The sequence below is a fragment of the Chromobacterium haemolyticum DSM 19808 genome, assembly GCF_000711885.1.
GTDB lineage: Bacteria > Pseudomonadota > Gammaproteobacteria > Burkholderiales > Chromobacteriaceae > Chromobacterium > Chromobacterium haemolyticum.
This window is the reverse complement of record NZ_JONK01000005.1, coordinates 57,672-172,588: the sequence shown is the minus strand read 5'-3', so window position 1 is coordinate 172,588 and position 114,917 is coordinate 57,672. Positions and strand designations below refer to the sequence as shown.

Below are 114,917 nucleotides of genomic sequence, written 5' to 3'. Positions count from 1 at the left end.
GCTATGCACGGCCAGCGAAAACGACAGGCCCAGCAAGACGCGGTCGCCGTTGGACAGGCCCCGCCAGCGCGCCTCCCAGCCCAGCCGCGCCGTCATCGCCGCGCTCCAGGCGCGGCAACGGCCTGAGCCGGCGTCGCGTGGACGCAGGAACAGGCCGTGGCAAATCGCTTAGCGGCGCATGTCTTCATGCGCTCACTTGGCGTTGAGCAGCTTCTCGATATCGTCGGCATCTATCGCGCCCGGCACCAGCTGGCCGTTGGCGAAGATCAGGCCCGGCGTGCCGGTGATGCCGAGCTTCTCGCCCAGTTGCTGAATCTTTTCCAGCGGAGTGTCGCAATTGTCCGGACCAGTCAGTGGCTTGCCATCGCGCATGAAGCCGGACCAGGCCGCCACTTTGTCGGGCGAGCACCAGATCTGCTTGGACTTGCGCATCGCGTCCGGGTGCAGTTGGGTCAAGGGGTAGAGGAAGGTGTAGATGGTGACGTTGTCCAGATTCTTCAGGCCTTCGCGCTCCAGCTTCTTGCAGAACGGGCAGTCCGGGTCGGAGAACACCGCCAGCTTGCGCTCGCCCTTGCCGCGCACTTCCTTCAACGCGTATTCGAACGGCAGAGCCTTGAAGTCCACTTTGTTCAGCTCGGCCATTTTCTTCTCGGTCAGGCTTTCCTTCTTCACCGCATCGATCAGATCGCCGACGAAGAGATAGCTGGCGTCCGCATTGGTGTACACCACCTGCTTATTGTCCACCACCACCTCGTAGATGCCCTTCACCGGCGTGGCGGTCACCGCCTTGACCGGTTTGCCGGGGAAGCGGCCTTCAAACGCCTTCTTCACATCGCCGGCATTGCCGCTGCCGGCGGCTTGCGAGCAAGCGGCCAGCGCCATCATCAGGGAGGCGCCCAGCGCCAGGGACTTCAGGTTCTTCTTCATCAATCTTTATCCTCAAGGGAAGGTTCAGTAGCCAATTGCCTGGCGAGCGAATTGCCGCTTCAAAGGCTTCAGGGAATTGGTCAGGTTCAAGCCGGTATTGCGCAGCCAGGACAAACCGGGCGCCTTGGCCTGGAACAGCTGAAACAGGCCATCGCAGCCTAGCTGCATGGTTTTTACCGCTTCGCGCCGCTGGCGCTCGTAACGACGCAGCAGCATCCAGTCTCCGGCGTCGCGCTCGCCGACCAGCAAGGCGGCCAATTGCGCCGCGTCCTGGAAGCCCAGATTCACCCCCTGGCCGGCCAGGGGGTGCACCGTGTGGGCGGCGTCGCCCACCAGCACCACCCGCTCCGCCGCCACTCGCTCCGGCTGGATCAAGCGCAACGGGAACGCCGCCGCGGGGGTGATGACGGCCAATTCGCCCAGCGCCCGTCCTCCGGCGGCGGCCACTGTCTCCGCCAGTTGCTCCGGAGGCAGCTCCAGCAAACGCGCGGGATCAGAGCTTGACCACACCATGGAAATTCGGTTCCCGGCCATGGGCAGCCAGGCCAGGATGTCGCCGCCGGTGAACCACTGCCGCGCCACGCCGCCGTGCGGGCGTTCGCAGTCGAAATTGGCCACCACCCCGCTCTGGCCGTAAGGCTTGACGCTGGCGGCCAGGCCGGCCTGCTCTCGCACCCAGGAGTTGGCGCCGTCGGCGCCGACCAGCAGCGCGGCGCTCAGCCGGCGGCCGTCGTCCAGCGTCAATGCCGCGCTAAGCGCGGCGGCGCTCAGCGCCTGCGGCTTAAGCCCCGGCAGACAATCAACGCCGGACGCCGCCAGACGCCGCCACAGCGCGGCCAGCAGCCAGCGGTTTTCGGCAATCCAGGCCAGCGCCGGCTCGCCGGCGTCGCTGGCGGCAAACTGGATGCGGCCGCCGGCGTCGCCCCGCACGTCCATCGCTTCAATCGCCCCCAGGCGCTCGGCGCCGGGCCAGGCGTCCAGGCTCTCCAGGAAGCGGCGGTTAGCCGGGCTTACCGCGTAGATGCGCGCGTCCCAGCCCTGCTCCAGCCCATCGAGCCGAGGCGGCCGCCCTTCGAGCAAGGCCACTCGCTTGCCGGCGCGGTCCAAGGCCAGCGCCAGGCTGGCGCCCACCAGGCCGCCGCCCACGACGATCACATCGTACTGCCATGCTTTCACGCTCGCTCTCCCATCACACGCCGAACACGAGATGGCTGGCGAACTTGCGCCGCAGCGGCGGCAGCGCGTCCAGCGCGCTGAGGCCGACGCTGCGCATGGCGCTGACCACCGGATGATGGCCATCGAATAATTTAATCAAACCATGGGTGAAACCCACCACCGCGTGGCTGTCCACCCGTCGCGACGCGGCGTAGGCCGCCAGCGCGGCGGCGTCGCCGGGGTCGGCCGCGCCCGCCAGCGCCTCGCTGAGGCCGGCGGCGTCGCGCAGGCCCAGATTCAAGCCCTGCGCCGCCACCGGGTGCATGGTTTGCGCGGCGTTGCCTATCATCGCCACCCGGCCGCTAACCACGCGGTTGAGCTGCTTCAGCGTCAGCGGGAACGCCGCGCGCGGCCCCACGCTCAGAATGCGGCCCTGGCGCTCGCCGAAGGCGTGCTGCAAAGCAGCGGCCACCTCGGCGTCGTCCGCCGCCTGCAAGCGGTCGGCGTCCTCAGCGCTGCGGGTCCACACCAACATATAAGCGTCGCCGTGAGGCAACAGGGCCAACGGCCCGTCATGGGCGAAGCGCTCATAGGCCACGCCCTTGGGCGGCAATTCAGTGCGCACCTCGGCCAGCACCGCGCACTGGCGGTAATCGTGGCTCAGGCGCTTGACGCCGGGCAGGCTTTCCGCCAGCGCGCCGCCTTCGGCCATCACCGCCAGCCGGCAGGTCAACACGCTCTCGCCGGCGTCGGACGTCACCGTCACCACCGCGTAATGACTGAGGCTCTTGACCGTCCGTACCCGGTGGCGCCACAGCACGCGCACGCCGGCGCGCTCCAGCGCGCCGCCCAGCGCCGCCACCAGCGCCGGATAGTCCACCACCGCGCCCAAGTGCGGCAGGCCCACATCCTCGCCTTGCAACAGGGTGCGGCCGCAAGCGCCTTGCTGCGACACGTGCACGCTGTCGATCAAGGACGCCGGCAAATCCTCCGGCCAGGCGCCGGCTTCGCGCAGCAGCTCGCGGCTGTGCCAGGACAGCGCCAGCGCGCGCGCGTCGCGCACCGCCTCGTCGCGGCCTCGGGCCTCCACCAGCGTCACCTCGCGGCCGGCGCGCGCCAGCCGCAGCGCGGCCAGCGCCCCCACCGGACCGCCGCCTATGATCACCACGTCCGCATGTTCATTTGTCTGTTGCTGCATGTCTGCTTCCTTCCTGTTTCCTCGGGATCCAGGCTCCGGATACTCAATTCTCGTTCATCAGCGCTTCGATCTGATCAATTTGCTTGGGCACACCGCCGGTATAGACCTCGCAGCCCTGCTCGGTAATCAGCACATCGTCCTCTATGCGCACGCCGATATTGTGCAAGGCCGCCGGCACGCCGTCCGCCGGGCGGATGTACAAGCCCGGCTCCACCGTCACGCACATGCCGGGCTGGTAAGCGCGCCACAGGCCGTTGCGCTTGCGCGCGCCCACATCGTGCACGTCCAGGCCGATCAAATGCCCGATGCCGTGCATGTAGAACTGACGGTAAGCGCCGGATTCGATCACCCCGTCCACGCTGCCTTGCAGCAGCCCCAGGTCCAGCATGCCCTGAGCCAGCACCGCCAGCGCGGCGTCGCCGGACGCGTTCCAGGGCACATTGGGGCCCAGCGCGGCGATGGCCGCCGTCTGCGCCGCCAGCACCACTTCGTAGACGTCGCGCTGCGGGCCGCTGAAGCGGCCGTTGATCGGGAAGCTGCGGGTGATGTCGCCGGCGTAGCCTTCCAGCTCGCAGCCGGCGTCGATCAACAGCATCTCGCCATCGCGCAGCAGGCCGTTGTTGGCGCAGTAATGCAGAGTGCAGGCATTGGCGCCGCCGGCGACGATGCTCTCGTAGGAGGGCTGGCGCGCGCCGCGGCTGACGAAGGCGTGCAGGATTTCGGCCTCGATCTGGTATTCATGCAGGCCGGGCCGGGTGGCGCGCATCGCCTGCACATGGCCGGCGGCGGAAATCTCGCCGGCGCGGCGCAGCAGCGCAATCTCGCTGTCGTCCTTGATCAAGCGCATCTCGTCCAGCAGCGCGTGCACGTCGCCATAGCAGCTGGGCGCGGGCGCGCCGTGGTAGGCGCGCTGGCGCAGGCTGTCCAGCCAGCCGTTGACGCGCGCGTCGAACTTGGCGTCGCGGCCCAGGCTCCAGCACAGCCGGCCGCAGCCGGACAGCAGCTCCAGCATCCGCGCGTCCAGCTCTGCGACGGGATAAGCCTCGTCGAAGCCGAAAGCCTCGGCCGCAGCCTGCGGCCCGTGGCGGAAGCCTTCCCAGATTTCCATGTCCGGATTCTTGTCGCGGCAGAACAGGATGGACTTGCCGCTGCGGCCGTCCAGGACCAGCACCGCTTCCGGTTCGGGGAAGCCGGTCAGGTACAGGAAATGGCTGTCTGGGCGATAGGGATAGAAATTATCGGCGTTGCGCACCGCTTCCGGCGCGGTGGGCAGCACCGCGACGGCGTCGCCCAGGGCGGACAGCAGGCGGGCGCGGCGGGCGGCATGAGGCGTGGGCATGGCGGAATCCAGGCAAGAGACCGGCGCGGTCGTAAATGCGGCAGTTTACACCGCCGCCCGCGCCAACCCAAGCCCCGCCGCCGCGCTTCAAGTGGCGGTGGACAGCATCCACTCATGCGCCGGGTCGTTGTGGAAGCGCCATTCGCGGCGCGGCCCGGCCATCACGTTGAGGTAGTAGGATTCGTAGCCGTGGGGCACGCACACCGGGTGGTAGCCGCGCGGCACCAGCACCACATCGCCGTCCTCCACCGCGTGGGACTGATCCAGATCCCGCTCGTCGGTGTAGACGCGCTGGAACACAAAGCCCTGCGCCGGGCTTACCCGGTGGTAATAGGTTTCCTCCAGTTGGCTCTCCGCCGGCAGCGCGTCGCGGTCGTGCTTGTGCGGCGGATAGCTGGATGAATGGCCGGACGGGGTGCGCACTTCCACCACCAGCAGGCTGTCCGCCTCGGCCTGCTGCGGCAGGATGTCGGTGACGTAGCGAGTGTTGGCGCCCTGCCCGCGCACGCTCTGCGCCATGTCCTGGGGCGGGATCAGCCGCGGCGGACGGCTGAGCGGGCGGCCCGGCGCCGAGCACAACGCTACTTCGGCCGCCCCGCGGGCGACGACGCGCAGCGGGCAGCCGGCGGGGATGTAGGCCGCCCACGGCGCTTGCCCGTCGAATACGTCGGCGCGCCCCCCCACGCCTGGCCAGCGCTGGTCGCCGGCGACGAGGTCGACCACGCCGGCCAGCACCACCACGCAGCACTCCCGCTCCGCTTGCAGCCAGTCCTCGGACTCGCCGTCGGACAGGCGCAAGGCGCGGAAACCGACATGTCGCCAGCCGGCGGAGGCCGGCGTCACATCGGCGGCGACACGGCCGGCCGCCGCTCTAACCCGCAAATCAGGCTGATTCATGCGCAGCTCCTTTCCGGCGCGCCGGCGCGGATGGCGGCCACCAGGCCGGCCAGGGTGCGAAAGCCCAGCTCGGCGTAGCGGTAGCTGGGCGCCACCACCGGGTCCTGTTCCGCCTCCACCACCAGCCAGCCGCGATAGCCGTGCTCGGCCAGCGCGCGCAGCAGGGCTTCGAAATCGATGACGCCGTCGCCGGGCACGGTGAACACGCCGTTGAGCACCGCTTCCAGAAAGCTCCAACCGCGGTTGCGCGCCAACCGCGCCACCTGCGGACGGATGTCCTTGCAATGAACGTGGACCACGCGGCCGATATGACGGCGCAGCACCGCCAACGGTTCGCCCCCGGCGAAGGCGATGTGGCCGCTGTCGAACAGCAGGCCCACTTCCGGGCCGGTGACCGCCATCAGCGCGTCCACATCGTCCGGGGTTTCGACGTAAGCGCCCATATGGTGGTGGTAAGCCAGCGTCAGGCCGTGGCTTTGCAGATGGCGACCGAAGGCGTTCAACCGCTCGCCGTAATCCCGCCATTGCCGCTCCGAGCCAAAGCGCGGCCGCTGGTTCAAGGGCCTCGGCTGGCCCTGTATCGCCTGCGCCACCTCGCCGTAGACCATCACCCGGCAGCCGCTGGCGGCCAGCAAACGCACATGCGGCTCCGCCGCGGCGATTTCCGCGTCCACGCCGCGCTCGGCCAGCCGGCCGGAATGCCAGCCGGACACGCATTGCAGGCCGTGCGGCGCCAGCGCCGCCGCCAGCGCCTCCGGCTGACGCGGGAATTTATTGCCCAGTTCAAAACCTCGGTAGCCTATGGCCGCGCCTTCGGCCAGCGCCTGCTCCAGCGAAATCTCGCCGCCCAGCGACGGCAGGTCGTCATTGCTCCAGGAGATCGGATTGATGCCGATTTTCACATCGAATGCATGCATTGCCTTGTTCCCCGCTATTCGTATTGACGCCGGCGCAGCCGGTCTTCATAAGCCTGGCGCGCGGCGCGGACCTCGGCCCGTTCCGACACCTCCGGCACCGCCACCTCCCACCAGCAGCCGCCGGCCTCGGTGGTGCGCGCCGGATCGGTGTCGATCACGATCAGATAGCTGCGCTCGGCGGCGCGGGCACGGACCAGCGCCGCCTCCAGGCCGGCGATGTCGGCCACACGCTCGGCCTCGGCTCCCAAAGCACGCGCGTGAGCGGCAAAGTCCACCCTCGGCGCGCCGTGGCGGCCCTGGCGGCAGTCCTCCAGCAGATTGTTGAACGGCGCGCCCCCGCAGGCTTGCTGCAAGCGGTTGATGCAGCCGTAGCCTCGGTTGTCCAGCACCACCACGATCAGCTTCCGGTCCAGCATGACCGAGGTCGCCAATTCGCTGTTCATCATCAGATAACTGCCGTCCCCCACCATCACGATGACTTCGCGCTCCGGCCGCGCCATCTTCACGCCCAAACCGCCGGCGATTTCATAGCCCATGCAGGAATAGCCGTATTCCAGGTGGTAGCCGCCCGGCGTCGCCGCGCGCCACAGCTTGTGCAGTTCTGCCGGCAGGGTGCCGGCGGCGCAGACCACGATATCGTCGCGCTCGGAGCCGGGGTGGCGCTGCACGGCGCCGATCACCTCGCCATCGTAAGGCAGGCCGTGAGGCTGTCGCTGGCCGGTGACGCGCGCCGTCTCCGCGCGCCAGTCCTCGGCCAGCGCGCGCGCCTCGGCGCTCCAGCCGGCGTCTGCGCGCCAGCCGTCCAGCCGCGCCGACAGCGCCTCCAGGCACAAGGCGGCGTCGCCGGTCAAAGCCAAGGCGTCGGCCTTGATCCCGTCCAGCACGTTGACGTTGACGCTGAGCAGCCGCGCCTGACGAAACAACTGCCCGGAGCCGGTGCTGAAATCCTGCAAGCGGGTGCCCAGGGCCAGCACCAGATCTGCCTGTTCCGCCAGCCGGTTGGCGGCCGGCGAGCCGGTGACGCCGATCGCGCCCAGTTGCAGCGGGTGGTCCCAGGGCAAGGCGCTCTTGCCGGCCTGGGTTTCGGCCACCGGCGCGCCGTGGCGCTCGGCGAAGGCGCGCAAGGCCGCCGCGCCGCCGACGCTGTAGAGCACGCCGCCGCCGGCCACGATCAGCGGCCGCCGCGCGGCGGCCAGCGCCCGCGCAGCCCGCTCCAGCGCATCCGTTTCCGGCGGCGGCGCGGCGATGCGCCACCGCCTCGGCCGGAACCAGTCCGTCGGATAGTCCCAAGCCATGGTCTGCACGTCCTGCGGCAGCGCCAGCGTGGCCGGCCCGCACTGCGCCGGGTCGGTCAGCACCGCCAGCGCGCGCGGCAATGCCGTGAGCAGCTGCGCCGGGTGGACGATGCGGTCGAAATAGCGCGACACCGGCCGCAGGCAGTCGTTGACCGACAAGGTGCCATCCTGCGGCGCTTCCAATTGCTGCAGCACCGGGTCCGGCGCGCGCGACACGAACACATCGCCGGGCAAGAGCAGCAGCGGCAGCCGGTTGACGTGGGCCAGCGCCGCGGCGGTGACCAAGTTGGTGGCGCCGGGGCCGATGGAGCTGGTCACCGCCATCATCCGGCGGCGGAAATGGGCTTTGGCGTAGGCGATGGCCGCATGAGCCATGCCTTGCTCATTGTGGGCACGCCAGGTGGGCAGGCTGTCGCCGGCCTGCTGCAGCGCCTCGCCCAGGCCGGCGACGTTGCCGTGGCCGAAGATGGCCCACACCCCGGCGAACAGCGGCAGCTCCTCGCCGTCCAGCTCCACCCGCTGCGCGGCCAGGTAGCGCACCAGCGCCTGGGCCATGGTTAAGCGAATCGTGCTCATCGCGCGCCCTCCTCGCTGAGCGCGCGGCCGGCCGTGCCGCGTTCCTCGCGCCAGACCGCCACCAGCTCAGTGAATCGGGCTCCGGCCTCGGCCACCAGGCCGGCGTCGTCGATCTCGCCCGCAAGCCAGCGCTCGGCCGGCCGCTGAAACAGGCTGCGCCCCACCATGAAGCCGCGGCAACTGCGGCTGGCGCGCGCGGCGGCAAAGCCCCGGCGCAGCGCGTCCAAGGGCGCGTTCAAGCCCAGCAGCACCACGCCTCGGCAATAGGGGTCGCGCTCGGCGATCAGCGCGTCCAGCGCCGGCCACTGCGCGGCGGCGGGCGGCTCCAGCTTCCACCAGTCCGGATAGATGCCCAGGTTGTACAAGCGCTTGAGCGCGCGGTAGACGGTGTCGTCCGCGCGCGGCAAATCCTTGGGCGGAATGATTTCCAGCAACAGTTCGTGTCCGCTGGCCTGGGCGGCGTCGTAGAGCGCGCGGATCTGCGCTTCCTGTTCCAGCCGGTTGTCCAGCGCATCGTCCGGGTGGTACTGGACCAGGCATTTGATCACGTGCTCGCGCGGCCAGGCGGCCAGCGCGCCGGCCATCGCTCGGCCTTGCTCGAACACCAGCGGATTGGACCCTGGCAGCTCCACCGGCCGGCCCACCCACCAACCGCGGCCGGTGGCGGCGTACAGCGCGTCGGCGCCGTAGCGCTCGTCTATCAGCACCCCCACCCGCCCGCGCAGGCCCAAGCGCTGCTCCACGCCGGCCACCGCTTGCACCAGCAGCTGTTTCAAACGCGGCAGCCGCGCCTCGTCCGCGCCCGCCGCGCGCACCAGCTCAAAGAACTGACTGCGATGGTCGAAGGCGAACACGCACAACTCGTCCCAACGCGGCCGCGCCGCGCTGACCCGGTGCAGCCGGCTCAGGGCCGCGTCCTCGCCCGGCCGCCGCGTCGGCGCGGCGAGAAAGCGCTCCAGCTCGGCCGGGGTCGGCATCGCCGGCGCGCAACCGTGGCGCGACACCACCAGCGCGCCGCAGGCATTGGCTCGGCGGCAGCATTCTGCGTAGTCGCCGCCGCGCAGCCAGACGGACAGGAAACCGGCCAGGAAGGCGTCGCCGGCGCCCAATACATTCATCACGTCCACTTCCGCGCCGGCCACGCTGAAGGCGTCCTCGATGCGCGCCGGCACTTCGCCGGGAATCACCGCGCAACCCAAGGGCCCCAGCTTGACCACCAGCACCGCCTGGCTCAGCGCGCGCACTCGGGCCAAGGCCGGCATCAGCTCGGCCTCGCCGCCGGCGATCAGGAACTCCTCCACAGTGCCGACGATGAGGTCGAACTCGGAGAGCAGGCTCTGCAAATGGGCGCTGACCTCGGCGCTGGCGATGTAGCGGGTTTCGCCGTCGCCGCGGCCGGCCAGGCCCCACAGCACCGGCCGGTAGTCGATGTCCAGCACCGTGCGCGCGTCGTGGCGGCGCGCGTATTGCAGTGCGCGGCGGCTGGCCGCCTCCACTCCGGGCCGTGACAAATGGGTGCCGGTGATCAGCAAAGCCCGGCTGCCTGCGATAAAGCCCTCGTCGATGTCATCGGCGCTGAGCGCCATGTCGGCGCAGTTTTCGCGGTAAAACAGCAAGGGAAAAGCGTCGCGATCCTTGATGCCCAGCAGGGTCAGGCCGGTCAGCCGCTCCGGGTCCACCCTCACCTGGCTGACATCGCAGCCTTCGGCGCGCAGGGTGTTGAGCAGGAAGCGGCCCATCTGTTCGTCGCCGACGCGGGACAGCATCGCCGACTTCAAGCCCAGCCGGGCCGCGCCGAAGGCGATGTTGGCGGAGGAGCCGCCCAGGTATTTGGCGAAGCTGGCCGCGTCTTCCAGCGGCGCGCCCAACTGCTGCGCGTACAGATCCACCGCCAGCCGGCCCAGGCAGACCAGGTCGCGGTCGCGGCCGCTGGCGAAACGGGTGGTGTTTTGCATGCTAGATCTACCTTTCAGATATGGACGCCGTCCAGCTCGGCCATCAGTTTCTGCATTTCCGCTCCGCCGGCCATCATGTCCAGCACTTCCTCCTTGCTGACCGAGTCCTTGGCGTAAGTGCCCAGCGAGCGGCCGCGGTTGAGCAGGGTGAAGCGGTCGCCTATCGGATAAGCGTGGTTGACGTTGTGGGTGATGAAAATCACCGAGATGCCCTTCTCGCGCGCCTTGGAAATCAGCTTGAGCACATTGACGCTCTGCTTGACGCCCAGCGCGGCGGTGGGCTCGTCCAGGATCAGCACCCTCGCGCCGAAGTGAATGGCGCGGGCGATGGCCAGGCATTGCTTTTCGCCGCCGGACAAAGTGCCTATCGCCTGGTGGGGATCGCGGATGTGGATGCCCATTTCCGCCAGCTTGTCGCGCGCCACTTCGCCGGCCAGTTCCAGGTCCAGCACCGGCAGCAAGCCCAGCCACTTCTTCAATGGCTCCCGCCCCAGGAAGAAATTGCGCGCCACCGACATCAGCGGCACCAGGGCCAGATCCTGGTAGACGGTGGCAATACCCAAATCCAGCGCCTGGCGCGGCGATTCGAAGTGCACCGGCTGTCCGTCCACCCGGTATTCGCCGCCGCTGGGCCGGTGCACGCCGGCCAGGGTCTTGATCAGCGTGGACTTGCCGGCGCCGTTGTCGCCCAGCAGGCAATGCACCTCGCCGCGGCGCAGTTGCAGATCCACCTTCTGCAAGGCGATCACCGAGCCGAAGGTCTTGCTGACCTGATCCAGCTCCAGGATGTAGTCGTCACGCGATTTCATATTCGACTCCTTGCGGCCGCTGGCCAGGGTTGTTCGGGGCTGCGGCCGCGGCAAGGCGCGCCGACGCGGACAGTGCATCGAGTACGGCAAGGAAGCGCAACGCGGCCGCAGGGATTTTGCCGGTTGTGACCCAGAGCCGGTTCACGAGCTCGCGAGCTAGAGCGAGACAAGGCGAAAACGGCTGAGAAAGCGGAATGTACGGTTGGTACATGAGCATTTCGAAGCGGTTTCCAACGCCGTATCGATGACGCGCAGCGGATCGAGGGCCGGCTCTCATTTGGCCTCCGTCACACGGCGTCTGACATAGTGATTGAACAACACCGCCATCAGCAGCATCAGGCCGAGGAAGACGCGGAACCAGTCGGAGTTGATATTGGTGTAGGTAATGCCGATCTGCACCACGCCGAAGATCAGCGCGCCGACGCAGGCGCCCACCACCGAGCCGTAGCCGCCGGTGAGCAGACAGCCGCCTATCACCGCGGCGATGATGGCCTCGAACTCCTTTTGCAGGCCGCGGTCGGCGGCGGCGGAGCCCACGTCGCACACTTGCAGCACCGCGAACAAGCAGGCGCAAAAGGCGGTGAACATGAACAGGCCTATCTTCACCTGCTTGACCGGCACCCCCACGTTCTTGGCCGCGTTGGCGTCGCCGCCGGCGGCGAAGATCCAGTTGCCGATCCGGGTGCGCGCCAGCACAAAGGCCGCAATCCCCGCCAGCCCCAGCCACCACAGCAGCACCTTGGGCACGCCGGCCGCCGCCGCGCCGCCGTCCGGCAGGGAGGCGATGGCGCCGATGCCGGCCAGCCAGTGGAACAGGCCGGCGCCGACATGGCCGACGAACAGCCATTGCGCCAGCGGGTCCGCCGCCGCCAGGTCGCCGACGCCGCTGACGATGGTGCGGTTGGCGAACAGGATGGACAGCGCCAGCGTCAGGCCGCGCAGGATGAAGAGAAACGCCAGGGTGACGATGAAGGACGGCAACCGGGTCTTGAGCACCAGATAGCCGTTGAGCCAACCCACCGCCAGCGAGCCGGCGAAGGCGAACAGGATGGCCAGCCAGAACGGCCAGCCGAAGTACAGCGGCGGAATCGCCACCATCATGCCGGCGAAGCCTATCATCGAGCCCAGGCTCAGATCGAACTCGCCGGCTATCATCAGCAGGCAGGCGCCGATGGCGATGATGCCGAGATAGGCCGCCACCTGCGACCAGTTGACGATGCCGTCCACCGCGAACATGCCGGAACCGCCTGCGCCCACGCCGAACACCACGAACACCAGCACCGCGCCGGCGACGGCGGCGAATTCCGGCCGGCCCATCAGCCGATCGAACAGCGACAGCCGCCGCACTCTTTCATCGTCGCCGGGCGGCGCCATACGGATGCCCGCGGCCTTGCCCGGGCTGGCCTTGCTCATGCTCATTGCTATGCTCCTCACCTCGGAACCGTCGCGGCGCCGGGCGTCAGATCCATCGGAAAACGGCGGCTAGCGGTACTGCCCGGCGTACTTCTCCACCTTGGCGATATTGTCCTTGGTGACGAAACCGGGGCCGGAGTTGATGTGGCGGCCCTTGTAGAGGGGCGCCAGCCCGTACTCCTTCAGCCTGGCCTGGAACTTGGGGCTGGCCTTGAGCGCGGCTTCCACCTTGGCCGGGTCCGTGGTCTTGTCGCGTTTCATGATGGCCAAGGCCGCTACCGGGATATAGCCCTGCAGATAGGGCTGCTGGTCGATGGCGAACTTGATGGTGCCGTCCTTGATCGCCTTGGAGATGTCCTCGGACAGATCGAAGGTGGCGAAGTAAAGCTTGCCGGCCAGGCCCATCTTCTTCACCGCCTTGATCGAGGGGCTGGCCGAGGTTGGCCCCAAAGTCAGCATCGCTTGTGTGCCGGGGTTGTTGCGCAGATAGGCGCTGACCTTGCTCTCGATGCCGGTGGGGTCGTCGCCGGCGTCCAGCGTGGATTTGCGCACATCGGCGCCGATGGCGTCGGCGAAGCCCTTGCAGCGCTCGAAAGAGGCCGGGTTGGTGGCGTAATGGTTGACGCAGAGAAAGGTCTTGATGCCCGCGGCCTTGGCCTGCTTGCCGGAATCGAAGCCGGCGTCGTATTCCGGCTGGCCGACGTGCAGGGCCGCGCCCAGGCTTTCGCTTTGCTTTACGGTGCCGGAATTGATGGTAATCAGCGGGATTTTCTTGGCCACCACCTGGCCCAGCGGCCGCTTCAGCACGTCGTAATCGGCAATGCTGGCGATCACGCCGTCGTAACGCCGCGCCGCCGCCTGCTCGATCAGCCGCGCCATGTCGGCCAGGTCGCCGTTGGGCGGATTGCGGTAATCCACCTGCACGTTGAAATCCTCGCCGGCCTGCTTGATGGCGTTCTTGATGGTGTTCCACCAGGCGTCGGAATCCGGCGCGTGGCTGATCAGTACCAGGCGGGCGTCGGCCGCCTGCGCGGCTTGAGCCAGCGCGCAAAGCGCCAGCGCCGCCGCGGGCAGAGCCCGCTTCCACTTGCAAGTCCAGGATCGCTGCTGCATCTCTCTCCTCCTTATTCTCCGCCGGCCCATCGTGGAGCCCGCTATGGTGTCGGCCGCGGACGCAGTCGGCGCCGGGCGTGAAATCACCTTAAGAGCTTTCGCTCTACTCTGCAAATAATTTTCCAAAATTGTTTTTCAATAGAAAATTATTTTCGAAAACAAGGACAAAACGTATACTGGCCAAAACCTTAGGAAAGCCCGCTCATGGCCAATACCGCCCCCGCGGAGGAATTGATGCAGCGCATCGCAGCCGAATACGACACGCTGAGCAAGCAGTTGAAAGTAATTGCCGCTTACGTGGAGCAGCATCGGGGCACGCTGATGCTGCAACGCATTACCGACATCGCTCAGGCTTGCGAGGTGCAGCCCTCCGCCATCGTCCGCTTCGCCCAGCGCTTCGGCTTCGCCGGCTTTTCCGACATGCAGGCGCTGTTTCGTGACGCATTTACGCCAAAGGGCGCGCCGCAACCCAATTACCGGCAGCGCATCCAGAGCCTGATCGCCAACCGCGACGAGCAGCGCTCAGCCGGCGGCATGACCCGCGACTTCATCGCCGCCTGCCAACAAGGGCTGCAAGAGCTGGACGCCTCGCTGGACGAGGCGCAGCTGGAAGCAGCGGTGGAGCTGCTATTGAACGCCGACAACATCTACGTGGCCGGGGTGCGGCGCATGTTTCCCATCGCCTCCTACATCGCCTACGCCTTACAGCACACCGCCAAAAAAGTGCATTTGCTATCCGGCCTGGGCGGCATGTTTCCGCAGCAGATCCGCAGCATTGGAGAAAAAGACGTGCTGATCGCCATCAGCTTCCAGCCCTACGGCAAGGAAAGCCGCTATTGCGCGCGGGTGGCGGCACAGCACAAGGCCAAGCAGTTGGTGATCACCGACAGCCAGCTCAGCCCACTGGCGCGCGGGGCCGACGCGGTATTGACGGTCCGGGAAGGCTCCGCCTTCGCCTTCCGTTCGCTGACCAGCACCATCTGTCTGTGCCAGGCGCTGTTCATCGCGCTGGCCTGCCGGCTGGAGCTGAACATAGAAGAAACCAAGGAGACTGGAGGATACGATGATTGACACAGCGCTGTTCGGGGCCGGCCGCATCGGCAAGATCCACGCCGCCAACCTCGCCCGCCTGCCGGGCATGCGGCTCAAATACGTGGTGGACAGCCATGCGCCGGCGGCGCGGGAACTGGCCGCCGTCCACGGCGCCGAGGCCTGCTCCGCGGAACAGGCGCTGGACGATCCGGCAGTCCGCGCCGTGGTCATCGCCTCCAGCACCGACACCCACGCCGAGCTGATCCTGGCCGCCGCCGCGCGCGGCAAAGCCATCTTCTGCGAAAAACCGGTGGACCTGGAACTGGAACGCGCGCGCCAGTGCGCGCGGGCGGTGGCGACGGCCGGCGTGCCCTGCCTGATCGGCTTCCAGCGCCGCTACGACCCCACGTTCGCGGCGCTCAAGGCCCGGCTGGCAGCCGGCGAAATCGGCGCGCCGGAAATGCTCATCGTCACCAGCCGAGACCCCGGCGCGCCGCCGCTGGACTATATCCGCCGCTCAGGCGGCATCTTCAAGGACATGCTGATCCACGACTTCGACATCTGCCGCTGGATCCTGGACGACGAAGTCGTCAGCGTGCACGCCAGCGCCAGCGCGCTGAGCGACCCGGCCATCGCCGCCGCCGGCGACGCCGACAGCACGGCGGTGACGCTGCGCACCCGCCAGGGCCGGCTGTGCCAGATCAACACCAGCCGCCGCGCCGCCTACGGCTACGACCAGCGCTTTGAAGTGCTGGGCAGCCGCGGCATGCTGCAAGCCGGCAACCACAGCCCCACCGAGGTCACCGCCTACGGCGAGCGCGCCGTGGCCTCAGACCTGCCCGAGCCCTTCTTTCTGGAACGCTACCGCCAAGCCTACGCCGCCGAGATGGCTCACTTCCTGGAGGTGATGCGCGACGGCGCCGCGCCGCGCACCACGGTGGAAGACGGCGTGCGCGCGCTGGAGCTGGCTGACGCCGCCACCCGCTCCTGGCGGCTGGGCCGGGTTGTCGAACTGGATCAGGTCTAACTCAACCGGGGGGCTTGTCATGTCTACATTGAACCTCGGCGTCGCCGGCCTGGGCCGGCTGGGCCGCCGCCACGCGCTCAATCTGCGCGATCGCATCGCCGGCGCGCGCGTGATCGGCGTCTGCTCGCCGCTGCGAGAGGAACTGGACTGGGCACGGCGGGAGCTGCCCGACGCCGCCGGCCACGCCGCGCTGGAGGGCCTGCTGGCCGAACCGGGGCTGGACGCGGTGCTGCTGGCCACGCCCACCGCCCTCCACGCCGAGCAGATCATCGCCTGCCTGGACGCCGGCAAACATGTGTTCTGCGAAAAACCGCTGGCGCTGAACCTGGACGATTGCCTGCGGGTGGAGCGCGCCGCCGCCCGCCACCCGGAACTCAAGGCCATGGTGGGTTTCGTCCGCCGTTTCGACCCCAGTTACCAGGACGCCGCCGCCAAACTGGCGCAAGGCCTGGTGGGCCAGCCCTATCTGGTGCGCTCGCAGACTTGCGACCTCAACGACGACAGCGGCTTCTTCGTGCAGTTCGCGCCCAGCAGCGGCGGCATTTTCATGGATTGCAGCATCCACGACATCGACCTGGCGCGCTGGCTGCTGGGCGCGCCGCGCCCGCTGCGGGTGTGGGCCAGCGGCGTCAACGCGGTGCACGGCGCGTTGGCGCAATACGGCGATGTGGACAACGGCGTGGCGATGTGCGAGTTCGAGGGCGGCAAGCTGGCTTGCTTCTACGCCTCGCGCACTCAGGCGCACGGCCACGAGACGCTGACCGAGATCTTCGCCACCCAGGGCCGGCTGAGCGTGGGCGCCAACCCGCGCGCCAACCGCGTGGAGATCAGCGACCGCCACGGCGTGCGCAACGAGTGCGTAACGGACTTTTATCAGCGTTTCGCTGAAGCCTTCGCGCTGGAGTTGCAGCATTTCGTCGATGCCGCGCGCCTGGACCAGCCGCTGGCCCTGAGCCTGGCCGACGCCCGCGAAGCCACCCGCATCGGCCTGGCCATTACCGAGGCCTTGAGGACCCGGCAGGCGGTGGAGTTGTAAGAACCTGCTCAAGGTCTGCTGCGCTTCAGCGATACGGCGTTAAAAACCGCTTGCCTCGCGGTCGCCGCAAGGGCGTGAACATCTTCAAAACTACCGCGCCGGAGGGGCTTGTCGCCGGCGCGGCGATACCCTATCGTCCTACTCCTTTTCATCAAAACAAAACCATGGCGATGCCGATGGACTGACCGGATTTCATCACGCCGACATCCGAGCATCCCATCATGGCGTCGCGCCAACGTCCGTTGCGAACTTATATATAAAGGAGAATCCATGTCATTCGCTTGCAAACCCCTGCTCGCCGCCGTCGCGCTGGCCATCGGCCTGGCCGCGTCCGCCCAGGCCGCCGACAAAATCGTCATCGCCCACCGCGGAGCCAGCGGCTACCTGCCGGAACACACGCTGCCGTCCAAGGCGCTGGCCTACGCCCAAGGGGCGGATTATCTGGAGCAAGACCTGGTAATGACCAAGGACGACAGGCTGATCGTGCTGCACGATCATTACCTGGACCGCGTCACCGACGTGGCCGAACGCTTTCCCGAGCGCGCGCGCAAGGACGGCCGCTATTACGCGATCGACTTCACCCTGGCCGAGATCAAATCGCTGCGCTTCACCGAAGGCTTCGACATCGACAAGGGCGTCAAGCGACAGACCTACCCCGGCCGCTTCCCGATGGGCAAGTCCGATTTCCGCATCCACACTTTTGAAGAGGAAATCGAATTCATCCAGGGCCTGAACCACTCCACCGGCCGCGACATCGGCCTGTACCCGGAGATCAAGGCGCCGTGGTTCCACCGCCAGGAAGGCAAGGACATCACGGTGAAGGCGCTGGAAGTGCTGAAGCGCTACGGCTACACCGGCAAGAACGACAAGGTCTATCTGCAGTGCTTCGACTTCAACGAACTCAAGCGCATCAAGACCGAGTTGATGCCCAAGGCCGGCATGGACCTCAAACTGGTGCAACTGATCGCCTATACCGACTGGCAGGAAACCTTCGAGCAGAACGCCGCCGGCCAGTGGGTGAACTACAGCTATGACTGGATGTTCCGTCCGGAAGGCATGAAGGAAATCGCCAAGTACGCCGACGGCATCGGCCCGCAATACCCGATGCTGATAGACAAGGTCTCGACGCCGGGCAAGATCAAGCTCACCGGCATGAGCCGCGCCGCGCACGCCAACGGCCTGGCGATCCACCCCTACACCCTGCGCAAGGACGCGCTGCCGGCCTACGCCAAGAATATGGACCAGTTGCTGGACGCGGTGTACAACCGCGCCCAGGTGGACGGCGCCTTCAGCGACTTCCCGGACCTGGCGGTCAATTTCCTGCGCCGTCAAAAACAGCATCGTTAAGCGGCGGCTCCGGAAGCCGGCGGCCGCCGGCTTTCAAAACCAGAATCCGCCGATCGCACACACCGAAATAAGCCTCAAGTTTCCGCCGACCGCGCCGAAAATATGGCCATACTGAGGGACTGGCATCCCTCCGCATCGTTGCGCCCATTGGCGCGACAAACAACAAGCCTGCATGGCTTCCGTGCCTACACGCCCTTTATCGCTTAGGAGCGCAACATGTCCATTAATCCCTTGAACGGCCAGAGCGGGGCCGACCTGCCGCTGAAACAAAGCGGCCAAAGCGCCGCCACAGCGCCAACAGGCAGCAGCTCCGCTACCGCGCGCAATCAATTGAACGCGCAACTGGTGGCCAATCTGGACGTTTCCACCAACACCGACGGCAAATCGCTGTCCCTGCTCTACCGCACCGCGATCGACAGCATCAATCAGATCCTCTCCGATCAACTGAACGCCGCCGGCGGCAGCAGCGGGGCCGACAACACGCAAAGCGCCCAGGGCGCTCAGCAAACGCCCAACATCCTGCAGCAGAAGTTGAGCGAGGACAATTCGCCGGAAGGCACGTCCCAGCGCATCTTGTCCGGCGCGCTCAGCTTCTTCAGCACCTACGCCAAGCAGCATCCGGAACTGAGCCAGGAAGAGCAGGCCAAGAATTTCGTCGACATCGTGCGCGGCGGCTTCGAAAAAGGCTATGCCGAGGCCGTGGACGTCCTCAACGGCCTCAAGGTGTTCAACGGCAATATCGCCGACGAGGTCAAGAAAACCCGCGATCTGGTCAATAAAGGCTTCGACGATTTCGTCGCCAGCATGAAGCCCCAGCAACAGAGCGACTCCAACGCCGGCTGATGGATAGCGGCGTCTTAATCAATAATTTGTTTAAACTTCGTATATTGTTAAATTAAAAATAAAGTTTCCGCCGGCCCTGCCGAAAATAAGGCATGGCCGGGGAAACGAATCAGACCCAGACTGCGTTTCCGGCCGAACGCCGCCAGCCAGACCGGCGGCATGCTCGCAAGGAGACCGTCATGCCCATCCTGCCTGTTACCCTGACCCAGGCCGGCCGTTCCGCCGGACACTCGCTCTCGCAACAGGAGCATGGCGGAAAACACGGCCGCCAGCGCGAGCCCGCCCCCGCCTCGGCCAATCCCGTCGCCGACAGCCGTTTTTCCGCCGACAAGCAATTTCTGGACTTATTCCACCACGCGGTGATGGACCCGCTCAGCTGCGCGCTGGACCTGCCGCTAATGGGCAAGGACCTGCTGACCGGCCTGGGGCTGGAACACAACCCCTGCTACGCGGCGGAACGGATCATGCGCGACTTCTACCAGCTGTTCGCCCTCTACCGGCAGCAACACCCCAAACAATCGCCGATGCAACAGCTGTTCATCTTCCTGGCCGTCGCGCGGCAAAGCCTGGAGTGCGGCTTCAATGAAACTCATCAGGTGCTGGAAAGCATGAATATGCTTCATGTCGCTTACCACGACCTGGTCTCGGCCAAAGAGCAGGTGACGGTGGCGCTGATCAATTTCGGTCAGCCCCCGGTCCAGAAAGAGACTTAAAAGGTGCTTACGATCTCTCGGGCTAAGGCGAGACAAGGCGAAAGCGGCTGAAAAAGCGGAGTGTGCGCACGGTGCATGAGCATTTTGAGCTTGCACTCACCGCGCAACGCTTCACGAAGCGCAGCAGATCGTAAACAGGTTCTTAGGGGGTTGCTCACCCCTGCACGCCCCACACCTTCTGCAAACACCAAGCTCCCCTCTTCCATCTTTGCCAAGCACAGCCGCGCGCCGCGTTCTTGCCCCATATCAATCTTGATTCATCTAAAAATATGCTCATTCATATTTTTTAGTAAATTATAATTTTGTTATTTACATTGAGCTGGATATGGAATTACTGATAGGCACGATAGTCACGCTGCTGGTGGGCCGGGCTATTTTCAAAGGCTACTCCGCCACCGGCGTGCTGATGCTGGGCGGCCTGGCGCTGCTGGTCGCCACCGCCTTGCAAGGCTTGCCGGTATTGCCCAAAAACGTGGCCGCCACCGGTCACGCCGCCACCGACATCGCCGAGTTCGTCAAATCCCTGCTCAGCAGCCGCGCCGCGGACCTGGGCCTGATGGTGATGGCGCTGTGCGGCTTCGCCGGCTATATGACCCATATCGGCGCCAACGACATGGTGGTCAAACTGGCCTCCAAGCCGCTCAGCCGCATCAAGTCCCCTTACGTGCTGATGGTGGCGGCTTACTTCGTCGCCTGTCTGCTGTCGCTGGCGGTGTCTTCCGCCACCGGCCTGGGCGTATTGCTGATGGCCACCTTGTTCCCGCTCATGGTGAACATGGGCATCAGCCGCGGCGCGGCCGCGGCCATCTGCGCGTCGCCGGCGGCGTTGATCTTGTCGCCCACCTCCGGTGACGTGGTGATCGCCGCCCAAGCCTCCGGCATGCCGCTGATCGACTTCGCCTTCAAGACCACGCTGCCCATTTCCCTGCTGGCCATCACCGGCATAGGCTGCGCCCACTTCTTCTGGCAGCGCTACCTGGACCGCAAGGAAAACCTGCCGCTGACGCGCCAGGACGTGCACGAAATCGTCACCGACGCGCCGGCGCTGTACTGCCTGCTGCCGTTCACGCCGATTGCCGGCGTGCTGGTGTTCAACGGCAAACAGGCTCCGGAACTGCACATCGTCACCGTATTGATCCTGTGTATCGCGCTGGCCGCGCTGGTGGAGTTCCTGCGCCATCGCCGCGCCGCGCCGGTGTTCGCCGGACTGGAAGTGGCTTACAAAGGCATGGGCGACGCCTTCAGCAGCGTGGTGATGCTGATCGTGGCCGCTGGCGTGTTCGCCCACGGTCTGTCCGCGCTGGGCTTCATCAATCAGTTGATCGGCCTGGCGCAGTCCTTCGGCTCCGGCGCCATGGTGTTGATGCTGGTGCTGGTGGCGATCACCACGCTGGCGGCGCTGACCACCGGTTCCGGCAACGCCCCCTTCTACGCCTTTGTGGAGCTAATCCCCAAGCTGGCGGCCGAAGCCGGCATCAACCCCGCCTTCCTCGCCATCCCCATGCTTCAGGCGTCCAATCTGGGCCGCACCGTGTCGCCGGTGTCCGGCGTGGTGGTAGCCTGCGCCGGCATGGGCCAGGTGTCGCCGTTCGAGATCGTCAAGCGCACCTCGGTGCCGGTGATCGTCGGCCTGGTGATTGTGGTGCTGGGCACGCTGGCGCTGGTGCCGGCCTGAGAACTTGTTCAAAGTCTGCTGCCCGTCGGCGATACGGCGTTGAAACGCCGTTAAACCCATCGCCCGACAAAGACAAGACGGCCGCCCGCGGGCGGCCGTTTCTCATTGCTCAAGGGAAAGCTTACTGCTGAGCCGGGGTGTTTTCGGCGAAGTATTCGTGGCTGTCCGCGTTGTTCAAGGCCTGGGTCGGGTTGGTTTTGGCCAGGTTCTTGGCGCCGGTCTGACCATAGACGTGATCGCTGGTGCCCGCCACCACGGTGAAGTGAGACAACTCATGCACCAGGGTGCCGCCCTTGGAGTCGGTGCCGCTGGTCGGCGCGGTCCAGAAAGCGCCGCACAGATAGATCTTGTACGGTTGCGCAGGATAGACGTAGGCGTAAGTGCCGGCCTGGGTGCAACCGCAATCGATGCTGATCGGTTTGGTGTCCAGCGCGTCCTTGATGCTGACGTAGTGGGACTTGGCGGTGTTCCAGTTGGCCAACGTGTAATTGCCGAACCATGTGGTGTAGCGCGGAGTCCCGGACGGGGAACCGGACAAATAGCTGACCGAATCGTTGGCCATATTGATGGCCGCGCTGACCCCGCCGTTGGTCTGGCTTTGCTGGGTCACCGAGCAATTGGCCGCGTAAGTGACGCTGGAAGCGGCGGCCTTGCGGCTGAGAATGGACCATTCGCGTTGCGCGTCCAGCGACTGCTTCAGCAGCTTGCTGGTGCGGCCGGCCACCGACACGCTGGCGGTGTTGGAACTCAATACTTCGTCGGCCACCGCGGCGTCCGCGCCGGAGGCGATCTTGGCGTTAAGCTGCGGCGCGGAGCGGTTCAACACGCGGGAGCTGGCCGCCAGAAAGCGCACGTCGAAACGGCCGCTTTTCGACATATCGTAGTAGTCGGACACCTTGACCTTGACGCTCAGCGAAGCGCCCGGCGCCAGCGCCACGGTATCCTTGATGGTGGGCACAGCGCGCTTGTAACGCGGTCCCAGATAGCTCACCGGCTTGCCGTCGCGGCTCACCTCGAAAATCTGTTCCTGCAGTTCCTGCCCCGGCACATACCACTTGTAGATGCGCAAGGTTTCCTTGCCGGTATTGCGGTAATTCAACACCACCTCGACATCCTGATCCGCCGCCACCGAGGCCTGCTGCTTGGCCACGCTCACTTGCAGATCATGCGCCTGAACCAGGCCGCTCCCCAAAGCCATCACGAACAACGGAATCGGCAACAATTTTTTCATTGATCTTCTCCTGGTGGGACCACCGGCCAGTCCCGCCGCGCTTGTGGCCCGGCAAGGCTTCCCGCACTCCCAACCCCTTTGTCATCACGTGTTTATTAAAATGGATCGCAAACATATTTCGAATGCGAAAGTCATTAATTACATGACGAAGACATGATTTCAATCAAGAAAAGCGCCCCTGCCGACACAGAATCGGCGGCTGTCTGATTTTTGGCACGCTTCATAAAACAGCCTGTTCTAGGTTAAAGTATTGGGTTGCCCTGCTTGGTGAGACCGATCCAGGCAGGCGACATGCCGGCAGGCCCGCGCCGCGCCCGGCTCCGCAACTCAACCTTCGACTGTTTATCGAATGGCGAACACAATGAATCAGACACCTGAAAAGGCTCTGGTCGTCCTTTCCGGCGGCCAGGACTCCACCACCTGCCTGTATTGGGCCTTGCAAACCTTCGGCCATGGCAATGTCGAGGCCGTGACCTTCGACTACGGCCAGCGCCATCGCGTCGAGCTGGACTGCGCGCGCAAGATCGCCGCGCTCGCCGGCGTGCGCCAAACCGTGCTGCCCATCGACACCTTCGCCGCCATCGGCGGCAACGCGCTGACCGACGCCGACATTGCGCCGGAAGACGGCGCCCGCGACGACGACGCGCTGCCCAACACCTTCGTGCCCGGCCGCAATCTGATCTTCCTGACCTTCGCCGCCGCGCTGGCCTATACCCGCGGCGCGCGCCACCTGGTCGCCGGCGTCGCGCAGACCGATTATTCCGGCTATCCCGATTGCCGCGAAAACACCCTCAAGGCGCTGGAAGTGGCCTTGCGGCTGGGCATGGACAGCCGAGTGGAGCTGCACGCGCCGCTGATGTATCTGTCCAAGGCGGAAACCGTCGCTTTGGCGCAACAAGTTGGCGCGATGGACGCATTATCCTGGAGCCACACCTGTTATAACGGACAGGTGCCGCCTTGCGGCCATTGCGCGTCTTGCGAGTTGCGCGCCAAGGGTTTCGCCGAAGCCGGCGTGCCCGACCCGCTGATCGTCCGCTGCCAAACTCGCCGGGAGGACTAAGATGCACACCTCCAACTTGATCGCCGGCGCCCGCTTCGAAGCCGCCCGGCAGGTGAACGGCGCGTCCGATCTCACCGCGCGCCCGCACGGCCACAGCTTCCGCGTCATCGCCCGCGCCGATGCCCAATACCCCGGCCACGAACAACTGCAGGCGGCTTTGGACGCCGCCGTCGCGCCGCTGGACTACGCCGACCTGAACCGCCAGCTGGCCCAATGCGACGATCTGGCGCTAGCCGTCCACCTGCGCGCCGCCCTGCCCTGCCCGGCGACGCTGAGCCTGCAAAGCTCGCCGCAACGCGGCGTGGCTCTGGACGGCGACACCGCTCTGAATTGGATACAGGTTCAGTTCGAAGCCGCCCATCAACTGCCCCATGTGCCGGCTGGCCACAAATGCGGCCGTCTGCACGGCCACGGCTTCGGCGTGCGCCTGGCCGCCGACGCCAGGCTAAGCGGCCACCCGCGGCTGGAAGCCGCCTGGAAGCCGTTGTTCCTGGAACTCAATCACCGCTACCTCAACGACATCGCCGGCCTGGACAACCCCACCAGCGAAGTGTTGGCGCAGTGGCTGCACCAGCGGCTGGCCGACACGCTGCCGGGTCTGGCATGGGTGGAGGTGCGCGAAACTCATAGCGCCGGCAGCCAGTTCGACGGCCAGCGCTTCCGCATCTGGAAAGAGCAGCGCTTCGAAAGCGCCAGGCCCTTCGACGACAAGGGCGCCTACACCGGTCACAGCTACCTGGTCCGGCTGATGCTCAGCGGCGAACTGGACCAGGCCATGGGCTGGCTGCTGGACTTCGGCGACGTCAAAGACCGCTTCAAGCCCCTCTACCGCCAACTGGACCACAATCCGCTGGACCAGCTCAGCGGCGTGCGCGGCGGCGACAGCGTCTCGGTGGCGGAATGGGTGCACGCCCACCTGTCCCCGCTGGTGCCGGAACTGGCGCGCATCGATCTGATGGAGCAAGAGCTGCGCGGCGTGTCGCTGATGTTCCGCGACGCTATGCGCTGGCCGCTGCTGTAAGAACCTGTTTACGATCCGCTGCGCGTCGTGGAGCGTTACACGGTGAGTACGTCTTCAGAAATGCTCATGTACCGTATGTGCACTCCGCTTTCTCAGCCGTTTTCGCCTTGTCTCGCCTTAGCGCGCAAGATCATGCACACGCTCCAAGCCCACCTCATTCATGTAGAGAACGCACTGTGACGACTTACACGGTCAAGGAAATCTTCTATACGCTGCAGGGCGAGGGCCGCCAGGCCGGCCGCGCTGCGGTGTTCTGCCGCTTTGCCGGCTGCAATCTGTGGTCCGGCCGCGAAGAGGACCGCGCCAAGGCGGTCTGCCAATTCTGCGACACCGACTTCGTCGGCGTCGGTCCGGACGGCGGCAAGTTCAAGAGCGCGGCGGCGCTGGCCGAGCGCATCGCCTCGGAATGGCCGGCCGGCGCGGGCGGCACGCCCTATGTGGTGTGCACCGGCGGCGAGCCGCTGCTGCAGCTGGACGCCCAGCTCATCGCCGAACTGCACCAGCGGGGCTTCGAAGTGGCGGTGGAAACCAACGGCACGGTGGCCGCGCCGCCGGGGCTGGACTGGATCTGCGTCAGCCCCAAGGCCGGTGCGGAGCTGCTGCTGCGCAGCGGCAACGAACTCAAGCTGGTCTACCCGCAGGCGACCCAGATGCCGGAAACCGTAGAACAGCTGGACTTCGACACCTTCTATCTGCAGCCCATGGACGGCCCGAACCTTGCGGCCAACACCCGCGCCGCCATCGCCTACTGCATGGCGCACCCGCGCTGGCGGCTGTCGGTTCAGACACATAAAGTTACCAATATCCGCTGAACTTGCCGGGCCCTTCGGGGCCCAATCTTTATCCGCCTCCCCCGCTCCACTTCGCTCCTCCCTCAAAAAATATCGCGCTCCGCTGTAATAAGGCCTCGCCAACATCGACTCATGGCCAGGAAGGACTGCCGACCACATCTGGCGCCGCGATAAAAAAAATCGCGACTACAGTGTAAGAAGCCGGAAACGACCCCGACTTAATGAATGTCCGGACCCGGCAAGCTTTCTCAATGCGAGAGCCCGGCAGACTGGCTCGTTTATAATCACCCCATCATGATTCGGCCTCCGGCCGTTAAACAGGAGAAACACCATGAGTACCAGCAAAACCCTGATCGCATCCGCTCTCGGCGCCGTCGTCGCCCTCGGCGCGCTGGCCTCCGCTCCGGCGGCCGCCGCCGATAAAGAGAAATGCTACGGCATCGCCCAGGCCGGCAAGAACGACTGCGCGTCCGCCACCGGCGCGCACTCCTGCGCCGGTCAGGCCAAGATGGACAAGGACCCCGGCGACTGGAAATACGTAGCCAAAGGCAGCTGCGAGAAAATGGGCGGCAGCACCGCTCCCAAGAAGTAAGCCGGATCCGTCCGGCGCGCGGCCTTCGTCGCGCGCCGGACGGAGTCTGAACGAAATCTGAAAGAACGAATTTTAAATTCATGTAGTCTCAGCGAGGTTTGCCAACCGCCGGCCTGGAAATGCGCTCCAAGGCGGGCCCGCACCTACCTCACAGGAGACTGACATGAACACCACTCGCAAACTGCTTGCCTCCGCCGTCGGCGCCGTCATCGCGCTGGGCGTCGCCGCCTCTGCCCAGGCCGAGGACGCGCCGCAGCCCAAGGAAAAATGCTACGGCGTCACCCCGGCCGGCAAGAACGACTGCGCGTCCGCCGACGGAGCCCATTATTGCGCCGGCGAAGCCAAGGTCGACAATGATCCCAATGAGTGGCACAACGTGCCCAAGGGCACATGCGAGAGCCTGGGCGGCCGCACCACGCCGCCGCCCAAACAATCCTGATCGCGCCGCCGGGCTGCCGCCGTGGCGGGCGACCCGAGGGGAATGATGATGGAAACCAAGCTTCCCGCGGTCTGCGGCATCGGCCTGCGCGCCCCGCACTATCGCGAAGCGCTGGACAAGCGCCCGGACCTGGGCTGGGTGGAAGTGCACAGCGAGAACTTCTTCGACGGCGGCATGCCCTGGAGCATGCTGCGCGAAGTGGCCGCCTGTTGGCCGCTGTCGCTGCACGGCGTCGGCCTGGGCCTGGGCTCGGCCGCGCGTCCGGACCCGGCCCATCTGGCCTCGCTCAAGCGGCTGGTGGACGCCGTGCAGCCGGCGGCGGTGTCGGAACACCTGTCCTTCAACCATTCCGAACGCCGCTTCGTCAACGACCTGCTGCCCATTCCCTATACCCGCGAATCGCTGGCGGTGATCGCCGGCCACGTCGCGGAAACCCAGGACGCGCTGGGCCGCCCCATCCTGCTGGAAAACCTGTCCAGCTATCTGGAATTCCCCGGCAACGAGATGCACGAGGGCGAATTCCTGGCGGAACTGGTGCGCCGCACCGGCTGCGGCATTCTGCTGGACATCAATAATCTCTACGTCAACCGCGTCAATCTGGGTGTGGACACGGACGCGGTGCTGGACGCGCTGCCGGCGGCGGCGATAGGCGAAATCCACCTTGCCGGCTACAGCGAACGCGAAGGCATGCTGGTGGACACCCACAGCCAGCCAGTGCACGACGGCGTCTGGCAACTGTACCGCGAGGCCATTGCCCGGCTGGGGCCGCGCCCCACCTTGATCGAATGGGACCTGGAGATTCCGCCGCTGGCCACCTTGCGCGGCGAGGCCGCCAAGGCTCAAGCCATCCTGGAGGCCGCGCATGAACTGGTCTGATTGGCAGGCGGAGCTGCTGGAGCGGATCGCCGATCCGTCTCTCTCGGCGGAAACCGCGCCGGCGCTGAACCCGGCCGGGCTCGCGGTTTACCGCAACAACTACCGGGTGGGCTTGATCGACACCCTGGCCTTCATCTACCCGGTCTGCCGCCAACTGGTGGGCGGGGACTTCTTCACCGGCCTGGCCCGCGTCTTCATCGGCGGCCACCCGTCGCTCAGCGGCAATCTGCACCTGTACGGCGCCGCCTTCGGCGACTTCGTCGCCGGTTTCGAACACGCGCGCGAACTGCCCTATCTGGCCGACGTCGCTCGGCTGGAATGGCGGGTTCACCGCGCCTACTACGCCGCCGACGCCGCGCCGGCCGACAGCGCCGCGCTCGCCGCCTTCCCGCAACAGCGCTGGGGCGAACTCAAGCTGCGGCCGCTGCCCGATGTCGCCGCCCTGCTCAGCCCTTGGCCGGCGGCGTCGATCTGGCTGGCCCACCAGCGCCAACCGGTGGAACTGAACGTGGACCTGCACAGCCAGCCGGAGGCGATGCTGATCTACCGCCTACAAGGCCGGGTTCAGGTCGAAATCGTCGGCGCCGGCCTGGCCGCGCTGCTACAGGCCTTTCGCGACGGCGCAACGCTGGAGGCCGCGGTGGAACAGGCGCTGGTCGCCGAAGCGGACTTCGACCTGCAGACCGGCCTGCTGCGGCTGTTCCAGCAGCGCCTGATCCAAGACGTCACACTGTAAACACGCTTAAACCCTAAGAGCCTGTTCACGATCTCGCGAGCTAGAGCGAGACAAGGCGAAAACGGCTGAGAAAGCGGAATGTACGAGTGGTACATGAGCATTTCGAAGGCGCACTCACCGTGTAACGCTCCACGCAGCGCAGCAGATCGTAAACAGGTTCTAAGCACCGAATCTCATCCAAGCTTGCGGGCATGGAGGGGATACGCACGCCCGCGGCTTGCCATGCGCCGCCGCTGAACCATACTCAACACACAGGAGACACCCGCCATGAACCCCTTGACTTGCTCCCGCCTCAGCACCCCGTACCGCTGGCTGATCCGCGGCGGCGACCTGCTGCAGCCGCTGCTCTTGCTGCTGTTCCGGCTGTGGATCGCCAATGTGTTCTTCAAGTCCGGCCTGACCAAGATAGACGACTGGGATACCACCATCCTGCTGTTCACCGAGGAATACCACGTGCCGCTGCTGCCGCCGGCCATCGCCGCGGCCTTGGCCGCCGCAGGCGAACTGGGCCTGTCCGCGCTGCTGGCGCTGGGCCTGGGCGGGCGGTTCGCCGCCGCCGGCCTGTTCATTCTCAACGCGGTGGCCGTGATCAGCTACCCGGGACTGACCGAAGCCACGCGCGAATTCCATTACTACTGGGGCATGTTGATCGCCGTGGTGCTCGCCTTCGGCCCCGGCCTGCTGTCCGTGGACGCGCTGCTGCGGCGCTGGGCCGGACGCTGTGCGGCACGGGACTGAGCCAGCCGCCAACGCGGCGTGGCATAATGTCCGCTCCAACACGCATTGACCCGCCACGCCATGAGCCTCGCCTATACCCTGGTGATCCAAGCCGACACGCTGGACCCGCATCATCTGCATGAACTGGCCCACCTTGTCGAGGCCACCCATATGGACCATCCCAGCCCCAGCGTGGCGCGCCTGCGCGGCGCGGCGCCGGCGCAACGGGCCGCTGCGCTGGCGCTGTGCGAGCAATGGGGGTACGACGGGGCTTACGTCGAAGCCGGCCGCAGCTTCGCCGATTTCGGCCTGCTGGTGTCGGATATGGATTCCACCTTGATCACCATCGAGTGCATAGACGAAATCGCGGACATGAATGGCCTCAAGCCGCAGGTGGCGGCCATCACCGAGCGCTCGATGCGCGGCGAACTGGATTTCGCCGCCTCGCTGACCGAGCGGGTGGCGCTGCTGCGCGGGCTGCCGGAAAGCGCGCTGGAACAGGTCTATCGTGAAAGAGTCAAGTTGATGCCGGGCGCCGAGGCGCTGCTGACCGCCTGCAAGCGCCACGGCGTCAAGTTCATGCTGGTGTCCGGCGGCTTCACCTTTTTCACCGACAGGCTGAAAGCCGAGCTGGGCCTGGACTTCGCCTACGCCAATCAGCTGGAGATCGAAAACGGCGCCTTGACCGGCCGTGTGCGCGGCCCCATCGTCGACGCCGCAGCCAAGAAGCGCTTGCTGATCCAGCAACGCGAAGCGCTGGGGCTGAAGCCGGAACAGGTGCTGGCGATGGGAGACGGCGCCAACGATTTGCAGATGCTGGCCGAAGCCGGCGTCGGCGTGGCCGTGCACGCCAAGCCGGTGGTGCGCGCCCAGGCCGACATCGCCGTCAATCACGGCGGCCTGGACCGCATCCTGAACCTGTACCACTGAACGGCCACAGCGGGAGCCGACCAATGAGCTTATTTCCTGAACTGGACAGCGCCAGCTTCGACGCTGAATTGCCGTTCTCGGTCCAACCCCTGCCTGGCGGGATCTGCCCGGCGCGCCAAGAGCGCGAAACCCGGCTGGCGCTGCGGGTGCTGGCCGCGCCCACAGAAACCCTGCCCGAGGCGGACCCGATGCTGGTCAGGCTGGAGGCCAAGCTGGATCTGGCGCTGGAAGTGTCGCTGTTGTCGCGTCACCCTGAACGCCCGCCTCTGACGCCCTGCCGGCTGGGCCTGGACAGCATCGCCTGGATCTCGGACCACGCCAACCACGGCAGCGAGCCGGTGCTAGTGGCCTTATGCCCCAATCCAGACTCCGCGCTGCTGCTCTTCCTCGCCGCCCGCATCAGCACGGTGACGCCGGGCGAAAACGGCAATTACCTGATCCGCGCCGATATTGCCGGCGCCTTCGACGAGGCCACCCGCCTGCTGTGGGAGAAGTGGGTGTTCCGCCGCCATCGCAAGGCGATACTGGAACGCTAAGAGCGTGTTTACGATCTCGCGAGCCAAGAGCTCGCGAGCAAGGGGCGAGACGAAACCGTACTCACCGTGGAGCGCCTCACGAAGCTCAGCAGACTTTGAACAGGTTCTTAGCCCTGGCGCGGAAAAGCGATCAAATGATCCAGTTCCAGCCGGATGCCTATCGCCTCCCCCACCGCGTGGTCGTGATGGCTGGGCACCTGAGCCAGCACCCGCTGGCCGGACGGCAGCGCCAGCGTGTAATGGAACTCCGCCCCGCGGAACACCTTGGCGCAGACCAGGGCTCGCGTCGGGCTGGCGTCGTCGTGCTGCACATCGTCGGGCCGCACCAGCACATCCACCTCGTCCCCGGTTTCGAACTGCAAGGGCACAATGCCGCAGAATTCGCCTATCTCCAGTTCCACACAACGCGGCCCGGTCACCTTGCCGTCCAGGAACACGCCCTGGCCGATGAAGTCGGCGACATAACGGGTGGCCGGCTCGTGATAAAGCCGGTACGGCGCGTCCCACTGCAATAGCCGGCCCTGCTGCATTACCCCGACGCGGTCCGCGATGGCGAAGGCCTCGTGCTGGTCATGGGTCACCATGATGGCGGTGGCGCCCTGGCTTTTCAGAATCTCGCGCACCTCCCGCGAGAGGCGTTCGCGCAAATCCACGTCCAGGTTGGAAAACGGCTCGTCCAGCAACAGCAGGCTGGGTTTGGGCGCCAAGGCGCGCGCCAGCGCCACCCGCTGCTGTTGGCCGCCGGACAGCTCGTGCGGGTAACGCCGCGCCCACTCCGCCAGCCCCACCACCTCCAACACCTCCAGCACCCGCGCCGCGCGCTGGCTCTTGGGCAAGGCGTCCAGGCCGAAGCCGACATTGCCGGCCACGGTCAGGTGCGGGAACAGCGCGTAATCCTGGAACACCATGCCAATGCGGCGCTGATGCGCCGGCACTTGCTCGCGGATAGAACTGATCACCTCCCCGTTGAGCCGGATCTCCCCGCCCAGCAGGCTCTCGAAACCGGCAATGCAGCGCAACACCGTGGTTTTGCCGCAGCCGGAGCTGCCCAACAGGCAAGCGATCTCGCCCGCCTGCAATTCGAAACTCATATTGTCGACCACGCGAGTCTCGCCGTACTTCTGGCTGACCAGGTCGAACTCCAGCAAAGCTTGCATATCCATCCGCTTCATCTCAGACCGCATCCTTCTGCCGCGACAGCACCCATACCGGCAACAAGCCGGCCAGCACGATGGCCACCGCCGGCAAGGCCGCGCGCTCCCATTCGCCCTCGGTCGTCAAATTGAAAATCCTCACCGCCAGCGTGTCCCAACCGTAAGGCCGAGTCATCAAGGTGATCGGCATCTCCTTCATCACATCGACGAACACCATCAGCGCCGCGGTGAACAAGCCGCCGCGCAATAGCGGCAGATGCAGCCGCGCCAACAAACGCAGGCCGCTGTAGCCCATATTGCGCGCCGCCTCTTCCTGGCTGCGGCTGATGCGATGCATGGCCGCATCCACGGCGGAGTGCCCCACTGCCAAAAAACGCGCCGCATAGGCCAGCATCAGCACCAGCAAAGTGCCCTTGACCACGGCGCTGGCGTCCTCCGCCAGCCACGGCCGCAGCCAGTCCAGCAATAGATTGTCGAACCAGGCCACCGGCACGAACACACCCACCGCCAGCACCGTGCCCGGCACCGCGTAGCCCAGCGTCGCCAACCGGCTCCACAGCCGGGTCCAGCGCGTCGGGTCGCGCCGCGTCGCGTAACTCAACAGCAGGGCGATGAAGGCCACCAGAACCGCGGCCATCGAGGCCAACAGCAACGAGTTGGCCACATGGCCGAAAAAGTCCGCGTCCAGATCCTCGGCCAGATGAGCGCCGGCCCAAACCAGCAACTGACCGAAGGGCAGCGCGAAGGCCAGCGTCAGCACCAGCGAGCAGGCGGCGGCGGCCAGCCAGCCGGCGGCGCCCTCCAGGCGCAAACGCGGCTGCGGCGCCGCCTTGCCGGCCTGGGTATAGGCGCGGCGCCCGCGCGAGCGTTGCTCCAGCCATAGCAGCAGCAACACCATCAACACTAGCAGCGAGGCCAGCTGTTTGGCCGCCGGCAAGGAGAACAGGCTGAACCAGGCTTTATAGATGGCCGAGGTGAAAGCGTCGAAATTGAAAATCGCCACAGTGCCGAAGTCCGCCAGCGTCTCCATCAGCGCCAGCATCAGGCCGCCGGCGATCCACGGCCGCGCCATCGGCAAGGCCACGCGGCGGAAGCCTTGCCAGCGTGACAAGCCCAGCGACTGCCCCACCTCCAGCGCGCGCCGGCCCATGGTGGCGAAGGCGTTGCGCGCCAGCAGGTAGACATAGGGATAAAAAGCCAGCGACATCACCAGGATCACGCCCGGCGTGGAACGGATATTGGGCACCCAGGACGAATCGCCGAAACGCTCGCGCAGCCAGGTTTGCACCGGCCCGGTGAAATCGAACAGGCCCAGCTGCGAAAAAGCCAGCACATAGGCCGGCATCGCCAGCGGCAGCATCAACGCCCAGTGGAAGAAACGACGACCAGGAAAGTCATGCACCGCGGTCAGCCAGGCCAGCGGCACGCCCAGCAGCAGCACGCCGGCGCCGACGCCGCCCGTCAGATACACGGTGTTGAGCAGCAGCTCCGGCAAGGTGTAATCGTACAGATGCCGCCACACTTCCCAGTCCGGCGCCAACAGCGACCATAAAATCACCAGCAAGGGCGCGACGGTGAGCAGGCTGACGCCAAAAGCCAGGCCGCGCCAGGGCGACAGAGAACGAATCATCGGCGGAGAAACCATGTCAAAAACGCGGGGAAACAAGCAAAGACAGCCCGCCGGGGCTTTGGTGCCCGACAGGCTGTAAAAAAATACGGGCCGGGTCGGCCCGTCAAAGTTTATTTATAACCGACGCGGTCCATCAACTTCACCGCCTCCGCCTGGCGCGATCCGGCGTTGGCGACATTGATGTAGCTGTGCTTGAAATCGCCCCAGGCGGCGACGCGCGCGTCAGGCTTGACCTTGGGGTTGACCGGGAATTCCATGTTCACATCGGCGAACATATTCTGCGCCTTGGCGCTGGACAGCCATTCCAGGAACTTCAACGCGCCCTTTTCGTTCTTGGCGTGCTTGACCACGCCGGCGCCGGAAATGTTCACATGGGTGCCCTTGCCCGCCTGATCGGCCCAGAAGATGCCCACCGGCAGATTCGGCGATTTTTCCATCAGGCGGCCGTAGTAATAGGTATTGGCGATGCCCACTTCGCACTGGCCGGCGGCAATGGCTTCCAGCATCTTGGTGTCGTCCGGGAATTCGCGAGTGGCCAGATTATCCACCCAGCCCTTGACCACTTTCTCCGTCTTCACCGGGCCCAGATCGGACAGCATCATCGCCACCAGCGACTGATTGTAGACCTTCTTGGACGTGCGCAGACACAGCTTGCCCTTCCACTTGGGGTCGGCCAGGTCGGCGTAGCTGGACAGCTGGCCCGGCTTCACTTTCTGGGTGTTGTAGAAAATGGTGCGCGCGCGGATGGACAGGCCGTACCATTCATGGCCGGGGTCGCGCAGATAGGACGGGATGTTGGCGTCCAGCAGCGGCGACTTCACCGGCTTGAACAAACCCATCTTGGAGGCCTGCCACAGATTGCCGGCGTCCACGGTCAACAGCAGATCCGCCGGGCTGTTGCTGCCCTCGGCGCGCAGGCGCTCCATCAGCGGGCCTTCCTTGTCCGACACCAGCTTGATGTTGACGCCGGTTTCCTTCTTGTAAACCTCGATGATGGGCTTGAGCAGCTGCTCGGCGCGAGCGCTGTAAACCACTACATCTTCCGCCACGGCGTGACCGGCGAACCCCGCCAGAACGGCGGCAAGCATCAAGTGCGTTTTCAAGGTGTGTCCCCTGTTGGGTTGAGCGATAGGAATCAGAGCCTCAATCTAAGAGCCTGTTTACGATCTGCTGCGCTGCGTGGAGCGTTACACGGTGAGTGCGCCTTCGAAATGCTCATGTACCGTGTGTACATTCCGCTTTCTCAGCCGTTTTCGCCTTGTCTCGCTCTAGCTCTCGAGATCGTAAACGGACTCTAACAAAAATGAGAATGCTTATCAATCTAGTAAACACTCGCATCTTAGTTTTAATCAAAACAAATAAGAAAACCCGCCGCGGCGGGTCTTCTTGCTGCATCCCGGCGCTATCGCGCCCGGGCCTCACACATCTTCGGAATCGCCCCAGCCGCTGCGGTCGCCGATATTGAACACCTTGTCTTCCGGCGCCACGTCGCCGGCGCCCAGCGTCGGCTCCGCCGCCAGCCGCGCGTAGATAGGCGCGAAGTCCGGCGCGGTGGCGTCGAACAACTGCTGGAAGCTGTCGATGACGAAATAGGTTTTCTGGAAAGTGTCGATGCGATAGCGGGTGCGCATGATGCGTTCCAGATCGAAGCCGACGCGGTTGGGGCTGGCGCTGTCCAGGCAGTACACCGACTCTCCCTTGCTGGACACGATGCCGGCGCCGTAGATCCGCATGCCCTTGGGCGTGGTGATCAGGCCGAACTCCACCGTGTACCAGTACAAGCGCGCCAGCATCGGCAAAGCACCCAGCGCCTTGGCCTTCATGCCGCCCTTGCCGTAAGCCTCCAGGTAGTCGGCGAACACCGGGTTGATCAACAGCGGCACATGACCGAACAAGTCATGAAACACATCGGGTTCTTGCAGGTAGTCCAACTGGTGCGGCTCGCGCAGCCACCAGGTCACCGGGAAACGTCGGTTGGCCAGGTGCTCGAAAAACACGTCGTCCGGAATCAGTCCGGGCACCGCCACGATTTTCCAACCGGTGGCCGCCATCAGTTTTTCGTTCAGCTTGGCGAAATCCGGCACCCGGTCCGCGTCCACGCCCAGGCGCTCCAGACCTTCCAAGAATTCGTCGCAGGCGCGGCCCGGCAGCATCTCGCTCTGGCGGCGGTACAGCGTGGCCCAGGTGGCGTGGTCGGCGGCGGTGTAGCACTCCAGCGGTTGCGGCAGGGTGAAATCCGCGCTGTCGTGGCTGAGTCCGACATTCTTGCGAGTGGTGATGTCGGGCACGACGAAATCGGCTCGGTCGTTCATGGCGGTGGGTCCGGATATTTAGGTGGATAACTCTAGTTTAGGCCCGGAGCCATGCGGGAAGACCGCAAAATTTGCCTGCATGCGATTTTTTTTGCACACTTGCCGCATATAACCGCCATGAAACGCTCACTATGCGCAAAATTGAATTAGACCGCTTCGATTACCAGATTCTGGAAGCGCTGCAACACGACGCCCGCGTCACCCATCAGAAGCTGGCCCAGCAAGTGGCCTTGTCCGCGTCCCAGATCGGCCGCCGCATCCAGCGCATGGAGGAAAACGGCGTGATACAGGGCTATCAGGTGGCCTTGAAGCCGGAACAGGTCGGCTTGTCCGTGATGGCTTTCGCCCACGTCAGCCTGGAGCGCCACAGCGAAAGCGCCTTGCAGGAGTTCGCCCAGGCCATCAACGAACTGCCGGAGGTGCTGGAATGCTACGCCGCCGCCGGCGAGGCGGACTACCTGCTACGCATCGTGGTGCCGGACCTGCCCTCGCTGTCCACCTTCGTGATGAACCGCCTGATGCGGCTATCGCTGGTGCGCAGCGTCAAATCCACCATCGCCTTGAACGCGATCAAGCAGACGATGAAGCTGCCGCTCTCGTCGGTGCCGGAATGAAGAACGGCGGGGAATCCCCCGCCGTTCTTCTAGAACTTGTTCAAAGTCTGCCGCGCTTCGTGAAACTTGGCACGGTGAGTACCGCTTCGAAATGCTCATGTACCGCTTGTACATTCCGCTTTCTCAGCTGTTTTCGCCTTGTCTCGCTCTAGCTCGCGAGACTTTGAATAGGCTCTTAAAACCGCCTCAGCGCTTGAGCTTGGCGAACGCCGCCGCCATCGCGGTATCGCCGGCCGGTTGCTGGCCGCGCTGGCGATCGCCGCCGCGCCGGTCCTGCGCGCGCGGGCCGTCGTTGCGCGGGCCGCGGCTATTGCCGGCGCCCGGCGTGTCGTCCAAGCGCATGGTCAGCGCGATGCGCTTGCGCGCCGCGTCCACCTCCATCACCTTGACCTTGACCACATCGCCGGCCTTGACCACCTTGCGCGGGTCGTCGACGAACTTGTTGGACAAGGCCGAGATGTGAACCAGTCCATCCTGATGCACGCCGATATCGACGAAAGCGCCGAAGTTGGCGACATTGGTGACCACGCCCTCCAACACCATGCCCGGCTGCAGGTCCTTGATGTCCTCGACGCCGTCCTGGAAGGTGGCGGTCTTGAACTCCGGACGCGGGTCGCGGCCCGGCTTGTCCAGCTCGCGCAGGATGTCCATCACCGTGGGCAGGCCGAAGCGTTCGTCGGTGTAGTCCACCGCCTTCACGGTTTTGAGGAAGCCGGAATCGCCCAGCAGCGATTTCATCTCGCGGCCGGTTTTGAGCACAATCTGCTCCACCACCGGATAGGCTTCCGGATGCACGGCGGAGCCGTCCAGCGGGTTATCGCCATCACGGATGCGCAGGAAGCCGGCCGCCTGTTCGAAGGTTTTGTCGCCCAGCCGCGGCACTTTCAGCAATTGCTTGCGGCTGCGGAAGGCGCCGTTCTGATCGCGGTAGGACACGATATTGGCCGCCAGTGTGGCGTTGAGGCCGGAGATGCGGGTCAGCAGCGGCACAGAGGCGGTGTTGACGTCCACGCCGACGGCGTTGACGCAATCCTCCACCACAGCGTCCAAGGCGCGCGCCAATTGACTCTGGTTGACGTCGTGCTGGTACTGGCCGACGCCGATGGACTTGGGATCGATTTTCACCAGTTCGGCCAGCGGGTCCTGCAAACGGCGGGCAATGGACACCGCGCCGCGCAGGGACACGTCCAGGTCCGGGAATTCCCGCGCCGCCAGTTCCGACGCCGAATATACCGAAGCGCCGGCTTCGGACACCACGATCTTGGTCATGCCCAATTGCGGATAGGCGCGGATCAGCTCCTGCGCCAGCTTGTCGGTTTCCCGGCTGGCGGTGCCGTTGCCGATGGCGATCAGATCCACGCGATGACGCGCGCACAAGGCGCCCAGCACCGCCAGCGAACGGTCCCAATCGCGGCGCGGCTCGTGCGGATAGATGGTGGCGGTGTCCAGCAGCTTGCCGGTGCCGTCCACCACCGCCACCTTGCAGCCGGTGCGCAGGCCCGGGTCCAGGCCCAAGGTGGCGCGCTGGCCGGCCGGGGCCGCCAGCAAGAGATCATGCAGATTGTCCGCGAACACCTTGATCGCCTCGGCGTCGGCGGCGTCCTTGAGCCGCGACACCAGTTCCAGCTCCAGCGACAGGAAAATCTTGGCGCGCCAGCACAAACGCACGGTGTCCAGCAGCCATTTGTCGGCCGGACGGCCGACGTCGCGCACGCCGAAGCGCGCGGCGATCAGTTGCTCGTAGGCGGAGCGTTCGGTGATCGGGGTTTCGTCCGGCTGGTATTTCAGCGTCAGACTCAGCACGCCCTCGTTACGGCCGCGCAATAACGCCAGCGCGCGGTGCGAGGGCGTGGCGCGGATGGCTTCGCGGTGTTCGAAATAATCGGAAAACTTGGCGCCCTCGTTCTCCTTGCCAGCCACGACCTGGCCAACCAGCTCGCCCTCGTTCCACAGCTTTTCGCGCAGTTGGCCCAAGAGCTCAGCGTCTTCGGCGAAGCGCTCGATCAGGATGGCGCGCGCGCCGTCCAGCGCCGCCTTGGCGTCGGCCACGCCGGCTTCGGCGTTGACATAGGCTGCCGCGGCGACGTTGGGGTCCTGGCTAGGATCGGTCAACAGACCGTCGGCCAAGGGCTCCAGCCCGGCTTCGCGCGCGATCTGCGCCTTGGTGCGGCGCTTGGGTTTGTAGGGGAGGTAAAGGTCTTCCAGCGCGGTCTTGTTGTCCGCGGCATAGAGCGCGGCTTCCAGTTCGGGGCTCAGTTTGCCTTGCTCGGAGATGCTGCCGAGGATGCTGACGCGGCGCTCGTCCAGCTCGCGCAGATAGACCAAGCGCTCGGCCAGCGTGCGCAGCTGGGTGTCGTCCAGGCCGCCGGTGGCTTCCTTACGGTAGCGGGCGATGAAGGGAACGGTGGCGCCGCCGTCTATCAGGTCGATGGTGGCGGCGACTTGCGCCTCGCGGACGGAAAGTTCGGCCGCCAGGCGGCTGGAAATGCTTTTCAACATCGGTTTTTATTCTTTCGAGTTGAACAAAAACCGCTACTGTACCGCCATCGCCGACAAAATCAACCGGGACGCCGCGTCGGACGTCCCGAAATCAGCGCCGCCGGACAAGTCAGGTGCCCGCCGCCACCGGGCTTTCCAGCCAGGCCTGGGCCTCTTCCGCGGTATCGAAATACTGAGTGCGGGTATTGGACAGCAGCCCGGCGATGTGGGCGGCCAGCTTGATCCAGACATCGCTGACCACCAGCGCCACGCGGCCGACGTGATTTTCATGGGCGCGCATGAATTTGACCTCTTCCAGCGCCATGTCCAGCGTGAAGTCCTTCAGCTCGGTCAGGTCCAGCAGCAGATCGGGCTTGGCACGCTCGGACTGGCGCTTGAGCAGGGCCTCCTCCAGCAGCTTGAAGTCCGCCAGCGTGAATTCGTTGTACAGCGCCACGTCCAGGCCGTAGTGTTGTTCGCGTATCGAGATCATGTCCTTCTCCTTTGCGGTGTCGCTTTCATTTTAAGGCTTGGCCGCACTGGCGCGGCAAGCTTTTTCAGCCGGCCGGCAGCGTCTTGAGCCAGGCGGCTAGCCGCCCGCGGGCATTGCGGCAGGGCGAGGCGGTATTGAACTGAATCATCCGCCCGCGCGTCCATTTGTCGTACCAGGGGCCGCCGTAAAGCGCCTCGTCGGAATAGCTCTCCACCAACGCCTCTACCTGACGCTGGCTATCGTCCAGCATCGCGCACAGCCGCGCCCAGTCGTCGACATCCCCGTAATCGCGGTAGAACTTCCGCGCCAACAAGCCCAACTGATTCCAGCGGTAGCCGATGTCGGGAAAGTCCATAGGCAAGCCATCCCGCTCCAATCGATGCCACTTCAGCACCAGCGCCTGCCAGCCCAGCAGATAGGCCATCAGGTCCGCGGCGCTCATGCGGCTGCCCTTGGCGTGCCCATCCATTTCCTGAGCGAAAGCGCGCTCCGGCGGCACCCGCGCCAGCACCGCGCTCAAGCGCCGGTATTCGTCCCTCATCGCCTCCAACAAGGCGGCCTTGCCCACAGGCACCGTCATCGCCGTTCCCTCGCCGCGTCCGGTCAAACGCCGGACCATGGTGGCAGCTTAACGCCGGCTGGCCAACATGCCGCTGACGATGATCAAACCCATCGCCGCCAGGCCGGCGGCGCTGAGCGGGTCGCCCCACAAGCCGACGCCCAGCAAGGTGGAAAACACCACGGTCAGGTAAGACAGATTGGCGGCCAAGAGCTTGCGCCCCACCTTGTAGGCGCGGGTCATCGCCAATTGGGCGATGGTGGCGGTGGCGCCCAAGCCCAGCAGCAGCCACGCGTTCTCCAGCGTCACCGGATGCCAGGTTTCAAACAGCATCAACAGCAGGCCGCCCAGCGTGGAAATCAGCGCGAAATAGAACACGACCTTCCATTCCGGCTCGCCCTGGCGGCCCAGCTCCCGCACATGCAGATAGGACCAGCCGGCCAGCAGGCCGGAGCCGACGCCAAGCAAACCGGCCACCCAGGCCTCGCTGGACAAGGTGGGCCGCAGCAACAGCACCACGCCGACAAAGCCCAGCGCCAGGCCGGCCAGCGCCTGCTTGGGCAGGCGCTCGCGCAACAGCGCCACCGACAGCAGCGCCAGGAACATCGGCGAGGTGTAGTTGAGCGTCACCGCCGTGGACAAGGGCAAATGAGCGATGGCGTAGAAATACAGCAATAAGGAAGCGTAGCCGATCAGGCCGCGCTGCACGTGATAGCGCAGCAAGGGGGTGGAGAAACGCTCGCGCCGCCACAAGGCCGCCGCGCCCAGCGTGACTGCGCCCACAAGAGTGCGCCAGAACACCAGCTCGGTGGAGGAGAAATATTCGGCGCCCAGCTTGACGAACACCCCCATCAGGCCGAAAAACACCGCCGCCACCACCATCCAGCCCGAACCCAGGCGCCACTTTCCACTAGTCAAACCACATTATCCTTATTCATTCTTGTTGCCCCCCAAGCTCTGCTTCAACGCAAGGCCGCCATCAGGCCGGAGCCCACTATCAACGCCATCGCCGCCAGCGACCAGGCGCTCAGCGGATCGCCCCACAACACTACGCCCAGCAGCGCGGAAAACAGCACCGTCAGATAGCCGAAGCTGGCCACCAGATATTTGCGTCCGTCCTTGTAAGCGCGGGTCATCGCCAATTGTCCCAACATGCCGCACACGCCAACACCAAGCAGCGGCAAGACATTGTCCGCCGTCACCGCGCTGAAACCCGGCCCCAAAGCCAGCCAGATGCCGCCAAACACGCTGGAAATGGCGAAAAACCAGAACACCACCTTCCAGGACGGCTCCCCCATCTGCCCCAACTCGCGCACCTGAAACACCGCGAAGCCGGCGCTGACGCCGGACATCAGACCAATCAAGCCGGCCAGCCACTGCTCTGAGCTGAAAGTGGGGCGCAGCAGGATAACGATGCCGACGAAGCCCAGCAATAGGGCCAGGCCGGTGCGCGGCGTCAGCCGGTCTTTCAACTTGATCACACACAGCAAGGCGAAGAACAGCGAGGAGGTGTAGTTCAACGTGACCGCCGTGGACAAGGGCAGCCGGGTCAGCGCATAGAACAGCGCCACCATGGACGCGTAGCCCACGAAGCTGCGCTTGACGTGCCCGCGCCAATGCGGCGTCCACGGCGACTGGCGCTTCCAGGCCATCGCCGCGCCCAAAGCCAGCGCGCCGATGGCGGTGCGCCAGAACAGCAGCTCAGTGGAAGCGAAGGCGTCGGCGCCCAGCTTGACGAACATGCTCATCAGCGCGAAACACAGCGCCGCCACCACCATCCAGCCGGAACCCAGCCGGCCTTGGCGCAAGCGCCGTCCCATGGCCCGCGCGCCGTCGCTCAACGCCGGCGTCATCGCTTCAACAATTCAAGCGACAGGCAGATGGCCTCCATCTGCCGACGATAGGTTTTGAATTCAGAAGCGTTGGCGGCGCAGCGCGCCTCGGCCATGCGCTTTTTGTCCCCCAACTGAAACACATGCAGGTTGTGGCGGACAATCCACAGCCGATTGGAAACGAAGCGGCCGTCGCGGTATTCGGTCACCAGCCGGCCGCTGCGGCTGTTGACGCGGGCGAAATTGGCGGCTTCGCGATTGTCGTCCTCCCGGCGGTATTTTTGCGCCAGCCGGGCCAGGGTGTCGCCGCGCCCCGGCTTGCGCGAGAACACCTGCACATCGATGGCGGCGCGCTCGCGCTGATCGGCTTTGGGCGGCACCACCCGCAGCACGCGTTGACCGTCCACCACGCTGGGACGAACCTTCCAGCCCGGCGGCACATTGAAACGCACGCGGCTCACGGCATCGGTGTAGACAGCGGCCTGGGCCAACGGAGCCAGCAAGGCCAGCGACAAGGGCAAACAGCGGAAAAGCGTTTTGAGCATGGAATCGGGCAAACCAGATAAGAGCCTGCTCACAATCCGGCGAGCGAGACAAGACGAAAACGGCGGAAGCAGCGGCATGTGCTGACGGTACATGAGCATTCTGCAGCGGTCCTCCCGCGTGACGCCTTCCAACGCGCGGCAAACTTTGAACAGGCTCGTAAAAAAGGCGCGGACAAGTCCGCGCCTTTGCATTATGACACCGCAAGCCGTCGCTTAACCAGTCAGCGCCTCGCCCATCTTGCGTCGGTAGAACTCGTGGAAGTGCAGCATGCCTTCTTCGGTGGGCGATTGATAAGGCCCCACCTCGCTCTCGCCGCGCATCCACAAGGCCCGGCGGCCTTCATGCATCCGGTAGCAGATCTCGTCGTCTTCCTTGGCGGTTTCAAAATAGGCCGCCTGCTCCGCCTCGATAAACTCCGGCTCGAACCACACCACGTCCTCCGGGTAGTAGAACTCGGTCAACACCGTGCACTGCTCCGGCCCGCGCGGCATCACCACGCTGACCACCAGCACATGCGGATACCACTCCACCATGATGTTGGGGTAATACGTCAGCCAAATGGCGCCGAACTCCGGCTGCTGATCGGCATAGCGGCGGCGGACTTCCTCGTGCCATTTGCCGTAGACGCGGGAGCCCGAGGTGGCCAGCTGGTTCTTCACGCCCACGGTTTGTACATGGTATTGCGCGCCCCACTCCCACTTCAGATCGTCGCAATCGACGAAATTGCCGAGGCCGGGGTGGAAGGGATCGACGTGGTAGTCCTCGGAATACACTTCGATGAAGGTCTTCCAGTTGAAGGCGTACTCCGTCAGATGGCTGGAATGGTAGGCGTAACCGTCAAAGCTCATGTGCTTGGCCACGCCCAGGTTTTCCAGGTCGCGCGCCACATTGCGGCGCGCGTCGAACAGCAAGCCGTTCCAACGCGTCAGTTCGGTCTGGCTCAGGTTCAAGCACGGCGTCTCCGGGAAATGCGGCGCGCCCAGCAAAGAGCCTTCGGCGTCGTAAGTCCAGCCATGCAAATTGCAGACGATATGATTGCCGTTGCCGCGACCCTTATAAATGATGGCCTGGCGGTGACGGCATACATTGGAGATCAGCTTGATCCGGCCATCCATATTCTTGAGCATCTTGCCGTGCCCCATCCATTCCAGAGTCTGATAATCGCCGGCATTGGGCGTCATCAGCTCATGGCCATAGTAGATGGGCGCGTCTCCAAACAGCAGCCGCTGTTCCTGAGCGTAATAGGCAGGATCAAAATAGGTATAGACGGGTAGCTGGGCAGCAGATGCTTGAAGCAACTGCGCGGAAGCCAGATCAGACATTATTCCCACACCTCCGGTAGAAGATATAAGACCAGCCGAATCTCGCTTAAAACGAGTTTGCGGGACTATCAAAAACAATCAACAAAAACAAGGCCGAACCTTGCAACAGAGGGGCGGATTATGCCCCCGCCCCCCCACCGGGGCAAGCCTTTCCTCTCTACCGGAAGCGGGTTTTTGGCGTAAAAACATCAGCTTGCCGTACCCAAATCATACTTAGAATAATATTTTTGATAGGAATCAAAGATTTAGCATTCACGCTGCAATGCAATATTAGAGTCGCTTAATTCATGATGTTATAATCGCCGTCATCGCCTCCGTCCGGCTTTGAGCCACGGCCCCTTCTGGACTGTAGCCGATATGCCGCCAGTTACAATGCCTGCCGCGTAAATACAGGCGCAGCCATGCTTTCGCTGGTGGCGTGGCAGCGCTGACGCCAGCTTCCGGCAATGCTATACCGATTGAAAAGCCGTGCCCGCCACAGCGAGAACCCACCCTCGCCGCCGCGACCGCAAGCTTGGGATCCATGGCGACAAAACCGCTGATTTTTGCCTAAATGCCAAATTTTACGACTCATCGCGCCACGCGCCTGCAGCCTGCGACACCGCTCGGTCGGTGCCGGACCGTCGTTCGCGCCCATTCCCCCCGCGCGTCACAGGAAAGCCTCTGAAAACATGCAAACCTTTTTCCTCGCTCCCATCGGCTTCAACGCCGGCCTGACCTCGGTGGCGCTGGGCGCCATCCACAGCCTGGAGCAAGCCGGCCTGCGCGTCGGCTTCGTCAAACCCATCGCCCAGGGCGCGGACCCCAAGGAGCCGGAACGCTCCACCCACTTCGCCCGCGCCATCTGCCGGCTCAATCCGCCGGAGCCGATTCCGATGGAGCGGGTGGAACGCCTGCTGTCCAAAGGCCAGGTGGATCAATTGATGGAAGAAGTGGTCAGCCTGTATCAACAGGCGGCCAATCAGGTGGACGTGGTGCTGGTGGAGGGCCTGGTACCGGACCAGAAACAGGTGTTCTCCACCTTTCTAAACACCAAGATTGCGCGCAATCTGCAAGCGCAGACCATCCTGGTCAGCGCGGCCGACAACCTGGCCAGCCACGAGATCGCCGAGCAGCTGGAAATGAGCATTCAGGCCTTTGGCGGCGGCCAGGGCGGCCAGATCGCCGGCTACATCCTCAACCGGGTGCCCAAGGACCAAAACGCTCAGGACATCGCCACCGAGGTGCTGGAAAGCGGCAGCTTGATGAAAAAGGCGCGGCTGCCGATGCTGGGCGCCATCCCGCACGAGCCGGAACTGCTGGCGCCGCGCACCCTGGACGTGGCCAATCATCTGAAGGCGCGGCTGTTGCACGCCGGCCAACTGACCAGCCGCCGCGTGCGCACCATGGTGGTGACCGCTCGCACCGTTCCTAATATCGTGCACCTGCTCAAGCCCGGCGCGCTGATCATCACTCCCGGCGACCGCGAGGACATCGTGCTGGCCACCGCGATGGCGGCGATGAACGGGGTGCCGCTGGCCGGGCTGTTGCTGACCTGCGATTCGATGCCGGACCCGCGCATCATGCTGCTGTGCCAGCAGGCCTTTACCGGCGGCATGCCGGTGATGGCCAGCGAATCCAACACCTTCGACACCAGCAGCGCGCTCAACAATATGAGCTTGCAAGTGCCGTCCGACGACCGCGAGCGCATGGAGCGCGTGATCGAATTCGTCGCCGAGCACCTGAACGTGGCGCCGCTGAAACAATACATCGGCACGCCTCAGGAACTGCGCCTGCCGCCGCCTGCCTTCCGTTACCAGCTGATGGAAAAGGCGCGCAAGGCCAATAAACGCATCGTGCTGCCGGAAGGCAACGAGCCGCGCACCATCCAGGCCGCCGCCATCTGCCACGAGAAGGGCATCGCCCGCTGCGTGCTGATCGGCCAGCGCGCCGAAATCCTGCAAGTGGCGGAAGCCCAGGGCGTGACGCTGCCGGAGTCGGTGGAAATCATTGATCCCAACGAGGTGCGCAGCCGCTATGTGCCGCCCATGGTGGAGCTGCGCAAGAGCAAGGGTCTGAACGCGCCGATGGCCGAACAGCAATTGGAAGACAATGTGGTGATGGGCACCATGATGCTGGCGCTGGACGAAGTGGACGGCCTGGTGTCCGGCGCGGTGCACACCACCGCCAACACCATCCGCCCCGCCCTGCAGCTGATCAAGACCGCGCCGGGCGCCAGCATCGTGTCCAGCGTGTTCTTCATGCTGATGCCGGAGCAGGTGCTGGTCTACGGCGACTGCGCGGTGAACCCCGATCCTGACGCCGAACAGTTGGCCGACATCGCCATACAGTCGGCGGACTCCGCCGCCGCTTTCGGCATTCCGCCGCGTGTGGCGATGATCTCCTACTCCACTGGCTCCTCCGGCAGCGGATCGGACGTGGAGAAAGTCCGGGAAGCCACCCGCATCGCCAAGGAAAAGCGCCCGGATCTGATGATAGACGGCCCGATGCAGTACGACGCCGCCAGCGTGGAATCGGTAGGCCGCCAGAAGGCGCCGGACAGCGAAGTGGCCGGCCGCGCCACCGTGTTCGTATTCCCGGACCTCAACACCGGCAACACCACTTACAAGGCCGTTCAGCGCTCAGCCAATGTGGTGTCGGTGGGCCCGATGCTGCAAGGCCTGCGCAAGCCGGTCAACGATCTGTCGCGCGGCGCGCTGGTGGACGACATTGTCTACACCATCGCCTTGACTGCGCTGCAGGCGGAGCAAGGCGAGTCCATCTAAGAACCTGTTTACGATCTGCTGCACGTCGGCGATACGGCGTTGAAAACGGCTTCGAAATGCTCATGTACCACACGTACATTCCGCTTTCTCAGCCATTTTCGCCTTGTCTCGCCTTAGCTCGCGAGATCGTAAACACGTTCAAGCCCAGCCCCCTATCCAACCGCCCGCCTCCCGGCAGGCGGTTTCGCCATTGCGCGCAACAGTTCTCCTCTCCTATTCGGCCCTGCCCGGCTATGCCATTGCGTTAATTCAAACAATTGTTTTACATTGGAGCGCCATAAAAGCCGCACAACAACAAGCTGCGTCCGCAGCCGCGTCTACAACGCATCAGAGGGGCACTCCATGTCGATTCAAACCATCACCGAATGGTTCATCCCGGACCGCATACGCCAATCTCCGGAACAGGCTATCCGCGGCCGCACCGTCGTCGGGGTCGGCCTGCTGGCCGGCCTGGTGGCGCCGCTGTTCGCCATCGAATACCTGCAACTGGGCCACCGTGCGATGGCCGCCGGCATCGCGCTGGGCGGCCTGGGCCTGCTGCTGGGGCCGCTTCTGCTCAAACTGAGCGGCGCGGTGCGCTTCAGCGCTGAATTCATCACCAGCTGCATGTACGCGATGGTGTGCTGGATGGTCTACGTCAACGGCGGCATCCAGTCCACCAGCATCGTTTGGTTCGCCGCCATTCCCTTCACCGCCGTCTTCGTCGCCACCCGCGTCTCCGGCATGGTCTGGCTGGGACTGACCGTGGCCGCCATCGGCCTGTTCTTGTGGATGAGCGCCCAGGGACTGCTGCCCGCCAACCCGATTCCCCCCGCCGAAATTCCCAAGCTGCAGGCCAAATCGCTGGCAGGCTTGTCGCTGGTGGTGCTGGCCCTGGCGCTGGCCTTCGACAAGGCCAAGGTCAAAAGCTTTGAGAAACTGGAAGGCGCGCGGCGCGAGGCGGAACAAGCTCAACAGGCGATGCGGCAGCTGATGGCTCAGTTGACCGAGTCCATCCAGGCCGCTTCCAGCGCCAGCCGCGATATCGCCGGCAGCACCGGCAATATGGCCGAAACCATGGCCAGCCAGCGCGAACGCTCCGAAGACATGGTGGTGATCGCCCAACAAATGGCGGTGGTCACCAGCCAGAACGCCGAGCAATCGGTGACGGCCACTCAGCTGGCGCACACCGCCGGCCAAGCCGCCTTGGGCGGCGGCGAAGCAATGGACCAGGCGGTCAGGCAGTTGAGCAAGGCCGGCGAAGTGATCGCGCTGGCCTCCAACCGGCTGGAACAGCTGGGCGAGCGCAGCGCAGAAGTCAGCGGCATCGTGCAACTGATCCGCGACATCGCCGACCAAACCAACCTCCTGGCGCTCAACGCCGCCATCGAGGCGGCGCGCGCCGGAGAGCTGGGCCGCGGCTTCGCGGTGGTGGCCGACGAGGTGCGCAAACTAGCCGAGCGCACCCAGAACGCCACTCTGGACATAGAACAGAAAATCCGGCTGATCGTCGACGGCACCAACCAGGCGCTCGTCGCGATGCGGGACGGCAATCAGCAGATGCAGGCGGGCCGCGACAACTCGCTAGACGCCCAACGCAAGCTGTCCGGCATCATAGGCGAAACCGGCGAGCTGGCCAGCTTGCTCAGCCAGATGTCGCAGGCGGAAGCCAATCAAAACCGCGGCTTCGCCCAGTTCGCCAACGACATCACCGCGGTGGGCGAATCCACCCGCAGCCTGTCCGGCGAAACCCAGGCCATCGCGGACGCCATCGCCCGGTTGGACCGCTTGTTGGTGGATCTGGGCCAAAACACCCGCCACCTTCAGACGCAAAACGCCACGGCATGAAAAACGCCGGCCCAGGGCCGGCGTCGTCCTTTGAACAGGCTCTCGCCCGCGAACGCCCTTATTGCGGCAACTCGCTATTGCTGAATACCTCCAACTGCACTTGCTTCACCCGCTTGTCCGCGGACAGGCGCTGTTGCAAGGACAGCAACTCGACCTGGGCCGGCGCGTCGAACACCACCACGCTCTGAGTGCGGTAACGAACGCTCAGGCTATGGTCGCGCGCCACCGCGGCCTCGTCTCGCGGCGAAGCCAGCTTCACCATCACCACGCCGCTGACCCTGGACGGAGCCAGCTCGCCTTCGGAACGCAGCACGTCGCCGCGCTTCAGCGTCACACCGCCCTCGCTCGCCGCCGAGCGGGCGCTGACGCCCTGCGGCAGCTTGCCGGCCGGAGCCGCTTGCTTGTAATAGGTCTTGCCGTTGATCACCAGCGGCTGGCCGCCCGGCTTCTGCTTGAAGGACGGAACGTCGGCGGCCTGTGCGCCGGCGGCCAAGGCCAGCAGGCCGGCCAGAATCAGGGAATGTTTCATCGTTATGCTCCTTTGTGGCCGATGAAGCGGATGGACCAAGACCGCAGGGTGCCGGTGGCGTTGGGCAGGCTTAGCGTGCGCTGGCCCTTAGCGTCACGGTAGTCGTAATAGTACTCGGCGCCGTTGGTGTCGATCACGCGCAGCCGCCATTGACCGCGCGCCGATTCGCCGTAAAAGTGGTTGGACAACAAGCGTTGCTGGTTCAGGCCGTAGCTCTCGTTCACCAGGCCGGTGCGCGGCGACAGCAGCACCGAGCGAGTGCCTGCCGGCGAAATCAATTCCACCGCCAGATCGTTGGCGCGGCCGTGCTTAGCATCCACCAGCACCTGCACGGCTTCCACCGTCAAATCCTCGGCATGGGTGTACACGCTGTCCAGTCCAGCTTCGCTGGCATCCGGAATCTCCTTCATCACCGACACCGTCTGCCAGCGCGTCTTCTCCAGCGCAGCCAACGGCTTGTGATTGCGGCCCAGTTCCACCGCCTTGTCCACATCGATCAGGCCAAAGCCGTAGAACGGATGGAAGGCGAGACCGGCGGCGTTGTTCTGCCACCCCGGCAAAGCCTGGTAGCTGTGCGCGCCGCCCTTGGCGTCCTTGAAGGCCAGGGTCACGCCGGCATGATTGGCGTCCACTTTGCGCGCCGACTTGATCAACAGATCGCGCACATCGCGCGCGCTCAGGCTGGGATAAGCCGACATCAGCAACGCGAACGAGCCGGAAGCCGCCGGCGCCGCGGCGGAAGTGCCGTTCATGGTGCCGCGGTAATCGCAATTAGGGTCCAGCGCGGTGCCGCCGTGCAACTGATTGGTGGACGGACGCAACGTGGAGTTGGAGCCGCGGTCGCAACCCACCAGATCGGTGGTCACCATCGCCGGGCTGGCGGTGCCGTACTCGCCGCCAGGGGAGGTCAGCAGCACGTTGGCGCCCACCGAGGAGTAGGACGAGCGCACGCCGTCGGCGTTCAGCGCCGACACCACCACGTTCCAGTAGTTGCTGTTGTCGGTGGTCAGGTTGGAATCCTGGATCGGCAGACCGTCGTTGCCGGCCTTCGCCAGTACATAGGTGGGTTTGCCGTCATTGTCCGAGCCGGACTGGAAGCTGACGTAGGCGTTGCCCGCCGACTTGACGAACACCGCGCCCTTGCCGCCGTTGCTGCGCAGGCTGACATCCTCGTGCGCTTCGTCTCGCACCCGCAACGACATATCAGTATCGGGATTGCCCGGAATCGAGCGGATCGCCGAGCTGCCGTAGCTCTGGTTGAACACGCGGGAACTGGTGGACGACTGGCCGGCGCCGTCGCTCGGCGATTTGCCGTGCGACAGCATCCAACCGGCGGTCGTCTGCGCCTTCAACCAGTTAAAACCGTTCAGGCTGGCCGCCGGCGCCACGCCGCGGCCGCCCAGATTGTTGAAGCCCACCGCGGCGGCAATGCCGGCCACGGCGGTGCCGTGGCTGTCGGTGGCCAAACTGGGAGTCGGATCGTCGCTATTGTTCGCCAGGTTCTTGGAACCGGGCACCACATTGCCCGCCAAGTCCGGGTGGCGGATCTCCAGGCCGTCGTCGATGACGGTCACCGTCACGCCGCGCCCGTGGATGCTGCGCGAATGGCTGAGCGCCAGGTTCAGATCGATGCCAGCCACGCCGCCGCGTTGCGAGAACGCGTTCTGCCCTGTGTTTTGCAGGAACCATTGCTGGGACACCAGCGGATCTCCCGCTTGCAAGGGCGTTGCGGCCTGACCGGCCAAGGACGCCAGGGCCAGCGAAACCGCGCCCACCGTGATATGGATACGCATTGCATCTCCTAAGTGTCGAAACTGCTGTCGATAGAGAACAACTGCCGCGAGTCCGGGGCTGCCACCCCATCGCTCTCGGCCATTCGCCCCGCCTGCCAGCGGCGGCGAAATCCTCGGTCCTGCGCCGGCGTCCGGTTTCGAAAGGCCAAGCCATTCTTAATCCGGGCACCATGCGGCAAACCTGCGTCGGCGCTCGCGCCGGGCCGCCGAGACGGCCTCCATCACCGCGCTCCGGCTGGCCCAAGCGGCGTCCGCCCAAGCAGTGAACCATCAAAATCGAAAATGCCAAAGTCTTATTTATTTTTATCGTATATAAAAACTTCATAATACAAAATGCAATAATTCCCATTCGCAAATATGACAAACAGAAGCAACAAACCAAGAAAAATAGTGTAAAAATCAACCGCTTAGCATGAAATATCCAACAATTACCGTAGCCGACGGCGCAGCGGCCAGTCGCCCATAAACACAGCCAGGCCCAGAGAAGAACGTCATGATTTGTCAGACAGAAGCACTAAGAAAGAGAAGAAAAAGGAACAAATAAAAAACGCCCCGGACGGGGCGTTTTGGATTGGAAGACGATGCCGACGCGAGGTTTAGTCGCGTTCTCCGGCAAAAGCCAGCAACAGTTGCAACAAGCTGGTGAACAGGTTGTAAATGCTGATGTAGATCGACAACGCCGCGGAAATGTAGCTGTCCTCGCCGCCGTCCACCACCACCTTGACCTGCCACAGAATCATCAGCGAGCTGAACAGCGCGAAAGCCGCGGAAATCATCAGATGGAAAGCCGGCATGCCCAGGAAGATGTTGGCCACCACCGCCACCATCAGCACGATGGCGCCCACGGTGAGGAAGTTGCCCAGGCCGCTCAGATCGCGCTTGGTGGTGGTGGCGATACCCGCCATCACGAAGAACACCAGCGCGGTGGCCGCGCCCGCGGTCATAATCAGCTGGCCGCCGTTGGAAAACTTGAACGCCAGTTGCAGCAAGGGCCCCAACAGCAAGCCCATCAGGAAAGTGAAACCCAGCATCAGAAACACGCCAGCCGAGCTGTAGCGGTTTTTCTCGATGGCGAACACCAAGCCGTAGAACACGGCCAGGATCGCCAGCATGCCGATGATGGGGCTGCCGGCCAGGAAGCCGAAATTCATATTGGTGCCGACGATGGCTCCCATCACCGTGGGAATCATCGACAAGCCCAGCAAACCATAAGTATTGCGAAGAACCTTATGGCGTACCTCGGCCATACCGGTCGTCTGATAGGCCGTCTCAAGGTTCGGGTGCATAATGTAAGCCTTTCTCCAAAGGGATTTTTATCAAATTGTACCGACAGTGACAGCCGCTGTGGCAATAAGTTTCCCGGCGGCCCGGCTTGCGTCGCGCAAACGCTTCGGGTATTCTTGCACTCCCTTGCAAATGAGGACGGTTGTTCTAATTTGCAAGCGGCATCAAAGCGAAAGTGGCGGAATTGGTAGACGCACTGGATTTAGGTTCCAGCGCCGCAAGGCGTGAGAGTTCGAGTCTCTCCTTTCGCACCATTAAAATCTGTTAAGCCTCAATAACTTACTGATTTCAAAGGCCACTCCAGGCCAACTGCTACAGTTGTGTGCTACACTTGGCCCCATACCAGACATGCCTAAGCATACCAATGTACTCCGCCGCACAGGCTCTTCAGTCTACTACTTCCGCATCACGATCCCTACTGATTTACGCCCCCATTTCAACGGCAAAAAAGACGTGTGGTGCTCACTGCAAACACGAGACCTCCGGGAGGCGAACCGCCTTGCCGCAAGAATACGCGTGGAGTGGGACGATCAGTTTGCCGAACTTCGCGCCAAGGACAAGGCCACTGTAGTCGTAGCCCTCTCAGACGATGACATAAGCCGCATCGTTCATATGCACCAATCTCGTATGATGACGTTCGATAGCGAGTTACGATCACAGGGCCTGGACAACGCGAGATATGAACAACTAGGAGACGATCTCTCCCGGCTGGATCAAGATGCACGTGCGGCCATCGCTCGAGGAGACACTTGGTCAGTTGTAAATGCCCTTGAAGACAGCCTCCGCTTTGAAGGCATCGAGTTGGATACAAGCTCTGTCGACTACAAGAGGCTCGTCTCAGCCGCATCCAAGGCATACAAACGCACCGTAGATGCCTTGAAAGCCCGCCACGAGGGCGAAGTAGTCGACGATGTGCCCATGCCCTCTTTGGCCCCTTTACAGGCTAGGGCGGCCATAGCCAGCAAGGGAGCCCCGACTCTAGTAGATATTCTCAAAAAATACCAAACCGAGCGGAAGCTGAAAAGCAAATCATTTGACGATATGCTTCAAGTGGTTAACCGTTTTCATGATTGCATCGGCACCCTACCAGTCAAGCAGATACTTAAAGCACATGGCCTCAAGTACAAGGAAGCCCTCTTGCAGAAGGGCCTCTCAGCCAAAACAATCAATTCCAAGCACCTAGCGTTTTTGAAAACGCTGCTGAATTGGGCTGCACAAAATGACTACATCGAACAAAATCCTATCGCATCCGTCCGCGTCGTAGTCGGAAAAGTTCAAAAAGAGTCGCGGACCTCCTATGACCTGAAGGCACTCCAAGCTATCTTCAACAGCCCGATCTACGCCACCCAAAATACACGGCCTGTAGCTGGCAAGAGAGAAACAGCTTTCTGGCTGCCGCTGTTGGGCCTATTTACCGGAGCAAGGCTAGAAGAACTAGCTCAACTCAAAGTATCGGACATTGTGAAGGATAGCCAAGGGCGGCATATTCATATCACGGACAGAGATGATGAAGGTTCAGTGGAAACCAACGAGTCGAGACGTCGAGTTCCTCTTCATTCGGAACTGGAACGGATGGGATTTGGCAATTACCTAGAGACACTGCCTCCCACTGGATACCTATTCCCAGAATTAACGCCCGACAAATATGGAAAGCGTTCATCCCTATGGTCACAATGGTGGGGAAAGTGGTGCAGGAAGCAATTAGGAATTACAGACAAGCGCATGGTGTTTCACTCATTCCGGCATAACTGCAAGGACATATGCAGAGAAGCTGAGGTAGATGAAGAAACACACGCTGCCCTCACCGGCCACACTAACTCATCAACATCTAGGAGCTATGGGTCTGGAACCTACCCATTGAGTCCACTATTTGTTGCAATCGGCCAATTAAATTTCAAAAACATAGGACTATCACATATCTCTTGGCAAAGATCATACTGAGCACGATTGTGTTTCTCTGTTCAATAGCACAAAAACCAAAGACAGGCGCTGAAGTTACACCTCGTTAGGTAGCATCAGTGCCTATCTTTTAAAGGAATTTACTTGAACCTAGAGCAAAGCTGCTCCGTGCTCACCTTGTAAGTTGCATTGAAAAGTCACAGCGATCTTGCGTTTGATAAACCACTGTTTCACCGTGATAGTCTGCACGGGATTTATATACTTCTTTCCCGCATGCCAACAACTTGTATCCAGCCCCGCTAGATGGCTTTCCGCTTCTTGAAACCAAGGTAAAGTTGGCCCGATAGTTCCCGCTGCCCACAACTTCTACAAAGCGCACTGCATTCACATCAATATCAAAAGGGGGTGATACAAATTGACTTCTTCCTTGACCATCCGTCCGTCCCTGCAATGAAATCGCAGGAGCTTCGCCGCTGGACTTCGGATCATGGACCTGAAGTAGATAAGGAGTATTTTTGAGCACCCTCCCCGTCTCCGGGCTATGCAGCACAAAATAGCAGCCTTTATTTACACCTTGCTCGCCTTGCCCCACTTTCTCTATTGGCGATGAATGACACTGATAAGTCGCTTTCATCGCGGCGCGGATCGCCTCAGGTTCAAGCGGCCTATTAACAGCGCAGCCTACCACCATTAACACAGCAGGAAAGACTCCAAAGCAGACAGCAATCTTCGAAAGATTAATCATAGACAAACAAACCCTATCGATTATAAGATCGAAAACGAACTTATTTAACTACCGCCCAGCACAAGGCTGTAGTATATTTTGAGTTATGCATATTGACACAGATTGATCGATGCCATCACCTATTATGCCTCATAAACTTATTGAGCTATCGGGCGAACTCGGATGGACTTAATCACGCTTTCATAGAGGCGTTGCATTTGTGTTGCATTTAAGGATGACTCCCCCGTAACACCGGCTACGCCTTCACCAGAGGTAAGCTGTATCGAGACTTTTGGATTGAGAGGATCATCAAATCCGCCCTGAGCTTCCCACATAAAACTGTGCGCAACACCCATGCCGTTGTCCGAGGGGAACTCATTTAGAGACTCCTCGCCCTGCATGCCATTTACCGTTCTAGCGCCCTTCCTGATCGCCTTTATCTTACCAGGAAATCTCTCATCCAATTTCGCTGCCTTTTGCCTTTCCAGCAAGGATGGCTCTGGTTTTGACAGTGTGAAGCTGTCTATGCTGAACCAAACATCCGGATTATTCTTCAAGGCGAAAGTGATTGAAGCCATCTCAAACTGTGGCGATTTTCCATCATTGGAGACAAAGCCATTTTCAATGCAAAATCCTGCCTCTTTCGGGGCCTCACGATCCGAGCGATAGCGCACATTTTTCAGATAGCCATCAAACCTCTCCAATATTGAGTTAATTTTTCCGGGACTGTAAGGTGCCTTTGAGGTGGTAAAAATCCACCCCTTATCTAACTTAAATGAGTCAATGCTGTACATCGGGCTACCAAATGCCACCTTATACCCAAGCAACAAATTTCCAGATGCAATTGAGCCGATCTCTTTTTCAAATTTAAATAGCCCAGAGGCAGACTTTCCATCCTTCAATTCACCAATTCTTTTTTCAATCATTCCCTTGTATTGACCCTCCCCTCCACGCACCGACTTGATAGATGCCCCTTGGTAATTATTACCCTGGCCTTTCAGTTCAGCTTCATAAGGAATATCAACCAAGTAACGACCAAAGCAGTAAGTTCTCATTTTGTCAAACATCTTATTCTCCGCAGCATAAATAGCAGGGCAGGCCATCAATAAGGCAAGCAATAAAGCAAGTCGATTCATAGTGACAGTCCTTTAGTATGCCTTGGGCGGCGGGGCTTGTTGAACGATTTTGGCGATGCCATAGACTGTAGCTTGAATCGCATATTTGTTTTTGTAGCTCATTTGATGGTCAAACCCCGACATGCTAAATACCGCTTTGGGTGTTGGTTGCAGCTGGGCTAGCACTTTCCCAGAATCTAGAGGAACCGTGCCATCCCCTCCCTGGTCACGCTCATTGCTTAGTTTGAATTTAACTTTTGGCGAATCTTCATCTTGATAAAGTGGAACGGTACTTTTCCCCGTCATGGTTCGCTGACTATCCTTTTGATAGATTAATGGCATGACATCGTCCTCTGGAATACGTCCTGAAGCCTGCCAATGGATATGGCCAAAAGTTCGGAACTTCTTTTCGTCAATGCCATAATAGCCGTATGTTTGTGGATGGGCGTAAAGACCGAGAACATTGTGAAAGTCTCTCGATTTATCTAAAGCATTTCGATGCGCCTCAAGCGGTGTGTTATCGGCTGTAGTTAACTTATTGGCGGGATCAATCAACTCAGGATCAAGCATCCCCCACCAACACTCATCCGTGGTCTTGCTGTAAATTTCCTCATAGGGATCAGCCTGCGGCAAGCTAAAAATCACATCGCCACCGCCTTTCTTAACAACTTTCAGCCAGCCCGGTGAGTAGTGCTTGGTCGGCAACAACTCCAACGGTCCAGGCGAACATGCCAGAGTCGGCGTAATGTCCCCAGCATTCCAACCAATGATGGCTGCCACGGCGGCGCCTTCAATATCTAAAAAGCCGCCTACCTCAGTCCCGGCGCGGAAACGGCGATAGACCACTGGCGCGCCTGCTACCGGCTGCACACCATGCACTACCCCCAATATCTTGTCAGGAGCCATCTGAGCCGCCCTACGCCCCACCAAGCCCCCCATGGAATGGGTGACCAAAATAACTTTGCCATCGCAATCGAAATAGTTGGTATTTTTGTAATGCTCAATGATTTTATCAATCTTCTCAATCAGGGATTGCGCGGATTCTTCATTGCTTTGCAGCCAGTTGTAACCATGTGCCCATACCGGATAGTAATAATCATCCAACCGCAGTACTTCGTCTTGACTCAGTCCCTGTGGGGTCAAATTCCAAGCTTTTACCGCCTCCGCTGCGGCCTTGACATAGTCCGGTTCCTTCTCAGAGCGAGGAGCAGTCTGCTTACCGCCATTGAGATGGGCCAGTAGACCAATTTCCGGCAACAGAAAATTACCACGCTCCTCAGGATGACCTGGGCTGCTGTACTGGTCATTGAGGATGACTTCCAAGCGCTGCAAAATGAAGTGGTAACTGTCGGCATGCAATGCGCCCCAGCCACGTCGCCTAGCCTCTTCGGTGCTGACCCAATGCAAATTATCCGGAACTTGGCAAGGGCCATCCGGGTTAACTTCGGTACTATTAGGGTCAAATAAAATTTGACGCTCCGCAGGCGATTGATTAGCTCCGTTAAGAGCCGCTCCTATCCCGCCTAGCTTCCCATTAGGCGGAGCCCATGCTTTTATTTGCTTCTTATCCCGTAACCGTAAATTCGTTCCCATAATCCCCGGCACAAAAATCACCGGAATAACGGTATGCGGCGGTTTTACGCATAAAGCACACTGCTTGAAACTGTCCGGGCTTTTGACGGATTCAAAATATGGGTTGCCTTTCTTGTCGAATTGCAAGGATACGCGGCGGGTTGCGGTGCTTAATACGTCGGCCATTATCCGTTCCGTTTCAGATGCATTTTCAGTTGATCAATGACCTTGCCGGTCAGCGTAGAGGTTGCGCCGCTGCCATCCGTGCTGCCTGAGCTTTCCAGCTTGTTCTGACCATTGCGGACTTCATGCTGTATCTGGGATTGCGCCTTGCCGGAGCGGCCTGCTATGCCAAACTGTTCATTCGTCTGAATGGCGCTTTGCGGCAGGTTGAGCATTTGCGGGCTGACACTGGCCGGTCCCGTCATTGCGTGGCTGGCGGCGTGCTGGGTATGCGTGGCCGATGTCTTCGTGGTGATCCCGCCCCCATACTCCGCGCCGGCATTCTGCGCGGTGATATTGACCTGAGGCCCTTCAATGCTGACAGCCTTCAAGCCCACCAGACGTAAGCGCTTGGCGGCGATAATTTCAATGTCGTCATCCTGCGCTTGGATGCGAATCGCGCCAGAGGCGGAGATGAGCTTCATGCCCAACTGCATCACGAAGATGGACAGAGACTGTCCCACGCGCATGCGCAGATGCTGGCCTATGCTCTGGTTGCTGTCCTTGGCGGCAATCAAGTCGTGCGTGCTGCCTGTTGCCATCGAGATGTTCGATTCGCTGGCCAGAGCAATGCCTTCCGGTGCGCCGAGGGCCAGAATGGCTTTGTGCCCACCCTTGGCTTCCTTGGCGGTATTGCTGCCACCTTCCCATTGTTTAACGTCTTGCGTTAGTTGCTCTTGCGGCTTGGTGTCGGTCTCATCCGCGTGATGCACCTCGGCCTGCTTGGCGAGAGACTTCGCAATGGATAGCGCCATCTCCAACTGGCCGATCAACTCCTCTCGGTCCAGTTGATTGCCGCCAGCGCCTTCACGGGCATAGGCGCTGACCAGAACCCCTTGAGCGGCCCGGATCGCGCCTGACAAATCCGTTCGCAGCTCGAAGCCGTTGCCGCGTGGCTCCGCTTTCCCGTCTTTGCGGGGATGCGTCAAAAAGCCCTGGTTCAACTGGGTCTTGCCAGGCTCACTGGAAAGCTTGGCGCGGACTTCGCCGGGAGTGTCATCAAACAGCAGTTCGTTGTAGCCGCCGCCTTGATGCTCTTTCGACTTGATGCCGGAAAGGGTCTTGTTCGCCGGTAAAGCCCCTGCACCGCTAAAGTCCGGTGTGGCGTGGCTACCGTTATAGAGCACGCCAACAACGACCGGGCGGTCGATGTCTCCTTCCAGAAAATCCACCAAGACTTCCTGACCGATGCGGGGAATGAACTGATGCCCCCAAGCCGCTCCTGCACTAGGCATCACCACTCGAATCCAACAAGAGGACTTATCATCCATCGCCGCGCCGATGCCGGGATGCTCTTCAGGGCGCTGCCAATGGAATTGCACCTTGATGCGTCCGAATTGATCCGTATGCACCTCTTCGCCGGCCGGCCCCACCACGGTAGCGGTCTGGCTGCCCAAACTCGTTGGCTTGGCGTGCCGGGTATAGGCATATGCCGGCGTTAGCGGAATGCCGCGCCGTTGAGCGGTAAAGGTGGTTTGGTAAGGCGCGGGTTCAGTTTGCTCTTTGCCCGTGGCGGTTTGAAGCAACCGCTTCAGTCCTTGGGGAAGGTTGTTATGAGCGATGAAGTTCTGTTTGGTCACCACGAATTCACGTTGCTCGCTGCTGTCCCCGTCATGGTTGGGATGGTTGTCCAGACGGAACCATTCGCCTGGCAGCAGCCCTCTGACCGCGCCACCGCCACTGAACTGTTTGGCCTGTAAATCATGCGCCTGCTGCCGCAGCTGCGCGTAGTGCCCAAATTGCTCCGCATCGCTCGCATAGTAAAGCGTCTGCGGCGCGTAATCCTGCAAGGTGGACTGTAAGGCCTTGCCGCTCTGGCCCTGATTGATTTGGCTTTCATCGCCCGTCATATTGCTGGTGACCGGCTGGTAATCGAAGCTCGCCAGCGCGACATTGCCGGATACGATTTGCCGGGAAGACTCCCAAGCGGTTAAGCCGTCCTCTTCTTCCGTCGCATCGCTACGGTGAAAGCGCAGGCGCTCCATGTTGGCGGCGGGCAATCCAAACGGATCATCAAACAGGATCAGCTGTACTTGCGGCAGCTTGTCTTTCTCAGAATGGGCAAACCGCCAGCCGTAACCCTCTTCATGCATCAAGCGCACGATAAAGTCATAGTCACTCTCGCGGTACTGTAGGCAGTAGCTGCGCGGCGAAGCCGGACCCACTTGAATGTCCAAGGTCTGAACCCGTGCGAACTGAGCATTATTCGCCTGGTGCTCCGCCAGAATCTGCTTAATGATGTCCGGCACGGTCAAGTCCTGGAACACGCGTGAAGTCCGCCGATAGCGCAGCAGCGAAAAAGGAGCTTCCACCGTCAAACCGTACTGAGCAAAACCGCCATCCGCCCCCAGCTGCTTCACCTCCGACACCACCCCGCAGCGCACCAGCTCTTCCCCGGAGGCTGCGGCAATGCCTATCTTCGCGGCCACGCCTAGCAGAGACTTCAGTTCGATGGAGCCATTGGGAGACAGGCAGGTCAATTGATAGCGATAGCTCTCGGAAACGCCTTCTTCGCCTTCCAGAGTCTGAGGCAGCAAGGTTTCAGCCGCGATGCTGCCATCCCCAAGGCACAACGTAAGCAGGCGATTGTTTTGCGTGAAGGCACTGGAAAAACTGGCAAGCAGCTGGCTGATGTCCATAGAAATAGAATGTCCGCAAAGAAAAACCACTTATACAAAGTGGTCTTGTCGTGTTGGTTCGGAATGGAGAGTGCTAACATTCTATTTGGATGAACAGTGACGGAACAAGCGACATAGGTCAAGGTTTGGCAAGGCCCCATCCTAAAGGACAGGGGCACTCTTTCCCAAGAGCACCATTTCATAGTAAACACATGGAACAAGCCCGAAAGAATAGAGCTGAATGCCTCTAAGCTACTGCCTTTAAAAAACAATGGCAAAGCCTATTAACATAGCTCTCGTCTGTATCCAAATAATATATCCGCAGTCCAGTTGCTCTAGTTAATAAAAATGGTTTTCACCCGGTAAATTGCTACGATACTACCAGTGAAGATTTTTTCTTCAAACGCACAGCTTTATGGACACGGCTTGTCTGGATAATTTGTTAGGTGAAAGACATAGTCATCATGGCAAGCTCAAATAGCAAACATTCCCACCTCTAATAAGCCCCACCGAAATTTATTAGTTTATCTCCCAACCCAAAGGCAATTCCGGGTAACTGATCCAGTAGCTCAGACATTCTCTATCAAGGGTATCGCTCCATTGATAGATGCCCACCCCTGTGTAGTAGAAGACCGGCTTCCTGTCAATGTAAGCAATAATGTCAGCTCGGTGGCGATAAAATGGAGAGGCCAACATATCACTGACAGACACCTCATCTATACAAACCATATCAGATATCTTGCCATGCTGCCTCGCGCAATGTTCAAACTGCGATAGCTCGTTATCCGGCAAAGATAAAACATGTTGCGCCACTACTTGGGCAAATGAATTCTTAAATGACAGCAACCCCATACAGGAAGGATGTTTGTACGCATATTCTTCTGGATTCATGGCAAAGCACTCCAATCAAGCAAAGCTGATGGGATTTTATAAGATTTGATGATATTTCAAGACGCAAAAACAACTGTTCACGACGGCAAAAAAACATGCTAAAGTTAACACATTTTACAAATAGTTCAAGAAAGAACAATTCAAATGCAGCCAATCACATCTAAGCTTATTAGCAACGACTGCATAGAAGCTGTTATTGAAGAGAGCAAAAGCACACCTCGAAAACGCACGCCAATCCTCATCCATAGCAGCTACGATGAGATCCCTCAACGCTTCGTGAACTGCATGGCGTCGGACTCTTACATCAAGCCGCACAAGCATGAAAGTGATAATCAATGGGAGCTGTTAACTTGGATATCTGGAGAAATGCTTGTTATCATTTTTGATGATGCAGGCAAAATACTGAACAAGGTTGAGATAAGTCAGTACTGCAACCGCGTAATTGAGATACCGCAAAATTTGTATCACAGCTATGTCCCTTTATCCGACTGTGCATATCTTGAGGTACGGAACTGTAGCTTTACTTATGGGCGGCCAGAAGTAGATCGTACATTTGCCGAATGGGCACCTGACGAAGGCGAACACGAGGTAAAAAACTTTACCACTTGGCTGAAAGAAGCTGATATTGGAAAACGGTATGAACAAGAGCGACAATTATTTTCAGATAATAAACTATAGTCCCGTCCCAACTTTCTGGAAGAATGCGGAACGATTCTTCATGGGGTGCAACCAAAAATTTCTTGATATGGTTGAAGTCGAGGATATAGACACCCTTATCAAAAAACGAGATATAGATCTGCCTTGGGCACACAATTGGGAACTCTTTGAAAAAGATGATAGGCTTGTTTTAGAGACAGGACAGACTGTCTCTAGACTCGAACAAATACCTTCTGGAAATGGCGACTCCATTTGGTCAGAAACCATTAAGCACCCAATCATACAAGATGGCAAGACCGTGGGATTGGTCGGATTTTGTAAAGACGTCACCATTGAAAGAAGACTGCAAGAGATAGAGCGTGAACGCAGCGTTGATAAACTACATTTACAACTTGCCAACTTAGTTGACAAGTTCATGAATGATGCACAGCACACTAAACTATCCATCCTTAACCAGCGTCTAGGCATAAATCACGGCGATAGCAAAAAAAGTAGAATACAAATAAGTCTAAGCAATAGAGAGCAGGAGATAATTTACTATCTATCCATCTACAAATCCCCAAAAGAGATCGCAAAAATATTATCAACGATTCATGGCAAAGACATTTCAATTCGTGCGGTGCAAACAGCCATTAGCGATAGGCTTTATGTAAAGTTCGATGTAAACACGACAAGTCAGCTATTAGAGCGAGCAGCCGCATACAGTCTCATCCCTCTGCGCATGCCTAGTTAAAAATGATCTGAATAAGTCATCCTCAAGAAAACCAGCACCTTACCAATCAATGAGAACAACCATTGAAAGCAATGCCAGCAGGATAAAATAGTCGATACCATCTTCCTGACACGACGCAAAAACCTGCCCTAGCCAATCTGAATTTTAGAAGCTCGGACCCGATCTGAAATTCTCCCGCTTTGATGGCACCTGACTGTCAGATCAAATCGGAATTTTTACACATTCATGTCGACCAGGACGAGTTCAAGTCTCTCCTTTCGCACCAACCCTGATTGCAGCCATACCTCTCCAAAACGCTTAGGCCAAGCGTCCTCCCGCCATAGCAAAGCGGCTCGGCTCAACACGCTGTTTTCCGTTTATCTTGCATTATCTTTGTCCCGCCCACGCTCCACACTTTTCCTCAGAGCCTGTTGAAAACCTGCTGCGCTTCGGCGATACGCCGTTAAAACAAGCTCAGCATGCTCATGCTTCGTCTGTACACTCTGCTTTCCCAGCCGCTTGAGCCTTAGCTCGCAAGCACGCTCCCGGATCACAAGCGCACGCCATGAAAAACGCCCTCGAAGACGCAGACGCGTCGAGGGCGTTGGATTTAGCGCGATGGAATCAAGCGCTGGCGGCGGTTTGCTTGTCCATCATGATTTTCAGAATCTGCGCATCAGTCTGCACCATGCCCTGGCTGGCCAGCTTGCCCAGGTTGGCGATGGAGGCGTCCAGCTCGCATTCCACAATGCCGTCGCTGCCCGCCACGCACACGCCGTCCAGCGCCATCAGTACCGCCTTGTAAGCAGACCCCGCCGAAGTGGACACCTTCATCGCGCAGCTATTGGACGCGCCGTCGCAAATCATGCCGGCCAAGTCGCCTATCATGCTGGAAATGGCCATGCCCGCCACCGCGTAGCCGCCACCCAGCAACTGGGCCATCCCCGCCGCCGCGCCCATGGACGCGGTGGTGACCGCGCACAGCGCGGACAGCTTGGGCAGCCGGGCGTGAATATAAATGGCCATCAAGTGCGACAGCATCAGCGCCCGCGTCAGCCCCTCGCGATCGGCGCCGACATGCTCGGCCACCACCACCACCGGCATGGTAGCGGCAATGCCCTGATTTCCGGAGCCGGAGTTGCTCATCGCCGGCAGGGTGGCGCCGCCCATGCGGGCGTCGGACGCCGCGGTGGTGCGGGTGAGGATGCGGGTCAACAGATTGTCCGACAGCAAACCGGCGCTCACCTGCTTGTGCAGGGTTGCGCCAATGTGCAGGCCAAACTGCCCCCCCATGCCCGCTCGCGACAGCGCCTCGTTCAGCGTGGCCGCCTCGTGGATGAAATCCATCATCTCCAGCGGAGCCTGGGTGGCGAAGTCGTAAACATCCCGCGCGGTCGCGTCGGAAAAGTCGTACGCGGCGCCGGCCTGGCCGGAGCTCTCGAGTTCGGCGCGGAACACCGCCGCGCCATTGCGCTCGATCAGCACCACATTAGTGTGAGAGTCCGCGATGCAGACCCGTGCCGTCTCGCCGCCGGCGAACACTCGGGCTTCCGAATACAGGATATTCGGCACGTCCGCGATGCTCAGCGTCACGCGCTGCTCCGCGAGCATGCGTTTGGCGGCATCCACCACTTCGCCGCTCAAACCCTTGAGCACTTCCAGCTTGCCGTCCGGGTCGCCTCCTAGCGCGCCCACCGCGGCGGCGATCTGCAGGCCCACCGCGCCAGTGCCCGGCACCGTCACGCCCATGCCGTTCTTCATCAGATTGGGCGAAACCCGCGCTTCGATGCGCTCTGGCGCGCGGCCCAGCGTCTTGGCGGCGATGGCACAGGCCAGGGCCAATGAAATCGGCTCGGTGCAACCCAGCGCCGGCGCCACTTCCGCGCGCGCCGCCTTGACGAACTTCGGCCACAGATCGGTGTTGAGAGTTGGTGTACACATAGTGATTACGCTTTCAAATCAAGTAAATGCCTTGCCGCCGCCCACAAGGCGGGCCGGCGGCGAAAATCAGGAGAAAGCCAGGAACGGCGACACGCAGAGCAACAGGCCGGTGGCGATGATGATCTTGAGCGCGGCGCCCTTGTATTTGTGCAGGAAGGGCACTTGGTAAACCAGATAGGCCGGGATCAAACAGCCCACCAAGCCAAAAACCGGGCTGCAGATCGAAGTGAAGCTCAGCACCGGGGCGTTCAGCACGATGGCGCCCCAGGACAACAAGACGGTGAACACCATGATGCCCTTGGCCACCCACTCGGGCCGGATACGCTCCTCCGGCATTACCCGGCGCAGCAGATTCATCGCCAGGCCCTGGCAGGCCTCGCGGAAGCCCAGATAGACGCCAAAATACGCGGTCATCACCGCAAAAATATTCAGGATCAGGCTGAACAGCTTCACCATATCGCCCGGCATGCTGCTGGCCACCATGGCCAAAGCGGAAATGTTTTCATGCGAGGCCTTGACCGCCTGTTCGTGCCCCATCGCCAAGGTAAAGGACACCGCGTAAAAAAAGACGGTAACGAAGAGGATGCCGAAGGCGATGTTCATCGCCCGCATTGCCTTGTACTGCGCCACTTTCCGCGACTTTTCCCGCGCGCGGTAGGAAATCACCATCGGGCTCAGGCTTTGAATGAACAGGATGGAGGTCAGCGTGAACGGCAGCATGACGATGGCGTCCTTGATCAGGCTGCCCAGCGAAGGGAAAGCGCCCACATTGACCATTCGCCATTCCGAAACCATGGCCAGGCCCAGCACCGCCACCACGCCCAGCTTGGTCAGCACCATGCCGGTGGAAATCTTGAACAGCAGTTGCTCGCCACGGGAAGCCAGCGCCACCAGCAGGCAGATCAGCCCCAGGCCATAGAAGGGATTGGCGGACAGCAGCGTCTCGGTCACGCCGAAGCTGTGCAGAAAGGAAGCGCTGTCGTTAGTGATGGCGGTTGAATACACAAAAACCCAGATCACCAGCATGATGAAGTAGAGCGCCCCCAGCAGAATGCCCCAGTTCTTGCCCAGATAGCCGCTGATCACGCTGGGGTAATCCTTGCACTCCGGCGACTCCGCCAAGGTGTTGATGAACAGACGCTGGAACAAATACATCGCCGGATAACCGATAACGGAGGAGAGCAAGAACACCCACAGCCCCATCAACCCCACCTGGACCGGCAGAAAAACAATGCCGGCGCCTATCGCCATGCCGATGCTCATCACGACCCAACCTCGGTCGGTAGCGTCGAAACGCACCGCCTCCCGCCACTCCGCTTCGCTCATGCCCGCGCGCTCGGCAGCGCTTGCCCTGGGCTTGACGCCCACTTGGGTGATGTCCATACTCGTTGTTCCTTTAGTGGTTCATCTGCTGTCTCAAGCCCTCCGGCGCCAACCGGATGCTTGGGTTTCCCCGCCGCGCTGCGCCAACAGCGCGTGAAGGGATTCTCGGACGCGTATCGGAAGCCCTCAGTCGCGACACTGCTTCAGATAGCGGTAAAGAGTGGGTTCGGAGATTTCCAACGCCTGCGAAGCCTTGCCGACGAATCCGCGGATAGAGAACAAGCCCCGCTGATTCAGCTCCCTGATCACCTCCAGTTTTTCATCGCCTGACAAGCGCGTCGGATCAATCGCGTATTGCTCCAGCACGCCCTGCATAATCCCCACGCCAACATCATCGATGCCTAGCGACAAGGTTTCCTGATGCGAGTCGTGAGACAGTTCTGCCGGCAGCAGAGCCTGCACCGCCTCCAGCGCGCGCTTGTAGCGGCTGTCGTCGGAGTTGACGCAGAGCATGGCCTGCACGCGGCCGGTCTCGTCCTTGATCACCAGGGTGGACGAACGCAGCGACACTCCGCCTCGGGTCTTGCTGCGGTAGTTCAGCCGATAGTTCTCGCCCCCCTTGACGGAGCACTCCCGCGCCATGCTCAAGGCAAGGTCGGTGGCCGGAGCGCCGACGCTGCGGCCGGACACATGCCCATTGCGGATGATTTTGAGCGAGGCGCTGGGATCGGATAGATCGTGCACAGCCACTTCGCTGTCCGGCCCCAACAGGGCCGACACGAAATCGGCGAGCACTTCCGCGTCAAGTTGCAGTTTCATGGCGATGACAAAAAAATTATCACGTTGAGATTCTATGCATCACCACTCATCCATGTCATGCGCAACCACGAGCGCATTTGACGCGCGTCAAACTCGTTCAGGCCGCCGCCCGTCGCCAACGCGGCGCTCCATGAAAAAACCCGCCAAAATAGCGGGTTACACAATAGAAAAACAGCCGTCAGGCCAGGCGGAGTTGAACGCCGGACAGCTAGGTCAAGGCGCTTCCCTCTTTACATATTACAAAGCCTCATCCGCCGACAACCCTCTGGCGAACAAATCCACCGGCGTGTCCGGAATGAAGTCCAAACGCACCTGCCCCTCCACCGCGAAGCCCAGCTTGCTCAACACGCGCGCGGAGCCGGCATTGTCCGGATGCACCAAGCCCACCAGCCGGTCCAGCGCGTAAACATCCCGCGTCAGGCGCAGACAGGCGCGGCCGGACTCGGTGGCCAGGCCCAAACCCCAGTACTCCGGCAGAAAGCGATAGCCCAATTCCACCGCGTCCACCGCCGCCATGTATTTCAGGCCACTGAAGCCTATTACCTCGCCGCTATCCTTCCACACGCAGGCCACTCGGCCAAAACCATGCCGCTCATAATCCGCTAGCGGGCCGTCGCGCATTGCCTGCAAAGCTTGCTCGGGCGAGCCAAAAGGCGTGTTGCCGACATAGCGGATGGCCTCGGCCACGGTACCAAGCCGGTAAAAGGCGTCCAGATCATCCTCCTTGAAAGGCCGCAAAATCATGCGGCCGGTATCCACTGCTTGCATTTCTGCCTCCCAAGCCGTTTGCAATATCATGACAATGGAAACAATTTGCCAGCAATCATCCGTCAACGCCATATTTTTTTGCACTGCAACAAATCCGCGCGGCAGGCGCGCCCTGCGGCTCAGCTGATATACTGTCGCTTTGATTTCCCCCGCCGCAGAACCCCGCCATGAACGATCTGTTTGCCCATGAACCGAAAAAACCGCTGGCCGAAGCGCTGCGTCCCGGCCGCCTCGACGAGGTGATCGGCCAACGGCACTTGATCGGCCCTGGCAAACCGCTGCGGCTGGCCGTGGAGGCGCGCACCCCGCACTCGATGATTCTGTGGGGCCCGCCCGGCGTCGGCAAGACCACGCTGGCGCGCATTCTCGCCGCCAGTTTCGACGCCGAATTCATCCCGCTGTCGGCAGTGTTCTCCGGCGTCAAGGACATCCGCGAGGCGGTGGAGCGCGCGCACGCCGCGCTGCAGCGCTCCGGCCGCCACACCATTCTGTTCGTCGACGAAGTGCACCGCTTCAACAAGAGCCAGCAGGACGCCTTCCTGCCCTTTGTCGAATCCGGCCTGCTCACCTTCATCGGCGCCACCACGGAAAACCCCTCCTTCGAGGTCAACTCCGCGCTGCTGTCGCGCGCCCAGGTCTATGTGCTGAACAGCCTGGACGAAGGAGAACTGCGCCAGTTGTTCGAACGGGCCGCCGCCAACGGCGCGCTGGAGGGGCTGAGCTTCGACGATGCCGCCATCGATACGCTGACCGGCTACGCCGACGGCGACGCCCGCCGCTTCCTCAACCTGCTGGAGCAGACCCGCACCGCCGCCTACGCCCGCAAGACCGGCCAGATAGACCGCGACTTTCTGTCCGAGGTGCTGACCGTCAACGCGCGTCGCTTCGACAAGGGCGGAGACGATTTCTACGACCAGATCTCCGCGCTGCACAAATCGGTGCGCGGCTCCAATCCGGACGCGGCGCTGTACTGGCTGACGCGGATGCTGGACGGCGGCGCCGACGCGCGCTACCTGGCGCGCCGGCTGGTGCGCATGGCCTGGGAGGATATCGGCCTGGCCGACCCGCGCGCGATGCAGATCGCCAACGACGCCGCCGCCACCTATGAACGGCTGGGCAGCCCGGAAGGCGAACTTGCGCTGGCTCAAGCCGCGCTGTATTTGGCCGTGGCCGCCAAGAGCAACGCCGGCTACAAGGCGTATAATGAGGCCCGCGCCTTCATCAAACAGGACAAATCCCGGCCGGTGCCGGTACACTTGCGCAATGCGCCCACTCGGCTGATGAAAGAGTTGGGCTATGGCCACGAATACCGCTACGCCCACGACGAACCCCATGCCTACGCCGCCGGCGAGACCTATCTGCCGGAAGGAATAGAGGACATGCGCTGGTATCAGCCGACTCCGCGCGGACTGGAAAGCAAAATACGGGACAAGCTGGATTTCCTGCGTCAGCTCGACGACGACGCCCGGCAAGACTCCGAATAAGTGAAAGAAACAGGACCAACCTAACCATGCTCGACATCAATCTGCTTCGCAACGACATCGAAGCCGTCGCCGCCCGTCTGGCCGGCCGCGGCTATACCCTGGACACCGCAGCCTTCAATCAGCTGGAGTCCGAACGCAAATCCCTGCAAACGCGCATGCAGGAACTGCAAGCCAAGCGCAACGCCTCCTCCAAGCAGATCGGCGTGGCCAAGGGCAAGGGCGAAGACGTGTCAGCCATCCTGGCCGAAGTGGCGACGCTGGGCGATGAATTGAAAGCCGCCGAACAAGGCTTCGACGCGGTGCAAAAGCAGTTGGACGCCTGGCTGATGTCCATCCCCAACCTGCCGCACGAATCGGTGCCGACGGGCAAGGACGAAAACGACAATGTGGAAGTGCGCCGCGTGGGCGTGCCGCGCCAGTTCGACTTCGAGGTCAAAGACCACGTCGACGTGGGCGCGCCGCTGGGCCTGGACTTCGACACCGGCGCCAAGCTGTCCGGCGCGCGTTTCACCGTACTCAAGGGCGACATCGCCCGGCTGCACCGCGCCATCGCCCAGTTCATGCTGAACACCCATACCGGCGATCACGGCTACGTTGAGCACTACACCCCCTACATCGTCAACGACAGCGCGCTGCTGGGCACCGGCCAGCTACCCAAGTTCGCCGAGGACATGTTCAAGGTGACCAAGGGCGGCGAAGAAGGCAATGTGGACCAGTACCTGATCTCCACCTCGGAAATCACGCTGACCAACACCGTCAGCAACAGCATCCTCAAGGCTGAGGAACTGCCGCTGAAACTGACCGCGCATTCGCCCTGCTTCCGTTCCGAAGCCGGCAGCTACGGCCGCGACACCCGCGGCATGATCCGCCAGCACCAGTTCGACAAGGTGGAAATGGTGCGCATCGAGAAGCCGGAAGACTCCTACGCCGCGCTGGAGGAAATGGTCGGCCACGCCGAGAACATCCTAAAGGCGCTGGAACTGCCCTACCGCGTGATCACGCTGTGCACCGGCGACATGGGCTTCGGCGCCGCCAAGACCTACGATCTGGAAGTCTGGCTGCCGGCGCAGAACACCTATCGCGAAATTTCCAGTTGCTCGAACTGCGAAGCCTTCCAGGCGCGCCGCATGATGGCGCGCTACAAGGACGAAAGCGGCAAGAACCAGCTGGTGCACACGCTGAACGGCTCCGGTCTGGCGGTGGGACGCACCCTGGTGGCGGTGCTGGAAAACTACCAGAACGCCGATGGCAGCGTGACCATCCCGGCGGTGCTGCGGCCTTACTTTGGCGGCCGCGACAAAATCGGCGGTTAAACTCAAGCCTGGCTTAAGACCGACACAAGACAACGGCGCCCATCGCGGGCGCCGTTTTTCACATCCGCGCCGCCAGCAGCGCCTCGAACTCGGCTCGCGGCAACGGCTTGCTGAATAGATAGCCCTGGCCCAGCCGGCAGCCCTGCCGCAGCAGGAAATCACGCTGCGACTCCAGTTCCACGCCCTCGGCCACCAGTTCCAACCCCAGGCTGCGGCCTATCGAAATGATGGCGCTGGTGATGGCGGCGTCGTCGCCGTCATGGTGCAGGTCCATGATGAAGGAACGATCGATCTTCAAGCCCTTGACCGGCAGCCGCTTCAAATAGGACAGCGAGGAATAGCCGGTGCCGAAATCGTCGATGGACAGATAAACGCCCAACTCGCGCAAGCGCTGCAAAGCCTCCACCATGCCGCTATCCTCGTCCATCGCCACGCTTTCGGTAATCTCCAGCTCCAACTCGCCGCTATCCAGGCCATGCCGGCGCAACGTGCGCGCCACCGTGTCGGCGAAGCTGCCGTACTTGAGCTGGCGGCCGGACACATTGACCGCGATGCGACCGGGCTCCAGTCCCATCGCATGCCACTGAGCCCAGTCTCGGCAAGCGGTGTCCAGCACCCACTCGCCTATCGGCACCATCAACGAGCCGTCCTCGGCGATCGGGATAAACTTGGCGGGCGCCATCAGCCCCAGCTCGGGATGGCGCCAGCGCAGCAAAGCCTCCGCCCCCACCACCCGCTGCGTGGCCAGTTCCACCTTGGGCTGATACCACACTTCCAGCTCTTCCTGCGCCAGCGCGCGGTGCAGGCTGTACTCCAGTTTCAGCCGTTCCATGGCCCGCGCGTTCATGTCCGAGGTGTAGAACTGAAAATTGTTCTTGCCGCGCTCTTTGGCTTGGTACATCGCGGAATCCGCGTTCACCAACAAAGCATCCGCGCTGACTCCGTCCTCCGGATACATGCTGATGCCAATGCTGGCGGAGATGAACAGCTCGTGGCCTGTCAGGCCGGACTGTTCGGTCACGCCGTCCAGCAACTGCTGCGCCAGCGCGGCCACCTGGGTCACACGCTCCACCGCCGGAAGCAACAGGATGAACTCGTCCCCGGACAACCTGGCCACGGTGGAGTGCGGCGGCGCATACTGCAGCAACACCGAGGCGATACGCACCAGCAATTCGTCGCCGGCATGATGACCCAGCGTGTCGTTGACCAGCTTGAAGCGGTCCAGGTCGACGAACAGCAGCGCGAACTGCGCCCGCGTCGGCTGCGCCCGCTCTATCGCCTCTTGCAGCCGCTCCAGGAACAGGGTCCGGTTGGGCAAGCCGGTCAAGGCGTCGTGATTGGCCAGAAAGTGCAACCGCTCCTCGGACTGCTTGCGCTGGGTGATGTCGGAAAACACCGCCACGTAATGCAGGCATTCTCCGTCCGCGTCGCGGATGGCGGTAATGCTCAAATGCTCGGTGTACAACAGGCCGCCCTTGCGGCGGTTGACCACCTCGCCCTGCCAGACCCCGCTCTCTTTCAGGCTTTGCCACAGCTTCTGATAAAAGTCCGCCGGCTGCCGGCCGGATTTGAGCAAGGCGGGCGTGCGGCCCAGAGCCTCCTGGCTGCTGTAACCAGTGATGCGGCTGAACGCCGGGTTCACCATCTGGATCACCCCGTTGCCGTCGGTGATCAAGATGCCCTCCAGCGTTGACTCGAACACCTTGTCCGCCAACAACAGGCTGCGCCGAGAATGCAGCAGCGCGTCGTCGCGCTCGCGCAAGGCGGAATGCAATTCCTGCAAAAACTCCTGCTCCACCATCTGGATAATGTCGCGGAACCCCAGCAACTGCAGCAGCGTTCCATCGACGTCGTACACCGCCAGGTGCCGAATCTTGTGCTGCAGGATCAACTGCCTGGCCTGCAACAGGCTGCTGCCCTCGCGCACGCCCAGCAGCGGCCAGGAGCAGGCTTCGGCCAGCGTCGCCGGCGCTCGTCCCTCGGCCAACAGCCGCAACAGATCGCGCAGGGTCAGGATGCCGTAGTCCCCGTTATCGAAACTGACAGCCAAAGCCGTGGCGCCGTGACGCCGCATCAAGGCCAGCGCCTCTTCAGGCGAGCCCTGAGCGCCCAGCAAACATAAGGGCGCGGCGCGGTCCGCCACCACCCGCCGCACGCTTAGAAAGGATTCGCTGCCCTGGCTCAACACGATATCGGTCAGCGACACCACGCCGCACATCTTGCCGGCCTGCTCCACCAGCGCATGACGGATGCCGCGCTGGCGGAACAGGGCCACCGCCTCGCTCACCGGCAGATCGTGCGGCAGTACCACCAAGGGCGTGCTCATCGCGCCGCCCACCGGCCTCATGCCAACCACGCCATCCAACCGGTCCAGCGCCAACGCGTCGGCTTCGGTCCAAATCCCTAACGGCCGTCCCGCCTCGTCCTGCACCACGATGGAACCACAGCCCGCCAGCAACATGCGCCGCGCCGCCTCCGCCAGCGACGTATCCGCCGCGCACGCCAGGATATCCGGGGTAGAGATTTCTTTTATACACTGTTTTAAGCAATACATTAACAATCCAACCCGGGCTATTCACGGAAAAATTCCAAATGGCATTATAACGATGCAAATCGCCGTCATGTAGTCGGATTGCAACAGCCCCGCTCCATAGCGGCATCGAGGCTTCTTGTCACTCCTCAAGCCCGCCGGTTTCTCCGCAGGGAGCATTCCTTTTGCATTCAGTAAATCGTCAAATACTCATATACATGATCTAGGACAAGGCGCGATGCGGAGCGTGGCTGCTAGGCTGACAACAGAATCGGCGAATTTAAACTCGCCATGGAAATGACAAAGGTATTGCGCAGCGCAGCAAAATCACGTGTTGGAACGGCGGCAATGCGCATGGTCAGCCCAACCACCCATACAGCGACACAAGCACCATGAGCCAACAACGCATCCACCTATCGGTTCAAGGCCGGGTACAAGGCGTCGGCTTCCGCCCTTTCATCTGGCGCACGGCCAGCGAGTGCGGCCTCACCGGCTTTGTCCGAAACAGCGGCGAAGGCGTCACGCTGGAACTGCAAGGCGAGCCGCAGGCGCTGAGCGCCTTCCGCCAGGCGCTGCGAACCCGCCTGCCGCCGCTGGCGCACATCGACGCGCTGCAGGAGCGCGATATTCCGCTGCGCGATGCCGAACAACGCTTTCAAATAGAAGAAAGCAGCGGCGCGGTCACCCACGCCCGGTTGCCGGCCGACGTAGCCACCTGTCCGCGTTGCGTGGAGGAACTGTTCACCCCCGGCGACCGCCGCTACCGCTTTCCCTTCATCAACTGCACCGATTGCGGGCCGCGCTACACCGTCACCCACCGGCTGCCCTACGACCGCGCCAACACCAGCATGCTGGCCTTTCCGCTGTGTCCGGTCTGCCGCCAAGAATACCTTGACCCGAACAGCCGCCGCTTTCACGCCGAACCCACCGCCTGCCCGGTGTGCGGCCCCAAGCTGCAACTGACCGACCGCTTTGGCCAGAGCCTGAACGGCGACCCCATCGTGGGCGCGGTGCAAATCCTCAATATGGGTCGCAGCATAGCGATGAAAGGCTTGGGCGGCTTCCATCTGGTCTGCGACGCGGCCAGCCCGGCGGCGGTGGCGAGGTTGCGCCGGCTCAAACACCGGCCCGGCAAACCGCTGGCCATCATGGCGCTGAACGTGGAATCCATCCGCGCGCTCTGCCATGTCAGCGAAGAAGAGGCCGCCTGGCTGCAACGCCCGGAACGCCCCATCGTGCTGCTGAGCAAAAAACCCGAAGCCGACCAACTGCTGCCGGACATTGCACCCGGTCTGTCGGCTCTGGGCGTGATGCTGCCCTACACTCCGCTTCAATGGCTGCTGTTCCACGAAGCGCTGGGCCGTCCGCCCGGGACCAGTTGGCTGCGCCAGCCCTGCTCGCGGCTATGGGTGATGAGCAGCGCCAACTTGTCCGGCGAGCCCATCGTCACCGGCAACCAAGAGGCCCGCGAACGGCTGAACCAGGTAGCCGACGTCTTTCTGCTGCATAACCGCGCCATCGTCACTCGTTGCGACGACAGCGTGGTATCACTGGAGCGGCGGCGGCCGCTGCTGTTCCGCCGCGCTCGCGGCTTCGTGCCGGACCCGGTGCCGTTGACGCTGGACGGCCCGCCGGTACTGGCGTTGGGCGCCTATATGAAGGCCACCGCCACCGTGCTGCGCGGCAAGGACGCCTTCGTGTCGCAGTACATCGGCGCGCTCAACCACCCTCTGACCTGCGAGGCGCTGCAACAAGCGGCCGACCACTTGCTCGACCTCACCGGCGTCGCTCCGCAGGCAGTGGCTTGCGACCTGGAAACCGGCACTTACTCCAGCATGCTGGCCGAACACCTGTCCAAGCAATGGGAAGTGCCGCTGATCCGGGTTCAGCACCACCATGCCCACCTGGGCGCGGTGCTGGCCGAACACGGAGTGGCGGAACCGGCTTTGGGCTTGGCGCTGGACGGCTATGGCCTGGGTCACAACAACGGCGCCTGGGGCGGTGAAATGATGCTGGTGGACGGCGACAGCTGCGAACGCATCGGCCACATCTCGCCGTTGCCGCTGCCCGGCGTGGGACGCAGCCGGCTACCGCCCTGGAAACTGGCCGTGGCTTTATGGCAAACCCTGGAACTGGGACCGCTGCCGCCGCGGCTGGCGGCCCAGCCTGGCGCCCAACAATTGGAGAAACAGCTCTCTATCCGCCGAGACTGCCAGGACAGCACCAGCTTGGGCCGCTGGTTCGGCGCCGTCGCCGGCCTGACCCGCCAATGCGGGGTGGAAACCTTCGAGAGCGAAGCGGCGCAAAGGCTGGAAGCCCAGGCCGAGCCCGCCGAACCGCTGGCCGGCGGCTGGCGTACCCAGGCCAATCTGCTGGACCTGACGCCGCTGGCGCGCCATCTGTGCCAACTGGACGACGACCGAGCCATCGCCAGCCTGTGGCACGCCACGCTGGCCGCCGCGCTGGCGGACTGGGCCATCAAGGCGGCGCGCACCACCGGCACCCGCATCGTGGCGCTGGCCGGCGGCTGCTGCGGCAATCGCCAACTGATGGCGCAACTGCTGCCGCGGCTGGAACAGGCCGGCCTGCGCCCGCTGACAGCGGAACAACTGCCGCCCAACGACGGCGGCCTGAGCCTGGGCCAGGCCTGGGTGGCCCGCCAGCGCCTGCTGCGCCGGAGCTGAAATGAAAACGGCGCGTCGCCCGAAGGCGACGCGCCGCGAAGATCGGCCCAATCAGCGTCTTAAGACTGTAAGCGCTCGCCCCACAAATCGTGCTCGCTGCAATCGACAATCTTCACCGAATAGAACTCGCCCGCGCGCATGTCCGCGGCATCCTCGACGAACACCAGACCATCGATCTCCGGCGCATCCGCGTAGCTGCGACAAATCGCCGTGCCTTCGTCGTCGATCTCGTCCACCAATACCTGCATCGTCTGACCGACGCGGCGCTCCAGGCGACGCGCGCTGATCTCTTCCTGCACCGCCATGAAGCGCTCTTTGCGGGCTTCCTTCACCTCTTCCGGCACCGGATTCGGCAAATCGTTGGCGGTGGCCCCTTCCACCGGCGAATAGGTGAAACAGCCTACGCGGTCCAGCTCCGCCTCGCGGATGAAGGTCAACAGCTCTTCGAAGTCCTCCTCGGTCTCGCCGGGGAAGCCGACGATGAAGGTGGAGCGAATCACCAACTCCGGGCAGATCTCGCGCCACTTCTTGATACGCGCCAGCACATTGTCGCTATTGGCCGGACGCTTCATCAGCTTCAGCACCTTCTGGCTGGCGTGCTGGAACGGGATGTCCAGATAGGGCAGGATCTTGCCGTCGCGCATCAGCGGAATCACCTCATCCACGTGCGGATAAGGATAGACGTAGTGCAAACGCACCCAGATGCCGTGGCGGCCCAGTTCCTCGCACAGCTCGGTCATCCGGGTCTTCACCGGGCGGCCATTGTAGAAGCCCAGCTTGTACTTGGTATCCACCCCGTAAGCCGACGTGTCTTGCGAGATCACCAGGATTTCCTTGACCCCGGCCTTGGCCAGGTTCTCCGCTTCGCGCAGCACATCGTGAATCGGCCGGCTTTCCAGATCCCCTCGCATGGACGGAATGATGCAGAAGGTGCAACGGTGATTGCAGCCTTCGGAAATCTTCAGATACGCGTAATGCTTGGGCGTCAGCCGCACGCCGATGTCCGGCACCAGATCGACGAAGGGATCATGTGGCTTGGGCAGATGGGCATGCACCGCGCTCATCACCTCGTCGGTGGCGTGCGGGCCGGTCACGGCCAAGACCGACGGATGCGCGTCCCGCACCACATCGCCCTTGGCCCCCAGACAGCCGGTGACGATGACCTTGCCGTTCTCGTTCAAGGCTTCGCCAATCGCATCCAGGGACTCCGCCACGGCGGAATCAATAAAACCACAGGTGTTGACCACCACCAGGTCGGCGCCGGCGTAACTGCCGGATATATCGTAGCCTTCGGCGCGAAGGCGGGTCAGGATCTGCTCGGAGTCGCTAGAGGCTTTGGGACAGCCCAGCGACACGAAGCCGATACTTGGAATCTTGTCTGCCATGATGATGGCCTTGCTGAAGAAAAACGCGAGAGTATACAACGATTTGACAGGCGATGCGCAGCGTTGCGAGGGACTCGGAGCGCGGGGGCTTGTCGATTCGTTTTCGCCGGCCCCGCGCCGGGCAGGATAGGGACGCCGGCAAGCAACGATCCCCTTTCAAACCTCGCTTGATAGTCAAGTCCGGCGCCTCCACCTCCGCCTCGTCAAGCGCAACGCCTTGTCTCGCCCTGGCTCACAAAACGCAAACGTGCGGGCTCAGTCCAAACGTTCGGCGCAGAAAAAGGCGCCGGGCACCGGGCACCCCGCTTCCTCCCGCAACATCATGTCTTGCCGTTCCAACAGCCGCAGCCGGCACGCCATCAGTTGCGCCTCCACCCGGTCCGGATCATGCAGATAGCGCCCGCAGGGCTGCAGCAGGTGGCCTTCGGGCAAGGCCCTCAGCGCGCGCTCAATGCTGAACAGCAACAGGCCGCCCGGCTTGAGCGCACGCGCCATCCAGTTTAAGGCCGGTCCCAGATCGCCAAAATAGCTGAGGGTGTCCAGGCAGCAGATCAGATCGCTAGCCGGAGGCAGCTCCGCCAGAAATTCAATGATGTCGCCTTGAGTCAAGGCGTCGTACACGCTCTTGGCTGCGGCGCGCCCCAGCATCTCTCCGCTGATATCCACCCCCTGCAAACGACGCGCGTACGGCCGCAGCGCAACGCCGGCCAGCCCGGTGCCGCAGCCCAGATCCAGGACCTCCAGAGCGGCCGTTGGCGGCCCCAACCGCTTCAGGCATTGCGCCAGCCACTGCGGCCCCTGGTAGCGCAAGCTGGCCAGGGTCGCGTCAAACGCCTCGGCGTTGGCGTCGAAAGTCCGCCGGATGAACTCGGGACTACATTGCGGCGGCGGCTCCGCGCCGCCGCAGGCGGCGAGCAGGTGCAAGGCCACCGGATCATCCGGCACCTGCGCCAGCCAGCCGCGCAGCAGCGCCAAGGCTTCTTCGCGCCGGTCCAACTCGCAGTAGGCCTCGATGCGCGCAATCGGCCCATGCTCGGCGGGCCGCGCCACGATGCCCAACGCGTTGTGCCGCCGCGCCTCGGCATGGCGTTCCTGGCGCAAATACAATCCGGCCAGCAGAAAGTGCGCGTCGGCGCAAGCTCCGTCCACTGCCAGCGCCTGCCGGCAAGCCTGTTCCGCGGCGGCTAAATCATCGCCCTGCTCGCAGGCGGCGGCCAGGTTGGTCCAATACATAGGCTGTCCGCCGTCCAGCTCCGCAGCCGCGGCGAAAGCCCGCCGCGCGTCGCCCAAGCGCCCCTGTCGCGCCTGCGCCATGCCCAAGCTGAAATGCCAGTCCGCATGGCCTGTTTCCGAGCAAATCGCCTCGCTCAACAAAGATTCAGCCTCCCCCGGACGCTGAGTCTGCAGCAATAGGAAAGCCAGGAAGGATTTGGCGGCGGCGCAAGCCGGCCAATCGCGCAAGCAGGAGCGGTAGCGCCGTTCTGCCTCCGCCCAGTCCCCCTCTAAATGACTGCGCTGCGCCTCGCGCAAGCAAGCGTTCAAGTCCTCGGCGGACATGTCGTGGCGCCTTGCCGGCTCAACCGGTTTGAATCGTCTAATGAAAACAGGGGAAAACGAAACGCGGCGAACGCCGCTCGAGAGAAATAGACGCCGTCAACGGCGCTCGGCATCCAGCATGCGGGGGTAAGCATGGCAAGCCCTCCAAGGGAGCGGCAGATGGAAACGGACAGGCGGCCACTCCAGCCGGCCGCCTCTGCTCAATCTTTGCTGCGCTTAGCGAAGCTTCGGAAAACTCATCCGCTTTCCGAAGCCGTTTTTCACGCCGCATCGCCATAGCGCGGCAGATCGTAAACAGGTTTTTAGGACGGGTCTTTGTCGTCCTCGCCGCCCTGCTTGTATGCCGGGAAAGCGAAGCCGCCGAACAGTTGCTTGGTCTGTTCCTGCATCCGGTTCTGCATGTCCAGGAACATGCTGGTGCTCTGTTCCATGTAGTTGGCCATCATGTTCTGCACCGCCGGCCCCTGAAATTTCATGAACTCCCCCCACAGATTAGCGTTCAACATGGTGTTGTCGCCGTAAATCGCGCGGGTTTGTTCCTGCATTTTCTGCTGCAGCTGGGCGAACAGTTGCAGATTGTTCTCCAGGAAAGGCCCCATCATGCCTTGCATGGCCTGGCCGTAAGAGCGGATGAACTGGGTCAGCACCTCGTAGCTGAACATCGGCATGCCGCCGTTCTCCTCCTCCAGGATGATCTGCAACAGCACACTGCGGGTGATGTCCTCTTGGCTCTTGGCGTCGACGACTTGAATATCCACATTATCAAGCACCAATTGCTTCACATCCCCCAAGGTGATGTAGGAACTGGTGGCGGTATCGTACAGCCGGCGGTTCGGGTACTTTTTGATGACCCGCTTTTCAACACTCATGTAACGCTCCCGGTTTATTTTGTTACGGTGTGCCGTGTGCCGGCAATTTATCATAAATACAACACGCTAGAGTAAATCTTCAGTCAATGCTCCCAATTTTGCTGCATTGCATGATACATTTAGACGTCATTGTGCAGTGCAAAATTTTTGATTCAGACTATCTCCTTAGAAGGCCTCACCCCACAGCGGAGGAATACATTATGTCCATCAGCAATGAGCAACTGAACAAGCTGTCCCTCAACGGTCTGGAAACTATTTTCCGCTTTTCGCAAATCACTCTGGATAGCGCCGAGCGCCTGGTCAAGCTGAACCTGGAAATCTCCAAGCAGTCGCTGGAAGAAAACGTCAAAATCGCCAAGCAACTGAGCGGCGTGACCGACCCGCAAGAAGCGGTCAGCCATCTGAACAAGCTGGCCACCCAGAACATCGACACCGCTCTGGCCAACTCCCGCAATCTGTACGACATCGTTTCCTCCGCTCAAAGCGAACTGACCAAGCTGGCTGAAGAAAACCTGGGCAGCTTCAACAAGTCGCTGATCGGCGCGATCGAGTCCGCGGCCAAGAATGCTCCGGCCGGCTCCGACGCCGCGCTGAACGCGGTGAAGAGCTCGGTGGCCGCCGCCGCCGCCGCGGTCAACACCTTCAGCAAAGCCGCCCAGCAAGTGGTGGAATTCACCGACAGCAGCGTCAAGGCCGCCACCAGCGCCACCGCCGATGCCGTGAAGACCGCCAGCAAGCGCGCGCCCACCGCCTAAGCGCAGTTTTAAGGCTAAAGCACAACCCCGTCCAGCCGACGGGGTTTTTCTTTGCCTTGCGCCGGAGGATGGCATGTGAGCGACGACAGGTTTACAATCGCAGCCTTAAGCACGTTTCAGGAAACCAATAGGTTCAGCGCATGAAAATCAGCAGCAACTTTGACGCCGGCAGCATCGAGATCGTCTCCGCCAACAACTACGAAGACATCCAACTGCGCATCCGCCGCGACAATGCGGCCGAATTTGCCCAGTGGTTTTACTTCCGCGTGCAAGGCGCCGCTTATCAGCACTGCACCTTCAACTTTCTGAACGCCGGCCAAAGCGCGTATCCGGATGGCTGGATCGACTACCAGGCGGTGGCCTCCTACGACCGCATCAACTGGTTCCGCGTGCCCACCCACTACGAAAACGGGGTGATGACGATAGATCATGTGCCGTTGTCCGGCAGCATCTATTACGCCTATTTCGAACCCTATTCCTACGATCAGCATCTGAACCTGATCGGCCAGGCGCAAGGCTCTGGCCTGTGTCAGGTCAGCGACCTGGGCTTTACCGTGCAGCAGCGCGACATCAATCTGCTGACCATAGGCCACGAGGTGGAATCGGATCTGAAAATCTGGATCATCGCCCGCCAACACCCCGGCGAAACCATGGCGGAATGGTTTATCGAGGGCCTGCTCAATCGCCTGCTGGACCCGCAAGACCCCACCAGCCGCGCGCTGCTGGACCGCGCCACCTTCTACGTGGTGCCGAACATGAATCCGGACGGCTCGGTGCTAGGCAACCTGCGCACCAACGCCGCGGGCGCCAACCTCAATCGTGAATGGGCCAACCCCAGCGCGGAAACCAGCCCGGAAGTGCTGGCGGTGCGCAACAAGATGCAGGAAACCGGCGTGGACCTGTTCCTGGACATCCACGGCGATGAGAACATCCCCTATGTGTTCCTGGCCGGCACCGAGGGCGTGCCGTCGTGGAACGAGCGACTGGAAACCCTGGCCGACCAGTTCCGCCACCACTTGCTGCTGGCCAGCCCGGACTACCAGACCGAGCACGGCTACCCGCGCAACGCGCCGGGCAAGGCCAATATGACCATCGCCACCAACTGGGTGTGCGAAAACTTCGGCTGCCTCGCCTTCACGCTGGAAATGCCGTTCAAGGACAACGCCAATCTGCCGGACGACGACTTCGGCTGGAGCGGACAGCGCAGCCTGCGCCTAGGCGAGGCGGCCCTGTCCCCCATCTATGCGATAGCGCAAAACCTGCGCGCCTGAGAGCCATCAGGCCGAAAACAAAAAAGCCACGGGACACCGTGGCTTTTTTCATTCCCGCCGCCGCTCAAACGTAGTCGAGCAATTGCAGCGGATAATCGATGGCGAGGTCGGCGCCCCACTCCGCCGGCCGGTCGCTGTCGGCAATGTAACCCCAATTGGCCAACACCGTTTTCATGCCCACGCTGCGGCCGGCGGCGATGTCGCGCTCGGCGTCGCCCACGTACAGGCAATGCTCGGGCGCGATGCCGATCTGATCGGCCGCATAACGCATCGGCCTCGGGTCCGGCTTGGGCACGCCCACGGTGTCGCCGCTGACCGTCACCGCCGGCGCCGTGATAAAAGGCAACGACGGCACCAAGCGGTCGGTAAAGCGCATCGGCTTATTGGTGATGATGCCCCACGTCAGCCCCTTGTCCATCAAGCCCTGGATCAGGCCGTTGACGCCGTCGAACAATACAGTCTCGTCGGCGAAGCTGTGCTCGTAATGATCCAAGAAGCGCAAACGATACTCCTCGAAACGAGGGTGTTCACGGTCTATGCCGAAACCCAGGCTGACCAGCCCGCGCGCGCCATGGCTGGCGATGGGCCGCACCGCCGCGTAAGGCTGCGGCGGCAGGCCCTCCTCGGCCAACAAGCGGTTGAGCGCGGCGCCCAGATCACGCGCGGTGTCGGCCAGGGTGCCGTCCAGATCGAATAGAACTGCCTTGATCATGATTCGCTTCAATGAAGGAGCGCGACGTCAGGCTGCCGACCATAAGCAGCCCGCCGGCCCGGTTCAACGTATGGTCTTGCCCAGAAACAGCTTGTAAGCCGGATTCTGGGTTTCCTCGACATAGGGATAGCCCAGATTATCGAGGAAACGCTGGAACTCGGCATCGTCGCTGGCCGGCACCTGAACGCCCACCAATACGCGGCCGTAATCCGCGCCGTGATTGCGATAATGGAACAAGCTGATGTTCCAGTCCACGCTCATCGCTTCCAGGAAACGCATCAGCGCGCCGGGACGGTCCGGAAACTCGAAGCGCAGCACCCGCTCGTCCTTCAACTGCGGCGCATGGCCGCCCACCAAATGACGAATATGCAGCTTGGCCAGCTCATTATCAGTCAGGTCAATGCTCTCCAGCTCGTGAGCATTGAGGCTGGCGAGTATGCCCTCCAGGTCCTGCTTGCCGCTGATTTGCACGCCGACGAAGACATGAGCGGTGCCTGGATCGGCAAAGCGATAATTGAACTCGGTGATGTTGCGGCCCCCGATCACGGTACAGAAGCGCTTGAAGCTGCCCGGTTTTTCCGGAATGGTCACCGCGATGATGGCCTCGCGCCGCTCGCCTAGCTCGGAACGCTCGGACACATGGCGCAGGCGATCGAAATTCATATTCGCGCCACAGGAGATCGCCACCAGAGTCTGATCCACGCAGCCTTCGCGCTCCACGTAAGCCTTGGCGCCGGCCACCGCCAAGGCGCCCGCCGGCTCCACGATGGAGCGGGTATCTTCGAAGATGTCCTTGATCGCCGCGCAGATGGCGTCGGTGTCCACCAGGATGATCTCGTCCAGCAATTCGCGACAGATGCGGAAGGTCTCCTCGCCCACCAGCTTCACCGCCACCCCGTCGGCGAACAAGCCCACGTCCTTCAACTCCACCCGCTCGCCCTTGGCGATGGATTGACGCATTGCGTCGGAATCCACCGGCTGCACGCCAATCACCTTGATGTCCGGCTTCAGCCGTTTGATGAAGCTGGCGATGCCGGCAGCCAAACCGCCGCCGCCGATGGCGACGAAGATCGCGTTCAAGCCGTCCGGATGTTGACGCAAAATCTCCATGCCTATGGTGCCCTGGCCGGCGATCACGTCCGGATCGTCGAACGGAGGAATATACGTCATGCCGTTTTGAGCGGCTAATTCGGATGCGTGCAGAAAGGCCTCGTTGAAAGAGTCCCCATGCAACACCACCAGGCCGCCGTATTGCTTGACCGCGTCGATTTTGATCTGCGGGGTGGTCACCGGCATCACGATGGTGGCTTCGCAACCCAGCCTGCTGGCGGACAGCGCCACGCCCTGCGCATGGTTGCCGGCGCTGGCGGTGATCACGCCGCGCGCGCGCTGCTCCGCGCTGAGCTTGGCCATCTTGTTGTAGGCGCCGCGCAGCTTGAAGGAGAACACCGGCTGCAGATCCTCGCGCTTGAGCAGAATCGTGTTGCGATAGCGGCGCGACAGATTGGGCGCCAGCTCCAGCGGCGTTTCGATGGCGACGTCGTAAACCCGCGACGTCAGGATGCGTTCCAGATAGTCTTGCTTCTCTTGCATGGCAAAGCCTTTGTCCCGATCATTATTTTCCTTGAACTGCCAGAGTAGCAGGAACTCCAACTGAACGGGAAGCCTTGATAATATTGGATTGTTGCATTGCGGCATCGCAACGGCCCCAGCCGTCCCGCCCACAGAAAATCGCCACTTCGCGGCAACCGGACGGCAATCCGCGTGTATAATCAACGGCTACTATTTGGACTTCAACCCCCAGCGTTGCCCATAGGAACAATGAAAACATTCACCAGCATTCTCACGGCAGCGGCGATCGCGCTGCCGTCCGTCTCTTTCGCTTCCGCCGCCTTCCTGCCGCCCGCGCCCGAGATCGCCGGCAAGGCCTATTACCTGACCGACTTCAACAGCGGACAAGTGCTGGCGGAGCGCGACCCGGACGCTCGCGTGGAGCCGGCCTCGCTGACCAAACTGATGACCGCCTACCTCACCTTCAAGGCCTTGAAGGAAAAGCGGCTGACCCTGGAGCAAACACTGACGGTGTCGCAAAAGGGCTGGAAGACCGAAGGCTCGCGCATGTTCCTGGACCCCAAGGTCCCGGCCAAAGTCGATGACCTGATCAAGGGCATGATCGTGCAATCCGGCAACGACGCCTGCGTGACGCTGGCCGAAGCCATTGCCGGCAGCGAAGAAGTGTTCGCACAAGTGATGACCCAGCAGGCACAGAAGCTGGGCATGAAGAACACCCAGTTCCGCAACGCCACCGGCCTGCCCAATCCGGAGCACTACACTACCGTGCACGATCTGGGCATTCTGGCCGGCGCGCTGATCCGCGACTTTCCGGAGTTCTACCCGATCTACTCGATCAAGTCCTTCACCTATAACAACATCAAGCAGCCCAACCGCAACCTGCTGCTCTACCGCGACCCCAACGTCGACGGCATGAAAACAGGCTACACCGACAGCGCCGGCTACAACATGATCACCACCAGCCATCGCGACGGCCGTCGCGTGATTTCGGTGGTGGTGGGCACCGCCAGCCCGGAGGCGCGCGCGGTGGAAAGCTCCAAGCTGCTCAACTACGGCTTGCAGTTTTACGATACGCCCAAACTGTATAGCGGTGCCAAACCGGTGTCCGAGCTGCCCATCTACAAGGGCGCGGCCAAAACCGTTTCCGTCGGCTTCGCCAACGATGTCTTCGCCACCGTGGCCAAGGGCCAGGCCGCCAAGCTCAAGGCAGACCTGACCACGATGCAGCCGCTGATCGCCCCGGTCAAAGCCGGCCAGGTGGTGGGCAAGCTGGTGGTTTCCCTGGACGGCAAGCCGCTGTTCGAACGCCCGGTGGTGGCCTTGAAAGCAGTGGAAGAAGGCGGCTTCTTCAGCCGGCTGTGGGACAGCATCAAGCTGATGCTGGGCTGGAAATAAACGGCGTCCGCCGTTGATCGCGGCGCCGGGCATCGCCCGGACGCCGCTGCTGTATTATGATGTGACGTTTTAGCAATAAAGACGACCGTAAAATGTATTGGCGCGGATGGCCCGGTTTGCAGTACAACTGGCTGCTGCGCCTTTGCCCGTTTCGGGCGCGGCGTCTTTAGAACCTGTTTACGATCTGCTGCGCTTCGGCGACACAGCGTTGAAAACGCCTTCGAGATGCTCATGTACCGTGTGTACACTCCGCTTTCTCAGCTGTTTTCGCCTTGTCTCGCTCTTGACTGCGAAATCGTAAACACGTTGTTAGCGGATTTGATTGAATATGTCTGAAAAACAGGAACTCATGGAATTCCCCTGTCGCTTCCCCATCAAGGTGATGGGCGAGCGCCACGAGGATTTCGTCCTCACCATCACCGAGGTTGTGCGCGTCAACGCGCCAGACCTGGCCGACCACGACGTCACGCTGCGCGAAAGCTCCAATGGCCGCTTCTACGCGCTGACCGTCACCGTCACCGCTACTTCGCGTCAACAGCTGGACAACATCTATCTGTCGCTGACCGGCCATCCGATGGTGAAAATGGTGCTCTAAGCGCCTGGAGATTGCCGTGTCGCGCATCGTCAAACATCTGGGCCGGGTGGATTACGAACCAACCTGGCGCGCCATGCAGGCGTTCACCGACGCCCGCAACGCAGACACCCCCGATGAACTGTGGGTGGTGGAACACCCGCCCGTCTACACCCAGGGCCTGGCCGGCAAGCCGGAACACCTGCTGCACGCCACCGCCATCCCGGTAGTGAAAACAGACCGCGGCGGCCAGATTACCTATCACGGCCCCGGCCAGTTGGTGGTTTACCTGCTGGTGGACTTCAAGCGCATGGGCATAGGCGTGCGCGAGCTGGTGCGCCGCATCGAACAGGCGGTGATAGACACGCTGGCGGAGCTGGGCATTCACGGCAACGGCGATGTGGACGCGCCCGGCGTTTACGTGGCCGGCGCCAAGATCGCCTCGCTGGGCCTGCGCATCAAGAACCACGCGGTCTACCATGGCCTCAGCTTCAATGTGGACATGGACCTGGAGCCTTTCGATTCCATCAACCCTTGCGGTTACGCCAACCTCAAGGTGACCGACCTGAAACAACTGGGAGTGGAGCTGAGCCTTGCCGCCGCCGCCGATACGCTGCTGCCGCATCTGGAGCGCCTCCTGAACAGCACCAAGGAACTGACATGAAGCCGGAAAACCAGGCTGGGGTCAAACACAAGGGCGCGGCCAAAACCGCCCGCATCCCCATCAAGATCGTCCCGCTGGACGAAAAGCTGAAAAAACCGGAATGGATCCGCGCCAAGCTGCCCAACGGTCAGCGCTTCCACGAGATCAAACAGATTCTGCGCGAACAAAAGCTGCACACCGTCTGTGAGGAAGCCACCTGCCCGAACATTGGCGAATGTTTCAGCAAAGGCACCGCCACCTTCATGATCATGGGCGACATCTGCACCCGTCGCTGCCCGTTCTGCGACGTGGGCCACGGCCGTCCCAACCCGCTGGACCCGGACGAACCACGCCACCTGGCTGAGAGCGTGGCCGCGATGAAGCTGAAATACGTGGTGATCACCTCGGTGGACCGCGACGATTTGCGCGACGGCGGCGCCCAGCATTTCGCCGACTGCATCAACTCGGTGCGCGAAATGTCCCCCAACACCCAGATCGAGACCCTGGTGCCGGACTTCCGCGGCCGCCTGGACGTGGCCGTCGACATCCTGAGCCAAACGCCGCCGGACGTGATGAACCACAACCTGGAAACCGTGCCCCGGCTGTACAAGCAGGCGCGCCCTGGCTCGGATTACGCTCACTCGCTGCAATTGCTGAAGGACTACAAGGCCAAGAACCCCAATGTCCGCACCAAATCCGGCCTGATGGTGGGCCTGGGCGAGACCGACGAGGAAATCCTGGAAGTGATGCGCGACCTGCGCGCCCACAATGTGGACATGCTGACCATAGGCCAGTACCTGCAGCCATCCGACGGCCACCTGCCGGTACTGCGCTACGTGCATCCGGACGTGTTCAAGATGTTCGAGAAAAAAGCCTATGAAATGGGCTTCGTCCACGCCGCGGTAGGCGCGATGGTGCGTTCCAGCTACCACGCGGATGTGCAGGCACACGAAGCCGGCGTGTAAGTGACATTTTAATGGCAGCCCAATAACGCGGGCTGGCATTGAGCTCCAAACTTAAAAAAGCCTGATCACATTCATGATCAGGCTTTTTTTATGGCGTTTTCTACGCGCATCCGGCAAGGATAGACGCCCAGATGCCTCGGCCCCGTACGATGGCCTTCAACGCGCATGGCGCCCCACTAAAGCGGGAACATTCTCAAAGCCGCCAGCCGCAAGAACCTGGCTCAACGATCCGCCAGGGAACCGGCACTTACAGCTGGCTGTGCCACATATTCATAGCCCTGCTTGCGCCCCAGCACATTACGCGCCCGCGCCAGGTCCATATCCCGCTCCCAGCGCGCCACCACCACCGTGGCCACGCAATTGCCGATCAAATTGGTCAAGGCCCGAGCAATGCCCATGAACCAGTCCACGGACAACACCAGTACCAGCCCGATCACCGGAATGGCCGGTATCGCCGACAACGTCGCCGCCAGAATCACCAAGGCCGAGCCAGGAACGCCATGCGCGCCCTTGGAGGTCACCAACGACACCGCCAAAATGGTCAATAAATCGTAATTGGACAGCGGCGTATTGGTGGCATGAGCGATAAACACTGCCGCCAGTGTCAGATAAATGGAAAAACCATCAAGATTGAACGAATACCCCGTCGGAATCACCAGGCCCACAGTGGCGTTGCCAATGCCCAGATGCTCAAGCTTGCGCATAACCTGTGGCAACACCGCATCCGATGAGGCCGTCCCCATCACGATAGACAGCTCGTCTTTCAGGTAGCGCAAAAACGCGATGATGTTAAGGCCGGCCAACTGCAAAATCGTCCCCAAAACCACCAGCACAAACAAAGCGCAAGTGAGATAAAACATTAGCACCAGACCGCCTAGCTGCTGCAAGGACGACACCCCGTAACTGGCGGTGGTAAAGGCAATGGAGCCGAACACCCCCAGCGGCGCCAGCTGCACCACCAGGCCGATCAGCTTGAAAAACACATGGCCCGCCTCATGCACCAGCCGAATCACTCCACCAGCGGAATCGCGCACTAGATTCAAGGCGCAACCAAACAATAAGGCAAACACCAACACCTGCAAGATATCGCCCGAGGCCAGCGCGCCAAACACCGTGCCGGGAATCAAGTTCATGAAAAACGACCAGGCGCTGCCATGCTGCAAAGCTTGGGCCCTGTCGGCATAAGCAGCCATAGCCTGGGTATCCAAGGAGCCGACATCCACATTCATCCCTAAACCGATACTGCTATGCAGAGCCAACAGCAGGCCCAAAGCCAGCGCCAGAGTCGTGACCAGCTCAAAATAGACAATGGCCTTCAACCCCACCCGGCCCACTTTTTTCAAGTCACCCGCGCCGGTAATCCCGCTCACCACCACACAGAATACAATCGGCGCAATCAGCATCTTGATCAGCTTGATAAAACCATCGCCCAACGGTTTCAACTGTAGAGCCTGTTCCGGCCACAACAAGCCGGCGCAGATGCCGAGGACAAGTCCGATCATGACTCGTACAAACAACGACTTCTTAGTCAAACGCAGCATAGCTTCCCTTTCTCCTAATGAGGAGGCATGGCGAGAAGCCGCCCAGACAAGTCATCCAGGCCAAAACGGTTGACGCGGCGGCCTTCCGGAAACGGCTTCCAACACCCAACTGGCTTAGGTACCACCCTCCCCTTGTTGTGACCAGACGACAGACGTGCCACGAACCGGAATCCCCAAGCGTTCGCAAGCATGAATGATGTGCTGTTGCATGGCGGCGCTGGCCGCCGCGCTGTCATGCGCCTTGATGGCCCGCAAAATGGCCTCTTTCTCAATCAACGCCGCCTGCAACTCCTGCGGCCGCGCCAGCATGATGGCGCGTGCGTGACCGATGGCCTCGCTGGCCTGCTCCATGGACTGTTTGAACACCGGATTACGGCTAAACCCCACCAACTGCCGGTGGAACAGGATGTCCGCCTCCACCGCCGCGGCCATTTCGCCGGCCTCCAACGCCTCACGCATATCCAACAGCGTCAGCCGCAACTGCATCAGTTCTTCGGAAGCGATCGACTGCGCAACCAAGCCCACCACGAATGGCTCCAGCGCCAGGCGAAGTTGGAACACATCCTCCGGGCGCACAGTCGGCGGCGCAAACGGCTCCCCCTGCGGATCGGCGCTGACCACAAACACACCCTTACCCGGATGAGAACGGACAAATCCCAAGGCCTCAAGCACAGAAATCGCCTCACGCAGCGGCGGGCGGCTGATGCCAAACTGCTCGGCCAGATCCCGCTGCGACGGCAGCATCTCTCCAGGCAGCCAAATACCGCGCTTAATTGCATCAAGGATGTTGCGAGCGGCAACATCACCCAGTTTTGAAGAAGTGAACATGACGGGCAGGCGATCAAGAATATGATTAGTCATAAACGGCACGCTACACTGGTCCAACTGGTATTACCAGTAAGACCAATCCTTTGCCGAAGACCAAGCGGCGCCGCCGTCATCCAGAATCGCCTGCGGTCAAGCCAGTTGCGGCATAGCCGCCGGTGACATTTCTGCAACACGCCGGACGGCAGAACTTACCACTGCTGCCATCGGGCCGCAGGCCGTCGGCTTGCCTGTGGGGCTTGTCTGCGGAATGTCCAGCGGCACATGAGCCTTTTGAGCTAGTTTTTAACGCCGTATCCCCGCAGCGCAGCAGACCGTGAACAGGTTCTTAGACGTGTTCACCCATGTCGCCCTCCTGGCAGGCCTAACAAGAACGACGGAAGCAGCTAAGCCAAAGGGGGCTTAGCGACTCCCTTTTGCATTGCCGTATCTTTGGTACAGGCTCGGGGCAACGGCTAATCGCCTATACCGCGACATGCGCCCGCCATAGCGTACGCGCACCGTTACATCCCTCAAACTGCGCGGTCGCGACAGCGCCCGCTTGCCGATGGAGCCGCGCCATGTCCGTCCGCCCCGCTCATCGCCTGCTGCCCTTGCTGCCGCTGCTGCTGGCCGCCTGCGCCAACGCTCCGGACAAGCCATTCGCCGATTTCGACGACGCAGCCCGCAGCGTCACGCAAAGCTCCGCCGGCACCCTGGCGCGGATCCAGCAGAGCACGCGCCTCAACGCGGTGCTCACCGCGCCCAACGCCCCTTTGCGCACGGACACCTTCCATCCGCAAACCGGCAACGGCGCCAGCTACGATCTCGGCCCCGCCCTGGGACAGTTGCAGGCGACGCTGGACGCGCTGGAAAAATACACCCGGACCTTGCGCAGCCTGGCTGGCGACCGGGAGGCAGACACTAGGGTCGACGCAGCCGCCCAAGACTTGTCCGACAGCATTCAGGACCTCAAACTACGCGGCGGCGACGCAACCGCAGCCAAGATTCTGGCCACCACGGCAGACGCGCTCGGTCGCCAGCTCACAACGGCCCAACGCAAGAACGCACTGCGGAACACCATGTCCACCGCCCAGCCCGGACTGGAACTGCTGGCCACCGGCAGCCACCGAACCTTGGGCACACTGCCCAGCTACCTAGGCGTGCTCAGGGACAGCCTGCTGCGCCACGCCAATTTCAACCGGCCGCCCTACGGCAGCTGGGAACGCTACCAATTCGATCTCGCCATCGCCGACCGGCTGCGAGAATTCGAACTGATCGAGGCCGCTCTGCAGGCCAGCGACAAAGCGATTCAAGGCTTTCCCGACACCAACCGCCAATTGCTGCAGAGCCTGGACTCGCCCCAACCCAAACTGCAAGCGCTGCGCGACTTCGCCGCCGAAGCCAGGCGGCTACGCAATTTTTATCGCGATCTGCCCGCCAAATAAAGGAGGCAGCACATGGACAGCCACCGAGTCACCGAACTTGCCAGCGGCCTGGCATCCCGCATCAACAACCTGGCAGTCGCCAGCCAGGGCGCGGATAGCCGAACCTTGCTGGCGCAGCAAGATGAATTGGCCAACCAGACCCTGGCGTTGATCGCGCGGGACTTGAACGCCGATGCAGAAGACTTCCAACGCGCTATCGTCGCGCTGCAGGCGGCGACGGATGCCGCAGACCACGCCGGACAGCAACTGCAACGCGTGGGCGACACCATCAAACTCACTGCAAAGGCCATAAGCGCGGTGGCCAAACTGCTGGCCTGATAAGCCCGCGGCTACTTCCGTGCCGGATACGGCCGCGCGCGGCCGTCCGCCAGGCTCAGAACCAGCATCAGGCCAGCACTGGTCAGCAAGCTGAAATAAATCGGCGTATTGGCGTCCAAGCCATCCCTCAGCATGAAGAACACCGCCACGCCCAAGCCGCCCAGCATCGCGCTTACCGCGCCGGCGGTCGTGGCCCGCGGCCAGCAAATCGCCGCCAGCAGCGGCACCAGCATGCTGCCCACCAGCAGGTTGTAGGCCAGAGTCAGCGCCTGGATCACGTCATTCACCAGCATCGCCAGCGCCAGCACCAAGACGCCGGCCAGCAAGGTGGCCGCCCGGTTGCGCCACAAACCGGCCCTCTCCCCCGGCAGCAAATCCTCGGTCAGAGTGGTCGACGCGGCCAGCAAGGCGGCGCTGGCGGTGGACATCATCGCCGCCAACGCCGCTGCGATCACCAGGCCGCGCACGCCGTCCGGCAACACGCCTTTGACAACAGCGGCGAAGGCGTTGTTCGGGTTCTCCAATTCTGGCAACAACACCCGCCCCGCCATGCCGATCAGCGCGCAAACAAGCCCATACAACAGGCAATACAAGCCGGCGGCGCTGCCGGCATAAGACGCCACCTTGCCGTCGCGCGCGGTAAACACCCGCTGCCACACGTCCTGGCCGATGATGATGCCGAAAAAATAGATCAGAAAATACGTCAGCACCGTCCCCCAGCCCAGGCCCGCGACACTGAACGCGGACGCCGGCAGCCGGACGGCCAATTGTTCCCAGCCTCCCACCCGCCACAGACAGATTGGCAGCAGCACCAGCATCAGGCCAACCGTTTTGATGACGAATTGCACGATGTCGGTCAGCGTCAGCGACCACATGCCGCCGATGGTGGAGTAAGCCACTACCACTCCGCCGCCGATGACGACGGCCAGCCAGAACGGCAATTCGAACAGCACTTGCATCACCGTGCCTATCGCCAGCACCGAGGTCACGCAGATCATCAGGGCATAGGACAGCATCACCAGCGCGCTGGCTTTGCGCGCCAGCGGATGATAGCGGCGCTCCAACACTTGGGTGACCGTGAACACACGCAAGCGCAACAACGGCTTGGCCAGAAACAGATTGAGCACCACAATGCCGCTGCCCAGCGCCGCGCACAACCAGAAGCCGGAAATACCGTACACATAGCCCAGCCGGACCGTGCCCACGGTGGACGCGCCGCCTAGCACCGTGGCCGCCATGGTGCCCATATACATTAGCGGCCCCAGATTGCGCCCAGCCACCAAATACTGCTCCCGGTCGCTGGCACGGCGCATGCCCAGCCACCCCAGCCACAACATGGCGCCGATATAGGCGGCCACCATCAATAGATCCAGGCTCATCTCGTTCTCCTCTTGTTCTCGGGTCCGCGGCGCATTCTCCGGCGCTCGCGTGCATGGAATCCGCGCGGCTTAGCGCGCCGGCGCGGGCAAGACGCACAGCATTTCGAACAACAGATTGGCGCCCAGCAAGGCGGTGTTGCCGCTGGCGTCATACGGCGGCGACACCTCGACCAGATCGCCGCCCACCAGGTCCAGGCCCCGGCAGCCGCGCACAATCTCCAGCGCCTGCATCGAACTCAGGCCTCCCACTTCCGGCGTGCCGGTGCCGGGCGCGAACGCCGGGTCGATGCCGTCGATATCGAAGCTCAGATACACCGGCGCCTCGCCCATTTGCGCGCGCACTTCGGCCATCAGCGGCGCCAGCGAGCGATGCCAGCACTGCTCCGCCGTCACCACCCTAAAACCGCGTTGGCGCGACCAGTCGAAATCCGCTGCCCCGTAGCCGCTGCCGCGCAGGCCGATCTGGACCACCCGCCCTTCGGCCAGCAGCCCCTCCTCCCAGGCGCGGCGGAAGGTGGTGCCATGCGCGATCTTCTCGCCGAACATCTCGTCGTTGACGTCGGCGTGGGCATCCACGTGCACCAATCCCAGCGGACCATGCTTGCGCGCCAACGCGCGCAGCGCCGGCAAGGTGACGGTGTGGTCGCCGCCCATGCCCAGCAAACGCACCGGGTGCCGCAATGCCAGATCGTAAGCGGCCTCGATTCGCGCCACGCTATCCGCCAGGTTATAGGGATTGGTGGCGACATCGCCTAGGTCCGCCACTTGCAACCGTTCGAACGGCGCTGCGCCGCTGCCCAGGTTGTAGGGACGCAGCAGCGCCGACTGACTGCGGATTTCACGCGGACCAAAACGAGTGCCGCTGCGGTTGGAGGTGCCGATATCCAGCGGCAGGCCGATGAAGGCGGCATCCAGGCCGGCGGCGCTGTCGCGCAGAGGCAGGCGCATCATGCTGGCGACGCCGCCGAAACGCGGCATCGCATTGCCGCTCTGCGGCTGGTTGAACAAAGTGGCGGACATAGGGCCTCCTGCATCCTTAGTTGATCGGGTCGGAGCAGTCTATGCGGCGGCGGGCGCGGCTAACATCACCAAACGCCACGGTTTACATGGATGAAAATGAATGTATTAATCAGTCTATTCCCACCCTTAGAGCCTGTTTAAAGCCTCGCGAGCAAGATCGAGACAAGGCGAAAACGAGCGAAAAAGCGGAATGTACAAGAGGCGCATGAGCATTTCGAAGCCGTACTCACCGTGCGGCGTCTCACGAAGCGCAACAGATCGTCATCAGGTTCATAGCGCCAAGCGGCGCGGAGGCCCATGATCAATACCTTGAGCAGCATGGATTTACGGCTGATCCGCGTGTTTCAGGCCGTGGTCGAGGCCGGCGGCGTTTCCGCCGCGCAGGGCACGCTGAACATCAGCCAGTCCACCATCAGCAATCAGTTGGCGGCATTGGAAACCCGGCTAGGCTATCGGCTGTGCGAACGCGGCCGCGGCGGCTTCGCGCTGACCGCCAAGGGCGAGCGCCTGCTGGTCGCCAGCCGGCACCTGCTGGAGTCGATTGAAGTGTTCTGCCAGGAAGCCCGCCAGTTGGACAGACAACTAGTCGGGCAGCTGCGCATCGGCGTGATCGGCCATACCGCGCTGGGTCCCAACGCGCGGCTGTCGGCAGCGATCCGACGCTTTCGCGCGCGGCCACAATCAGTGGAATTGATTCTGTCCATGCTGCCGCCGGGCGGTCTGGAGGAGGCCTTGCTATCGGGCGGCATTCATTTGGGTATCGGCTATTGCTGGCATCGCGCGCCACAGCTGGATTACCAGCCGCTGTTCGTCGAACAGCAGCAGGCTTACTGCGGCCGAGACCATCCGCTGTTTCCGCAAGCCGGAGCGCTGAGTCCGGCCGATCTGGCCGCGCACGACTGGGCCTGGCGCAGCTACCCCTTGCCGGACACCGGGCTGCCAGTGGCGGATTGGCGCATCAGCGCCCGCGCCGACAATATGGAGGCGATCGCCGCGCTGATCCTGTCCGGCCGGCACCTGGGCTTTTTGCCGGAACACTATGCCGCTCCGCTAGTGACGCAGGACCTGCTGCGTGCGCTGGACCCAACACGCTGGCACTATCGGGCCGAATTCCAGCTGGTCACCCGCAAGCGTGGCCATCCCAATCCGACTCTGCAGGCTTTCGTCGCCGACCTCATTGCCGCGCATGCCTAGCCATATCACGCGCCGGACATGAAAAATGCCGCCCCTGTTGCCAGGGACGGCATTTCAAACTGTTCGCAGCTTTACGTCTAGCCCGTAACGCTTAGAACTTGTGTACGACGTTCAGACCGAAGGCCTTGATCTTGTCGGTGGACTGACCATTGCTCTTCAGGTAAGCGCTGTCAGCCTTGATTTCGCCGTACTGAGCGCCAATAACGGTGCGCTTGGACAGGCTGTAGTCAACACCCAGCAGGTACTGTTTGTAGCCGCTGTTATCCAGCTTCACGCCATCAACCTTAGCATCTTTGGACTGCGCGTAGGTGAACTTGGGCATGAAGGCGCCGATCTGGTAGCCGGCGGTCAGCGCATACTCTTGCGATTCATACTTGCTGCCATCAGTACCCACTGCGGCGTCAGCCAGGAAGTACTGCGGGGTAACAGTAGCGTCGCCCTTGTCATTGCGGTAGCCCAGAGCAACGAAGATATTGTTGGCGTTGTAGCCAGCTTCGATGCGGTGCTTGTTGTTAGCCTTGCTGCCAGCGTTCAGACCAACAGTAACCGGGCTTTCGTGGATGAACTGGTACTTGCCGAAGAAGCCGCTGTTCTCGTAGGACAGACCCAGGTTGTAGGTTTCGCGGTCGTTGTTCTGCTTGGCAACAGTAGCGTCATAACCACGCTTGTCTTCCTTGGTGCCGTACAGGAAGGCAGCCTTGAAGCCGGCGAATTCCGGGGTGTCGAAACGCACGGCGTTCTTAACATAGCCGTCGTCGCGGGTGAAGGCGTTCAGTTGCAGCGCGTTGCTGCTGCTTTCCCACGGGTTAACCTGAGCCATATCGGACTCGCCGAAGGTGGACAGGTGGCCCAGACGGAAGGTACCGAAGTTGGAGGACAGGCCCACGAAGGATTCGCGGCTGGCGAAAGTACCGCTGCTATCGCCGGTGCGGCTCTGGCCGTCGATGCCGAAGCCGGTTTCAACTTGCCAGATGGCCTTCAGGCCGTTGCCCAGATCTTCATTGCCTTTGAAACCGATACGCGAACCCAGGTCGTCGATATTGGTTTGCTTGGTGCCTTTGCTGCTGTCGACGTATTCAACGCCGCCTTTGATGGTACCGAACACGGTTACGTCGGCGAAAGCGGCTGCCGGCAGAGTGGCAACCATCAGAGCGATCAGACTTTTTTTCATGATGTGGCTATCCTTCTTGTTTACTTAGGAAGTGAGCGAATACTAGTTGCTGTGTTTCACATTTGCAACTAGCCATGCAAACTTGTGGTCATTAAACAACAGTAGTGTCAAAAAAACAACATCAGACTTCAGGAAATCAGACTGAACCGCTCTGGCGAAGTTTCACTCTCAACTTGTTAAAATTCATTAACCACAAGCATTTGAGCAAAAAAATGCCCGCACGCGGCGGGCAGAAGATTGGATAGACTTGACTCGAACTCAAAGAATCGAAAAAGAATCTGCATCAGTGAATTCTGACACTGATTGTAATCAATCACTTTGTAAATGTCCATTTACAATACGGCTTTAATGTAAATAGAGTGTGAACACATCGTAAATTTTGAGAATTCGGCGGATACAAAGACACCGGACGGCCATGCGGCCTCTGCATGGCCCCGGCAAGGAAACAAGAAAAAAGCCGCGCTAGCGCGGCTGGCGGCAAGATCAACGCCGTCAATGCCCGGCCGGCAAAGTCAGTTGCACGCACAGGCCGCCTTGCGGCCGGTTGTTAAGCTTGAGATCGCCTCCGTGGTCGCGCGCAATCGCCCGCGCGATCGCCAGACCCAGGCCGCTGCCTCCTGTATGACGCGCCCGGGAGTCCTCCAGACGCACATAGGGTTCCATGACCCGCTCCAGATCGGCCTCGGCAATGCCCGGCCCCTGATCCTGGATGCGCACCTCCACCCAGTCCTCCCGCTGCCGAAGGCTGACCTCGATCGCCGTGCCGCCATAGCGGCGAGCGTTCTCCAGAAGATTGCCCAGGCAGCGGCGCAAGGCGCCGACCTTGCCTGCCACCGGCGCCACCGGCTCGCTGTGCAACTGGATGTCGGCGCCAAAAGCCTCCATATCCTCCACCACGCTTTCCAACAAGGCGTTGAGATTGAGCTTCACCACCCCCTCGCTGCCGCAGCCGCCGCGCAGATAGGTCAGCGAATCATTGATCAGTTGGTCCATTTCCAGCAGGTCGCGCTCGATCGCCTGTTTTTCCGACGATTCGGCCAAGCCTTCCAGACGCAAGCGGATGCGCGTGATGGGCAAGCGCAGGTCATGCGATACGCCGGCCAGCATCTGATTGCGGGTTTTCAGCAAGCGCTGCAACTCGGTCTGCATCCGGTTGAATGTTCTAGCGGCTTCAGCCACCTCTTCGGAACCGGTTTCCGGCAAGGGCGCCTGGTTAAGATTGCTGGCCAGGCCACGAGCCGCCCTCGCGAACAGATCCAGCGGCCGAATCAACTGCCGCACGGCCCAGGCGCCCAGGATCGCAGCCGTCAAGGCCACCAACAATAGCCAAGCCAGGATGCGGATGGGTTGATCGGCCAGCGAAATCGGCCGAGAGGCGTTGAAAGTCAGCACCGTGCCGTCGCTCAGCCGGGCTTGCACTGTTGCAAGGTGGGTCTTGAACTCGGCCAGCGGGCCCAGCGCGGTCAACTCCTCGCTCACAATGGAGCCGCCGACGCCGGCGTCCCGCGTGGGCGTGAAATTCTTCAACCCCAGGCCCCCAACCTTCTCGATCAAGGCCGCGCGACCGCCTGCCGACGAATCCGGCTGCTTGGACAGCACCTGCAGCGGGTAAGGCTTGATCAGGTCGCGCTTGATCAATTGCTGAAACGAACGGCCATGCAAGCTCAACGGATTTTCCGGCCGCTCCCAGAACCGGTCCATGCGCACCAGCAGCGTGGGCTGGTTCAAGGCTGAAATCACTTGTTCCCGGTATTTGCTTGGGCACTCGTCCAATAGATTGACGATGTCGGCGATGTGCTGCGCGGTGTACTGCACGCGCAAGGAGTTGCTCAAGCGGTCGCGGTCACTGAGGATGAAATAAATGCCCAAGGCGTTGGCCAGCAGCAAGCCTCCCACCAGCGTCAGCAAAATCTGACCATACAATGTGCGCGGCAACCACCTCATCGCAAGGCTTCCACCTCGCAGGCCAGCATATAGCCGCCGCTGCGTATGGTCTTGAGCAGCATGGGCTCGCGCGCGTCCTCGCCCAGCCGGCGGCGCACCCGTCCTATCATCACATCGACGGTGCGGTCGAATGGTCCGGCCTCCTTGCCGTTCATCGCCTCCATCAATTGGTCGCGCGACATCACCGCGTTGGCGTTTTCCGCCAAGGCTTGCAACAGCTTGAATTCTCCGCCGGACAACGGGGTGACCACGCCGGCCTCGTCCAGCAGATGCTGGGCGTTCAGATCCAGCGTCCAGCCGGCGAAGCGCAACCGGCGCACGCTGGCCGTATTCGCAGGCTGATCCGATACCCGGCGCAGAATGCTCTTGATCCGCGCCAGCAGCTCGCGTGGACTGAACGGCTTGGTCAGGTAATCGTCCGCGCCCATTTCCAGGCCGATAATGCGATCCAATTCGTCGCCGCGCGCGGTCAGCATCAGGATGGGCATGCAGGAACGTTCGCGCAAGTTGCGGCACAGGGTCAAACCATCCTCGCCCGGCAACATCAGGTCCAGGATCAACATATTGTAGTTCTGCGCGGCAATCGCCTGATGCATGGCCTGGCCGTCGCCGACGACGTCGACGGCAAAGCCCTGCTTGCCCAGGTAGTCGCGCAGCAGATCGCGCAGATCGGGGTCGTCATCCACCACCAGCAGTCTTGGCAAATCGACAGTCATAACAGCTTTTCTCCATTGCGGTTTTGTTATTAGGATACCGCGCCCGCCCGCCGGGCTGAGGGAGAAATCGTGGACAAATGAGAAAGGTTTACACAAGGTTTACAAAAAACCGGCCACGCGCATCGCGCGTGACCGGCTTCTCTTTCGCTCTCGGGGCCATGCTCCGGCGCTGACGATGCGCCTACCTCAATCGTTGGGGTTCTGGTCTCGCGTCTTGTGCAGCGAATACAGCACGCCCGCCAGCAGCAAGCCCAGTGTCGCAGCCAGGGACCAAGCAGTGGGGATCTTGAACGTTACCCAACCCGCGTCGTTGAAGAACACCAGGCCCACCTTGACGCCTATCAACACCAACACCAGCGACAAAGCGTACTTCAAGTAATGGAACCGATGCACCATCGCAGCCAACGCGAAGTACAGCGCGCGCAGGCCCAGAATCGCGAAGATGTTGGAGGTGTACACTAGGAACGGGTCTTGGGTAATCGCAAAGATGGCCGGGATGCTATCCACCGCGAACACCAGATCCGCGCTCTCCACCATGATCAAAGCCAACAGCAGCGGCGTCGCCCACCAGCCACGCGCCAAGCCATGCTTCTCACCGCGCACCAGGAACTGTTTGCCGTGCAAGTCCGGCGTCAGCCGCAAATGGCCGCGCAGCCACTGGTACATGCGGTTTTCCTGGATGGGCGCGTGCTCGTCGTCGGAAAACAGCATCTTGACCCCGGTGGCGATCAGGAACAGGCCGAACAAGACCAGCACCCACTGAAACTGCGCCACCAGCGCCGCGCCCAGGCCTATCATCAAGGCCCTCATCACGATCACGCCGAGAATCCCCCAGAACAGCACCCGGTGCTGATACAGTCGCGGCACCGCCAGGCTGGAGAAGATCAGCGACATCACGAAGACGTTGTCCATGGACAGCGACTTCTCCACCACATAGCCGGTCAGATACTGCATGCCGGCGTCCGCGCCCTGATACCACCAGATCCAGCCGCCGAAGGCCAGACCGACGCCGATGTAGAAAGCCGACAGCATCAGGCTTTCCTTGACCCCGATCTCTTTTTCCTCCTTGTGCAGCACGCCCAGATCAAAAGCCAGCAGCGCCAGCACGATGGCCATGAACATCAGCCACACCCACAAGGGGTAGCCGGCAAAACCAGCGCTCAACCATTCCATAAGCATTCCTTTCGGCAATAGAAAGGCCCCGGGCCGAGCGAACCGCCCCGGGGCCTGAATTCACAAACGCCGCCCCCGCTGCCGCGGAGGCGGATCAAGATTTAACGGCCGTGTTCCAGCGCGCCGATGCGCTCCTCAATGCTGGGGTGGCTAGAGAACAGCGCCATCAGGCCGCCGCGTCCGCCGGAGATGCCGGACGCCGCCATGTTCTGCGGCAGATCGCCGGCGGCAACGCCGCCCAGACGGCGCAGCGCGTTGACCATCGGACGCGCGCCGCCCAGCAGCGTGGCCGCGCCCGCATCGGCGCGGAATTCGCGCTGACGCGAGAAGTACATCACGATGGCGGAAGCCAGGATGCCGAACACGATCTCACAGACAATCACGGTGACCATATAGCCGATGCCAGGACCGCTGGACTGTTCGTCGTTGCGGCGCAGAAAGCTGTCCACCAGATAGCCGACCACGCGCGCCAGGAAGAACACGAAAGTGTTGACCACGCCCTGGATCAGCGTCAGCGTCACCATGTCGCCGTTCTGAATGTGTGCGACTTCGTGCGCCAGCACCGCCTCCACTTCTTCTTCCGTCATCGAGGCCAGCAAGCCGGTGGACACCGCCACCAGAGAATTGGATTTGCTCGGGCCAGTGGCGAAGGCGTTGGGCTCCCCCTCGTACACCGCCACCTCGGGCATCGGTAGATTGGCGCGGCTGGCCAGCTTCTGCACGGTATACACCAGCCAGCGCTCGGTATCGTTGCTGGGTGTTTCAATCACGCGCGCGCCAGTGCTCCATTTAGCCATGGTCTTGGAGAGCATCAGCGAAATGAAGGCGCCGCCAAAGCCCATTACCGCGGCGAAGCCCAGCAGCGTGCCCAGGTTCAGGCCGTTGCCCGTCATGTAGCGGTTCAGCCCCAACAAGCTGGCCACAATGCTCAGCACCACCATCACGGCGATGTTGGTGGCGATTAATAGAATGACTCGTTTCATGGTGTTGGCCCTTGCGTTGAATTCGACGGCATTCCGTGGAACGCCCGACACAGTGCATTCTAGACGCTGCGTCCCTCGAAAAAAATCAAATATAATCAGAAAATACATCAAGTTTTTTCGAACCATCATGTCCGAACGGATCAACTTCAAGCATCTGCATTACTTCTGGGCGGTTGCCCACGCCGGCGGCGTCACCCGAGCGGCGGAACAATTGGGCGTCAGCACCCAAACCGTCAGCGGCCAGATTTCGCGTCTTGAGCAGAGCCTGGAGCGAACCTTGTTCCGACAACAGGGGCGCCAGCTGGTTCTGACCGAAGCCGGCCATGTAACGCTGCGCTACGCCGACCAGATCTTCATGCTGGGCGAGGAATTGCAGGAAACGCTGGAAGACGCGCAGCTGGACAAGACCATCCGCCTGGCGGCGGGCATCTCGGACGTGTTGCCCAAGGCCATTGCGCTCAAGCTGTTGGAACCGGCGCTGCGGCTGGACGCCAAGGTCAGGCTGCAATGCGGCGAAGGCGATTTCGACGAATTGCTGGCCGACTTGACCCGCCACCGGCTGGACGTGGTATTGGCGGACCGGCCAATGGCGGCTGGCGGATCGCAGCCCTTTCAATCCTGGCTGCTGATGCGCTGCCCGGTAAAGATCGCCGGCGCGGCGGAATTATGGCGACGCCACGCCGCGGGATTCCCCGCCAGCCTGAACCAAGCGCCAATGTTACTGCCCAGCCGCCACCATGTGCTGCGCAGCCAGCTGGACCAATGGTTTGAAGAACGCAGGATCAAGCCGGACATCGTGGCGGAGTTCGACGACGGCGCCTTGCTGGACGCCTTCGGCCGCCAGGGCTTCGGTCTGTTTCCCACCACGGCGCCAAGCGACGGCAACGCGAACGCGCCGCAGGCGCTGGGCGAGGTCGACGGCGTCTGGGAACATTATTACGCCATCGCCAACCGTCGCCGGCTGCGGCATCCGGGCGTGCAGGCCATGCTGCAAGCCGCCATAGAAGCCGCGCCCTGAGAACCTGTTTACGATCTGCTGCGCGTCGAGAGACGGCCCACGGTGAGTACGGCTTCGAAATGCTCATGCACCGTGTGTACACTCCGCTTTCTCAGCCGTTTTCGACTTGTCTCACCTTAGCTCGCAAGATCGTAAGCACGTACTGAAAAGAAAAACCCCGGACAAGTCCGGGGTTTGGCGGGTGCAACGCTAGCTTATTCGCCCAGGTAGGCGTTGCGCACGCGTTCGTCGTTGAGCAGATCCTTGGCCGGGCCGCTCATGGTGATGCGGCCGCTTTCCATTACGTAACCGCGCTGCGACACTTCCAGCGCCAGCTTGGCGTTCTGCTCCACCAACAGCATGGTCACGCCCTCCTTGGCCACCATCTGGATAATCTCGAAGATCTTCTCCACGATGATGGGGGCCAGACCCATGGACGGTTCGTCCAGCAGCAGCAGCTTGGGCTTGGACAGCATGGCGCGGCCCATGGCCACCATCTGCTGTTCGCCGCCGGACAAGGTGCCCGCCAATTGCTTCTGCCGCTCCTTCAAGCGCGGAAACAACTCGTACACCCGCTCGGCCTCGCTCAGAATCGCGGCCTTGTCGTCGCGATAGTAAGCGCCCATCAGCAGGTTCTCTTCCACGGTCAGCTTGGCGAACACCCCGCGGCCCTCCGGCACCATGGCCAGACCGTGGCGCACGAAGTTGTGCGGCGCGATAGTGGAGATGTCCTTGCCGTCGTAGTGAATGCTGCCGCCGGATTTCTTCACCATGCCCACCAGGGTTTTCAGCGTGGTGGTCTTGCCGGCGCCGTTGGCGCCGATCAGGGTCACCAACTCACCCTGTTTGATGTGAAAATCGATTCCCTTGACCGCCTGAATGCCGCCATAGGCCACTTGCAGGTCTTTGACTTCCAAAATGCTCATGCGTGTGCCGCTCCCAGGTAAGCCTCGATCACTTTCGGGTTCTTGCGCACCTCTTCGGGAACGCCTTCGGCAATCTTCTTGCCGTAGTCCAGCACCGCGATGCGGTCGCACAGGCCCATCATCAGTTTGACGTCGTGCTCAATCAGCAGCACGGTCACGCCTCCGGCTCGGATTTTGGACATCAAGTCCTTCAACTCCTCGGTTTCACGCGGGTTCATGCCGGCGGCCGGCTCGTCCAAGGCCAAGAGCTTGGGTTCGGTGGCCAGCGCGCGCGCGATTTCCAGGCGGCGCTGGTGACCGTAGGACAGATTGCGGGCGCGCTCGTGCGCGACGTCGGCAATGCCCACGTATTCCAGCAGCTCCCATGCCTTGTCGGTAATCGCCTTTTCTTCGGCCATGGTGCGCCTGTCGCGCAACACCGCGCCCAAGGCTCCGGCCTTGGAGCGAATGTGGCGCCCCACCATGACGTTTTCCAGCGCCGTCATTTCGGCGAACAAGCGGATGTTCTGAAAGGTGCGCGCGATGCCGGCGGCCACGACCACATGCGGCTTCTGTTGGAACAGATTGTGGCCGTCGAACTCAAACGCCCCCTCGTCCGGCACGTACAAGCCGGTCAGCACGTTGAACAGCGTGGTCTTGCCCGCGCCGTTGGGGCCGATCAGGCCGTAAATCTCGCCCTTGTTGATGGTCAGCGCCACATTGTTGAGCGCGTGCAGGCCGCCAAAGCGTTTATGGATGCCTTCTATCTTCAGCAAAACTTCAGCCATGCTCAACCTTTCTGCCCTGCGGCTTCTCTATCGTCACGGAACTCGGCTTTACGGCGCTTGGACGGCCACATGCCCTCCGGCCGCACCAGCATCATCACCACCATCGCCAAGCCGAACAACAGCATGCGGGCGTTTTCCGGGTCGATCAGCATTTTGCCGAAGGTTTTCATCTGCAGCGGGCCAATCACGTCGCGCAGGATTTCCGGCGCAATGGTCAATACCACGGCGCCGAGAATCACGCCCGGGATATGACCCATGCCGCCCAGAACGATCATCGCCAAAATCATGATGGACTCAAGCAGGCTGAACGATTCCGGCGACACAAAGCCCTGGAAGGAAGCGAACAGGCCGCCGGCCACGCCGCCGGACAAGGCGCCCAAGGCGAAAGCCAGCAGTTTGATATTGCGAATGTTGATGCCCATCGCCGCGGCGGCGATATCGTCCTCGCGCAGCGCCACCCAGGCACGGCCGATGCGCGAATGCTGCAAGCGCCAGGCCATGATCACCACGCCCACGGTCAATACCAGGAACAGGTAGTAGTACAGATAGACGCTGTGGAAGCTGAGTCCGAACAACTCCACGGTATCGCCCAGCGACACGCCGCCCACCTTGATCGGATCGATCAGATTGATGCCTTGCGGGCCGTTGGTGATGTTGACCGGCGTGTTCAGGTTATTCATGAAGATGCGCACGATCTCCCCGAAACCCAGCGTCACGATGGCCAGATAGTCGCCCTTGAGCCGCAATACCGGCGTGCCCAGCAAGATGCCGCAGAAAGCCGCCAGCACCGCGCCCAGCGGGATGGTGATGTAGAACGGCAGATGCAAGCCGAAATGCGGCGAGCCCAGCAAGGCGAAGGTATAGGCGCCGACAGCGTAGAAGGCGATGAAACCCAGATCCAGCAAACCGGCGAAGCCCACCACGATGTTCAGGCCCAGCGCCAGCATCACGTAGAGCAAGGCAAAGTCGACGATGCGGACCCAGGAGTTGCCCAGCAGGCCGCCCACGAGGAAAGGCAGAACCGCCATCGCCACCGCGGACAACACGAACAGGCCGACTTTCTTGCCGGTGTCCATCTTATTGATATTGAGTGCCATGGTCATGATATGTCGTCTCCAGGATCAGGCACGGTCGGCCATCTTTTCGCCCAGCAGGCCGGACGGACGGAAAATCAGCACCATGATCAATACCATGAAGGCGATGATGTCCTGATAATTGGAACCGAGGAAGCCTCCGGTCAGCGTGCCGATATAGCCGGCGCCAAGGCTTTCGATGATGCCCAGCAGCAAGCCGCCGGCCACCGCGCCGCCCAAATTGCCGATGCCGCCCAGCACCGCGGCGGTGAAGGCCTTCAGACCAATCATGAAGCCCATATAGTAATGAGCCTGCTCATAGTTGGTGGCCACCATCACGCCGGCCACCGCGCCCAGGCTGGAGCCTATGACAAAGGTGGCGGATATGATGGTGTTGACGTTGACGCCCATCAGGCCGGCTACCGCCGGGTTCTGGCTGGTGGCGCGCATCGCGCGACCCAGCTTGGTGCGTTCCACCATCAACAGCAGACCGGCCATGATCACCAGACACAGTACGATGATGGTGATTTGCAGCTTGGTGATGCTGGCGCCGAAGAAGGACACCACGTCATGGTCGAGGATTTGCGGAAACGGAATGTAGTTGCGGCCCCAGATCAGGATAGCCACCTGCTGCAGCACGATGGACAGGCCGATCGCGGTGATCAGCGGCGCCAGTCTTTGCTTGCCGCGCAGCGGGCGGTAAGCGATGCGCTCTACGGTGAAGCCCAGCAGCATGCAGGCCGCAATCGCCACCAGCAGGCCGATCAGCACCAGAGCGGGACCGGGCAAGCCGGAACCGGACAAGGCATTGATGACGGATATGGTGACCATGGCGCCAAACATCACCACTTCGCCGTGAGCGAAGTTGATAAGCCCCATGATCCCGTACACCATGGTATAGCCCAATGCGATCAACGCATAAATGCTACCCAGAACGAGACCGTTCAGGATTTGTTGCAGAAAAATGTCCACGTTGGGAGATCTCCTTTGTATTGACGACCGGCAGCTTGCGGGGCTTTCCCTCTTATTGGCTGCTGCCTGTTCTTGAGTGCCCGGACGAGCCTTGATTATTTGGATTCTGTCTGACAGGCGAACGGATTATGTAGGTGGATTCCAGCGACTGTCAATCTTAAAGATTGGTTAAAACGGCACCAAATCAAGCCTATTTAAAAACAATTTAACACATTGTTTTTCATGTATTTTTTTGAAAAAAAAGACAAAACCGGCCAAAGAAATTTTGAATTTCTCCGGATAAAGACAAACCCTGAGTCAGCAGCTCGTTTTTCAGATTTTGATCATGTCTCGGCGCAAAATATGTTCGATTTCGAAAAGACATCCGCCAAAGAATTCGCATTACAACATTCGCTCGCTTTCGTGATTCGAATGGATACAATCTCCCAAAAAGACGGCCGATGCTGACAAAAAATGCACGGCGCGACACATCGCACATCAAGCAAGAATGAGACCATCGCACTCAGCGCCCATCCGACATTCTTCGCTGCGCGATTTTATGGCTGAAACATAGCCCATCCTATTCGTCTTGGCTGCAACTGTCTTAAGAACGGCCGCCACACACCCCCGGCGCGGGGGCGCGCGCCTTCGATGCGCCAGCCGCATTTCATACGGCCACGCCTCCACATAAGGGGTTATCTGGAGACGGCGTCCCCCAGTCTTAGCGCCAATTAGATCGAAATAAGCAACAATTTAGTGCGATTTAGATGGTTTATTCCCATTAAGCGTGCGTTTTATAGTGAGCGTCGCAATCCACCACTCACTGCCCGCGATAGACGTCGGGCCATATGGAGAATGAATCGATGCCCCGTCAAATCCTCATCGCAGGCGCCTTGACCCTGACGGCAACGGCCGCCTTCGCCGCCGAACCGCTGAAGCTGTCCATCTACAACGCCGACGGCAATAGCTTCAATGTCAGCTCGGTGCTGGTCAGCGGCGAAAAAGACGCCATCCTGATCGACACCGGCTTCACCCGCGCCGACGCCCACCGCATCGCCGCCAAGGTGCTGGACAGCGGCAAGCAACTAAAAACCATCTATATCAGCCAAGCAGACCCTGACTACTACTTCGGCGCCGCCGAACTGAAGAAAATCTTCCCCCAGGCCCAAGTCCTCAGCAACGGTCCGACCCTGGCCAAGATCAAGGCCAATATTCAGGGCAAGATCGCCTATTGGGGCCCGAAAATGGGCGCGAACGCGCCAAGCGCCGCGCTGCTGCCCGATGAGCTGAAAGGTGACCGTCTGGAACTGGAAGGCAAGACGCTGGAAATCAAAGGCACGCGCGGCGTACTCGCCCACCGCGGCTATGTGTGGATTCCATCCATCCGCGCGATTGTCGGCAATGTCGGCGTCACCGCTCCCAGCATGCACGTCTGGACCGCGGACACCCAGAGCCGAGCCGAACGCCAGGCCTGGGTCAAGCAGTTGGATGAAATGGAAGGCCTGCAACCGGCGATCGTGGTGCCCGGCCACATGCAAGCTGGCGATAAAACCGATCTGAGCGCCGTGCGCTTCACCCGCCAATACTTGCAGCGCTTCGAATTGAATCTGGCCAAGTCGGCCGATAGCGCCCAGTTGATCCAGGCGATGAAGCAAGCCTTCCCGCAAGCGGGCGAAGACATGTCGTTGGAGATCGGCGCCAAAGTCAACAAAGGCGAAATGAAATGGTAAGCGCCACCAAGATTCGACTCCACTACTTTTACGACCCGCTGTGCGGCTGGTGCTACGGCGCCTCGCCGCTGCTGCTGGCGGCCGCGGCGCGGCCGGAAGTCGAACTGGCGCTGCACGGCGGCGGCATGCTGAGCGCGCCGCACAACCGGCGCGTGAACCTGGAATGGCGCGGCTATGTGATGCCTCACGATCACCGCATCGCCGCCCTCAGCGGCCAGCCCTTCGGCGACGCCTACTTCGACGGCTTGTTGCACAGCGAAGCGCGCCTGGACTCGACGCCGCCCATCGCCGCCGTTCTGGCCGCGCCGGAACTGGGCATTGCGCCGCAAGCCATGCTGGCCCATGTGCAAGCCGCTCATTATCTGCACGGTCTGGAGATTGCCGATGTCGCCGTGCTTGCCCGGCTGGCAGCGGAATTGGGCGCGCCCGCCGGCCGCTTCGCCGATGCCTACGCCGGCGGCCTGGCACGCAGCGTCGAACATATAGACCATAGCCGCCGCCTGATGAATCGTTTGGGCCTGCGCGGCTTCCCATCCGCAGCGCTGGAAGTGGACGGCCGCTTCGAAGCCCTAGATCTAGGTTCCTACTTGGGCAAGCCGGACATGTTCAGCCAGCACTTGGCGCAACTCGGCGCCGCTTCCCGTTCCGGCTTGGCCGACCTGCCGCCGATGTGCGGGCTGGACGGCTGCTAAGAACCTGCTCACGATCCGCTGCGCGTTGTAGAGCGTTACACGGTGAGTATGGCTTCGAAATGCTCATGTACCGTGTGTACGCTCCGCTTTCTCTGCCGTTTTCGCTTTAGCTCGCAAGATCGCAACCAGGTTCTAAGTTCACGTCCATTACCTCCTCGCAACGGCGGTCCTGTCTCATCATGGCCGCCGTTTGGCTTGCCGGCCCGCGCGGCAGTTGATGACAAACAAATTCACGGGCGCTACAGTATTCGGACACATCAAAACAAATTCACTGTCTACAGCCATTGGCTGAAATAAGGGAACCCGTCCGGATGAAAACCTTAGGCCCCACCCTGTCCCTCACCCTGCTCGCGCTCAGTGCCGCGGCAAGCGCCGCTCAAGACCCGTATCTATGGCTGGAGGAGATTCAAGGCAAAGAAGCGCTGGCCTGGGTTAGCCAGCAAAACGCGAACACGCGCCAGGACCTCGGCCGGCAAGCCGACTATCCGACTCTGCGCCGCGAACTGCTGACCATCCTGGACTCCAATGACCGCATCCCCTCCGTGGAGAAGATTGGCGGGCTGTACTACAACTTCTGGCGCGACAAGGATCACCCGCGCGGAGTGTGGCGGCGCACCACTTTGGACGAATACCGCAAGGCCGCGCCGCAATGGGAAACGGTGCTGGATCTGGATGGGCTGGCCAAGGAGGAAGGGGAAAACTGGGTTTGGCAAGGTGCTGACTGCCTGCGCCCCAATCAAGAGCGCTGCCTGCTGCGCCTGAGCCGCGGCGGCGGTGACGCCGCGGTGGTGCGAGAATTCGATCCGGTCGCCAAAGCCTTCGTCAAAGACGGCTTCCAGTTGCCGGAAGCCAAGAGCGAAGTCAGCTGGCAGGACCATGACTCCCTTTATGTAATGAGCGACTTCGGCCCTGGATCGCTGACTGATTCCGGCTACCCCCGCGTGGTCAAAACCTGGCACCGCGGCCAGCCGCTGGCCCAGGCGCAAACCGTGTTCGAAGGCCGGCAAGCCGACGTCGCCGTGCACGCGGCCCGGATTGACGCCCAAGGCCGCCGCTACGACGTGATCACGCGCGCGCCCACCTTCTTCACCACGGAAACGCGCCTGCTGGTTGCTGGAGAATGGCGACGGCTGGACAAGCCAGACCACGTCGGCGTCGACTTTTTCGACAACTGGCTGTTGCTAACCCCCAAGCAGGACTGGAAAATCGGCGCAAAAACCTGGCGCGGCGGCTCCCTGCTGGCCATCGATGTTGAAGCCTATCTGGCCGGAGCGCGCGACTTCACCCCTTTGTTCGAGCCAAGCGCCACCGTCTCGCTGGCGGAACAGACGTCCACCCGCGACAGCCTGCTGCTGACCACGCTAGACAATGTCGGCAGCCGCTTGCGGGAGTGGAAGGTCGTGGCCGGTCAGTGGCAATCGCGCACAGTGGATACCCCAAGCTTCGGCAGCATCAGCGTGCGCGCGGTCGACCCTGATCGGGACAACCGCTACTTCTACAGCTTCACCGACTTTCTAACGCCGCCGACGCTGGCGCTGGCCGAGGCCGGCAGCGATCAACGCCAGACGCTGAAACAACAGCCCGGCTTTTTCGACGCCAGCCCCTACCGCATCCAACAATGGTTCGCCGTCTCTCGCGACGGCACTCGGGTACCCTACTTCCTGGTCAGCCGCAAAGACATCAAGCTTGACGGCTCCAACCCCACGCTGCTGTACGGCTACGGCGGCTTCGAAGTGTCGCTGACCCCGCGCTACAACGGCGCGCTGGGCAAAGCCTGGCTGGACCGTGGCGGCGTCTACGCGCTGGCCAATATCCGCGGAGGCGGCGAATACGGCCCGGCTTGGCACGAGGCGGCGCGCAAACACTTGCGCCAGAACGCCTACGACGACTTCGCCGCCATCGCCGAGGACCTGGCCAAGCGCGGCGTGGCCAACGCCCGCCATCTGGGGATCAAAGGAGGCAGCAACGGCGGCCTGCTGATGGGAGTGATGCTCACCCAGCGGCCGGAACTATTCAACGCCGTGGTCTGCCAGGTGCCGCTGCTGGACATGCGCCGCTTCAACCGCTTGCTGGCCGGGGCCAGCTGGATGGATGAGTACGGCAACCCGGACCTGCCGGAAGACTGGGCCTATATCCGCCGTTATTCGCCCTATCAGAACCTGAAGCCGGACGCGCGCTACCCGGCCACCCTGTTCATGACCTCGACGCTGGATGACCGGGTCCATCCCGGCCATGCCCGCAAGATGTTCGCGGCCATGCAGGCGATGGGCGCCCCGGTGCAGTATTTCGAACGTACCGAGGGCGGGCACGGCGCCGCCGCCAACCACCAGCAAGAGGCCGATATCGCGGCGATGGAATACGCCTTCCTGTTGCGCCAACTACGCTGATTCGCACCATCCGGGGGAAAGAGAGCCAATACAACGGCAACAGATGCAATCCCAGCTTGAACCTTATATCGCCGCCTACAAGCCATTCGACATGCCGGCATGGTTCAGCGAATGACGGCAAACGGTGGGAGCCTTGCTGTTCGGCTCCCCCGGCGGCGCCCCCGGATCCATTAGCAGGCCCTTTGGGCGCAGTATCCGCTTGGCGGCGGCAAGGCGGGAGACAAGCTGGAATGGAGCGGACGCGCAAACAACGACAAGGTCAGCTATCTCTCAGGCTACAACTGACACCGCGCGAGCGGAGCACCAAAACAAACCGCCTGCGGCCGAAACGGCGACAGGCGGTTTTGCATGGGATGCGCGATGTTCAATCATCGCCGGACTCGACCCAACTGGGGCTGCGCTTGGCGATGAAGGCATTGACGCCCTCGATCTGCTCCGCGCCGCCTATCAATTGACGCACCGCGGCGCGCTCGCGCTCCAGATGCTGGGCCAGCGTCAGGTTGCCGCTCTCCTCGATCAGACGACGAGCCGCGGCCACCGCGCCCGGCGCTTGGTTCGCCACCTTGTTGGCCAGGCTGATCGCCACGATTTTGGCGAAGCCTTGATCCACCACCTCCTCGATCAGCCCGATGGTCAAGGCCTTCTCGGCCGTCACCACTTCGCCGCCCAGGATGATGCGCTTGGCCCAGGAGACGCCCACCTTGTCCGCCAGCGTCTTGGTGCCGCCCGCCGCCGGAATGATGCCCACCTTGGCCTCTGGCAACCCGAGCCTGGCTCCGCGCTCGGCTACCATGTAATCACAGCCCAGCGCCAACTCCAATCCACCGCCCAAAGCATAGCCGTTGATCGCGGCCACGGTAACGCCGCGGTATTGCTGCAAACTGCGCAAGGCACCGGCGAAGGCGTCGAATACCTTGTCGGCCTCGGCCACATCGCCGGAAGCGAATTGCTTCAAATCGGCGCCGGCGGAAAAAAACGCGTCGCCCGCCCCGGTCAGCACCACCGAACGCACAGCCGGATCCGCATCCAGCGACCGCATCGTCGTAGCCAGCTCATTCAGGCTCTCCGTGGTCAGCAGATTCGCCGGCGCGTTTTTGAGAGTCACGATCGCTGACTGGCCCAGCCGCTCAAGTGTCAGATACTTGGCCATATTTTTCCTCACTCTATCCCCATGGATTACATCGCTTATGCATATGTTTTGACCAGGTCGAGCGCCTGGATCCTTAGCGGGGGACCCATTGCGCATAGGTCCGAAGCCAAAGCAGCATTCTCATTGCAAACTGACCTTTTGACCAGTAGTCGATCAGCAAGACCATCATTTTTTTTATAACTTTCTTTAAGCGGATGCCAAGTAATATTTTGATAAAGGCAATAAATGCCAAAAGCAAATATGACCGCCGCGCGCGCAAGCCCAAGCCGCCACTCTGTTACCATAGAGCTTTCTGAGACAGGTTGCGGCATGATTGAAACGAGCGGGTGGATATTGTTTCTGGCGGGCTTGCTGGGCGGCGGTCACTGCATGGGCATGTGCGGCGGCATCGTCGCCGCGCTAACACTGAATCTGCCCCCCGAAACCGGCCGCTGGCGCATCATGCTGGCCTACAATCTGGGGCGCATCGGCAGCTACGCGCTGATCGGCGCGCTGCTGGGCGGCCTGGCCGCCACCGGCCTTGCCCTGCTGGACATCCGCGGCCTTCAACTGGCGTTGGCGCTGTTGGCCAACCTGATGCTGGTGGCCATGGGCCTCTACCTGGCCGGCCTGTCCGGAGCGGTCAATCTGATCGAGCGCTTGGGCGTGCCGATCTGGCGGCGCTTGCAGCCGCTGCTGGGACGCCTGCTGCCGGTCCGCTCGCCGCAATCGGCTTTGCTGGCCGGCATGGTCTGGGGCTGGCTGCCCTGTGGGTTGGTCTACAGCGCTTCGCTGTCGGCGCTGGCCACCGGCAGCGCATCCGGCGGCGCGCTGGCCATGTTGGCCTTCGGCCTCGGCTCCTTGCCCAATCTCTTACTGATGGGCGCCTTTGCCGACAGCCTGCGCCGCTGGATGCAACAACGACCAGTCCGCCTCACGGCGGGACTGGTCGTTGCGGGCATCGGCGCCTGGCAGTTGCTGCGAGCGCTTATTTAAACGACTTCAGAATGGTGTCAACATTGTAGCGGAACATCGCCAAGTAGCTGGGCGCAGGGCCGGACGGGCCGGACAGCGCGTCGGCGTACAGCTTGCCGCCTATCGTCACCTTGGCCTCGCGCGACAACTGCTCCAACAGACGCTTGTCGGTCATGTTCTCGATGAACACCGCCGACACTTTCTCCTGCCGCACTTGGCGCACCAGACGCGCCACCGCCTTGGCCGATGCCTCGGACTCGGTGCTCACCCCCTGAATGGCCAACACTTGCAGGTGGTAACGCTCGCCCAGGTAAGCGAAGGCGTCGTGCGAGGTCAGCATCTTTCGCTTGGCAGCCGGCACGGCGGCGAAGGCCTTGGCCGCCCAAGCGTCCATTTCCTTCACCTTGGCCGCGTACTCGGCGGCGCGGCGGGCGTATTCCTGCTTGCCCGCAGGATCCGCCTGGCTCAGGCCGGCCTCGATGTTGCGAATGTAAGTCAGCACGCGCTTGGGATCGTGCCAGGCGTGCGGATCGATGGCTCCATGGTCATGCCCGGCATGGCCGTGATCATGTCCATGATGATCCTCGTCCTCCGCTTCGCGAGTCTTGATGCCCTTGCCCGCCTCCACTTGCACGCCTTTGAAATGAGCGGCCTTGCTCAGCCGCACCATCCAGCCCTCCATGCCCAGGCCGTTGGTGACCAGCAGCTTGGCGCCCGCCACTTTCTTGACGTCAGCCGGCGACGGCTGGAACACATGGGCGTCCTGATCCGGCCCTACCAGCGAGGACACCTCGACGCGATCCCCGCCGATTTCCCGCGTCATATCGGCCACAATGCTGAAGCTGGCGACCACCGGCAACTTGGCCCAGGCGGACAAGGGCAGGCCCAGCAACAACAGGGCCATGATTGATTTCTTCATCGGCGACTTCCTTATCAAGGGTTCAGGATTCCAGATGCCGGGCGCGGATGTAACGCGGCAAAGCCCCGCCCACCGGCGCCAATAGCAGCGACAACAGATAGACCAGGCCCGCCAGCAGAATGATGGCCGGCCCGGAGGGCAATTCGAAATGATAGGACAGCAATAGGCCGCCCAAGCCGGCCAGAAAGGCAATGGCCACCGACAAGCCAAGCAAGGCCTCGATGCGCTCGGTCCACAAGCGGGCGGTGATCGCCGGCAGCATCATCAGTCCCACCGCCATCAAGGTGCCCAGCGCCTGGAAACCCGCCACCAGGTTCAGCACCACCAGCATCAGGAACAACATGTGCCACAACCCCCCGCGCGCGCCCACGGCGCGCAGGTAGACCGGGTCCAGGCTTTCCAGCAGCAGGGGGCGGTAGATCAAGGCCAGCGCCAACAAGGTGAAGGATGCCACGCCGGCCACCAGAAACAGGGCCGCATCGTCCACCGCCAGCACAGAACCAAACAAGATATGCATCAAGTCCACATTGCTGCCGCCGCGCGACACCAGCAATACCCCGATGGACAAGGACAGCAGGTAGAAGGCGGCGAAGCTGGCATCCTCCTTGATGCTGGTGAAACGCGTGGCCAGGCCAGCCAGCAGCGCCACCAGCACCCCGGCGAAGAAACCGCCCAGGCTCATGGCCGGCAGGCTGAGGCCCGCCATCATGAAGCCCACCGCGGCGCCGGGCAGCACGGCATGGCTCATCGCATCGCCCATCAGGCTCATGCGCCGCATCACCAGAAACAGGCCGATCGGGCCACTGCCCAGGGCCAGGGCCAGACAACCGATAAGCGCTCGGCGCATAAAGGCGAATTCGGCAAACGGCGACACCAGTAAATCGTATAAATGCGACATCAGGCTTGCGCTCCATCCACTTCGCAGACCGCAGCCTGGGATTGCCAATGCGCGGCGGTGTCCACCGCGCGTTTCAAATTGGCGTCGCACAGCACTTCGGCGGTATCGCCCCAGGCCACCACTTCGCGCGCCAACAACAAGGTGTGCGGGAAATAAGCGCGCACCTGCTCGTAATCATGCAACACCGCCACCACGGTACGGCCTTCTTCCCGCCAATGGCGCACCAGCTCCAGCAAGTCGTAGGTGGTCTTGGCGTCCACCGCGTTGAACGGCTCGTCCAGCAGGATCAGGCGCGCATCCTGAACCAGAATGCGGGCGAACAACACGCGCTGGAACTGGCCGCTGGACAGCGCCGAGATGGGCCGCAGCGCGAAATCGGCCAGGCCCACCTGCTCCAAGGCCAGCAAGGCCTGATCGCGGCCGCGACGGCTAACGCCGCCTAACACGCCGGTATCGTGCCACAGGCCGGTGCATACCAAGTCCAGCACGCTGACCGGCAAAGAACGGTCGATCTCAGACTGCTGAGGCAGATAGGCGATGTCGCGACGCTGAAAACCGTCCAGCTGCACCGAACCGGAATCCGGCGTCAAAGCGCCTATCATGGCCTTGAGCAAGGTGCTCTTGCCGGCGCCGTTGGGACCGAAAATCGCGGTGGCGTCTCCTGCGACGAAACTGCCGCTGACATGGTGCACCGCCGGGTGGCGCTGATAAGAAACGGTCAGGTTCCGCAGACTGACGCTCATGCCGCCTCCCTCAAAGCCCAGATCACCAGAACCCATAAGACCGCCAGCGCGGCGCCGGCCAGACCCAGCCGTTGCCAGGCCGACATCGCCAGCAGGCTGAACGGCGGCTTGAAATTGGCCGGCGTCAGATGCCGGTGCGCACGCGGATGTTGATGTTTAGACGTCATTCGAAGCACTCCCGCAACCTGCCCTCAATCGCGGCGGCGTCGAAATCCTCGGCAATCAGTTCAAAACGGCTGTCGCGCCGCCAGGACACCTGGGCCGCGCCCCACTGCCCCGCTGCCCAGTTCAGCCACACCCAGCTGTCCAGCACCTTGAACACGCCCTTGGCGCGCACCAGGCCTGGCACCAAGGTCGGCAGCGCATCGAAAAAGCGGGTCAGTTTCTCTCCGTCAAAAGCCTGCTCCGGCTCGAAAGTCCAGCCCATCGAGCGCCATTGGGCAGCGGCGTCGTCCGGCACAGCCGGCCGGTAACGCGGCTTGGGTGCGGCGGCGGCATCCAGCCAAGCCGGATCCAGTTCGCCGTTGCGCACTTCGCCCACCAGCGACTTGGGCGGAAACAAGGCCCCCGCCTGTTGACGGAAAGCCTCCATCGTCGGCACGTCGGCCGTGTCGATCTTGTTGGCCACCAACACGTCGGCAATGGAAATCTGGTCTCGGTACAGCGGCTGACGGTGGTAATCAGGCTGAATGAACTGGCGGGGGTCCACCAGAGTGAGTACCGCGCCCACCTCCAGCG

The 114,917-nt window shown here is 62.0% G+C and carries 102 protein-coding genes and 1 tRNA gene (2 of these 103 cut by a window edge); 41 read left to right on the top strand and 62 right to left on the bottom strand.

The features are described from left to right. The 13 genes from BR71_RS04485 to BR71_RS04425 form a co-directional block, all read right to left on the bottom strand. Positions 1 to 96, bottom strand: the beginning of a protein-coding gene (locus tag BR71_RS04485) for a hypothetical protein (protein ID WP_052370329.1). The gene continues 630 nt to the left of window position 1, outside the view; the window shows 96 of its 726 coding nt (coding positions 1-96); its start codon is at positions 94 to 96; its stop codon lies beyond the left edge, outside the window. Between the two features lie 96 nt (positions 97 to 192). Continuing rightward, complete coding sequence (locus BR71_RS04480) at positions 193 to 927, bottom strand: DsbC family protein (protein WP_043633224.1); 735 nt, start codon at positions 925 to 927, stop codon at positions 193 to 195. A gap of 24 nt (positions 928 to 951) precedes the next feature. Continuing rightward, positions 952 to 2,103 carry a UbiH/UbiF family hydroxylase gene (locus BR71_RS04475; protein WP_043633222.1) on the bottom strand — a complete coding sequence of 384 codons (1,152 nt, stop codon included), beginning with the start codon at positions 2,101 to 2,103 and terminating at the stop codon, positions 952 to 954. 13 nt (positions 2,104 to 2,116) lie between these two features. Next, positions 2,117 to 3,280, bottom strand: a complete 1,164-nt coding sequence (locus tag BR71_RS04470) for an FAD-dependent oxidoreductase (RefSeq protein ID WP_043633220.1) — start codon at positions 3,278 to 3,280, stop codon at positions 2,117 to 2,119. 43 nt (positions 3,281 to 3,323) lie between these two features. Further along, entirely contained in the window at positions 3,324 to 4,619 is a 1,296-nt protein-coding gene (locus BR71_RS04465; RefSeq protein WP_043633217.1) for an aminopeptidase P N-terminal domain-containing protein, read from the bottom strand. Positions 4,620 to 4,706: 87 nt separating this feature from the next. Continuing rightward, a complete protein-coding gene (iolB, locus tag BR71_RS04460) occupies positions 4,707 to 5,516 on the bottom strand; it encodes a 5-deoxy-glucuronate isomerase (protein ID WP_043633212.1) in 810 nt (269 codons plus the stop codon). Continuing rightward, positions 5,513 to 6,433: a myo-inosose-2 dehydratase gene (gene iolE / locus BR71_RS04455; RefSeq protein WP_043633204.1), complete on the bottom strand. Its 921-nt coding sequence runs from the start codon at positions 6,431 to 6,433 to the stop codon at positions 5,513 to 5,515. The genes iolB and iolE overlap by 4 nt, the downstream gene beginning before the upstream one ends. Positions 6,434 to 6,447: 14 nt before the next feature. Next, positions 6,448 to 8,304: a 3D-(3,5/4)-trihydroxycyclohexane-1,2-dione acylhydrolase (decyclizing) gene (gene iolD / locus BR71_RS04450; RefSeq protein ID WP_052370328.1), complete on the bottom strand. Its 1,857-nt coding sequence runs from the start codon at positions 8,302 to 8,304 to the stop codon at positions 6,448 to 6,450. Beyond that, positions 8,301 to 10,259 carry a bifunctional 5-dehydro-2-deoxygluconokinase/5-dehydro-2-deoxyphosphogluconate aldolase gene (locus BR71_RS04445; protein ID WP_052370327.1) on the bottom strand — a complete coding sequence of 653 codons (1,959 nt, stop codon included), beginning with the start codon at positions 10,257 to 10,259 and terminating at the stop codon, positions 8,301 to 8,303. The genes iolD and BR71_RS04445 overlap by 4 nt, the downstream gene beginning before the upstream one ends. Before the next feature lie 14 nt (positions 10,260 to 10,273). Beyond that, positions 10,274 to 11,068 (bottom strand): ATP-binding cassette domain-containing protein, encoded by a 795-nt coding sequence (locus tag BR71_RS04440; protein WP_043633201.1) that lies wholly within the window; start codon positions 11,066 to 11,068, stop codon positions 10,274 to 10,276. Further along, a complete protein-coding gene (locus BR71_RS24450) occupies positions 11,055 to 11,279 on the bottom strand; it encodes a hypothetical protein (RefSeq protein WP_162179190.1) in 225 nt (74 codons plus the stop codon). Before BR71_RS24450 ends, BR71_RS04440 begins: the two co-directional genes overlap by 14 nt. Before the next feature lie 62 nt (positions 11,280 to 11,341). Then, positions 11,342 to 12,487, bottom strand: a complete 1,146-nt coding sequence (locus BR71_RS04430) for an ABC transporter permease (RefSeq protein ID WP_019101471.1) — start codon at positions 12,485 to 12,487, stop codon at positions 11,342 to 11,344. Between the two features lie 63 nt (positions 12,488 to 12,550). Then, positions 12,551 to 13,594, bottom strand: a complete 1,044-nt coding sequence (locus BR71_RS04425; RefSeq protein WP_043633192.1) for a sugar ABC transporter substrate-binding protein — start codon at positions 13,592 to 13,594, stop codon at positions 12,551 to 12,553. A 204-nt stretch (positions 13,595 to 13,798) separates the two neighbouring features. On the opposite strand from BR71_RS04425, the gene BR71_RS04420 reads away from it, so the two are divergent. The 7 genes from BR71_RS04420 (at position 13,799) to dcuC (ending at position 21,267) form a co-directional block, all read left to right on the top strand. Next, the gene (locus BR71_RS04420; RefSeq protein ID WP_043633188.1) at positions 13,799 to 14,665 is read left to right on the top strand and encodes a MurR/RpiR family transcriptional regulator; all 867 of its coding nucleotides are present in this window, start codon (positions 13,799 to 13,801) and stop codon (positions 14,663 to 14,665) included. Next, entirely contained in the window at positions 14,658 to 15,653 is a 996-nt protein-coding gene (gene iolG, locus BR71_RS04415) for an inositol 2-dehydrogenase (protein ID WP_043633186.1), read from the top strand. Before BR71_RS04420 ends, iolG begins: the two co-directional genes overlap by 8 nt. A 19-nt stretch (positions 15,654 to 15,672) precedes the next feature. Continuing rightward, the gene (locus tag BR71_RS04410; RefSeq protein ID WP_043633184.1) at positions 15,673 to 16,689 is read left to right on the top strand and encodes a Gfo/Idh/MocA family oxidoreductase; all 1,017 of its coding nucleotides are present in this window, start codon (positions 15,673 to 15,675) and stop codon (positions 16,687 to 16,689) included. 270 nt (positions 16,690 to 16,959) lie between these two features. Then, on the top strand, positions 16,960 to 18,036 hold the full coding sequence (glpQ, locus tag BR71_RS04405) for a glycerophosphodiester phosphodiesterase (protein WP_043633183.1): 1,077 nt from the start codon (positions 16,960 to 16,962) through the stop codon (positions 18,034 to 18,036). A gap of 216 nt (positions 18,037 to 18,252) precedes the next feature. Further along, complete coding sequence (locus BR71_RS04400; protein ID WP_052370326.1) at positions 18,253 to 18,879, top strand: DUF5610 domain-containing protein; 627 nt, start codon at positions 18,253 to 18,255, stop codon at positions 18,877 to 18,879. Positions 18,880 to 19,058: 179 nt separating this feature from the next. Further along, positions 19,059 to 19,592 carry a DUF5610 domain-containing protein gene (locus BR71_RS04395; RefSeq protein ID WP_043633181.1) on the top strand — a complete coding sequence of 178 codons (534 nt, stop codon included), beginning with the start codon at positions 19,059 to 19,061 and terminating at the stop codon, positions 19,590 to 19,592. A 325-nt stretch (positions 19,593 to 19,917) separates the two neighbouring features. Next, positions 19,918 to 21,267 carry an anaerobic C4-dicarboxylate transporter DcuC gene (gene dcuC, locus BR71_RS04390; RefSeq protein ID WP_043633173.1) on the top strand — a complete coding sequence of 450 codons (1,350 nt, stop codon included), beginning with the start codon at positions 19,918 to 19,920 and terminating at the stop codon, positions 21,265 to 21,267. A 121-nt stretch (positions 21,268 to 21,388) separates the two neighbouring features. Here dcuC and BR71_RS04385 read toward each other — a convergent pair whose 3' ends face one another. After that, on the bottom strand, positions 21,389 to 22,498 hold the full coding sequence (locus tag BR71_RS04385; protein ID WP_043590345.1) for a M35 family metalloendopeptidase: 1,110 nt from the start codon (positions 22,496 to 22,498) through the stop codon (positions 21,389 to 21,391). 361 nt (positions 22,499 to 22,859) lie between these two features. On the opposite strand from BR71_RS04385, the gene queC reads away from it, so the two are divergent. The 10 genes from queC to BR71_RS04335 all read left to right on the top strand — a co-directional run bounded on the left by queC (position 22,860) and on the right by BR71_RS04335 (position 30,196). Next, positions 22,860 to 23,558, top strand: coding sequence for a 7-cyano-7-deazaguanine synthase QueC (queC, locus tag BR71_RS04380; RefSeq protein ID WP_043590351.1), 699 nt, complete (start codon positions 22,860 to 22,862; stop codon positions 23,556 to 23,558). A 1-nt stretch (position 23,559) separates the two neighbouring features. Further along, positions 23,560 to 24,579, top strand: a complete 1,020-nt coding sequence (locus tag BR71_RS25065; protein WP_043633170.1) for a 6-pyruvoyl trahydropterin synthase family protein — start codon at positions 23,560 to 23,562, stop codon at positions 24,577 to 24,579. A gap of 176 nt (positions 24,580 to 24,755) precedes the next feature. Further along, positions 24,756 to 25,391, top strand: coding sequence for a 7-carboxy-7-deazaguanine synthase (gene queE / locus BR71_RS04370; RefSeq protein ID WP_043633167.1), 636 nt, complete (start codon positions 24,756 to 24,758; stop codon positions 25,389 to 25,391). Between the two features lie 310 nt (positions 25,392 to 25,701). Then, complete coding sequence (locus BR71_RS04365; RefSeq protein WP_043590359.1) at positions 25,702 to 25,962, top strand: BufA1 family periplasmic bufferin-type metallophore; 261 nt, start codon at positions 25,702 to 25,704, stop codon at positions 25,960 to 25,962. 163 nt (positions 25,963 to 26,125) lie between these two features. Further along, positions 26,126 to 26,401, top strand: a complete 276-nt coding sequence (locus BR71_RS04360) for a BufA1 family periplasmic bufferin-type metallophore (protein ID WP_043590360.1) — start codon at positions 26,126 to 26,128, stop codon at positions 26,399 to 26,401. Between the two features lie 48 nt (positions 26,402 to 26,449). Beyond that, the gene (bufB, locus tag BR71_RS04355) at positions 26,450 to 27,277 is read left to right on the top strand and encodes an MNIO family bufferin maturase (RefSeq protein ID WP_231138311.1); all 828 of its coding nucleotides are present in this window, start codon (positions 26,450 to 26,452) and stop codon (positions 27,275 to 27,277) included. Beyond that, the gene (locus BR71_RS04350) at positions 27,264 to 28,013 is read left to right on the top strand and encodes an HvfC/BufC N-terminal domain-containing protein (protein ID WP_043633164.1); all 750 of its coding nucleotides are present in this window, start codon (positions 27,264 to 27,266) and stop codon (positions 28,011 to 28,013) included. Before bufB ends, BR71_RS04350 begins: the two co-directional genes overlap by 14 nt. A 267-nt stretch (positions 28,014 to 28,280) precedes the next feature. Then, the gene (locus BR71_RS04345) at positions 28,281 to 28,751 is read left to right on the top strand and encodes a DoxX family membrane protein (protein WP_043633160.1); all 471 of its coding nucleotides are present in this window, start codon (positions 28,281 to 28,283) and stop codon (positions 28,749 to 28,751) included. A gap of 60 nt (positions 28,752 to 28,811) precedes the next feature. Continuing rightward, positions 28,812 to 29,660: a phosphoserine phosphatase SerB gene (gene serB / locus BR71_RS04340; RefSeq protein WP_043633157.1), complete on the top strand. Its 849-nt coding sequence runs from the start codon at positions 28,812 to 28,814 to the stop codon at positions 29,658 to 29,660. Positions 29,661 to 29,683: 23 nt separating this feature from the next. Beyond that, the gene (locus tag BR71_RS04335) at positions 29,684 to 30,196 is read left to right on the top strand and encodes a hypothetical protein (protein WP_019100409.1); all 513 of its coding nucleotides are present in this window, start codon (positions 29,684 to 29,686) and stop codon (positions 30,194 to 30,196) included. Between the two features lie 107 nt (positions 30,197 to 30,303). Here BR71_RS04335 and BR71_RS04330 read toward each other — a convergent pair whose 3' ends face one another. The 4 genes from BR71_RS04330 to phhA all read right to left on the bottom strand — a co-directional run bounded on the left by BR71_RS04330 (position 30,304) and on the right by phhA (position 35,292). Then, on the bottom strand, positions 30,304 to 31,359 hold the full coding sequence (locus BR71_RS04330) for an ABC transporter ATP-binding protein (RefSeq protein WP_244269586.1): 1,056 nt from the start codon (positions 31,357 to 31,359) through the stop codon (positions 30,304 to 30,306). Between the two features lie 10 nt (positions 31,360 to 31,369). Next, the gene (locus BR71_RS04325; RefSeq protein ID WP_043633153.1) at positions 31,370 to 32,980 is read right to left on the bottom strand and encodes an ABC transporter permease; all 1,611 of its coding nucleotides are present in this window, start codon (positions 32,978 to 32,980) and stop codon (positions 31,370 to 31,372) included. 110 nt (positions 32,981 to 33,090) lie between these two features. After that, positions 33,091 to 34,083 (bottom strand): extracellular solute-binding protein, encoded by a 993-nt coding sequence (locus tag BR71_RS04320; RefSeq protein ID WP_039753549.1) that lies wholly within the window; start codon positions 34,081 to 34,083, stop codon positions 33,091 to 33,093. A 315-nt stretch (positions 34,084 to 34,398) separates the two neighbouring features. Then, positions 34,399 to 35,292: a phenylalanine 4-monooxygenase gene (gene phhA, locus BR71_RS04315; RefSeq protein WP_043633150.1), complete on the bottom strand. Its 894-nt coding sequence runs from the start codon at positions 35,290 to 35,292 to the stop codon at positions 34,399 to 34,401. Between the two features lie 131 nt (positions 35,293 to 35,423). Here phhA and BR71_RS04310 point away from each other — a divergent pair, with 131 nt between their 5' ends. Then, a complete protein-coding gene (locus BR71_RS04310; protein WP_043590381.1) occupies positions 35,424 to 35,906 on the top strand; it encodes an Lrp/AsnC family transcriptional regulator in 483 nt (160 codons plus the stop codon). A 186-nt stretch (positions 35,907 to 36,092) separates the two neighbouring features. Here BR71_RS04310 and BR71_RS04305 read toward each other — a convergent pair whose 3' ends face one another. From BR71_RS04305 to BR71_RS04275, 7 genes are all read right to left on the bottom strand, one after another. Continuing rightward, the gene (locus BR71_RS04305) at positions 36,093 to 38,405 is read right to left on the bottom strand and encodes a Tex family protein (protein ID WP_043633147.1); all 2,313 of its coding nucleotides are present in this window, start codon (positions 38,403 to 38,405) and stop codon (positions 36,093 to 36,095) included. Positions 38,406 to 38,514: 109 nt separating this feature from the next. After that, complete coding sequence (locus BR71_RS04300; protein ID WP_019100258.1) at positions 38,515 to 38,877, bottom strand: SpoIIAA family protein; 363 nt, start codon at positions 38,875 to 38,877, stop codon at positions 38,515 to 38,517. Positions 38,878 to 38,941: 64 nt separating this feature from the next. After that, the gene (locus BR71_RS04295) at positions 38,942 to 39,457 is read right to left on the bottom strand and encodes a ClbS/DfsB family four-helix bundle protein (protein ID WP_043633145.1); all 516 of its coding nucleotides are present in this window, start codon (positions 39,455 to 39,457) and stop codon (positions 38,942 to 38,944) included. 48 nt (positions 39,458 to 39,505) lie between these two features. Further along, positions 39,506 to 40,318 (bottom strand): DMT family transporter, encoded by an 813-nt coding sequence (locus BR71_RS04290; protein ID WP_052051953.1) that lies wholly within the window; start codon positions 40,316 to 40,318, stop codon positions 39,506 to 39,508. Between the two features lie 80 nt (positions 40,319 to 40,398). Then, on the bottom strand, positions 40,399 to 41,289 hold the full coding sequence (locus BR71_RS04285; protein WP_244269585.1) for a DMT family transporter: 891 nt from the start codon (positions 41,287 to 41,289) through the stop codon (positions 40,399 to 40,401). Beyond that, positions 41,286 to 41,813 carry a hypothetical protein gene (locus BR71_RS04280; RefSeq protein WP_043633142.1) on the bottom strand — a complete coding sequence of 176 codons (528 nt, stop codon included), beginning with the start codon at positions 41,811 to 41,813 and terminating at the stop codon, positions 41,286 to 41,288. Before BR71_RS04280 ends, BR71_RS04285 begins: the two co-directional genes overlap by 4 nt. Positions 41,814 to 42,026: 213 nt before the next feature. Beyond that, on the bottom strand, positions 42,027 to 43,136 hold the full coding sequence (locus tag BR71_RS04275; protein ID WP_043633139.1) for an aromatic ring-hydroxylating oxygenase subunit alpha: 1,110 nt from the start codon (positions 43,134 to 43,136) through the stop codon (positions 42,027 to 42,029). A gap of 671 nt (positions 43,137 to 43,807) precedes the next feature. Here BR71_RS04275 and pta point away from each other — a divergent pair. After that, the gene (pta, locus tag BR71_RS04270; RefSeq protein ID WP_019100264.1) at positions 43,808 to 45,901 is read left to right on the top strand and encodes a phosphate acetyltransferase; all 2,094 of its coding nucleotides are present in this window, start codon (positions 43,808 to 43,810) and stop codon (positions 45,899 to 45,901) included. A gap of 342 nt (positions 45,902 to 46,243) precedes the next feature. Continuing rightward, on the top strand, positions 46,244 to 47,728 hold the full coding sequence (locus BR71_RS04265) for a methyl-accepting chemotaxis protein (protein WP_043633135.1): 1,485 nt from the start codon (positions 46,244 to 46,246) through the stop codon (positions 47,726 to 47,728). A 58-nt stretch (positions 47,729 to 47,786) separates the two neighbouring features. Here BR71_RS04265 and BR71_RS04260 read toward each other — a convergent pair whose 3' ends face one another. The 3 genes from BR71_RS04260 to BR71_RS04250 form a co-directional block, all read right to left on the bottom strand. Further along, complete coding sequence (locus BR71_RS04260) at positions 47,787 to 48,257, bottom strand: hypothetical protein (RefSeq protein WP_019100266.1); 471 nt, start codon at positions 48,255 to 48,257, stop codon at positions 47,787 to 47,789. A 2-nt stretch (positions 48,258 to 48,259) separates the two neighbouring features. After that, positions 48,260 to 50,050 carry a S8 family serine peptidase gene (locus tag BR71_RS04255; protein WP_043633130.1) on the bottom strand — a complete coding sequence of 597 codons (1,791 nt, stop codon included), beginning with the start codon at positions 50,048 to 50,050 and terminating at the stop codon, positions 48,260 to 48,262. Between the two features lie 596 nt (positions 50,051 to 50,646). Beyond that, a complete protein-coding gene (locus BR71_RS04250) occupies positions 50,647 to 51,336 on the bottom strand; it encodes a Bax inhibitor-1/YccA family protein (protein ID WP_043633127.1) in 690 nt (229 codons plus the stop codon). A 167-nt stretch (positions 51,337 to 51,503) separates the two neighbouring features. Between BR71_RS04250 and BR71_RS04245 the strand changes: the two genes are divergently transcribed. Beyond that, a tRNA-Leu gene (locus tag BR71_RS04245) sits at positions 51,504 to 51,588 on the top strand. 94 nt (positions 51,589 to 51,682) lie between these two features. After that, positions 51,683 to 53,275: a site-specific integrase gene (locus BR71_RS22745; protein WP_081862546.1), complete on the top strand. Its 1,593-nt coding sequence runs from the start codon at positions 51,683 to 51,685 to the stop codon at positions 53,273 to 53,275. Between the two features lie 130 nt (positions 53,276 to 53,405). Here BR71_RS22745 and BR71_RS24030 read toward each other — a convergent pair whose 3' ends face one another. The 5 genes from BR71_RS24030 to BR71_RS04220 form a co-directional block, all read right to left on the bottom strand. Continuing rightward, the gene (locus BR71_RS24030) at positions 53,406 to 53,978 is read right to left on the bottom strand and encodes a hypothetical protein (protein ID WP_156038813.1); all 573 of its coding nucleotides are present in this window, start codon (positions 53,976 to 53,978) and stop codon (positions 53,406 to 53,408) included. A 137-nt stretch (positions 53,979 to 54,115) separates the two neighbouring features. Then, positions 54,116 to 55,093, bottom strand: coding sequence for a T6SS immunity protein Tli4 family protein (locus BR71_RS04235; protein WP_156038811.1), 978 nt, complete (start codon positions 55,091 to 55,093; stop codon positions 54,116 to 54,118). A gap of 12 nt (positions 55,094 to 55,105) precedes the next feature. After that, positions 55,106 to 56,830, bottom strand: coding sequence for an esterase/lipase family protein (locus BR71_RS04230; protein WP_043633121.1), 1,725 nt, complete (start codon positions 56,828 to 56,830; stop codon positions 55,106 to 55,108). Further along, complete coding sequence (locus BR71_RS04225; protein ID WP_081862545.1) at positions 56,830 to 59,505, bottom strand: type VI secretion system Vgr family protein; 2,676 nt, start codon at positions 59,503 to 59,505, stop codon at positions 56,830 to 56,832. The genes BR71_RS04230 and BR71_RS04225 overlap by 1 nt, the downstream gene beginning before the upstream one ends. Positions 59,506 to 60,003: 498 nt before the next feature. After that, positions 60,004 to 60,375, bottom strand: coding sequence for a hypothetical protein (locus BR71_RS04220; RefSeq protein WP_156038809.1), 372 nt, complete (start codon positions 60,373 to 60,375; stop codon positions 60,004 to 60,006). A 144-nt stretch (positions 60,376 to 60,519) separates the two neighbouring features. Between BR71_RS04220 and BR71_RS23315 the strand changes: the two genes are divergently transcribed. After that, positions 60,520 to 61,053 carry a WbuC family cupin fold metalloprotein gene (locus BR71_RS23315; protein WP_081862544.1) on the top strand — a complete coding sequence of 178 codons (534 nt, stop codon included), beginning with the start codon at positions 60,520 to 60,522 and terminating at the stop codon, positions 61,051 to 61,053. Beyond that, positions 61,013 to 61,765, top strand: a complete 753-nt coding sequence (locus BR71_RS04215; protein ID WP_043633113.1) for a PAS domain-containing protein — start codon at positions 61,013 to 61,015, stop codon at positions 61,763 to 61,765. Before BR71_RS23315 ends, BR71_RS04215 begins: the two co-directional genes overlap by 41 nt. Positions 61,766 to 62,368: 603 nt before the next feature. Here the strand turns inward: BR71_RS04215 and BR71_RS04210 are convergent. The 4 genes from BR71_RS04210 to BR71_RS04195 all read right to left on the bottom strand — a co-directional run bounded on the left by BR71_RS04210 (position 62,369) and on the right by BR71_RS04195 (position 66,595). Continuing rightward, positions 62,369 to 63,685, bottom strand: a complete 1,317-nt coding sequence (locus BR71_RS04210) for an L-cysteine desulfidase family protein (RefSeq protein WP_043633107.1) — start codon at positions 63,683 to 63,685, stop codon at positions 62,369 to 62,371. Between the two features lie 66 nt (positions 63,686 to 63,751). Further along, positions 63,752 to 65,068: an SLC5/6 family protein gene (locus tag BR71_RS04205; RefSeq protein ID WP_081556688.1), complete on the bottom strand. Its 1,317-nt coding sequence runs from the start codon at positions 65,066 to 65,068 to the stop codon at positions 63,752 to 63,754. 126 nt (positions 65,069 to 65,194) lie between these two features. Continuing rightward, positions 65,195 to 65,827, bottom strand: coding sequence for a helix-turn-helix transcriptional regulator (locus BR71_RS04200; RefSeq protein WP_043633106.1), 633 nt, complete (start codon positions 65,825 to 65,827; stop codon positions 65,195 to 65,197). A gap of 237 nt (positions 65,828 to 66,064) precedes the next feature. Next, positions 66,065 to 66,595, bottom strand: coding sequence for a GNAT family N-acetyltransferase (locus tag BR71_RS04195; RefSeq protein ID WP_162179189.1), 531 nt, complete (start codon positions 66,593 to 66,595; stop codon positions 66,065 to 66,067). Between the two features lie 167 nt (positions 66,596 to 66,762). On the opposite strand from BR71_RS04195, the gene BR71_RS04190 reads away from it, so the two are divergent. After that, entirely contained in the window at positions 66,763 to 68,079 is a 1,317-nt protein-coding gene (locus BR71_RS04190; RefSeq protein WP_043633103.1) for a replication-associated recombination protein A, read from the top strand. A gap of 26 nt (positions 68,080 to 68,105) precedes the next feature. After that, complete coding sequence (gene serS / locus BR71_RS04185; RefSeq protein WP_043633099.1) at positions 68,106 to 69,392, top strand: serine--tRNA ligase; 1,287 nt, start codon at positions 68,106 to 68,108, stop codon at positions 69,390 to 69,392. Between the two features lie 58 nt (positions 69,393 to 69,450). Here serS and BR71_RS04180 read toward each other — a convergent pair whose 3' ends face one another. Further along, complete coding sequence (locus BR71_RS04180) at positions 69,451 to 71,946, bottom strand: EAL domain-containing protein (protein ID WP_043633096.1); 2,496 nt, start codon at positions 71,944 to 71,946, stop codon at positions 69,451 to 69,453. A 368-nt stretch (positions 71,947 to 72,314) separates the two neighbouring features. On the opposite strand from BR71_RS04180, the gene hypF reads away from it, so the two are divergent. Continuing rightward, positions 72,315 to 74,606 (top strand): carbamoyltransferase HypF, encoded by a 2,292-nt coding sequence (gene hypF / locus BR71_RS04175; protein WP_052370322.1) that lies wholly within the window; start codon positions 72,315 to 72,317, stop codon positions 74,604 to 74,606. A 59-nt stretch (positions 74,607 to 74,665) separates the two neighbouring features. Here hypF and rimO read toward each other — a convergent pair whose 3' ends face one another. The 3 genes from rimO to phaR form a co-directional block, all read right to left on the bottom strand. Continuing rightward, positions 74,666 to 75,991: a 30S ribosomal protein S12 methylthiotransferase RimO gene (gene rimO, locus BR71_RS04170; RefSeq protein WP_043633566.1), complete on the bottom strand. Its 1,326-nt coding sequence runs from the start codon at positions 75,989 to 75,991 to the stop codon at positions 74,666 to 74,668. Positions 75,992 to 76,246: 255 nt separating this feature from the next. Continuing rightward, a complete protein-coding gene (locus BR71_RS22740) occupies positions 76,247 to 77,548 on the bottom strand; it encodes a tetratricopeptide repeat protein (protein WP_052370321.1) in 1,302 nt (433 codons plus the stop codon). 302 nt (positions 77,549 to 77,850) lie between these two features. Beyond that, a complete protein-coding gene (gene phaR, locus BR71_RS04160; protein WP_019101300.1) occupies positions 77,851 to 78,417 on the bottom strand; it encodes a polyhydroxyalkanoate synthesis repressor PhaR in 567 nt (188 codons plus the stop codon). Between the two features lie 200 nt (positions 78,418 to 78,617). Here phaR and BR71_RS04155 point away from each other — a divergent pair, with 200 nt between their 5' ends. Further along, positions 78,618 to 79,172, top strand: coding sequence for a phasin family protein (locus tag BR71_RS04155; protein WP_019101299.1), 555 nt, complete (start codon positions 78,618 to 78,620; stop codon positions 79,170 to 79,172). Between the two features lie 140 nt (positions 79,173 to 79,312). Further along, positions 79,313 to 80,443 carry a M14 family metallopeptidase gene (locus BR71_RS04150; protein ID WP_043633093.1) on the top strand — a complete coding sequence of 377 codons (1,131 nt, stop codon included), beginning with the start codon at positions 79,313 to 79,315 and terminating at the stop codon, positions 80,441 to 80,443. Positions 80,444 to 80,507: 64 nt separating this feature from the next. Here the strand turns inward: BR71_RS04150 and BR71_RS04145 are convergent, their stop codons facing one another. After that, positions 80,508 to 81,155, bottom strand: coding sequence for an HAD family hydrolase (locus tag BR71_RS04145; RefSeq protein ID WP_043633090.1), 648 nt, complete (start codon positions 81,153 to 81,155; stop codon positions 80,508 to 80,510). 63 nt (positions 81,156 to 81,218) lie between these two features. Then, the gene (gene ilvA / locus BR71_RS04140; protein ID WP_043633563.1) at positions 81,219 to 82,748 is read right to left on the bottom strand and encodes a threonine ammonia-lyase, biosynthetic; all 1,530 of its coding nucleotides are present in this window, start codon (positions 82,746 to 82,748) and stop codon (positions 81,219 to 81,221) included. Between the two features lie 228 nt (positions 82,749 to 82,976). Here ilvA and BR71_RS04135 point away from each other — a divergent pair, with 228 nt between their 5' ends. The 4 genes from BR71_RS04135 (at position 82,977) to lipA (ending at position 86,301) form a co-directional block, all read left to right on the top strand. Continuing rightward, on the top strand, positions 82,977 to 84,122 hold the full coding sequence (locus BR71_RS04135; protein ID WP_043633087.1) for a D-alanyl-D-alanine carboxypeptidase family protein: 1,146 nt from the start codon (positions 82,977 to 82,979) through the stop codon (positions 84,120 to 84,122). Positions 84,123 to 84,450: 328 nt separating this feature from the next. Continuing rightward, a complete protein-coding gene (locus tag BR71_RS04130) occupies positions 84,451 to 84,717 on the top strand; it encodes an HP0495 family protein (RefSeq protein WP_019101294.1) in 267 nt (88 codons plus the stop codon). Between the two features lie 16 nt (positions 84,718 to 84,733). Continuing rightward, the gene (lipB, locus tag BR71_RS04125) at positions 84,734 to 85,357 is read left to right on the top strand and encodes a lipoyl(octanoyl) transferase LipB (RefSeq protein WP_043633083.1); all 624 of its coding nucleotides are present in this window, start codon (positions 84,734 to 84,736) and stop codon (positions 85,355 to 85,357) included. After that, entirely contained in the window at positions 85,354 to 86,301 is a 948-nt protein-coding gene (gene lipA / locus BR71_RS04120) for a lipoyl synthase (RefSeq protein ID WP_043633080.1), read from the top strand. The genes lipB and lipA overlap by 4 nt, the downstream gene beginning before the upstream one ends. 221 nt (positions 86,302 to 86,522) lie before the next feature. Here lipA and dctA read toward each other — a convergent pair whose 3' ends face one another. Further along, entirely contained in the window at positions 86,523 to 87,842 is a 1,320-nt protein-coding gene (gene dctA / locus BR71_RS04115) for a C4-dicarboxylate transporter DctA (protein ID WP_043633077.1), read from the bottom strand. A 114-nt stretch (positions 87,843 to 87,956) separates the two neighbouring features. Further along, on the bottom strand, positions 87,957 to 88,703 hold the full coding sequence (locus tag BR71_RS04110) for a FadR/GntR family transcriptional regulator (RefSeq protein ID WP_208854836.1): 747 nt from the start codon (positions 88,701 to 88,703) through the stop codon (positions 87,957 to 87,959). Between the two features lie 524 nt (positions 88,704 to 89,227). Between BR71_RS04110 and BR71_RS22735 the strand changes: the two genes are divergently transcribed. Next, entirely contained in the window at positions 89,228 to 90,094 is an 867-nt protein-coding gene (locus tag BR71_RS22735; RefSeq protein WP_052370320.1) for a hypothetical protein, read from the top strand. A 12-nt stretch (positions 90,095 to 90,106) separates the two neighbouring features. Then, on the top strand, positions 90,107 to 90,412 hold the full coding sequence (locus tag BR71_RS04095) for a hypothetical protein (RefSeq protein WP_043633057.1): 306 nt from the start codon (positions 90,107 to 90,109) through the stop codon (positions 90,410 to 90,412). An 11-nt stretch (positions 90,413 to 90,423) separates the two neighbouring features. Here BR71_RS04095 and BR71_RS04090 read toward each other — a convergent pair whose 3' ends face one another. Both BR71_RS04090 and speB read right to left on the bottom strand, forming a co-directional pair. Beyond that, positions 90,424 to 91,791: a sodium:solute symporter family protein gene (locus BR71_RS04090; protein WP_043633054.1), complete on the bottom strand. Its 1,368-nt coding sequence runs from the start codon at positions 91,789 to 91,791 to the stop codon at positions 90,424 to 90,426. 69 nt (positions 91,792 to 91,860) lie between these two features. Beyond that, positions 91,861 to 92,811: an agmatinase gene (speB, locus tag BR71_RS04085; RefSeq protein WP_043633050.1), complete on the bottom strand. Its 951-nt coding sequence runs from the start codon at positions 92,809 to 92,811 to the stop codon at positions 91,861 to 91,863. 297 nt (positions 92,812 to 93,108) lie between these two features. Between speB and BR71_RS04080 the strand changes: the two genes are divergently transcribed. Continuing rightward, positions 93,109 to 94,005: a LysR family transcriptional regulator gene (locus BR71_RS04080; protein WP_043633048.1), complete on the top strand. Its 897-nt coding sequence runs from the start codon at positions 93,109 to 93,111 to the stop codon at positions 94,003 to 94,005. 91 nt (positions 94,006 to 94,096) lie between these two features. Here BR71_RS04080 and BR71_RS04075 read toward each other — a convergent pair whose 3' ends face one another. From BR71_RS04075 to htpX, 5 genes are all read right to left on the bottom strand, one after another. Continuing rightward, positions 94,097 to 95,176, bottom strand: a complete 1,080-nt coding sequence (locus BR71_RS04075; RefSeq protein ID WP_043633045.1) for a porin — start codon at positions 95,174 to 95,176, stop codon at positions 94,097 to 94,099. Between the two features lie 492 nt (positions 95,177 to 95,668). Beyond that, positions 95,669 to 97,120, bottom strand: coding sequence for an ATP-binding protein (locus tag BR71_RS04070; protein ID WP_043633042.1), 1,452 nt, complete (start codon positions 97,118 to 97,120; stop codon positions 95,669 to 95,671). After that, on the bottom strand, positions 97,117 to 97,836 hold the full coding sequence (locus tag BR71_RS04065) for a response regulator (RefSeq protein ID WP_019101284.1): 720 nt from the start codon (positions 97,834 to 97,836) through the stop codon (positions 97,117 to 97,119). The genes BR71_RS04070 and BR71_RS04065 overlap by 4 nt, the downstream gene beginning before the upstream one ends. A gap of 186 nt (positions 97,837 to 98,022) precedes the next feature. After that, complete coding sequence (locus BR71_RS04060; protein WP_019101283.1) at positions 98,023 to 99,009, bottom strand: TerC family protein; 987 nt, start codon at positions 99,007 to 99,009, stop codon at positions 98,023 to 98,025. A 101-nt stretch (positions 99,010 to 99,110) separates the two neighbouring features. After that, on the bottom strand, positions 99,111 to 99,992 hold the full coding sequence (gene htpX / locus BR71_RS04055) for a protease HtpX (RefSeq protein WP_019101282.1): 882 nt from the start codon (positions 99,990 to 99,992) through the stop codon (positions 99,111 to 99,113). 127 nt (positions 99,993 to 100,119) lie between these two features. Here htpX and BR71_RS04050 point away from each other — a divergent pair, with 127 nt between their 5' ends. Further along, the gene (locus BR71_RS04050) at positions 100,120 to 101,010 is read left to right on the top strand and encodes a LysR family transcriptional regulator (protein WP_043633039.1); all 891 of its coding nucleotides are present in this window, start codon (positions 100,120 to 100,122) and stop codon (positions 101,008 to 101,010) included. A gap of 194 nt (positions 101,011 to 101,204) precedes the next feature. Here the strand turns inward: BR71_RS04050 and BR71_RS04045 are convergent, their stop codons facing one another. Genes BR71_RS04045 through BR71_RS04030 form a run of 4 tightly spaced genes read right to left on the bottom strand, consistent with a single transcriptional unit; the run spans position 101,205 to position 104,727 of the window. Continuing rightward, positions 101,205 to 101,915, bottom strand: coding sequence for an ABC transporter ATP-binding protein (locus tag BR71_RS04045; RefSeq protein ID WP_043633035.1), 711 nt, complete (start codon positions 101,913 to 101,915; stop codon positions 101,205 to 101,207). Continuing rightward, entirely contained in the window at positions 101,912 to 102,682 is a 771-nt protein-coding gene (locus tag BR71_RS04040; RefSeq protein ID WP_043633033.1) for an ABC transporter ATP-binding protein, read from the bottom strand. Before BR71_RS04040 ends, BR71_RS04045 begins: the two co-directional genes overlap by 4 nt. 2 nt (positions 102,683 to 102,684) lie before the next feature. After that, a complete protein-coding gene (locus BR71_RS04035; protein WP_043633031.1) occupies positions 102,685 to 103,785 on the bottom strand; it encodes an ABC transporter permease subunit in 1,101 nt (366 codons plus the stop codon). Between the two features lie 18 nt (positions 103,786 to 103,803). Further along, positions 103,804 to 104,727 carry a branched-chain amino acid ABC transporter permease gene (locus tag BR71_RS04030; protein ID WP_043594245.1) on the bottom strand — a complete coding sequence of 308 codons (924 nt, stop codon included), beginning with the start codon at positions 104,725 to 104,727 and terminating at the stop codon, positions 103,804 to 103,806. Between the two features lie 842 nt (positions 104,728 to 105,569). On the opposite strand from BR71_RS04030, the gene BR71_RS04025 reads away from it, so the two are divergent. The 3 genes from BR71_RS04025 (at position 105,570) to BR71_RS04015 (ending at position 109,515) form a co-directional block, all read left to right on the top strand. After that, the gene (locus BR71_RS04025) at positions 105,570 to 106,436 is read left to right on the top strand and encodes an MBL fold metallo-hydrolase (protein WP_043633028.1); all 867 of its coding nucleotides are present in this window, start codon (positions 105,570 to 105,572) and stop codon (positions 106,434 to 106,436) included. Then, a complete protein-coding gene (locus BR71_RS04020) occupies positions 106,430 to 107,128 on the top strand; it encodes a DsbA family protein (protein WP_043633026.1) in 699 nt (232 codons plus the stop codon). Before BR71_RS04025 ends, BR71_RS04020 begins: the two co-directional genes overlap by 7 nt. 311 nt (positions 107,129 to 107,439) lie before the next feature. Continuing rightward, positions 107,440 to 109,515 carry a prolyl oligopeptidase family serine peptidase gene (locus tag BR71_RS04015; RefSeq protein ID WP_043633023.1) on the top strand — a complete coding sequence of 692 codons (2,076 nt, stop codon included), beginning with the start codon at positions 107,440 to 107,442 and terminating at the stop codon, positions 109,513 to 109,515. 364 nt (positions 109,516 to 109,879) lie between these two features. Here the strand turns inward: BR71_RS04015 and BR71_RS04010 are convergent, their stop codons facing one another. Then, the gene (locus tag BR71_RS04010) at positions 109,880 to 110,665 is read right to left on the bottom strand and encodes an enoyl-CoA hydratase (protein WP_043633019.1); all 786 of its coding nucleotides are present in this window, start codon (positions 110,663 to 110,665) and stop codon (positions 109,880 to 109,882) included. Between the two features lie 309 nt (positions 110,666 to 110,974). On the opposite strand from BR71_RS04010, the gene BR71_RS04000 reads away from it, so the two are divergent. Next, a complete protein-coding gene (locus BR71_RS04000; protein WP_043633006.1) occupies positions 110,975 to 111,640 on the top strand; it encodes a sulfite exporter TauE/SafE family protein in 666 nt (221 codons plus the stop codon). On the opposite strand, the gene BR71_RS03995 is transcribed toward BR71_RS04000, so the two are convergent. The 5 genes in view from BR71_RS03995 to BR71_RS03980 are tightly spaced (at most 22 nt apart) and all read right to left on the bottom strand, a layout consistent with a single transcriptional unit that may run on beyond the window. Next, positions 111,633 to 112,538, bottom strand: a complete 906-nt coding sequence (locus BR71_RS03995) for a metal ABC transporter solute-binding protein, Zn/Mn family (protein ID WP_043633003.1) — start codon at positions 112,536 to 112,538, stop codon at positions 111,633 to 111,635. The genes BR71_RS04000 and BR71_RS03995 overlap by 8 nt on opposite strands. Positions 112,539 to 112,560: 22 nt before the next feature. Further along, entirely contained in the window at positions 112,561 to 113,436 is an 876-nt protein-coding gene (locus BR71_RS03990) for a metal ABC transporter permease (RefSeq protein WP_019101170.1), read from the bottom strand. Next, positions 113,436 to 114,179, bottom strand: coding sequence for a metal ABC transporter ATP-binding protein (locus BR71_RS03985; protein WP_019101169.1), 744 nt, complete (start codon positions 114,177 to 114,179; stop codon positions 113,436 to 113,438). The genes BR71_RS03990 and BR71_RS03985 overlap by 1 nt, the downstream gene beginning before the upstream one ends. Further along, the gene (locus BR71_RS24025) at positions 114,176 to 114,346 is read right to left on the bottom strand and encodes a hypothetical protein (protein ID WP_156038807.1); all 171 of its coding nucleotides are present in this window, start codon (positions 114,344 to 114,346) and stop codon (positions 114,176 to 114,178) included. Before BR71_RS24025 ends, BR71_RS03985 begins: the two co-directional genes overlap by 4 nt. Then, positions 114,343 to 114,917, bottom strand: partial view of a CobW family GTP-binding protein gene (locus tag BR71_RS03980; protein ID WP_043632999.1) — the 3' portion only. The gene runs 343 nt beyond the window's last position; only the last 575 of its 918 coding nucleotides appear in the window; its start codon lies off the right edge, out of view — the gene reads right to left on this strand; its stop codon occupies positions 114,343 to 114,345. Before BR71_RS03980 ends, BR71_RS24025 begins: the two co-directional genes overlap by 4 nt.

Bases quoted from the DNA above. Each gene is read 5' to 3' on its own strand.
- BR71_RS04480 (WP_043633224.1), bottom strand. From the start codon at position 927: ATGAAGAAGAACCTGAAGTCCCTGGCGCTGGGCGCCTCCCTGATGATG.
- BR71_RS04470 (WP_043633220.1), bottom strand. From the start codon at position 3,280: ATGCAGCAACAGACAAATGAACATGCGGACGTGGTGATCATAGGCGGC.
- BR71_RS04465 (WP_043633217.1), bottom strand. From the start codon at position 4,619: ATGCCCACGCCTCATGCCGCCCGCCGCGCCCGCCTGCTGTCCGCCCTG.
- iolB (WP_043633212.1), bottom strand. From the start codon at position 5,516: ATGAATCAGCCTGATTTGCGGGTTAGAGCGGCGGCCGGCCGTGTCGCC.
- iolE (WP_043633204.1), bottom strand. From the start codon at position 6,433: ATGCATGCATTCGATGTGAAAATCGGCATCAATCCGATCTCCTGGAGC.
- iolD (WP_052370328.1), bottom strand. From the start codon at position 8,304: ATGAGCACGATTCGCTTAACCATGGCCCAGGCGCTGGTGCGCTACCTG.
- BR71_RS04445 (WP_052370327.1), bottom strand. From the start codon at position 10,259: ATGCAAAACACCACCCGTTTCGCCAGCGGCCGCGACCGCGACCTGGTC.
- BR71_RS04440 (WP_043633201.1), bottom strand. From the start codon at position 11,068: ATGAAATCGCGTGACGACTACATCCTGGAGCTGGATCAGGTCAGCAAG.
- BR71_RS24450 (WP_162179190.1), bottom strand. From the start codon at position 11,279: ATGTACCAACCGTACATTCCGCTTTCTCAGCCGTTTTCGCCTTGTCTC.
- BR71_RS04430 (WP_019101471.1), bottom strand. From the start codon at position 12,487: ATGAGCATGAGCAAGGCCAGCCCGGGCAAGGCCGCGGGCATCCGTATG.
- BR71_RS04425 (WP_043633192.1), bottom strand. From the start codon at position 13,594: ATGCAGCAGCGATCCTGGACTTGCAAGTGGAAGCGGGCTCTGCCCGCG.
- BR71_RS04420 (WP_043633188.1), top strand. From the start codon at position 13,799: ATGGCCAATACCGCCCCCGCGGAGGAATTGATGCAGCGCATCGCAGCC.
- iolG (WP_043633186.1), top strand. From the start codon at position 14,658: ATGATTGACACAGCGCTGTTCGGGGCCGGCCGCATCGGCAAGATCCAC.
- BR71_RS04410 (WP_043633184.1), top strand. From the start codon at position 15,673: ATGTCTACATTGAACCTCGGCGTCGCCGGCCTGGGCCGGCTGGGCCGC.
- glpQ (WP_043633183.1), top strand. From the start codon at position 16,960: ATGTCATTCGCTTGCAAACCCCTGCTCGCCGCCGTCGCGCTGGCCATC.
- BR71_RS04400 (WP_052370326.1), top strand. From the start codon at position 18,253: ATGTCCATTAATCCCTTGAACGGCCAGAGCGGGGCCGACCTGCCGCTG.
- BR71_RS04395 (WP_043633181.1), top strand. From the start codon at position 19,059: ATGCCCATCCTGCCTGTTACCCTGACCCAGGCCGGCCGTTCCGCCGGA.
- dcuC (WP_043633173.1), top strand. From the start codon at position 19,918: ATGGAATTACTGATAGGCACGATAGTCACGCTGCTGGTGGGCCGGGCT.
- BR71_RS04385 (WP_043590345.1), bottom strand. From the start codon at position 22,498: ATGAAAAAATTGTTGCCGATTCCGTTGTTCGTGATGGCTTTGGGGAGC.
- queC (WP_043590351.1), top strand. From the start codon at position 22,860: ATGAATCAGACACCTGAAAAGGCTCTGGTCGTCCTTTCCGGCGGCCAG.
- BR71_RS25065 (WP_043633170.1), top strand. From the start codon at position 23,560: ATGCACACCTCCAACTTGATCGCCGGCGCCCGCTTCGAAGCCGCCCGG.
- BR71_RS04365 (WP_043590359.1), top strand. From the start codon at position 25,702: ATGAGTACCAGCAAAACCCTGATCGCATCCGCTCTCGGCGCCGTCGTC.
- BR71_RS04360 (WP_043590360.1), top strand. From the start codon at position 26,126: ATGAACACCACTCGCAAACTGCTTGCCTCCGCCGTCGGCGCCGTCATC.
- bufB (WP_231138311.1), top strand. From the start codon at position 26,450: ATGGAAACCAAGCTTCCCGCGGTCTGCGGCATCGGCCTGCGCGCCCCG.
- BR71_RS04350 (WP_043633164.1), top strand. From the start codon at position 27,264: ATGAACTGGTCTGATTGGCAGGCGGAGCTGCTGGAGCGGATCGCCGAT.
- BR71_RS04345 (WP_043633160.1), top strand. From the start codon at position 28,281: ATGAACCCCTTGACTTGCTCCCGCCTCAGCACCCCGTACCGCTGGCTG.
- serB (WP_043633157.1), top strand. From the start codon at position 28,812: ATGAGCCTCGCCTATACCCTGGTGATCCAAGCCGACACGCTGGACCCG.
- BR71_RS04335 (WP_019100409.1), top strand. From the start codon at position 29,684: ATGAGCTTATTTCCTGAACTGGACAGCGCCAGCTTCGACGCTGAATTG.
- BR71_RS04330 (WP_244269586.1), bottom strand. From the start codon at position 31,359: ATGGATATGCAAGCTTTGCTGGAGTTCGACCTGGTCAGCCAGAAGTAC.
- BR71_RS04325 (WP_043633153.1), bottom strand. From the start codon at position 32,980: ATGATTCGTTCTCTGTCGCCCTGGCGCGGCCTGGCTTTTGGCGTCAGC.
- phhA (WP_043633150.1), bottom strand. From the start codon at position 35,292: ATGAACGACCGAGCCGATTTCGTCGTGCCCGACATCACCACTCGCAAG.
- BR71_RS04310 (WP_043590381.1), top strand. From the start codon at position 35,424: ATGCGCAAAATTGAATTAGACCGCTTCGATTACCAGATTCTGGAAGCG.
- BR71_RS04305 (WP_043633147.1), bottom strand. From the start codon at position 38,405: ATGTTGAAAAGCATTTCCAGCCGCCTGGCGGCCGAACTTTCCGTCCGC.
- BR71_RS04300 (WP_019100258.1), bottom strand. From the start codon at position 38,877: ATGATCTCGATACGCGAACAACACTACGGCCTGGACGTGGCGCTGTAC.
- BR71_RS04295 (WP_043633145.1), bottom strand. From the start codon at position 39,457: ATGACGGTGCCTGTGGGCAAGGCCGCCTTGTTGGAGGCGATGAGGGAC.
- BR71_RS04290 (WP_052051953.1), bottom strand. From the start codon at position 40,318: ATGGTGGTGGCGGCGGTGTTTTTCGGCCTGATGGGGGTGTTCGTCAAG.
- BR71_RS04285 (WP_244269585.1), bottom strand. From the start codon at position 41,289: ATGACGCCGGCGTTGAGCGACGGCGCGCGGGCCATGGGACGGCGCTTG.
- BR71_RS04280 (WP_043633142.1), bottom strand. From the start codon at position 41,813: ATGCTCAAAACGCTTTTCCGCTGTTTGCCCTTGTCGCTGGCCTTGCTG.
- BR71_RS04275 (WP_043633139.1), bottom strand. From the start codon at position 43,136: ATGTCTGATCTGGCTTCCGCGCAGTTGCTTCAAGCATCTGCTGCCCAG.
- pta (WP_019100264.1), top strand. From the start codon at position 43,808: ATGCAAACCTTTTTCCTCGCTCCCATCGGCTTCAACGCCGGCCTGACC.
- BR71_RS04265 (WP_043633135.1), top strand. From the start codon at position 46,244: ATGTCGATTCAAACCATCACCGAATGGTTCATCCCGGACCGCATACGC.
- BR71_RS04260 (WP_019100266.1), bottom strand. From the start codon at position 48,257: ATGAAACATTCCCTGATTCTGGCCGGCCTGCTGGCCTTGGCCGCCGGC.
- BR71_RS04255 (WP_043633130.1), bottom strand. From the start codon at position 50,050: ATGCGTATCCATATCACGGTGGGCGCGGTTTCGCTGGCCCTGGCGTCC.
- BR71_RS04250 (WP_043633127.1), bottom strand. From the start codon at position 51,336: ATGCACCCGAACCTTGAGACGGCCTATCAGACGACCGGTATGGCCGAG.
- BR71_RS22745 (WP_081862546.1), top strand. From the start codon at position 51,683: ATGCCTAAGCATACCAATGTACTCCGCCGCACAGGCTCTTCAGTCTAC.
- BR71_RS24030 (WP_156038813.1), bottom strand. From the start codon at position 53,978: ATGATTAATCTTTCGAAGATTGCTGTCTGCTTTGGAGTCTTTCCTGCT.
- BR71_RS04235 (WP_156038811.1), bottom strand. From the start codon at position 55,093: ATGAATCGACTTGCTTTATTGCTTGCCTTATTGATGGCCTGCCCTGCT.
- BR71_RS04230 (WP_043633121.1), bottom strand. From the start codon at position 56,830: ATGGCCGACGTATTAAGCACCGCAACCCGCCGCGTATCCTTGCAATTC.
- BR71_RS04225 (WP_081862545.1), bottom strand. From the start codon at position 59,505: ATGGACATCAGCCAGCTGCTTGCCAGTTTTTCCAGTGCCTTCACGCAA.
- BR71_RS04220 (WP_156038809.1), bottom strand. From the start codon at position 60,375: ATGAATCCAGAAGAATATGCGTACAAACATCCTTCCTGTATGGGGTTG.
- BR71_RS23315 (WP_081862544.1), top strand. From the start codon at position 60,520: ATGCAGCCAATCACATCTAAGCTTATTAGCAACGACTGCATAGAAGCT.
- BR71_RS04215 (WP_043633113.1), top strand. From the start codon at position 61,013: ATGAACAAGAGCGACAATTATTTTCAGATAATAAACTATAGTCCCGTC.
- BR71_RS04210 (WP_043633107.1), bottom strand. From the start codon at position 63,685: ATGTGTACACCAACTCTCAACACCGATCTGTGGCCGAAGTTCGTCAAG.
- BR71_RS04205 (WP_081556688.1), bottom strand. From the start codon at position 65,068: ATGGACATCACCCAAGTGGGCGTCAAGCCCAGGGCAAGCGCTGCCGAG.
- BR71_RS04200 (WP_043633106.1), bottom strand. From the start codon at position 65,827: ATGAAACTGCAACTTGACGCGGAAGTGCTCGCCGATTTCGTGTCGGCC.
- BR71_RS04195 (WP_162179189.1), bottom strand. From the start codon at position 66,595: ATGCAAGCAGTGGATACCGGCCGCATGATTTTGCGGCCTTTCAAGGAG.
- BR71_RS04190 (WP_043633103.1), top strand. From the start codon at position 66,763: ATGAACGATCTGTTTGCCCATGAACCGAAAAAACCGCTGGCCGAAGCG.
- serS (WP_043633099.1), top strand. From the start codon at position 68,106: ATGCTCGACATCAATCTGCTTCGCAACGACATCGAAGCCGTCGCCGCC.
- BR71_RS04180 (WP_043633096.1), bottom strand. From the start codon at position 71,946: ATGTATTGCTTAAAACAGTGTATAAAAGAAATCTCTACCCCGGATATC.
- hypF (WP_052370322.1), top strand. From the start codon at position 72,315: ATGAGCCAACAACGCATCCACCTATCGGTTCAAGGCCGGGTACAAGGC.
- rimO (WP_043633566.1), bottom strand. From the start codon at position 75,991: ATGGCAGACAAGATTCCAAGTATCGGCTTCGTGTCGCTGGGCTGTCCC.
- BR71_RS22740 (WP_052370321.1), bottom strand. From the start codon at position 77,548: ATGTCCGCCGAGGACTTGAACGCTTGCTTGCGCGAGGCGCAGCGCAGT.
- phaR (WP_019101300.1), bottom strand. From the start codon at position 78,417: ATGAGTGTTGAAAAGCGGGTCATCAAAAAGTACCCGAACCGCCGGCTG.
- BR71_RS04155 (WP_019101299.1), top strand. From the start codon at position 78,618: ATGTCCATCAGCAATGAGCAACTGAACAAGCTGTCCCTCAACGGTCTG.
- BR71_RS04150 (WP_043633093.1), top strand. From the start codon at position 79,313: ATGAAAATCAGCAGCAACTTTGACGCCGGCAGCATCGAGATCGTCTCC.
- BR71_RS04145 (WP_043633090.1), bottom strand. From the start codon at position 81,155: ATGATCAAGGCAGTTCTATTCGATCTGGACGGCACCCTGGCCGACACC.
- ilvA (WP_043633563.1), bottom strand. From the start codon at position 82,748: ATGCAAGAGAAGCAAGACTATCTGGAACGCATCCTGACGTCGCGGGTT.
- BR71_RS04135 (WP_043633087.1), top strand. From the start codon at position 82,977: ATGAAAACATTCACCAGCATTCTCACGGCAGCGGCGATCGCGCTGCCG.
- BR71_RS04130 (WP_019101294.1), top strand. From the start codon at position 84,451: ATGTCTGAAAAACAGGAACTCATGGAATTCCCCTGTCGCTTCCCCATC.
- lipA (WP_043633080.1), top strand. From the start codon at position 85,354: ATGAAGCCGGAAAACCAGGCTGGGGTCAAACACAAGGGCGCGGCCAAA.
- dctA (WP_043633077.1), bottom strand. From the start codon at position 87,842: ATGCTGCGTTTGACTAAGAAGTCGTTGTTTGTACGAGTCATGATCGGA.
- BR71_RS04110 (WP_208854836.1), bottom strand. From the start codon at position 88,703: ATGACTAATCATATTCTTGATCGCCTGCCCGTCATGTTCACTTCTTCA.
- BR71_RS22735 (WP_052370320.1), top strand. From the start codon at position 89,228: ATGTCCGTCCGCCCCGCTCATCGCCTGCTGCCCTTGCTGCCGCTGCTG.
- BR71_RS04095 (WP_043633057.1), top strand. From the start codon at position 90,107: ATGGACAGCCACCGAGTCACCGAACTTGCCAGCGGCCTGGCATCCCGC.
- BR71_RS04090 (WP_043633054.1), bottom strand. From the start codon at position 91,791: ATGAGCCTGGATCTATTGATGGTGGCCGCCTATATCGGCGCCATGTTG.
- speB (WP_043633050.1), bottom strand. From the start codon at position 92,811: ATGTCCGCCACTTTGTTCAACCAGCCGCAGAGCGGCAATGCGATGCCG.
- BR71_RS04080 (WP_043633048.1), top strand. From the start codon at position 93,109: ATGATCAATACCTTGAGCAGCATGGATTTACGGCTGATCCGCGTGTTT.
- BR71_RS04075 (WP_043633045.1), bottom strand. From the start codon at position 95,176: ATGAAAAAAAGTCTGATCGCTCTGATGGTTGCCACTCTGCCGGCAGCC.
- BR71_RS04070 (WP_043633042.1), bottom strand. From the start codon at position 97,120: ATGAGGTGGTTGCCGCGCACATTGTATGGTCAGATTTTGCTGACGCTG.
- BR71_RS04065 (WP_019101284.1), bottom strand. From the start codon at position 97,836: ATGACTGTCGATTTGCCAAGACTGCTGGTGGTGGATGACGACCCCGAT.
- BR71_RS04060 (WP_019101283.1), bottom strand. From the start codon at position 99,009: ATGGAATGGTTGAGCGCTGGTTTTGCCGGCTACCCCTTGTGGGTGTGG.
- htpX (WP_019101282.1), bottom strand. From the start codon at position 99,992: ATGAAACGAGTCATTCTATTAATCGCCACCAACATCGCCGTGATGGTG.
- BR71_RS04050 (WP_043633039.1), top strand. From the start codon at position 100,120: ATGTCCGAACGGATCAACTTCAAGCATCTGCATTACTTCTGGGCGGTT.
- BR71_RS04045 (WP_043633035.1), bottom strand. From the start codon at position 101,915: ATGAGCATTTTGGAAGTCAAAGACCTGCAAGTGGCCTATGGCGGCATT.
- BR71_RS04040 (WP_043633033.1), bottom strand. From the start codon at position 102,682: ATGGCTGAAGTTTTGCTGAAGATAGAAGGCATCCATAAACGCTTTGGC.
- BR71_RS04035 (WP_043633031.1), bottom strand. From the start codon at position 103,785: ATGACCATGGCACTCAATATCAATAAGATGGACACCGGCAAGAAAGTC.
- BR71_RS04025 (WP_043633028.1), top strand. From the start codon at position 105,570: ATGCCCCGTCAAATCCTCATCGCAGGCGCCTTGACCCTGACGGCAACG.
- BR71_RS04020 (WP_043633026.1), top strand. From the start codon at position 106,430: ATGGTAAGCGCCACCAAGATTCGACTCCACTACTTTTACGACCCGCTG.
- BR71_RS04015 (WP_043633023.1), top strand. From the start codon at position 107,440: ATGAAAACCTTAGGCCCCACCCTGTCCCTCACCCTGCTCGCGCTCAGT.
- BR71_RS04010 (WP_043633019.1), bottom strand. From the start codon at position 110,665: ATGGCCAAGTATCTGACACTTGAGCGGCTGGGCCAGTCAGCGATCGTG.
- BR71_RS04000 (WP_043633006.1), top strand. From the start codon at position 110,975: ATGATTGAAACGAGCGGGTGGATATTGTTTCTGGCGGGCTTGCTGGGC.
- BR71_RS03995 (WP_043633003.1), bottom strand. From the start codon at position 112,538: ATGAAGAAATCAATCATGGCCCTGTTGTTGCTGGGCCTGCCCTTGTCC.
- BR71_RS03990 (WP_019101170.1), bottom strand. From the start codon at position 113,436: ATGTCGCATTTATACGATTTACTGGTGTCGCCGTTTGCCGAATTCGCC.
- BR71_RS03985 (WP_019101169.1), bottom strand. From the start codon at position 114,179: ATGAGCGTCAGTCTGCGGAACCTGACCGTTTCTTATCAGCGCCACCCG.
- BR71_RS24025 (WP_156038807.1), bottom strand. From the start codon at position 114,346: ATGACGTCTAAACATCAACATCCGCGTGCGCACCGGCATCTGACGCCG.